Origin of the sequence: Undibacterium sp. Ren11W, assembly GCF_049340485.1 — a bacterium.
Classification (GTDB): domain Bacteria; phylum Pseudomonadota; class Gammaproteobacteria; order Burkholderiales; family Burkholderiaceae_D; genus Undibacterium.
The window spans coordinates 1-105,185 of record NZ_JBMPPB010000012.1; the positions used below are offsets into that span (position 1 = coordinate 1).

The window sequence follows — 105,185 nt, forward strand, 5'->3', positions numbered from 1 at the left end:
TGCACCGACTGCGTTGCTTTTCTGCCAGATTGCTACAAAGCGTTTTGTTTGTAAGCAGCAGAGAGATGAGATTATGCGGCATTTCCTTCTGCTCGTCAACCCCTTGTTTTACTAGCGTTTGAATTTACTGTGTTTCTTAATTCAAACCGGGGACTGCTTTGCCTGCCTTACTTTCTTCATTTCGCCCCGCTCTTCTGCGGGAGGCGAACTATAGCAAAGCTTGCCCTTGCTTGGCAAGCTTATTTATTCATGGAATTAATTTAGATTCAATCGATAGTGCCGAACAACTCATTCATTCGGAACTGGCTGATCTTTGACTTTAGCTTGCTTAGAAATGCGGATGATTGTATTGCGGATGGAACTAAGCACGGCGACCGCATTGAACGGCTTAACAATGAAGCCACTAACCCCATGTTGTTGCGCCATCTGTATTAACTCGGCATCCATTTTTGAGGACACCAAAAAAATCAAGGCTCTGGATAATTCTTTGCGTAAATTATCTAACAATGCCATACCGTCCGCGTTATCTTCACCTATATCGACGCAGACGATTTGTGGCTGCAATTTCACCATGCGCGCTAAATTCGACAAGCTCGTATTACTATCACCAACAACCTCATGGCCACCAGTGGTCAATACCGAGCCCAAAAGATTACGTGCAACTGCCTGATTATCGAGAATGACGACCTTCAACATATTTGGGGCCAGATAGTAAGATGAAAATTCATCATAAATGAAAAGCAAAGATTTGTGCCAAAAGATTATAACGAGCCAGATACTAGATAGGAGTATCGATATTCATCCACGAATTGCGCATTAAACACGTGCGCAATGTGATCTGATTATCAGATACTCCCTATATTTAAGTATTTCACTAGATATCAATCAGTCGCCCGGAACAAACTCACTGTGTTTTCCCGCCACGTTATTACTATTTAGATGGGTGTTGAGCCAATTATCCTGTTCCCACAACATCTGTAAGATAGATTCACGGGCGCGATAGGCGTGACTCTCATTGGGCAACATGACTAGACGCGTAGTCGCGCCCAAACCCTGCAGCGCCTGATACATGCGCTCGCTCTGGACTGGAAAGGTGCCACTATTATTGTCCTGCTCTCCATGGATAAATAGAATAGGGTCTTTAATTTGCTCGGCAAAGTTAAACGGTGCCATCGCTTGGTACACTTCTTTGGCATCCCAAAAATTTCTATCTTCAGCCTGAAATCCAAACGGTGTCAGACTGCGATTATAGGCGCCGGAGCGAGCTATGCCGGCGCGAAACAGGCGTGTATGCGCCAGCAGATTAGCCGTCATGAAGGCACCATAGCTATGGCCGCCTATGGCAATTTTATCGGCTTGCGCCACACCTAGTCGCAACACTTCATTCACGGCAGCTTCGGCGTTCATCTTCATTTGCGCCAGATAGGTGTCATTTGGTTCTTGCTTACCCTCACCAACGATGGGCATGGCGGGATGGTCGAGCACGGTATAACCGCGCGCCAACATGACCTGAGGCCCCCAATAACTGATGCGATTAAATCTATACGGCGACTCTTTGACCTGAGCAGCCGCAGCGGCAGTTTTAAATTCTTCAGGATAAGCCCACATCAACATAGGACGCGGTCCATCACGCTGTGCATCATAGCCAGGGGGCAAATAAAGGGTCGCGCTCAGGTCAATTCCGTCGGCACGCTTATAGTGTATTTGCTGTTTTTGCACGCCTTTAAACTGCGGCGTCGGATGGGGAAAGCTCGTCAAGGTTCGCAATTGATCCTGCTCCTTCAAATCGCGCAGATAGAAATTCGGACGTTCATCACTGGCTTCGCGGCTACTGATGAATTGGCTGCCTTCATCATCTAGCAGCGCCAACACACTTTCATAAAAAGGCGCTTGGGAACGCCATAGCCTTTTTGCTTGTTTGCTCGGCAGCTCATAGCGATCCAGAAACGGACGGTCTCCTTCAGCGCTAGCGCCAGCACCTATCAAGAATAAAGCATTACCATCGGTGCTGGTTCGCAATACCGAGCGCCCCCAGACATTCTGGCGCATCGCAGGGCTGCCGGGATCAGCATATCTATCTTCAGACTTATGCGCAAATAGCAGTTCTGCCGGCGCATCGGGCGACGCTGGTTGTATGCGCCAGGTACGCAAGTCGCGGGTTTTCCACCAAAATTCGCTGACTAAGGCTAGGTCATCTCTGCCCCAGTCGATGCCGGCAAAGCGACTGGCCAGATCCATCAACTTACTTGGCGCATCGCTGAAGGGTGCAGCTTGCTGAAACAAACTATCTCTTACTGCCGCCTCTTGATTGGGATCGCCACCATCCTGCGCTTCTACCCAATACAGGGTCGCCGCTAGATCGGCCCGCCAGGCATAGTTGCGCGGCCCGGTTTGTACCGCATCATTGCCAGCTGGCAAGCGCTCACGCAATGGCCGCTCATGGATAGTTTTTATTTTATTTCCGTGTGCATCCCACATCTCGACCAATTGTGGAAAACGAGAAATAGGAAGCATATAAGAATACGGTCTGCGCAATTGCGTAGTAAGTAGGTAACGCCCGTCGGGCGAGGCTTGCGCGCCAATCAACGGCAGGCTAGGACCGATGCGTTTTAATGCGCCACTGACACTCACCAGCGCCAACTGAGTCTGTAACTGCCAGTCCAGCATATCGGCATCAAACGGATTTTTCAGCATATCCGGATAGGTACGGTTCTGCGCCACTTTGCCGCCCTGAGTCTCTTGTACGTTCGGGCCTACCGGTGCGACTGGTGCTTGCGGAATTTTTGCCTGCTTAGCGGGATTCAAGCGTAGCAACAATTGTTGCGTTTGCCCGCCGCCGATTTGTAAACTAGTGATCCAGGAGAAGCCGTTGCTGGTAGTGGCATTGAGATGTTCTTTAATCAAGCGGCGGGCACTGGCTTTTTCTACATCCAACAACCACAGTTCCACGCCTTGCTCACTCCAGCGGCTAAATGCTAACCAGCGCTCATCGCTAGACCATAAAGTGTCGGCGATTCTCGGATTCGGTGGTAAGCCACTGACTTTACGCGTCTTGGCGCTGGCGATATCAAGCAGACTCATATCGTTGGCGAACTCAAAACGACTGGCTGCTCGTGTTTTCCCATTCAATCGCAAGCCTGCCAGTTTCAGTTCAGGCTGAGCAACATCGGCAATCCCTGGCAAACCTGGCATGCTTAGGAGCAAGGCACTTTTACGCAACGGCCCTAATTGCAGCATAGGCCCGCGCGGCGCATCGACCACCGCCTGTAATTCTGGCGCAGGATTTTGATAGCCACTAGCAGAGACAGCAAGCGCAGCAGCCGCATCTGCTGCGACCACGGAAAAAGTACTACCCATGAGGAAAGGGGCGATGAATGTAAGCTTGTTATGCATGAGACGTATTCGCTAAGCCTTGTTGTTACATTGCGTCAAAATTGTGGTGCCAGACTAAAGAATTGAATGACGAGAATAGTGTATTTACAAGGAATCAGTATATTTTTCTGGGTCAGGGCTGTCCATTATTATCTTTACACCCAGTCAAACCACAGAAATTGCTGCCTATCACCATATAAATTTGCTGAGTTTTCCATATTTAACGAAGATTTTTCGGTTGTAATCACTTTGTAAGAACTGAGCACAATGCCATGTTAAGCTTGCCGCCGATTTACCCAGTCTATCTATACACAAGAACCACGCTAAAACGTCCAGACCAGAGACGTGTTCTATCCTAAGGAGAAATATGTGACTACCAGTACCACTGTTAATGCAGCGATCCCCATCAATGCTAATGCAATAAAAGAACGTCAACCTGCCGCATTGCCCATGTTGTTTTTGACGGAAATGTGGGAGCGTTTTAGTTACTACGGGATGCGTGCGCTATTAGTTATTTATCTAGTCAACGCACAAGGCTACGATCGCGCTAACGCTCTCGCTTTATACGCGACCTATACTGGACTGGTGTATTTATCGCCTTTGATGGGTGGGTATTTAGCTGATCGCTATTTAGGAAAACGCAAGGCTATTCTGGTCGGCGGCTTCACCATGGCTCTCGGTCATTTTGCCATGGCTTTCCCAGCTTTTCTGCATCTCGCGCTGGGCTTGTTAATTATTGGTAATGGCTTTTTTAAACCAAATATTGGCTCTTTGCTCGGTTCACTGTATCGCGAAAACGATCCACGTCGCGATGGCGGTTTTACCTTCTTCTATATGGGCGTGAATACCGGGGCATTTTTAGCACCCTTGATCGCTGGTACTTTAGGTGAAAAAGTCGGCTGGCACTATGGGTTTGCTGCGGCTGGCGTAGGTATGTGCTGTGGTTTATTGCAATTTGTATTGGGTCAGAAAAAACTTGGCGACGCAGGCTTTATCGGCGACAAGACCAGACTGGATAAATCTGACTGGCTGCACATTATGCTCATTAGCGGCGGCATGATACCTTTGGTGTTAGCAGTACTGAGCACTTGGTCAATGATAGGTCCAATCTGGAATGGTTTCATGTTCCCTGTAAAAATGGCAATTGTCCTCGCTATCTTTGCTGCCTTGTGGTTCAGCAACAAACCTAAAGAAAATGTTGAAAAATTAACTACCGAAGAATGGCACCGTATCATCGCCATTTTCATCATGGGCTTTTTTGTGATCTTCTTTTGGATGGGCTTTGAACAGGCTGGCGGCACCTTGAGCTTGTTTGCCGATAAACAAACTGATCGTCATGTTGCAGGCTGGGAAATCCCAACTTCGTATTTCCAGGCAATCAATCCGCTTGGGATAGTCTTGCTCGGCCCTATCATGGCCTTCATCTGGACTCGCAACGCACAATCCCGCTTTTCCTTACCAACGCCAGTCAAGATGGCAATCGGGATGATCATTCTTGGTCTGGGTTTCGTTGTCATGGCGATGGCGCAGGGCAAAGCAGATGTCTCGGGCACAGTTGGACCGCAATGGCTGTTCTTTGTCTACTTACTTCATACTATTGGTGAGCTATGCCTGTCACCGGTTGGTTTATCGATGGTGACAAAACTAGCCCCGGCTCGTGTCGGTGCCTTGATGTTAGGCGTTTGGTATTTAGCCAATGCTGCGGCGAATACTTTGGCAGGTTTCCTCGAAGAGATACTGAAAGGTTCTTCTTTCCCATTATTTGGATTCCTGGTTGTCAGTTCTATCGGTGCCGGTATCGTATTATTAATGATTACCCCACTGCTGAAAAAACTGATGCATGGCAAGGCCTAATGAATTGAATAAGCTAGGCTATTCTAAAAAAAACCCGCGATTCGCGGGTTTTTTTTATTCTGTACGCAATGCTTATGCGCTTATGCCTCAGTCGCCAACGACTGCCAACAATAGCACCGCCTACACAGACTAGCCAGAGCACGCTCGGCGTCACATCGCATCACTTCATCGATTAAACTCGGCGAGGCGATGACGACATCTTGCATATAACACTGCTAAAAAAACGTCCATGCTAAACGAGCCTGATGGGGGCGCTGCTAAAAACAGTTGACTTGAATATGCGTCTGCTTTTCACATTAAAAGCTTTAAAAGCTAGCTTAAAATTTCGGCTTAAAGAATTTTAGACAAAAAAAGGCTCCCGCAAAACGGGAGCCTTTTTCAAAAGCATTAAAACCGTAAAAATGGTTTCAGCTTATTTTTTCTTTGATGTCACTTTGTCTGCTGCCTGAGTGAATTGCTGAGTAGCATTCGCCAGGTTTTCTTCTAAAGTTTGTACTGCTTGCTTAGTTGTCTTAGACAATTGCTCGTAACCTGCATTGATGTTACCTACCACTGTTTTCAAGGCAGTAACAGCTTGCTCGGAACCAGCAGGCGCATTTTTTGTTACTTCGTCGATCAGGGAAGACACTTTAGCGTTAGTTTCAGCGATATGCGCTTCAACTGCTTTAGTGAATTCTTGCTGAGTTGCGTTTGTGATGCTAGCCAGATGACGGCCATATGCCAATGCTTTTTCAGCAGTTGGTTTAGCTTGAGCGGTAGTCAAGGAAATAAATTCTTGTGCGTCTTTTACGCTAGCCAATTGCTTAGCAGCGGCTGAGCTTTCTTCGAAAGAAGCTTTAGCAGCATTGACGTTCAAAGAAACGAATTGCTCCAAACCTTCAAAGGCTTTCTTGTTCAATGAAGTCAAGGCAGCAAATTGTGTTTCCAAGCTAGCTTTAGTAGCGGCGATAAATTGTTCTGGTGTTGTGTACATGGTCTTCTCCGGTGTAGTAAAAAATAAACATAAATGGCAGTGATGTTCAAAAATTTACTTGAATAACGCACTGCAACAAATTCCATTCTACGCCTTAATTTGTTCGAGTCAAGCACTTTTTGTGCACTGCACCAAATATATTTATAACATCTTAGCAGTGGACAACAATGTAAATTATTTAAGTAATTTTACTTTTTTCCAGACCTAACAATGCCACTTTATTCGGCAATCCGCCTGCATATCCAGTCAATGCGCCCGAGCTGGCGATTACCCGGTGGCAGGGCACAATAATAGAAATTGGATTACGGCCATTCGCGGCACCCACAGCGCGTACTGCACCAGGCTTGCCTATCTGGCGTGCGATATCGGCATAACTAGCAGTGCTGCCATAAGCTAGCCTACGTAAAGCCTGCCATACCGCTTGTTGAAATACAGTGCCATGCGACAAGTCCAGAGGCAAATCAAATTCTTTCCTTTGTCCATCAAAGTAAGTGCCTAACTGTTCGGCAGTTTGTTGCAACACAGCATGCTTATCATTACGCTGCCAGCCCGCCATGCCTTTGAAATGACGGTGCTCTGCAAAATACACGCCTGCCAAACCACGCTCGCTCGCTGCCAGTAACAATGGACCGCGAGGACTCTGATAATAAAGATACTCAAACATGCTTATTCCTCAGACAAAGATTGCCATAACAAGAGAGCTGCATACGAGCGCCAGGGCGACCAAGTCTGCGCACGCGCCAACAACTGTTTTTCAGTCAGCCTGGTTTCCGGTGCGGTCGCGGCCGCTTTTTGCAAACCAAGATCGCCGCCAGGGAAAGCATCTGGATAGCGCAAGGCTCGCAAGGCGATGTATTGGGCAGTCCATTCACCGATACCGACAACAGTCTTAAGATGCGCGACCATCTCTGCCTGACTCGCTTGCAACGGTGCTTGCAATCCCCCTTCCAGCGTAAACCGCGCAAGATTTTGTATCGTCGCCGCACGTGTTTTTGGCATGCCTATGCTGGCGATCTCTTCGACTGACAATTGCGTGAGTAAGGCAGGGCTAGGAAAATGATGGCTGACGCTGGAAAATGGCGTCTCGATTTTTTCACCAAATCTTTGCACCAGTCGTCCTGACACGGTAGTGGCACCGGCCACGCTGACCTGCTGCCCCAGCACCGCGCGTATCGCCAGCTCAAAACTATCGAAAGCGCCGGGTACGCGCAAGCCGGGATTTCGTGCCATCTGCGCCGCCATCAACGCATCGCTCTCTAGGTGCGACTGAATCACGCTGGGATTGGCCTCCAGATCAAATTGCGTGCGCACTTTCGCTAACAAGGGCATCAATACTGATGACAAACCAGGCGCAACCTGCAGAGCCAATTGTCCGCTTTCGGGCAAATGGCTCACCTTGATCCAGCCGCTCTTGCCGTTCATTTGTACGCTACGCACGTACGCCCCGCTATCCAAAACCGCCTCCAGACCTGGCATGGCGCGCCCTTTTAAATAGACTAGCAAAGCGTTCCAGGCATACGGAGGTCGATATGCCAGACGCAATACCAGACCGTCACTCTCGTCTCTGCGGGCGCGCCGGATTGAACTCGGTGTCATTTGATAACGTTGCTCAAACAAGGCATTAAAACGCCTCAGGCTACCAAAACCAGCGGCATACGCCAATTCGGCCATCGGTAAGCTGGTCTCTTGCAACAGTTTCTTGGCAAACAACAGGCGCTGAGTTTGCGCCAACTCGACTGGAGTTACCCCAAATTCCTGCAGTAAAACACGACGTAACTGGCGTGAAGATAGACCGACCTGTTCCGACAGCTGTTCTATGCTGCCCTCGTTTAGAGCACCAGCAACAATTTTTTGCCAGACACCAAAAGCCAGATTTTGTTGCAAAGCGTAAGGTGCCAGTTCGGGACGGCAACGCAGACATGGTCGAAAACCAGCCGCCTCGGCGGCCGCCGCAGAACTATAAAAAACGCAAGACGAAGCGCGTGGTTTTTTGGCGCTACAAACCGGCCTACAATAAATTCCAGTGGTAGTCACTCCGGTAAAAAAGACACCATCAAAACGGCTATCCTTAGACAATACCGCACGATAATAAGCCTGATCGCGCTGGCTAGAGTAGGGCGATGCCTTGCTCATTGAAGTGATTAATGAGTCCGGTAAGACGTTTTGCTGGGTCAGTTTGCTATCCATATCGAGTACTGGCATTACCTGTTTTGCTGTAAGATATTTATCGTTATACGGCAAACCACAATTGATATCTAGCCATTTTCGGACAGTAAAGCAGCAGCCCAATTACACCAGATCATTGCGACTCAATCAGGAATGCAAGCACCGTGAGAATTAATCTGGACCGCATACAACGCAGCGCACGCCGTCATCCCAGATGGGCGCTGCGTCTGTACGCCGATCTCGAACGCCGCGCGCTGGCAGTCGGCGATTCCAATCTGTATCTGGCCGTTGTATATCAACGTTATTTCACTAAAGAACGCTTGGGTGAAGCCTTAGAGATACGCGACGACTTGTATCGAGGCTTACAAATAGCCGAAAACAAAAATTTGCCACTCGCGGCCGGTCAGATGCTGGTGGCCTTAGGTCGCATCCACTACACGCAAGGCGCTTATCGCGATGCCACGCGCTATTGGACGCGTTGTATTGATTTATGCAAACTTACGGCAGACACCCGCTCTTTAGTAGAAGCACGTATCGGCTTGGGGGCGATTTACGATGCCATCGGAGACTGGGAAACCGGGGCGCGCTTTCACCGGGATGCCGGTGACTTACTGAGTCTATCTGACGATCCCTATTTGCTCAGCAAACAAAGGATTAATCTGGCCATCAACCAGAGAAATATAGGACACATCGAAAATGCCAAAGAACTTTTCGAGCAAGCCCGCGACCATGCTGTACGCGGAGAAATAGCCGAATACGTAGCCGAAGCGCAATGGCATCTGGGTGCTTTGGCTATACTCCGCGGCAAGCTAGACGAAGCAGAGCATGACACCAGGCTTGCGCTGACACTGGCCAATGGCTGCGGCTATCAATGGTTGCAAGGTGCTGCCAGACATACTTTGGCCAACATCTACCAATTACAAGAGCTGCCAGAACTAGCCCTGAACACCTATCTGGAAGCGCTACAGCATGCCACTGAGATCAATTCTCGTACCCAAAAACTCGCTTGTTGCGAGGCCTTGTCGCGGCTCTACGAAAAAACCGGGCGCATCGCCGAGGCTCTCAATTATGCCCGGCAAGCGCAAAGCATTAACGCTCAATTAGCCGAGCTCAGCGCTAGCGATAGCTTTCGCGAACTCAGAGAATATGATTTATCGCACAAACCACCGGTGGAGCTACTACTAGAACTGTCTTCCAATAATCACCTGGAAAACCTCAGTGTAGAGGCTGCCTTACAGCACATCGTCACTGCCGCACTAGAGATACTGCGCATAGAATTTGTCGCGATCTGGCTACAAGATGAGGATTTGCCGCAACTGCGTTGCCGCGCCCTCACAGGTGCCGTCGGGACGACAATCACGAAAGAGAGCGTACTCAGTGCACAGCAAAAAGCCGGATATTGGAAAGTGCTACAACTGAGCCAGAGCCCGATATTAGCCCCGGATATACGCTTACATCCGGCCGCCGCGCAACTCAACAAGCTATTTGGAACCAGTACCGTGCGCTCCTTGCTCGAGATCCCCCTGCGCATGAACGGCACGCAACTAGGCGCGGTCAGTTTTGGGCAAACCGACGGGCAACGTAACTGGTCACGCGAAGATGTTTTGTTTGGCAGCCAGATAGCTAACGTGATCCAGCAAGTACTGGGCTATGCCGAACATGCCAAGGCACAACACGAACTTGAACTGCATGTGACGCGTCGCACTCAAGAATTACAGCGACAGACGGAAAATCTAGAGCTGGCGCACAGAAATATTTATTTACTCAGCGAACTGGGACGTGAAATCACCACCAACCTCGACCGTGAAAGTATCATGGACTGCGTGTATCGACACGTACAGGGCTTGATGCCCGCCGAAGTTTTTGCGATCGGTATCTACCGCGCAGAAAACGGAAGTATAGAATTTCCTTGCAACTACTTACACGGCAAGCGCATGCTGCCGTATCAGCGCGATATGCAAGATTCAGATTTATTGGCGGTCTGGTGCATACGCCATCAGAGAGAAATTTTCATCAATGATATACGCACCGAATATGCCGCCTTTATTAGTGAGAAAGGCTTAAACACGCTAGTGCCAGATGCTGCCTATGTAGACCTGTCGCAAAAAATTATGCCGCTCTCGCACATCTATGCGCCGCTCCGGGTAAAAAACAAAATCATCGGTTTAATTGCGATACAAAGTAGTAAAACAAATGCCTTCCAACGCATGCATGTAGACATGCTGATGTCACTTGCGACCTCAACGGCGGTTGCGCTGGAAAATGCCGATACCTATCTGCAATTATCAAATGCGCAGCAAATGCTGATGTCGAAAGAAAAATTGGCGGCACTCGGCTCGCTGGTGGCTGGCATCGCCCACGAGCTCAATACCCCGTTAGGGAACTGCCTGCTGACCGCCACCACCCTGCAGGAGCAAACCACGCGCTTTATGCGTGAACTAGAAAACGGCACGATCAAACGTTCGGGCTTAAACCAGTTCACCAGCAGCGTGGCCAGTGCCAATGAGATTGTCGTACGTAACCTGGAAAACGCCAGCGAATTGGTGAGTAGTTTCAAGCAAGTCTCGGTCGACCAAACTAGCCAGCAACGCCGACTCTTCAATTTGCTCGACACCAGCATGGATATTATCCGTACCGTGCAGAGCAGCATACAAAAACAAGGTCACCATATCGCCGTCGATATCCCAGCCGAGCTCAATCTCAACAGCTACCCCGGACCGTATGGCCAGGTGATCACGAACCTGATCAATAATGCCCTGCTGCATGCGTTTGAGGGCCGCAGCGATGGGCTGATGCAATTATCGGCCAGGCGACTGAACAATGATCAAGTACAGATTATTTTTTCAGACAATGGGGTGGGGATACTGGCCGAGCACATACGGCGTATTTTTGATCCTTTCTTCACGACCAAACTAGGAAGTGGCGGCAGTGGTCTGGGCATGAACATCGTGCACACCATCGTCACCGATCTGTTAGGCGGCGAGATCAGTGTTGCCAGCGACTACGGACTAGGCACACAAATTAGCTTAAGACTGCCACTACAGTCTTAAGTTTTTTGAACATGGCATAACCCAAGGCGCATATTCCATGCGGGTTTCCAGCCGGTCTGGCCTGCAAGGCGCATGGAATATGCGCCTTGGGCTAGCCTCGTTATTTTTCCATTTCAGCGTGTCTTTAGTCTGCAGCCGTCTACCAGACTTGCTCCAGCGCTGGCTGCTAGCGTTGATCAGACCACATGCAGTTTTAAATTGCGCTAAACTGATTCGCCCAAGCAGTAATGCCTGATTTCCGCTTCACTTACTTCAACTAAAACAACGATCCCATGCGCACCGTTACTACTCCCGATTTAAAAACCGTACTGATCGCCACTGGCTTTATTCTGACGATGGCGATGGGGGTGCGACATGGTTTTGGTTTCTGGATGCAACCGATCGCGCAGGCACATGGCTGGACCCGCGAAACCTACTCACTGGCGCTGGCGGTTCAAAATCTGATGTGGGGCGTGTTTGGTCCGTTTGCCGGTATGGCGGTGGATAAATTTGGCACGACCCGTGTGATTATCATCGGTGCGGTTTTGTATGCGGCCGGTTTGCTTTGGATGTCCATCATCGACCAACCCAGCCTGTTCATTATCGGCTCCGGTATCTTAATCGGTGCGGCGCTGGCCTGTACTGCGTTTGGTGCGGTTAGCAGCATCATTGGGCGCACCGCACCGGAGGCCAAGCGCTCCTGGGCCTTTGGCATGTCGTCGGCGGCCAGCTCTTTCGGCCAATTTGTGATGATGCCGGTAGAACAGCAATTGATCAACCATAGCGGCTGGCAAAATGCTTTCTACTTACTGGCGGCATTGTTACTAGTCGTCATGATACCGATGGCATTGCGCCTGCGTGAACCAGCCATTGTCCATCACAGCGGGCCACAACAAAGCATCATGGAAGCGATCCGCGAAGCCTTTGCGCATGGCCCTTTCCGTCTGCTGTTAGCAGGGTATTTTGTATGCGGATTTCAAGTGGTATTTATCGCGGTGCACATGCCCGCCTATCTGAAGGACAAGGGGATTATGGATCCCAACGTGGCGGTCTACGCACTGGCGTTGATCGGTCTGTTCAATATCTTTGGCTCGTATTATGCGGGTAAGTTAGGCGGCATCTTCCCTAAACATTACTTACTCTCGTCCATCTACATCAGTCGCACCGTGGTCATAGGCTTGTTCCTGCTGGCCCCTCTGTCAGCGTACTCTGTTTATATTTTTGCCGCCGCAATGGGCATACTGTGGCTGTCCACCGTTCCGCTCACTAATGGCGTGATTGCCGGTATCTTTGGGATGAAGTATCTGTCGATGTTGTCGGGCTTTGTGTTCTTCTCACACCAGCTCGGCAGCTTCCTCGGCGTTTGGCTGGGCGGCTATATTTATGCCAAGACGGGCAATTACAATATGGTATGGATGATCACCCTGGCACTGGGCGTATTTGCCACTCTGATCAATTTACCTATCAATGAAAAACCGATAGAACGCCCCCAAGCGCTAGCCACATGAATATCCCTCCTTTACTTGCCAAGCTGTTGTTGTGCGCTCTGCTGGCAGCAGTACTGACGCTGGCGTTTCTGGCCTATCTGCAGCCGGCATTTGTACTTGATCTGGCGAACCGCTTTATTTTGTGCTGAAAATCGACGTGCCCTAGACGCATGCGCCCTTCCTGCCTGCCTGCCCGATAAGCCGCATGGATAGTGCGCACTGGCAGGGGTGCTTGGCGGTTTATTCTTTGATTTGATCGCTACAAACCTAGTCCAATGCTATGATTTTGTCTATGCGTTTTTCAGTTCGGTTCGCAAATAGCTAGCACCGTTAAAACGCAATATTCCCCTAAAAATATCTGGTGCAGCCCGCTGCCCTAACCCAACGTAGAAAGCTACCATGACAAAAACCTTGCTCATGTTGCTGTGTTCTAGTCTGGCTATCCAAACCAGTCTGGCCGCAGATCCGGCCCCAAGTAAGTCGACAGAAAAAATTTCTGCCGAGACTAGTCTTGCGGCGAATATCACTGGCGTCTCTGACCTCAACCCCTTGCTTAGTGCGAGCGCTTTGCAGTACGAGTACCCGCCTTTTGATAAGATAAAAAACGCCCATTTTGCTCCGGCGTTTGCCGAGGCGATGCGTCAGCATACGGCCGAAATCAGAGCGATCGCCGAGAACTCCGCCAAACCGACGTTCGACAATACCGTGGTCGCGATGGAACGCGCAGGCCAGACACTAGGACGGGTTTCTAGCGATTTTTTTAATCTGAGTTCTGCCAATACCAATCCGGTCATGGAAGCCCTGTCGCGTGACCTGGCACCTAAGTTGGCGGCGCATACTGACGCTATTTATCTGAATGAAAAACTGTTTGAGCGCATCGATGCGGTCTATACCTTCCGCGCTAATCTGGCGATGGATGCCGAATCGCGACGTCTGCTGGAGCGCTATTACACCGACTTCGTACGGGCCGGCGCCAAGCTCTCAGCGGCCGACAAAATCAGCCTGAAAAGCATGAATGCGCAGCTGGCAACGCTGGCCACCCGTTTTGGTCAAAACATCTTGAACGAGACCAATCTGTCGGCCTTGATCGTGGAAAACAAGACCGAGTTAAAAGGCTTATCCAAAGATGAGATCAAAGCCGCTGCCGATGCCGCCAAGGCGCGCGGTTTAGACGGTAAATATCTGATCGCCTTGATGAATACCACCGGTCAGCCTTACCTCAGCAGTCTGAGCGATCGCGCGTTGCGCAAACGTCTGTATGAAGCCTCGACCGAGCGCGCCAGCCACGGCGGCGAATTCGACAATCAAGCCACCATATTGAGCATCGTCAAGCTGCGCGCTGAACGTGCCGCCTTATTAGGTTACGCCAACCATGCGGCATACACGCTGGAAGACGAAACCGCAAAAACCACCACAGCAGTAAACCAGATGCTCAGTGATCTAGCTCCGGCAGCGGTGGCCAATGCGCGCCAGGAAGCGGCCGACATGCAAAAGCTAATCGATGCAAAAAAAGGCGGCTTCAAACTGGCGGCGTGGGATAGCGCCTACTATAGCGAGCAAGTTCGCAAACAGAAATATAGCTTTGACGAAGCCCAATTGCGCCCTTACTTTGAACTCAATCACGTGCTGATCGACGGTGTGTTTTTCGCCGCCACTAAACTGTACGGCATCACGTTTAAAGAGCGCAAGGATTTACCGGTCTATCATCCTAGCGTACGGGTGTTCGAAGTATTTGACGTCGATGGTAAATCGATGGCCTTATTCATCGCTGACATGTATGCACGCCAGAGCAAGCGTGGCGGTGCCTGGATGAATGCCTATACGCCCCAATCCGGCCTGTTTGCAGCACAGACCGTCATTGCCAATCATCTCAATATTCCACAACCACCGGCTGGCCAGCCGACCTTACTGAGTTACGATGAAGTACGCACCGCCTTCCATGAATTTGGTCATGCGCTGCACGGTATGTTCTCGAATGTCCGTTATCCGCGCTTCTCCGGCACCAATGTCCCGAGAGACTTCGTCGAGTATCCATCGCAGGTCAATGAGATGTGGGCGACTTGGCCAGAAGTTTTGCAAAATTATGCCAAACACTACCAGACTGGTGTCGCCATGCCGACTGAATTATTCGCCAAGATCGCCGCTACCGGCAAATTCAATCAGGGCTTTGCTACCACCGAATATCTGGCAGCCTCTTTGCTGGACCAACGCTGGCATCAACTCAATGCCAATCAGATACCGTCGGATGTATTGGAATTTGAAGCTCAAGCACTCAAACAAGCCGGCGTCGCCTTTGCTCCGGCACCACCGCGCTACCGTAGCAGCTATTTCTCGCACATCTTTGGCGGCGGCTATTCAGCCGGCTATTACGCCTATCTGTGGAGTGAAGTGCTAGACGCAGATACGGTCGACTGGTTTAAGGAAAACGGCGGCTTGAGCCGTAAAAATGGGGACTGGTTCCGTCAGCAATTACTCTCACGCGGTGGCAGTGTGGATGCGATCGAGGCATTCCGCCAGTTCCGCGGGCGCGACGCCAAAATCACACCACTCTTATTGCGACGTGGACTCAAGACGGAGAGCAAATAGTCCTAGTTGAAGGATGGAACTAATGCAAAAAGGGAGCCTAGGCTCCCTTTTTTATTCTGCACTGATAAAACTTATTCCAGCTTCCAGACGAAATCAACTTTTGACCACAATTGTTCAGCTTTACCGTCTTTGCTTCCCGGTTTAAATTTACACTGGCTTAAAGCACTCAGGGCAGCTTTGTCCAAGCTCTTGGAACCACTCGATTTTTCGACTTTAGATTCGACCACTTTGCCATCGGTGCCAACCAGAAAACCCATTCCCACTGTGCCAGTCTCTTCGTTCATGAGCGCAGCTTTTGGATATTTTGGAGGATCGCAAGACTTACTATCCATCACGGGTGCTACCTCCGCCGCAAATGAAGTCGCAGCGGCAGCCAATAAACACATGCTAGCAATCAGGGATAAACGAGTTTTCATAAATACACTCTTCTTTATTAAATAATTAAAAATTCAGCATCAACATACGGTAACAGCACACTAAGAAACGCGCTATCGATATTCTTATTGAAAGCTCACACAAAATGGTCACTGCTCGGCGCACCACCGAATAGTCGACTTGAATACAGCTAGGTAGAAGCGATCATTCAGGAGCGACTTTGCGTCAGGTTTTATTAAAACTCTTCCCACTCATCAGCACTCGCTACGGCTGCTTTTTTGGGCGTCGCCTTTGCTGCCGGAAGAGACTTGTAGGCGGCTACTTTCGGTTTCGCCTTTGCTGGCAAGCGCGTCACTTCGGCCCGTCGTACCGGTGCCGCTACCGCTGCTTTCTTCATCTGACCACGCTGCTCACCCGCATTGAGCTTAAATATACTGACTACTTTGGCCAACTCGGCCGCCTGATCCTGCAAACTCTGAGCCGCTGCGGCAGCCTCTTCTACCAGAGCCGCATTTTGCTGGGTCATGCCATCCATTTCTATCACCGAGCGGTTAATCTCTTCGATGTCAGCGCTTTGCTCTTGGCTGGCGGCGCTAATTTCCGCAATGATGTCGGTCACATGCTTGACGCTAGTGACGACTTCATCAATCGTAACCCCGGCCTGCCCAACTAACTTGGTACCAATCTCAACCTTCTCTACCGAGATCCCGATCAAGGTCTTAATCTCTTTGGCGGCAGCTGCGCTGCGCTGAGCAAGATTCCTTACTTCTGAGGCAACCACGGCAAAGCCACGGCCCTGTTCACCGGCACGCGCAGCTTCCACGGCGGCATTCAATGCCAAAATATTGGTCTGAAAAGCGATACCATCAATCACACTAATAATGTCGACAATTTTCTTAGACGACTCATTAATCGAGCTCATGGTTTCGACCACTTGCGTCACCACCACACCACCTTGACGCGCCACTTCTGAAGCCGAGGCTGCCAGCTGATTCGCCTCACGGGCATTATCAGCATTTTGCTTGACCGTAGTGGTCAGCTCACGCATGGAAGAGGTGGTTTTTTCTAACGAGCTTGCCTGTTGCTCAGTACGATTCGAGAGATCCAGATTACCGCTAGCAATTTCACTAGAAGCGGTAGCAATGGTGTCGGTACCGACTCTAACCTGACCGACAATATTCACCAGACTGTCGCGCATGGTTTTCATTTCTGCCAATAAGCTAGTCTCATCACCAGCCTTAGTTTCAATCACCGCGGCCAAGTCGCCTGCCGCAATCTGACTAGCAATCTGGGCGGCATAATCAGGCTCGCCACCGAGTTGCTTCAAAATACTACGCGTAATCACCACGGCAGCAGCAATTCCCGCCAGTAAAGCCAATGTACCAAGTACCAACATCAAGGTACTGGCGCTAGCAAATGCTGACTTGGCATCCAGAGCGATTTCGGCATTGAGCTTGTCTTGAACTACCACCAGCTCGTCGAGAGTATCTAACCACTTTTTCTGTATCGGACGTATCTTCTTGATCAAGGCGACAGTTGCCACTTCGGGATTATTCGCCAGACCTAGTTCTTGTGCTTTAGCAGGCAAGGACGCTGCGGCATTTTCTTGCTCCTTGAGTTTACCCAAAAGTGTTTTTTCTTCTGCAGTGGTAGCACTCTCAGTGCTAAACATTTTCGCTAGTTTTTCTTCTGCTTCGGAATATTTTTTAGACTGCTCTTTGATCTTCGCCAGATCCGGTGCCATATCATCGGCATCATTAAGCAAAGTCAAATTACGCAAAGACACCATGCGATCATAGACGATGGCACGCATGTCCATCACCAAGCGTGTCTCCACGTTACTGACACCAACGATTTTTTCCAGTCTATCCTGGATCTGCGCCATGCGCGTAACCCCTAGCAGGGTGACGACGGTCAATAAGAGCAATACCAACGCAAAGCCTAAGCCCAGACGTTTTCCCACCTTCATTTTTGTGAAATTCATTATATTTTGAGTGATATCTAAAATTGATGGAAATTGTGAGTCAGAAACGCTATGAACTTCGAATTTACTTAACGCAATTAAGCCTTTCAATTACCCAGCTTATCGAACAAAGCTTATCGATATTTTTTTGCAGATTCTCTATATTTTTTTATTTTTTTTGTATTTCTAGCGAACCAGAAAATATTCGTCTAATGAATATACTCTATTATTTTTTGAAGGCAAGAAATTTTTTGGCGTCAAAAAAGCAGTTCGATTCATTGCCGACAAGAAATTTTACAATTCTTTCAGTCTTTACGAATTTATCAATTTTTACTTAAAAATAAGAAGAGAGAACTATCGGCAAAAAATAATTCGTATGTCCGAATTTTCTTTGTTGAAAACTCATTCAAACAACGTTTGATATTCCAGATTGAACTATTAAAGTTGGGTTACTACGAAAGACGATAATGTCATCTACAAAAATATGGCAGTAGTAAAATTTGTGTTGTCTGACAACGAAAGTCTAAAATTAACTAAACAAATGTTGCGATCTTAGGGGGGGGGAGAAACGATGTTTTTTTCAGTAAATAAAAACGCCACCCTAAAAGTTCATTAGCGTGGCGTTTTTTAAGTGATAATTAAGTACTCCTACCTTCTGCGTGATTTACCAAAATTTATATTTTGCACGGACATAGTAAACACGGCCCAAAGGATTAGCTAAAGTTGAATCATAGCCAACCTGAAAGCCCGATCCCGATGCTGCACGTGTAGATGGTGGATCTTGATTCAACAGATTTTTTACCCCAACACCGACATCAAGGTTTTTAATGCCAGTCCAACCCAAAGTTGCATCGAAAGTCGAATATGCCTCGACGTCGCGTACCGCTGGATAATTGGGGCTACCAGAGAGTGCTGGATCGGTGTAATCCTGATACGAGCTAGTGTAGTTATGTGTAATCGACGCATTCCAACTATCACGATTAAAGGTCGCCGTGATCGCATGACGCCAGCGAGGTGAAACCCCAAAATCCTTATATTCGCCCAGATCACTTACCGATGCGCCTGTAGGGTATTGATAACCATGTTTGGTATTCAAAGTACCGTCCAGATTTATTCCAAACATACCTAACTCAGAAACTCTTTGTTTGTAATTCAAGTTCAAATCCAATCCTGCCGCAAAATTTTTGGCAAAATTGGTTTTTTGTTCGAGAATATAAGCTAAAGGAAAATCTGGATTGGTACTTCCTTTAATTGGATGCAACTGCGTAGGATCCGCAACCGGATCAAAGCGATAATAAGCATCCGCATATTGGGTAGGATGATTGATAATCTGCGATTCAGCAGGATATTGAATCACATCATTAATTCTGACATCCCAATAATCCAATGATCCGCTGAAACTGGCGGTCGGCTGAAAAACTATCCCGATTGAAAATTGTTTCGACTTTTCTGGTTTCAGATCTTTACTACCCACCTGTGCCACAGTGAGCTGAACATTACATTCGTCCACAACAGCACCCACCGTATTCGGACTTGAGATGGGATGTCCTCCAGGGCAGCGAACCGGATCACTCCAGTTGTTTACGGTAGCACCACCGGCGGTAAATGGATACAGATTGTCATACAAGGTTGGCGCACGAAAGCCCTGGCCAACTGAGCCGCGGATGACTACCGCCTTGGTTGGCTGGTAGCGCAAAGCCAATTTAGGACTGACATTAGAGAAAGAGGTGCCAAAATCATTTTTGTAATTGTCGTAGCGGACTGCTGCATTCAACTCCACATCCCTATACACGGGAATAGTCGCTTCCGCGAACATACCGAAAACTTTACGACCGCTGCTCACGCCTGGAACTGGCCCATTTCCTCCGACTTGGTCACCGCTCGCCAAAATTTCGGAGGAAACCTGATCCAGGCTTTCTTTACGTGCCGATACGCCCAGTGCCAACCCCAAAGCACCGTAGCTCATCTGTGCGATTTCTTTTGAAATACGCAAGTCTGCGGTAGTCGCTTTAGACACTGCGCTGTTTTCCAGACCATTAATTTGTGCACTTTGCAATGCAGCCATACTCGCAGCATCTTGTTGGCCGAAAATATTTATTTGACCTGAATTTAACAAGGGACTTAATTTAGCAAAACTATATTGTCCTGAGCCAAAAGAAACGATCCCTTCGTTCTTCGAAGAAGTTAGTGCTGCGTCATAATCCCATCCCGCCAACGTACCTTTTGCACCGATCAAAAATCGTTCGTTGGTAATATCTGTCAAATCATGACGGCCACCACCCGCTACCGTTCTCCAGCGACCACTCAATGCGCTATTCGGTGTCACTGCCATATCTGCAGCTAACACCGTATCCGCAGCGAGCACTGATCCATTTGGCATGATATATCCAGCAGGCAGGGTCATGCCTTTTGGTAAGGTGATCGTCGCTGGATAGAAACGCCCCGTTGTCGGATAGGACAAGCCGGGAATACCAGGCGGCTGGCCAGCATACGGCGCGGGCGAGTATGCGGCATCAATATGATCTTTGGTTTGGGCGATTTCAGCATATAGTTGATGATCGTCATTTATCTGCAGTACACCACGGGCAATCACATTGTCATGGGTAGATTTTGGAATCAAATCTATGTATCTAACATAATCCGTCTGGCAAGTAGTCTGGTCGGCATTAGCCATCGCGTAACCAGATGCATTGCAATTCAAATAGCGGTTCGGATTAACCAAAGGCCCTACGACAGAGTTTCCTGCATTAATCGAGTCACCATAATTATTACCCATAGTGTCAGAAAACGTCAGATTAGGAATCGCACCTCGTGGTGATGTATGCGCAATACCCAAATCCGGACGAATACCTGTCGCGGCAAAACTACGATCAACCGATCTTAAGGCGCTATCATTTTCATGATTGGCACTAATCATTACGTTGAAGCCTTGGGTCGCTAAATTACCATAACCAGCTAACACATTGTAGCTAGTAGAATCGCCGCCAGTCTGAGTCGGCTTGGAGCCATTTACGGAGGCTTCTATCCCTTGGTAGTCGGTGCGCAAAATAAAATTGATAACACCGGCGATAGCATCCGCGCCATACAGTGCGGATGCGCCATCACGCAAAACTTCGACGCGTTCAATCGCCGACAAGGGAATTGAATTCAAATCTACAGGATTATTGCCCAAAGCATAATTGGAAACACGACGGCCATTCAAAAGTACCAGTGTGTAATTTTGACCGATTCCGCGTAAGTTCGCAGTCGAGGGGGCTCCGACTTGACCGACATTATTAGCGAGCACTTGGCCGCCAAAATTGGAAGGGATCAGATTAACCAAGTCCTGAGCTGTCGTGGCGCCAGTCCGTTCAATGTCGGCCTTTTTCATAATCGTCACGGGCAAGGCAGTTTCTGCTGCAACCCGCTTAATACTTGAACCGGTAATTTCTACTCGTTGCGGTGCGTCCTGCGCAAATGCAGTGGGTTCGAGTGCTGCGGCACCAATAACAACACCACCAACAAACATCAAGCGCACTGAACGGGATAAGATTTTTTCAACCATGAAGTCTACCTCTTTGATTAAGATTTTTATGTGGTATGTTTTTTGTCTCGTGAACGACTCATCAGATCTATGTTTAAAGCTACAGATTGTTGATGTATCTATCAGATCACCTGCAGTCTTTAGGTGTCAATTTTTAAATCCTCTTTTGCAATTGAAAACAACAATTACGATATGAAATTCGCTCTCCGTTTATCTCTACCATTTTTTATTTACTAATATTTCGCTTCATTCAAAACGTATGCTTTTTACTAATATGGCGACACCGGAAAAGTCGATAAAGCTATGCACAATTCCGTAAAAAAATTTAAAAAAAAGCCTCACGATATAAAATCGCGAGGTTTTTTTTTGCGAAAATTCAAGCTATTTCGCTCAAATAGTCAAACTTGATTACTAGAATTTGTAACCAGCGCGTACGAAAATGCGCGGCTGACTGCATCTGTATAACGTGGATCGTAAAGACCCAAATACAAGTGGACGGCGGCTAACGTTCACCAGCCAAGCGAGCAACGGCTGGCACTCCAGCTGCTGCACCTGGACAAAAGCGGTTATTTGAATAAATTATCAATCTGACACCAACCATTGGAGGTAGTTCTACCGCATTGTCACTGGTGCTTTCTACATGTAAATATTCTATATGTTGCAGTGCTCTTTTCACCTAATTTAAAGGACGCCTTAGCTAATAAAGATTTATGCTCAGTCTAAGGGCTATCGTCAATAAATTGAACGTCAAAAAAAAGCCCGGAAAATAAAATTCCCGGGCCAGATATTACATTTCAGCGGTTTAGATCTTAGAAGCTATAAGTGCCACGCAAGTAGTAAGTGCGACCAGTTGGATCCGTGTAACGTGGATCGTAACCAGCTTGGAACGTTTGAGTCTGGTAGCTCAATGGTGGAGTACGGTCAAACATATTACGCACACCGGCTGTCACTGAAAAACCTTTGCCGATTGTCCAAGATCCATAACCATCAAACGTCGTGTAAGAAGCGACATGATGTAACGGATTATCTTCAGTAGGAGAGTCCGTATAGCCCGTTTTATAATGACCAGAGAACCCAACGCCAAACTGTCCAGACGTCCAATTCACAGCACCATTATGCTGCCATTGAAAAATAGGACCAGTTCCAGAATAAATCCCTACGTTCTGAAGCCATTCGCCGCCTTCAGAATTTTGGTATTCATACTTATTAATATAAGTACTATTTAATGAGAAACCAAAACTACCCAAGCCGCTAGTACGCAACTTATACGCCGCGCTCATATCAAAGCCATTAGTATTAACGCCACCCAAATTCTGATTACGCAAGTCAACATAACCACAAGTCGTTGGATCAGGGCACTGAGAGCCATCGGTCGCGAGATTTCCCAACGGGTTCCTATGATAAAGAGCGGCATACTTGGCTGCATCTCCAAAAACGTCATCTTGATTCAGCGTTCCAATAGTGTGCTTAAGGCTGATAGACCAGAAATCTAGACCCAAGGTCAAATTCGCTACTGGCTCAATTACGAGACCCAAAGTCATGTTCTTGGATGTTTCTGGATCCAAGTTCTTGTTACCACCCGCCAAAGACTGGAACTGCTGTTGACAGTTAGCTGCTGTAGGTTTACCAGCAATTGCTTTTCCATCAGGGCAATTAATAGGATCATTTTGTTTTGTCGTATTGCCGTAGGTCTGTGCTGAATTGATTTCATACAAAGATGGGGCGCGGAAACCAGTAGAGTAAGAGCCTCGAACCAATATGCTCTTAGTCGGTTGATAACGGAAACCTACTTTAGGATTTGTAGTATGACCAAAATCACTAAAATTATCGTAACGCAGGGCAGCCGTCACATCAAGATCTTTCAATACAGGAATATTCAACTCTGCATACAAGGCATAAACATTACGTGAGCCTTCATTGCGAGTATCAGGGTCAATACCCGTGCTTGAAACGACTTTTGCAGCATATTCAGGATTTGCCGCACTAACGAACTCTTGCTTAGCCGCTTCGCCACCAATCGCTAGACCTACTGCACGTCCAGCATGGAACCAATCACCCACTTCACGACTAGCGTGTGCATCAATACCTGTGGTAGTTCCCTTAGCATTTTGAATATTGCCGTTCAATGCAGCACTATCGATCAAAGCTGTACCTGCTGCGCTCTGAGGACCAAACGGATTGATTACGCCATTCAACACACCAGCTTTAATGATATTACCATTACTATAACCTGACAGATTTTCAGTAACTTTGTTTTCATTGTAGCTAACGGCCGTTTCATAATCCCAAGCACCAAGAGTGCCGGTCAAAGAAACAATCGCGCGTTGCTGATTATTGATATTTTCATCAGCACGTGGTCCGTTAGGCAGATCGCGCCATTTTACGTGGATGAACCCAGGAAGAATATTTGCTGCGGTTCCAGGTTCCGTGTAAGTAGAGCTAAGCGGGATGTTCGATGCAACTGCACCAGGGTTACCAGGATAAAATGGGTTAAGTGCGCCAGTAGGTGTGACACGATTTTGGTATAACCCACCATATGGTACCGGAGCAATCTGGCTGTTGACCTTACTTTGGCTAGCCAAATATTCGAAGCCCAGCTCGTGGTTTTCAGTTAATTTAAACGTTCCCTTGATCAAGCCAGTGGTACGCTCACTCTTAGGAACGTAGTCGACAAAACTAGAGGTTGTCATCAAACATCCTGTACCGCTACCATCAGGAACCAAGTTAGTACCAGCAGCGCAAGACGGCGCAGTCGGGTTACCTGTTTTATCATCTTGATAGAAATTTGCAGCACTAGTTGTCGGTGAGATACCACCGGCATAACGAGTGTTAAATGGACGATCAGTACCGCCTATGCGATCCTGTTTCTGGAAATCCACGACCGCAAATATGTTGTAGCCGTCTTTACTCATATCTCCAAAACCAAAGCCAAAGTTGGCACTTTGTGTTTTCCCACCTGGATGTTGCGGCTTATCCGCACCGATCGTGACGGTACCACCTTTGAAGTCTTTACGAGTAATGAAGTTAATTACGCCACCAACTGCATCACTACCATACAAAGCTGACGCACCATCACGCAATACTTCTACCCTTTCCAAAGCGGCGAACGGGATCATGTTCAAATCTGGAGCAGAACTATCAAAGGCATTGTTAGCCAAACGACGGCCATTCAAAAGAACCAATGTTTTATTTGCGCCAATACCACGCAAATTTGCAAATGATGCGCCACCAGTACCCAAACCAACAACTTGACTAGTACCCTGTTGCGATTGCACTGAAGCCAAACTCGACATGATTTGCTCAATTGACGTCAGACCTTGTTTTTTAAGGTCATCTGCTTTGAGTACTGTTACGGGAACTGCTGTTTCAGCATCAATACGCTTGATCGCAGAACCTGTAATTTCTACTCGCTGCACAGCCTCTTGAGCTATCGCCTGTTGTGCCAACAAGCTTGCGCTCATTACGACACCGCCGACGAACATCAGACGTACTGATCGGGATAACATTTTTTCAACCATGATTAACAATCTCCGCTTGGAATTTTGAACTAATTAATTTTGCTTTGCGGGCAATATTGCACGCCGACTTTTATAAAGTTTCTCTTCACAAAAATCTACATCCCTCTTACGAATACTTTTTTTCAAATACTTATGCCGCTAGTGCAACAAATGTGTTTTTTGTAATTTTTGTAAACAAGTTCGTTTTTTTGAACTAATTTATGTAAATTATTCTGTCAAAATGTATCCACAGCACATGGAACCATTTTGAATGCGCTAGTGTCAATAAGGCTCTTTTGCGAATTCGCAAAAAAACAACAGCTTTTACTTAGTTGTCTTTGGCTAAGTTTTATGAATGTTCATTTCTTGTGCTTTGCAACAAATATTTTTAAAGAAATGCACTAGTTACTCTCGTATTTCGTTTTTATTTGCCTCAGCTTAGCTCAGGCAAAATATTATTCTTACTATCCCTGCATGTCTTTGTAGAAATTTGCAAGGCTGTGCTGTTTTTTCACATATGAGTTAGTTTTTCCACATTTATGCGTATGGCATAACACAGAAAACACTGTAATTTTCTTACTTAACAAGTGAAAATGCCCAAATTTGGTGCGGAATTTTGTCGTCAGATTTGCGCTAATGTAAAAAAATATTTTTCTACCTTGACATAGCTTTGTCTCAAATTTGCGACTAAAGCGCGCGCTAAGCGCACTTGGCGAATGTGCTTCTCTATTTAGAGTCTGTCTCCTAGCTGGAAATCGACAGCCGTATCCCTGGTTTGTGTATTCTGGCGGCATCTATATCTAGAGGCATACTTCATGACACCGACTTACCCCCATCTTCTGGCTCCGCTTGACCTGGGCTTTACGCAACTGCGTAACCGTACCATCATGGGTTCCATGCATACCGGTCTAGAAGACCGCTTCTATAATTACCCTAAATTGGCCGCATATTTTAGGGAAAGGGCGCGTGGTGGTGCCGGTCTGATTGTCACTGGCGGGATTTCACCGAATCGACGTGGTTGGCTATTGCCGTTTGGCGGCACCATGAATAGTCTGGCCGATATCTGGAATCACAAGAAGGTAACCTCGGCCGTGCATGAGGAAGGCGGCAAGATAGTGATGCAGATATTGCATTCGGGACGTTACGGCTACCAACCCTTTGTGGTATCGGCCTCGGCCAAAAAATCCCCCATATCGATGTTCAAACCCAAGGCTTTGAGCGAAACCGGCATAGAAAGCACCATCAAAGACTACATACGCTGCGCCAGACTGGCCCAGAAATCAGGCTATGACGGTGTAGAGATTATGGGTAGCGAAGGCTATCTACTGAATCAATTTCTGTGTGCGCGTACCAATATGCGTCAGGATAGATGGGGCGGCACGATAGAAAATCGAATGCGGCTCGCCGTCGAAATCGTACGCCGCGTGCGTGCTGCCGTTGGTAGAAATTTCATCATCATGTACCGCCATTCGATACTCGATCTGGTCGAAGGCGGGAATAGCTGGGACGAAGTAGTGCAGGTTGCGCAGGCCTTGGAGCACGCTGGCGTAACGATACTGAATACCGGGATAGGCTGGCATGAGGCGCGTGTTCCAACTATTGTCACCTCGGTGCCGCGGGCTGCCTTTGCCAGCGTTGCCGGGCGACTTAAGCGAGTGCTCACTATTCCTGTGGTGGCCTCGAATCGTATCAATATGCCGGATCAAGCCGAGGCCATCATTGCGAACGGCGATGCTGATATGGTATCGATGGCACGCCCGTTTCTGGCCGATCCTGAATTCGTCAACAAAGCCGCCAGCGGGCGTAGCGACGAAATCAATACCTGTATTGCCTGCAATCAAGCTTGTCTGGATCACACTTTTGCGAATAAGCGCGCATCATGCCTGGTGAATCCACGTGCTGCGTTTGAAACCGAGCTGCGTTTTTTAAAAACGGCCAAAGCCAAGCGGGTAGCAGTCATCGGTGCCGGGCCTGCCGGTTTATCGGCCGCCACGGTTGCCGCGGAATGCGGCCATGATGTGACGCTGTTTGATAGCAGTGACAAAATAGGCGGGCAATTCAATATCGCAATGCAAGTTCCCGGCAAGGAAGAGTTTGCCGAAACCATGCGTTACTTTAAACGTAGACTGGAAGTGACCGGTGTGCGTGTGCAATTGGGGCAAAGAGTCAGCCGCGCTGAATTGCTGGCGCAAAATTTCGACGAGATCATCGTAGCTACCGGCATTGTTCCGCGTACCCCGCGCATCACCGGTGCGGACCATCCCAAAGTTTTATCCTATCTTGATGTGCTGCAACATAAAAAACCGGTAGGAAAACGCGTGGCGATCATAGGCGCCGGCGGCATAGGCTTTGATGTCGCCGAATATCTATTGCATGATCCAAGTAAGCCCTTGCCGATACCGCTGGCAGACTGGCTAGCCGAATGGGGCGTCGACACTCAGGCCAAGGAAAACGGAGGCTTAGTGACGCCAGCGCCGGCCCATGCTTTCCGCCAGATTTACCTATTACAGAGGAAGGAAACCAAAGTTGGCGCAGGTCTGGGTAAAACTTCAGGCTGGGTGCACCGGGCTACTTTGCAGAGGAATGGAGTGGAAATGCTAGCCGGAGTCGCGTATCAGCAAATCGATGATCAGGGCTTACATATCACACTGAATGGCCAAAGCCGCCTGCTGGAGGTGGACAATGTGATTTTATGCGCGGGTCAGGAATCGCTAACCGAGCTAATGCCAGCGCCAGCAGATATCCAGAGCGCTCATGGTGGCCCACGTTTCCACAAAATCGGTGGGGCCGCATTGGCGTCTGAACTAGATGCTAAACGTGCGATACGTGAAGGGGCCGAACTGGCGGCGTCACTCTAATGAATATACGCGCCTAATTTTCGGTAATAAAAAAGCCTGTCAGCGACAGGCTTTTTTATAGGTAGAGAGAACTTATTTTGCGGCTTCGACTTCGGCAGCGGCTACTTTAACTTCTGGCTCTTTAAACTTGGCACCGCCGGCATTTGCCAGGTGCACTACGGCTCTAGCGACTTCAACATCATCCAGATCAGGATTACCACCTTTAGCTGGCATCGCGTTCAGACCTGTCATCGCATGTGTCAACACTTTGTCGTAGCCTTGAGCAATACGTGGGCTCCAAGCAGCGGCATCGGCAAACTTAGGCGCACCAGCGGCACCGCTATCATGACAAGCCGCGCAGACCATTTTGTAGACCGCTTCACCGGACTGCAATACTTTAGGGCCGCTGGCATCCTTGAAGGTATAGCCTTCATTCGCTACCGGGCTAATTCTAGCCACGATCGATTCTGGTGTCTGTGCATTCGATCCGGCACCGACCGTGTCACCACTTGAGACAAACTTTATCAACAGAACGATAATGATAATCGGCACCAGTAAAGCAGCAACAACGGCAGCGATTAATTGGCCAGGGGTCTTGATCGGTGATTCGTGTTGGTCGTGTGCGTCGCTCATGGTTTCCTCGGTGCAGTAATAGTATAGGGCGGGTTGCTGGTCACTCCAATTTCCTGGAGCTAGGCATACAGCCCTCGATTATAGTGGTAAAAGCCCAGGTTTGGAATGAAAAAGCAGAGAGTGCGCTTCTGGTTTGCCTCACAATTGAGCAAAATTCGCCGGATTCACGACACTTTATGGGTATTTTCTGGGAAAACCTGGTAGTTTTAAGTCGCCTATGAAGCGGCAATGAGCAGAATAAGTCGTTTTGCTGCATGCAAACTCGCCTCTAAACAGCTACAATAGCGCTCTGCAAAACTTGCACACCTAAGCGACCGTCTTCCAACGGATAGGATACGGGCCTCCGAAGCCCGCAATACAGGTTCGATTCCTGTCGGTCGCACCAGCCTCACTCCTCAATTTCCGCCCTAAAAGTTGCTGGCGAACTGATTCGAGTCATATCCCTGAAGCAATCTAAGAGTAACATTGCGCTATGGACAGTCGATCTCGTTTAGCCAACATTTGCTTGGTATTGCTTATTTTTCCATTTCTGAGCAGCGCCGCGGCCGAGCTCAATGCGTTCACCGAAAGTCTGCCGCCACTCAATTACGAAGAAAATGGCGTGATCACCGGCTATGCGACCGAGCTTTTACTTGCCACTACTCAGGCTGCCAAGATCGACACCAACATCAGCCTATTACCTTGGGCACGCGCGTATCAAACTGTGTTGGCACAGCCCAATACCCTGATTTTTTCAATTACCCGTACGCCGGAGCGCGAGCCTGTGTTTGAATGGATAGGTCCGATCAGCTCACGCCAGATATTTGTGTATAAGCTACGTGAGCGTAAAGAGATACAAGTTAAGAGTATGTCGGATCTCGCTAAGTACAAAGTCGGGTTAGTACGCGAAATGGCTTCGACCAAGGACTTTATTAAACAAAGCGAGATCGCCGACGACAAAATAGATTTTGCCCCCACCGTAGAATCAAACATGAAGAAGCTGTTCATGAAACGCATAGACGTGATCGTTTCGCAAGACTGGAGCGCGGCGTTTTTGGCCAAATCCCTCAACCGAAAGCCCGATGAGCTAGAAGCGGTACTCTTATTAGACAAGCAGCACAGTTATTATTTTGCCTTAAATAACCAAACCGACCCGGCACTGGTGGCGAAACTGCGTCTGGGCTACGAGGCAGTGCAAAAATCCGGGCAGATGGATAAATTAAAAAACAAATACCTGCACTGAGTCGCCGATCAAGGCGCGCCGTAAAAACTATGGGAAAGATCATATACTCCCCCAAAAATATATAAAATCACTCACTTTGCGCATATGTTTATTGCGCATTTAAAAAATACCCCACCCCAGTATACAAATATACCAACTAAAACGCTGTCGCGCCTTGTGCTCCTATACCAAAGCAGGAAACAAACTCAATTGCATCTCTTCGCGCAAATCCGCCAAGCGGGTGCCCAAACCCAGCAGGCGTACCGGCTGGCTGGCACGCAGATAGCCGGTCTCCAGCAAATCAGCGAATACTTTTTCGTCTAGCGCGCTGCCGCGGCACTCGACCGTGGTTTGGTGAAAATCAGCGAAACGGATTTTGACGTACAGCTTTTGTATGCACTCTTCCGCTTGCGCGCGCCGCATGCGCCCCTGTAAGGAGGTAAACAGGGCGGGTAATTCGGCCTGGCAAGCGGCCAGATCGGCCAGATCTACTGCATAGGTTTCTTCGACACTGACCGACTTGCGCTCAGAACTAGCAATCACCTCGCGCTGATCTATCCCGCGACACAACAGATACAGACTCTTGCCGAGCTTGCCAAACTGGCGTAATAGATCGGGCAAGGACCACGTCAGCAAATCCTGGCAAGTCTGGATACCCAGGCCGTGTAATTTGGCGGCAGTCACTTTACCGACCCCAAACAAACGCGCCACCGGCAGACTGGCTACGAACTCTTCTACCTGACTGGGCAAGATCACAAATTGTCCGTCTGGCTTATTCCAGTCACTGGCAATTTTGGCTAAAAATTTATTCGGCGCTACTCCCGCCGAGGCAGTAATGCCGACTGTTGCGGCAATCCGTGCGCGTATCTCTTGCGCGATCAGGGTGGCACTGCCCTTAAGCTGACTCGCGTCACTGACATCGAGATAAGCCTCATCTAAAGACAAGGGTTCGACCAGGACAGTGTAATCGGCGTAGATAGACAAAATCTGGCGCGACGCAATTCTGTATTTTTCCATGCTAGGCGGCAACACCACCAGATCCGGACAACGCCGTAGTGCCTGCGAGGTGGGCATCGCAGAATGCACGCCAAAGCGGCGCGCCTCATAATTACAAGTGGCCACCACGCCGCGCTGATCGGCGCGACCGCCGACCGCCAGCGGCCGACCGCGCAGGCTGGGATCATCGCGCATCTCGACCGCGGCATAGAAACAGTCGCAATCACAATGGATAATTTTACGAACAGCAGGCTTCACGGCAGCACCAAAAATTGAGTCTGTCTATTTTAAGGCAATCGGATAAAAAACTGTATGCATAATCAGTATTATCCCACGTAAATGGATACGCTTACTAAGCCAAGATAAGCCAAGAATGACAAATTCGTAATTTTGGTTCAGTATCTGGAGATACGCAGTTCATCCGATTTAGCCATCCACTTAGAGCACTCATGAAAAAATTATTCGCTTCCTTACTTATTCTGCTCTGCAGTTACAGTTATGCGACCGTGGCACCGGCGTATCTGGAAACGGCCGATGCCCAGGCCGATCTGAATCATGCCTTGAGTCAGGCGCAAGCCAGCAAGAAAAAAGTCTTGATCGTCTTTGGTGCCAACTGGTGTAAAGACTGCCTGGAGCTAGACAAGTCGTTTAAAGCCGAGAACGCGGCACTGATTGCCTCCCAGTTTGTGCTGGTAAAAATCGATGTGGGGCAATTCGATAAAAATCTGACTATCGCCAATGCTTACGGTAATCCGATTAAAAAGGGCATACCGGCAGCGGTGATACTACGCGCCGACAATACCCTGCTGTATGCCAGCAAGGGCGGAGAATTATCCAATGCTCGTAGAATGGGTGACGCTGGCATCGCCCAATTTTTCCAACAGATACTGAGCCAGCACCCTTAATCGGAGTCGCATCATGTCCGCAGCAGTTGAGCAATCGGCCGTCAGCAACACCGATGCGGCGCTAAGTACCCTCCTGACCGCCATTGGTGAAGCGCTGTGGGACTGGAATCTGTTGACTGGCGAAGTGATATTTTCTAGCCAATACCAACAGGTATTGGGCTATAGCGACAATGAGTTGGGCCATCATCTGGATGAATGGATACACCGTCTGCATCCCGACGATGCCAAACCAGCCATGGCGCATTTGCGCGCGCATATCGACGGCCACGTCAGCGTGTATCAGCACGAGCAGCGCCTACTCTGCAAGAACGGAAATTGGAAATGGGTGCGCGCACGTGGCAGCATCGTTGCGCGCGACAGCCAAGGTCGCCCTAGCCGCATGCTGGGTCTGATTGCCGAAATAAATAGTGAGCATCAGCAACAAGCCAACCTGAATCTAAGTGACACGATGCTGAAGAATTTTTCTCAGCATTTGCCAAACAGTTTCTTTTATCAATTTCAGCGTTTTTCCGATGACCATTTTTGCTTTCCGTATGCCAGCGATGGTGTTATTACGCTGTTTGGGCTCAAGCCTGAGCAAATCAAGGACGATGCCTCGGCGCTGTTCCATCTGATCCATGCGGATGATCTTGAGGCACTGCGTCTGGCTATCAGGATGTCAGCCAGCAGTTTGCAAAACTGGCATCAAGAATGCCGCATCCGAGTCGGCGCAGACGAGCGCTGGATCAGCGGCGACGCCCATCCAGAATCGATGCCTGATGGCAGCGTTTTGTGGCATGGGTTTTTAACCGATATCACCGAGCAAAAACGCATACAGAAAAAACTACAGGATAGCGATCAGCAAATGCATTTAATCATGCGCGCCTCCAATCAGGGCTTGTTTGATTTTAATGTACAGACCGGCCGCGGCACCTATAGCGCCGAATACGCGCGCATGCTGGGTTTCTCGCCCGATGATTTTCCTGATGCCAAAAAATTCTGGCAATTTTTTTGGCAAGAAAGCGTGCATCCCGACGATATCAATACCCTCAGAAACGCCTACAAAGAACATTTTCTATCGCAAGGAAAGATCGAGTTCAAAACCGAATTTCGACAAAAATCCAGATCTGGACAATGGCGCTGGATCATGTCCCTAGGTAGCGTCGTCGAGTGGGATGCGCAGGGTCGCGCGGTACGCATGATAGGCAGCAATATCGACATCACGGAACGTAAAAATGCCGAACAGGCAGCCCACCATCAGCAAGAATTACTCAGTACCAGCCAGGCCAGCTATAAACAGTTGGCCAATGAGCTAGACATACTTATTTCCAATGCGCCGGTGGGCATCATGTTTGTCAGTGACGGCAACATCATTCGCGCCAACAAGACACTGGCGGAGTTGTGTCATTTTTCTGATGCCAAGGCCATGATAGGGATTAAATCGACGTTTTTGTATCAGGATGATGCCGATTACCGCGCCTTTGCAGCACTGGTGGTACCGAAGCTCATCGCCGACGAGGCGGTAGAGCTGGAATGGTTAGTCAAAGGTATCGATGGCAAGTCATTCATGGCGCGCATTGCGGGGCGCTCCCTGCCCTCGCAGCAGTATGTGCGTGGCGCAGTCTGGATGATAGAAGACATCACGCTGCAAAAACAGATGCTGGACGCCTTGCGGCATAGCGAACAAAGACTGCAAAGGCTGATGAATTCAAATTTAGTGGGGATAGCGCAAGGGGTAGAGCAAGCGCGCTTGATCGATGTGAATACTGTTTTCGAGCAGTTGTGTGGCTACCCGCGTGCCGCCCTACTCGGCGATGCAAACGTCTGGAACTCCTTATTGTCGCAGCAAGATCTGGAGACCTTCAAACAGGCGTACACCGAATTGCTCGACCACGGGACAACGCCCGCGTTTGAGGTCATGCTCAAGCATCCGGATGGCGCAGTGGTACCGGTACTAGTGGGGCTGAGTTATCTAGAAAATTCGCATAGCGAATGGGTGATTTTCATCATGGATATCAGCGAGCGACATCGCGTCAATCAACTTAAATCCGAGTTCATCTCGGTCGTCAGCCACGAGTTGCGCACCCCTTTGACTTCGATACGCGGTTCTCTGGGTTTGCTGGAAGCAGGAGTCGGCGGCACGCTGCCGGACCAGGCGCAGCATCTGATCAAAATTGCTCACAATAATAGTCGCAGGCTAGTCGGCCTGGTCAACGACATTCTGGATATGGAAAAACTTGCCAGCGGTAAGGCCACGTTTAAAGCCGAACGGCTTGATCTGGTGCCACTGCTAGAGCAAGCAATAGACGCCAATCACAGCTATGCCACGGCGCTGGACGTACGTTTGCATTTATTCCATCATCCGGATCAGGCCTGGATCAAGGCCGATCCCGATCGCTTGATGCAGGTAATGGCAAATTTACTCTCGAACGCGGCTAAATTCTCGCCCAAGGGTGAGGCCGTCAGATTGCAGATACACCCGCGTCTGGAGCACGAAAAACTGTACTATCGGGTCGAGGTGACAGATATCGGTGCCGGTATACCGGCCTCATTTCAGGCACGTATTTTTGAGCCTTTTACCCAAGCCGATGGCACCGATACGCGGCAACAAGGCGGCACCGGTCTGGGCTTATCTATCACCAAAACGCTGATAGAAAAAATGCATGGTCATATGGGTTTTGTGACTGCAGACGACGAGGGAACCACGTTCTGGTTTCAATTCCTGGCAGAGCCATAAGCCTGGCTTATTTTTGCCTGGAGGCGCGGTATTCCGACGGCGTAGATAAAGTCCAGCGCTGAAAAGCCCGGCGGAAGCTGCGCTCGTCCGAATAGCCCAATTGTTCAGCGACTTGCTCGGTGCCATGCCCCTCTAGCAACAGGCGCTTGGCCCGCCCCATCCGCACGCTCTCGGCAATATGCGAATACGCAGCACCTTCACGCGCCAACAAGCGGTGCAACGAGCGCGGGCTGATCCCCAGTGTGCTGGCCATCTCGGGCACGCTGCGACACTCGCATTGCATCGCGACCAGAGTACGCACCAGACTCTGTTTACCCAGCACACCGATGCTGGCCAATTCCTGGTCACAGGCATGGCGCGACAGCGTGGCCTGCTCGCTCTGTGCCGACAACGGTAGTTCTAACATGGCGCTGGCAAACACCACTTGGCTGACATCGGCACCGACGATCACAGGGCAGGCAAAAAATGCTTCGGCAGCCGAGCGGCTAAGCTGCAGATTGCCGCGCAACTCTAGCCGCTGTGGCTTGAGTTGCGCACCCGGCAAGCTACGCGCCGCATTCATGGCCGTGGCCAGATGATCGAGATCGAGAAAATCTTGTAATTCTCTATCGTCAAACAGCGCATGTGAGACCAGTTGCGATTGGTGTGCCCCCACTTCCAACTCCAGTTGCAACATAGAGCCAGCAATCAATTGGTACTCCAGACCGAAGGCCAGAGCCTGGCCTAAGTTCGCCTGCGCCAACATGCCCTGACCCATTTCGCCCAGGGCGCTCACGCTTTTGCGGCTACCCGACAATATCCCCAGATCGGCACCGCCTATGTGTCTGGCCAACAACAAACTCTCACGCGCCTGGGCATAACTGATGCGCGCGGTGCTGCTAGGCGCGCCATGCTGATCGACAGAAAAAGCCGGAAACATCTCACGCAAACGCCAGTTTTGCTCACGCCCAAGCGCGAACAAACCGCTGAAAGGATGAGCGGGGAAAATGGCGTCTTGCACTGAGAGCAGCGCCGGCATGGTTGGTGCAGTAAGGGAGTTCATGTGAGCGCTGGCAGTAAATGTCCTTATATTTAGAAACTGTGCAGATTAAGATGCCTCTAAGAGCTTAAGCATAAGCCTAGCGAATAATAATATACCGAGAGTGAGACCTAACATGAATCAAATAATTCCTGACTACCTGGTCATAGGTGGCGGTTCCGGCGGCTGCGCGGCGGCCAGCCGCCTCAGCGAAGATATAGCGATCCGCGTGACCGTACTGGAGGCCGGCAATGCCGGTGAGGGCTGGTTGATCAAGACCCCATTTGCGGTAGCGGCCATGCTACCGACCAAGATCAATAACTGGGCCTTTGAAACCACGCCCCAAGTTGGTCTGAATGGTCGTAAGGGCTATCAGCCGCGCGGCAAGACTCTGGGCGGCTCCTCGGCCATCAATGCGATGGCGTATATCCGTGGCCACAAACAAGATTACGATCACTGGGCAAGTTTGGGTAATACCGGCTGGTCATTTGATGAGGTGCTGCCCTACTTCAAGCGCTCTGAAAACAATGCGCGCCTAGGCGGCCCGCTGCATGGGCAAGCCGGCCCTTTGCGTGTCAGTGATCTGCAATCGGATAATCCGTTTCAACAAATCTATCTGAAAGCCGCGCAACAAGCAGGCTTTCAGCTCAATGCCGATTTTAACGGTGAAGAGCAAGAAGGTGTGGGCATGTACCAGGTCACCCAACACAATGGCGAACGTTGGAGCGCGGCACGTGCCTATCTGCATCCGCATATAGGAAAACGCCCGAATTTGACGGTAGAAACTGGCTGTCAGGTTACCCGCATCGTGTTTGAAGGCAAGCGTGCGGTAGGCGTTGAATATCTGCAAAATGGCGAAAAACGTAGCCTGCGCGCCAAGCGCGAAATCCTACTGGCGTCCGGTGCTTTCCAAAGCCCGCACTTATTGATGCTCTCTGGGGTGGGTGACGCCAAGGCCTTGCAGGCACTCGGCATCCCGGTGGTACACGATTTACCCGGAGTCGGCCAGAATCTGCAAGACCATCCTGATTTCGTCTTTAAATACCGCGCCAAGAATCTCGATCTGCTGGGCGTCTCGATCGCTGGCAGTCTGCGGCTGGCGCGCGAGTTGTGGCGTTATTACAAAAAGCGGCGCGGCATGATCACCTCGAACGGAGCCGAAGGCGGGGCTTTTCTGAAAACCGACCCTAGCTTGAGCGCACCCGATATCCAGCTGCATTTTGTGATCGCCATGATCGATGATCATGCTCGCAAATTGCACCTGGGGCATGGCTACTCTTGCCACGTTTGTCTGCTACGCCCAAAAAGCGTGGGAGAAGTCACGCTTGCCAGTGCCGATCCCTTGGCACCACCCCTCATCAATCCGCGCTTCCTGGAGCACACTGACGATCTGGAGAATATGGTAAAGGCCTTCAAGCTCACCCGCAAACTGATGAATGCGCCGGCCCTGATGGAGGTACGCGACAGCGAATACCGAACCGCCGACGTGCATAGCGATGATCAGATCCGTGCCGCCTTGCGCCAGTATACGGACACTGTGTATCACCCGGTCGGCACCTGCAAGATGGGCATTGATGCGATGGCGGTAGTCGACCCTGCTTTACGGGTGCATGGCTTGCAGGGAATACGGGTGGTGGATGCCTCTATCATGCCTACCCTGATAGGCGGCAATACCAACGCACCGAGCGTGATGATAGGTGAAAAAGCGGCAGATCTGATCAAGGCAGAAAATAACTCTCAGAAGATACAAGCCGCCTAGCCCAGCGCGCATATCCCACGCGGCTTGCAGGCCGGCATGGCTGCAAACCCGCGTGGAATATGCGCAGTGGGCCTGTGCGTTTTCAAAATATTATTGGCACATTTAAGCGTCTAACGGTCGAGGCGGGCTTCGTCCATAGAGATCGGCAAGAACGACTAAAATCCCACACATTTTTAATGTGTAGTAAGACTACTGAAAATTACTCACTTTTATCTGATGGCGCTTTGCGTGACCTACGCTTCAGATTTAAAAGGCGCCTAGCAAAAAAGAAGACCGCAAATAGTACATAGAGTGGCCACACTTTCAATAGTGTAATTAGCAAATCCAAGCCTTGATACCAACCGAATGACAAAGAGCTCGCGACGCGCTGGAAGAAGCCAGGACGGTTTTTCAAGATCAAATTGTGCACGTCTACATACTCAAACTTTCTGACTTTATTGGTTTGATAAATATTCAGGGTCAGCGTGCTAAAGGCAACTTCATCTTCGAATTTCTTTTGCATGATGCGTGATTCATCACGCATCGATAGAGTTTCGCCGCGCATCGCGATGACGCCTGCGCGTTGCTCCACATCGGCATTTTTTTGTGGCATTTGAGCCAGGGCGTTTTGCTGTTCTTGTAGACGCGTGATATTAAGTTTTTGCTGTAGCAGTTCAAACTGAGCATCGCGCGCCTCAAAGTTGCGATTATCTAAAAATTCAATTTGAGAGGCGATGGCGCGTAAAAATTCTTGTGTTCTTTGGCTAGGTACCCGCACGATCAGAGTCGCGCTAACCGCATACTCTCTGATGTCGACGATATTGCCGTCGGCGTTTGGATATTTTTCGCTCATTTGTGAAGTGCTGGTGATATTATTTTTAATCACAAAACCAGAATGGGCGGCGACCATATCTTCTAGCGCTAAAGCAGATTGATACACATCCTTGACAGCAAATTGCAAGCTGGCGCTACGAATAAATTTGCGCTCGCTATCGGTATACGTCATCGCATTTGAACTTAGCTGTTGTACCTTGCTAGCAGCGTTGAGCTCGTCATCACCAACGGTGTTTTTTTCCTTCGCTCCTGCGAGTTTTTTACTGGCCGAGACATCGGCAGTGGCGACAGTGGCCATCTCGCCGACTTCATTCGGTGCCTCTTTTCTACTGCAAGCGAGCAAAGTCATGCATAGGAAAACGGTGATCCAGGCTTTAGTAAATTGTGTCATAGGGGCTATAAATAGTTGGTACGAATAATTGCTACGATGAGGAGGAAATAATAAAGCACGTTGGGACTGGCGCTGACGAAAAGCGGCCGTGGATACTAACTCACTTGCCAATTTAATACAATTTTTTACTGATATTTACAAAACAATCGTATGAAAAAATTTGCTCCATGAACGACACTAACAAAGCGATCAAGCCCACCGTCACTGAAGAATGCAAATCGAAAGAACCTGGGAATTTGTCACATCAAAGCTTCAAATTGGAAATACGGCCGGTGCCGCGTGCTGGACGTGCCGCTCATACCTCCGAAACGAGGATAGCGCTGAGCAGTGGCTTTTAAACCGCAACTGCTGCAGTCACTATTTGCACGTTCATTTTCAAACGCACATGGTTTGACTTTTTAGGTAGCCAAACCAGCTCTAGCCCACGCGGAGGCAACAATCATCTGGACGTTTTAAATAGAATTAAAAACCTTCCAATACCAGCTTCCCCTGCGCTGTACCGCTTTCTATCAAGGCATGTGCACGGCGTAGGTTGGCTGCATTAATACTGCCAAAATTGGCATTAGCCGTGGTGCGTATCCGCCCCGCGTCGACCATTGCGGCAACTTCGGCCAGCAGTTTGCCTTGCTCATCCATATCGGGCGTTTCGAACATGGAGCGGGTAAACATCATTTCCCAATGCAAGGCGATCGATTTGGCTTTGAGTGGCATCACATCTAAGCCATCCATGCTATCGATGACGGCGAGATGACCTTGCGGTTTCAGGCTTTCGATAATTTGCGCGTAGTGCTGCGGGGTTTGCGTCAGACTCGCCACCATATCAACTTCATCTATGCCGATTGCTTTGAGCCCGACCGTCAGCGCTTGCGCATGATCGATCACCGCATGCGCCCCTAAATCCAGACACCACTGGCGTGTTTCCGGACGCGAGGCGGTGGCGATGATACGCAATTGTGTCAGCTGACGCGCCAGTTGTATCAGGATAGAGCCAACGCCTCCGGCACCACCGATCACCAATAAAGTCTGGCCCGCGCCGCCGTTCTTGGCAACGCTAAGGCGTTCAAACAATAATTCGTAAGCGGTGATCGATGTCAGCGGCAAGGCTGCTGCCTGTGCATCATTAAGTGAGTTTGGTGCCAGCGCAACAATGCGCTCGTCCACTGCATGCAACTCGCTATTGGCACCTGGACGTGTAATCGAACCGGCGTAATACACGCGCTGGCCCAGCTTAAACTTAGTCACTCCCGTACCGACCGCTTCGACGATGCCAACCGCATCCCAACCCAAAACCTTCAACTGCCCATCGGCAGGCGCTGTACTGGATCTGACCTTGGTATCGACAGGATTTACCGAGATAGCTTTGACGCGCACCAGCAAATCGCGCGCTTGTAGCACCGGGGCTGGTAACACGACATCCTCCAGAGATAAGGGATTGTTAATGGCTAATGGGTAGCGATAGGCGATGGCTTTCATGAATGCTCCTTAAGAATTGCGTGAATATTGAGGTGATGTTTCGTGCTTGAGGTAGACACTGTAAAATATAAATCGCAGATTGATAATAGCAATAAAAAACTATCACTTTCAAATGAAAATTGAAAATATCGCAGACCTTCAAGTACTGGTGCAAACCGCCAGTTACGGCAGCCTGACGGCCGCAGCGGCGACCTTGGGTATCACCCCGGCGGCGGCCAGCGCCACGCTGAAGCGGCTGGAAAATCAATTGGGAGTGCGCCTGTTTGAACGATCGACCAGAGCGATGCGCATCACTTCCCAAGGTCAGATCTTGCTCGACTACGCAAAACGCGCCTTTGACTTATTGGAAGAGGGGGAAGCCTCAGTATCCAGCGACCGCGCTGCCCTGGTAGGTATCTTGCGGGTAGCTGCGCCGTCGGATCTGGCGCGCAACAGCTTATTGCCTTGGTTCAGTGAGTTTCTTGAGCTGCATCCCGGCGTGCAACTGGCGCTCAGTGTCGGCGACAAGGTGATGGATGTGATGCGTGACGAAGTCGATCTGGCATTACGCTATGGCACACTGGCCGATTCACGTTTAGTGGCACGCACCATTGCCGTCTCGCGACCGATACTCTGTGCATCGCCCGCTTATCTGCAGCGCCATGGCGCACCGCAAACTCCGCAAGACTTATTGCAGCACAATTGCATCACCTTCGAGCGCGCCGGCAAGCGTCATCGACTGTGGCGATTTGCACAAAATGGCGTCTGGACAGAAGTGCGCGTCAACGGCGACCGCTATGTCGATGATGCGTCGCTGGCGCGGGAATGGGCTGTAGCAGGCGCTGGCATCTTGCTCAAATCGATGATCGATATCCGGCAAGAACTGGCTGCTGGCACTTTGCTTCCCTTGCTCACCGAGTGGGACACAGAACCATATCCCTTGCACGCACTACTGCCTAGCGGCCGCTTTGTTCCCGGTCGGGTGCGTGCGCTGATCGATTTTCTTGCTGAAAAATTTGAAACGGCTGCGCTAACGCAAACATTTTAAAACGGCATGACCTGGCGGCTGATTGCGACCGCCAGAATATATCCAAACGTCAGCATTGCCCCAACTAATGCATAAGCGCGTATGCGGGCGCTCTTGCCGCGCTTCAGGGCGATCGTGCCGAGTACGATATACGCCAGCAGCGCCAGCACTTTGGCAGTCAACCAGTTTTGTTGAAAAGGATACTGGCCGCTCCAGTAAACCAGGGTCAGGGCACTGGCCAGCAGCAGGGTATCAATCAGGTGCGGCAGTATGCGTACCCAGCGCCTTTGCAGTATGGCAGCGTCACGCATTTTCCAATACGCGCGCAGTATAAAAAAACTGCCGCTGATGGCTGCGCAAGTGATGTGTATATGTTTTACGGCTAGATAACTTTGCATCTTAATCCCGGGTACTTTTTCTAAACGCCAGCCAACCGGCAATTACGGTAAATGTGGCGACGATGGCGGCAACGATCCAAAAGCCATGTTCATGTTGCGCTAGTGGGATGCCACCGACGTTCATGCCCAATAAACCGGCGATGATATTGATAGGCAGCGCCAGCACGGTGACGATGGTCAGCACGAACAGCGAACGGTTGTTTTGCTCATTCACGCTGGCGGCGATTTCTTCCTGCAACAACTTAATTCTTTCTTGCAGCGAGGCCATATCACTGAGCACCACCGCAAACTCTTCGGTGGACTGACGCAGCTCTTGTACATCGCTCTCGGCAACCCAGCGCGGCGGACTATGCAGCAAGCGAAATAAAGCCGCCGGCTCTGGTGCCAACAGTCTTTGCAGACGCACTAAGACGCGTCGCAACTCGCCCAGATTGGCGCGTTTATGGTTGAGTCGATCGGCCAATAAATGGTCTTCAATATCGTCGACTTTTTTGATCGCCTTGCGCACGATGCCGATCAAGACATCGGCCTGATCGCGCAGCAAATGGGTCAGCAATTCTGTAGCGGAGTGAAATACCTCGCCATGATTGACGGCATTGCGTAACCTGTCCACCGATAGCAAGGGGGTACGGCGCGCACTGATCATGAGTTTGCTAGAAACGCTTAGCCATAAGGTGGCGATATCGGAGGCTTCAAAGCTAAAATCATGCAACACATCGTTGACCACCGCGATCAGACATTGATCGGCGTGTTCAATACGGGTAGAGCGCGAGCCTTCGTGCAGAGTTTCGTAAAACTCTTCCGGCAAATCCACATGTTCATGCAGCCATTTTTCGGCAGAGACATTCGATAGATTAAAGTGCAACCAGAGAAAGCTAGCGCTGTCGGTGGTGTCGCTTTGCTGTAGATATTCCAGAGCTTCTTTGGTATGCACGGCGCGCCCGGCCTGATCGTGCGCAAATACATAGCCGCAAATCAAGCCTGACTGATCCGACCCATACGATAAATTATCAATTTGCATCACGTTATCCGGCTAAAAAACTTGCCCGTATTGTAAGTCAGTTGTCGTATAAAAGCTGTTGACTTTCGCTTAGCGCAGGGATTAAATTCGAATATCGAGTTCACCTTTATCTGTCAAGGCAAAGCTATGCGAATCTCCACGATCGTGGTATTGGTCTTAAGCCACATAGCCCAACTGCAGCCGCTACCAGCCTCCGCACAGAATCTGCAACTGACGACAGAAGACTACCCTCCTTTTAATATTATCGATGCCAAGAGTGGCAAAATCAGCGGTATTTCTACCGAAAAAGTCGCAGAACTGATGCTGCGTGCCAAAGAAAAAACCGCACTCAATGCCTATCCCTGGGCGCGCGCTTTTCAAATGGCACGCAACGAGGCCAATACCTGCGTCTTTTCTACCACCCGTTCGCCGGAACGCGAGGGCATGTTCAAATGGGTGGGGCCGCTGGTGAAAAACAATTGGTTTATTTTTGGGCGTGCCGACGATAGCCGCCATCCACGCACTTTAGAAGAAATGCGTCCCTATGTGATGGGCACTTACCGCAACGATGCCATTGGAGAATTTTTGGTATTAAAGGGCTTTAAGACCGATATGACCACCACCGACGCCGATAATCCACGCAAATTATTATTGGGTCGTTTTGATTTTTGGGCTACCGGCGAATTACTCGGTGCCGCGATCTTAAAAAGCCAGGGTTTGGAGGGCAAGATAGTCCCGCTATTTCATTTTAATCAAACTGAGATGTACCTAGCTTGCCATACCAGCATGGCGCAAGAACGCATCGATCTCTGGAATCATCTACTCAAAGAGATGGAGCGCGACGGCACTAATGCGGCGATAGAGAAAAAATATAAGTAAATAGCCTAGCATCAGATAACAAAAAACCTGTTTGCCGCATTCAAAAGCAAACAGGTTTTTCTATTTCTAGCCATCCAAATTTACTTGGCGACAGCCTGCATTTTTGCCACATCGCCAGCCATAAACACACTCAGTTTTTCCGGCGTAATATGGCGACGAAAGGCTTGATTGACTTGCTCCAAACTGAGCGCGGCGATCTTGTCATCGAGAGCCTGACTCCAGGCCCAGGTTCTTTGTAAATACAGATTACTATTCCAACCGCCCGCCAGACTGGCATCACTGCTACGGCCCTGCTGCCTTTGCTGCAATAGACCCGATTTGGCGCGGGCTAATTCTTCGGCACTAAAGCCCTCTTTGAGCGCACGCGCCAATTCTTCCTGGATCGCGTTTTCCAGCTTGCTCAAATTCTGCGGTGCGGCGATTGCGCTGATGCTAAAACTGCCGACGGCATCGATAGAACCGGCACTAAGACCCGAACCACCGCCATACGAGAGGCCGTCTTTCTGACGCAAACGTTCCATCAAACGCGAATTAAGCCCGGAGCCGCCGCCAAAAATATAGTTGGCCACTTGCAGCGCCGGGTAATCGGGATGCTGGTCGTTCAACGCCAGATTCATCATGCTGCTGTAATAGGCGTTCTCTTTGTCCGGGGTATTCAAGATTTGTCTGACCGGTGCGATCTCATCGTAATGGCTCTGCAAGCGCGTATAGGCGCTGTGGCTAGCCCAGTCGCCAAAAGCGCTGGCCACCGCTTGCTGCGTGCTGGCGATGTCGAGATCACCGACGATGGATAGCTCGGCCTTGGAGGCGCCGTAAAACTGCTGATGAAACGCCTTGATGTCGGCCAATTTTACGGCCCGGATGCTGGCGATGCTGTCATCGAGACTTTCTGCAGCACGGCTATCGCCCTTAGGATAACGATCAAAATGCAGCGCCATCGCAGTCCCGGCCACACTGCCAGGTTCATTGCGGCTAGCCTCCAGGCCGACCAGCGATTTTTCACGCAACTGGACAAATTCGCTTTCAGGATAACTGGCATCGCGCAAAATATGCGCCATCAAGGCCAGCGCAGCGCTTAAATTGGCACGGGTGGTCTGGAAGTTATACACCCCACCGCTGATCTTCAGTTTCGAGAATTCATCGGCCAGTTGTGCACGGCTAAATTTGCTGGTGCCCGTGGCTAACAGGCTATCGGCAAACGAGGCGATATGTTTTTTACCGACCAGACTCGCCTGATCGCCCCAATGCAAACGCAGCGCGACATTTACGGTTTCACCACGGTTTTTTTTCGGCAATAAAGTCAGTTGCACGCCACCGACCACGCTGTGCTGGCTGCGCGCATCGATGTTGGCCGGGCTAGGATCAAATACTTCTGCGCTCAGAGTATTGGCCTTGGCGCTGAAACCCTGCATCACCGTAGCGATACTCGGTGCCATCGGAATTTCAGCCCGTTGTGGCGTATCTTCCGGCACGAACATACCTACCGTGCGATTGTCGCGCACCAGATAATGTTGCGCTGCCGCCTGCACTTGGGCTGACGTCACCAAATCGGTACCGTCTCTGTCTTTGAACAAATAACGCCAGTCACCCATGGCAATGTATTCCGACATGCCCACGCCGATTGCTTCATGATTATTCAAGATTTTTTCATAGGTGTTGGCGCTATCGCGTTTGACCCTGTCCATCTCTTCTTTAGTGGGTGGATTTTTTTTAAAATCTTCTATGCCGGCCAATAACAATTCTTTCGCCGCGGCCAGCGATTCACCCTTCTTCACCACTGCGCCGATAATCTTCAAACCGCTATCTACGCTACCCATGCCAGTCGAAAATACCTGCACCACTTTACCCGTTTCTACCAGTTGCTTATGCAGGCGGCCATGCGGCGCGCCGGTCAAGATGCTGCCGGCAAAATCCATCGCTTCGCGGTCTGCATGTAAGGCCGCCGGCACCTTATACGCCATCATGAGTAATTGCAGATCGCCCTTGCGACGCACTTCAAAACTACGCTCGCCATCTTGAGTAGGTTCGCTAGTCCAAAACTCTGGCAGGCTGCGGCTAGGCTTGGCGATTGCACCAAAAGAGCTGGCGATCCAGTTCAGGGTTTTGCCCTGTTCAAACTTACCCGCGACCAGCAACACTGCATTGTCTGGCTGATAGTAGGTGCGGTAAAAATTTTGTAAATTCGCGATCTTGACGTTCTCGATATCGCTGCGATTACCTATCGTCGAGTGGCCGTAGTTATGCCAGTCGTAAGCCACGCTTTGCAGGCGCTTCATCAGTACGCCGCCGGGAGAGTTCTCGCCGCTCTCGTACTCATTGCGCACCACGGTCATCTCGCTATCCAGATCTTTTTTGGCGATTTTGGAATTGACCATGCGATCGGCTTCCATAGCCAAAGCCCATTGCAGATTATCGTCGCCGGCCGCAAACAACTCGTAATAATTGGTGCGGTCTAGCGAGGTGGTGCCGTTCATGCGCATGCCGCGCCGGTTGAACTCTTCGGTAATCTTGGCGTTCTTAGGCGTGCCCTTAAACATCAAATGCTCGAGCAAATGCGCCATTCCGGTCTCGCCATAATTCTCATGGCGCGAGCCGACCAGATAAGTGACATTCACGGTAACGGTAGGTTTCGAGGCATCCGGCATCAACAACACCTTCAAGCCATTTTGCAAACGATATTCGGTAATCCCTTCAACACTGGTAACTTGCGTCACGCCCTTAGGCAAGGCCTGCGCCAAAACCGATGACGCGCCAATCAGAAAAATCGCCGCAGAGACGCCGACACGCGCCAGAGGTTTGAGTGTGAGGTGGAACAAAGTACGTGCAGCAACTGACATAAATTTTCCTGAGAGAAGACTAAAACGAACAACAAACTAGACCTGAATAACAATATACTCCCTACCTGTATATTTAGACTACGCAATCAGGACGTGCGCAAATAGCCTGATTATCCTAAGTTTTAAGGGAGTATATGTATTCCTGTATTTTTTCCAGCAAAAACCTAGGCGCGCTTAGCGGCTAGCACCCGCATGCTTTGCGAGCCTGACCAGGCAGTGCCTGCCGCCAGATGCACCGGCTGCATGATGGCCGCCGCTTCTACACATAGCATGCGCTGATAACCGTCGGGCTCTAAGTCACTAAGGCTAGACCCTTTTTCTGCGCCGGGGTTCCATATCACCGCATCAGAAAATCCGGTTTGAGTAATAACGGTGGTTTGTTGCGGCTGGCGCAACTCGATTGCGGCGGGAATATTCGCATAAATTCTGTCAACTTCGCCCTCTACCCTAAGCCATGCGGCGTTATCGAGGCAATCGCTGATACCACTCACCGAATCGCGATAACGCAGACCCTGTAAGCCGTGCAATTGCACGTCGGCGATCTGCTGTACGGCAAAATAGGTGTGCAGGGCGCAGGTAAAGCTAAAGGCCGTGTCGCCAGTATTTACCACCGTCAAAGCGATCTGCAGGCTATCGGCAAAGACGCTCACGGTCAGCTCGGCTTTGAATATCTGCGGCCATAGTTGCAAACTGGCGCTACTCTCTTGTAGCTCGAACACGGCTTGGGCAACGCCATCAGCATTTTGCCCGGCACGTAGCACTCGCCAGACGGCGGTGCGGGCAAAGCCGTGTTTAGGCAAATTACCGAGCGCAGCGAACTGCGGGAAAATCACTGGCACACCACCGCGTATCGCCACACCTTCGCGCAACTCTGAGGTTTTGCTTAAGAACAATTGTTCAGCACCACCAGCCGGTGTCCACGAACACAGGTGCGCACCATGCGTGTACAGAGCGGCACTAGCACCGTCGCTAGCCTTGAGTAAAACACTTTCCATGAATTTCATCCTTGTTTGCTATGAGGCCAGGACTCCGTTTGCGGGGTCGAAGTCTGGCGTTTCAGTACCGTCGCAGGCATGAGTAAAGTCTCGGTATTGTAATTGAGCCGGTCTGTCCATTCCGGCTATTTACGCCTGCTTACTCGCTTTTTGCAGTCTGTCGCTATTCTCTGCTATTTTTTGCTAACTGGCTTAAGCTGCCGTACATCAGGCAATTCTTCACCAATTTAAGCAATCACCACGACCTTGAGGCCGCAATGAACATACCACTAGCAAAGACCTGCAGCATCATCGCCACCCTGAGCGCACTGAGCCTACTGAGCGCTTGCGAATTCCGCTTTAACGGCGGCGAGCAAGCCACGCCCAACGAGAAAATCGTCAGCGAAAAACGCCAGCTAAGCGGTTTTGATGCGATCAGTAATTCCACCCCCTTCGATCTGATCGTCACGGCCGAGGGCGAGCCCGGTGTAGAAATCGCCGGCATCGAGCATCTGATCAGCCAGGTCGAGACCGTGGTTGAGGGTAACAGCTTAATCGTGCGTTATAAGCAGAGCGGTAAGCTGCACCTGTCGTGGCGACAAAGCCCGCTGACTGTAAAGGTTACTCTGCCCAGCTTACACGCTGTCAGTAATAGTGGCAGCGGCGACATCAAGCTGCTCAGATTGCACGATGACGCGCTACGCATAGACTCCTTGGGTGCTGGCGAGATCGAGGCTAGCGGCAAGGTCAAGAATCTGGAGCTACAAGTGAGTGGCAGTGGCGACCTCGATCTGGTACAACTGAGCAGCGCCACTACCAAGCTCAAGCTGATAGGTAGCGGCAATATCAAAATGCACGCAATTAGCCAAAGTCTAGAGGCAACACTGAGCGGTAGCGGTGATCTGCAAGTCGATAACTTGCAGTCGGTACAGGTAGATATCAGTATCACAGGGCCGGGCAATGCCAGCTTAAATGGCGTAATCAGCTCTTTGCAAGCGCAGCTGTCCGGCTCTGGCGACCTGCGGGTAGAGCGGCTGCAGGCGCAGCTGGTTAAACTCAGTCAAAACAGCTCCAGCGAAGTGCACTTGCAGGGCGAGACCAAGACACTGCAACTGAACTTAAGCGGCTCGGGCGAGGTCGATGCCAGCGATCTGGCGGTAGTTGACGCCGACGTGGAGAGCAAGGGATCGGGCGGGCTGAAACTTCACTCCCTCAGTGGCAATCTGAAAGCCAATTTTTCCGGTTCTGGCGATCTGGATGCGGGCTTCAAACAGGCCGGTCAAATCGAATTGACCGGGCATGGTTCGGGCGAGTTCGTGCTGTCGGGCGTGGCAAAAAAACTCAAACTACAAATGTTAGGGTCCGGTAATCTGCAGGCCGATGGACTATTGCTAGAAGAAGCCAGCGTCAAGGTGAGCGGCTCGGGTGAAGCGATCGTCAAGGTCAAATCGAACACCAACGCCGAGGCACGCCTGGTGAAGATGGACCGCACTGGGGTACTGGAATAAGAACTCAGAGCGCAATGCGCAGCAGAACGTCGTCAAAAAACACCAGATCACTACGCGAATAGCTCTCAAATGGGGCGACAAGCATTCAAAGCGCAAGACTCGAGGGTATGATAACGCCTGATTAAATTTAGACTGGCTACGCCATCCCTTTCCTTTATGCTGCCTCTTTTGCCACCATTTGCACACCGCCTGCTGAATCATCTACCGCGCCTGCTGCTCGGCCTGGTGTTGAGCGCCAGCGCGCTGGCAGGCCCGCTCGACGCCTTAATCCCCAAGCCGGCCGCCGCCCCCACCGCGCCTAGCAGCGTCGCCACCGAAACTGGTCAAGATGCCGAGGCGCTGCGTATTAGCGATCGATTAGACAAGATACAAACGCTGCTGGCAAATTTAAACCAGGGTGATGCCGCAACTCAGAAGGGTTCTGCGCACTGGGCCCAAGCCGAACGACGTCGGTTTTGGCTGGAAATGGAGCGCCAGGCCTATCTGCAACATCTGGCTGCGCTTGACGGTATCAGGGCGCATAGAGCACGCCAAGCCGAAAAATTATCCGTCAGCGCCAGCACGGTAGAAGATCAAAACACCCAACAATTAACTTTGCGCGGATTGACCGAGCAGGAAATCAGCAACTTACAAAGAAATCTGGCGATACAGGAGCGCTATCTCGAGACCATAGGCGGCGAATTACAACGTAGCGAAACCGAATTACGTCAAGCTCAGGAAACGCTGGAAAAAACCCTAGCCTTGAGCAAGGAACGCAGTCTGGCAGCGTCAGCCCTGGAACTTAGCCGTCATAAAAAAAATGCCTGGTCGGCGTCGCTGGCAGCAATCGATGCACGCATGCGTTTTAGCCGTATGCGCTTACAGGAAAGACGTGAGCTAGTGCTTGCCATGAACACCGCCACCCCGGCAGAAGACGGACAACCTCGCACCAATGCCTTGCTGGAAGAAGAATTTGCGCGCATCGCCAGCAATCAAAAGCGCTATCAGGAACAGCAACAACAACTCGATAACAATGCCAAATTATTGCAAAATTCCTTGTCGGATCTGGAGCGACAACAGGAAAAAATCAGCACAGCATTGAGTGATGCGAATACAAAAAACAGAGCCGATTTAGAAACCAAAAAACAAGTTTTTCCTCAGCAAATGCAATGGTTGCAACTACGCCTGGAAACCAACGCAATCCACTTCGGCATACTCTCCGATTTACTCATGAGCGACCTGTTGCAAGGTGCTTATTGGAGAGAGTACCTGGCCTTTACCGAGAACGGCCAGAGCAACTCTCTGGAAATTTTAAATACGCGTAGCGCGCTGTGGCAACAAAATTTAAACGAAGTCGAAAAATCCATGCAAATCGCAGCCGGTATCGCGCAGGATCAGATCGCCTATTTTAGCAAGGCGGCGCAAGCTGACAGCGACGATTTAAAACGCCATTGGCAAGAGCGTCAAGATGCCTATGCCGAAGCGCTCACCGATTTAAGACGCTCACGCATGCGCTTTACTGAGCTCAAAGAAACCATCGGCCAGGGCAGTGATAAGACCATCGCCATGCGGGTCGATTATTGGGGCGACAAATTACGTAGTGGTGCCCGCAATACCTGGAATCTGGAGTTATTTAGCGTCAACGATGTGATCAACGTTGACGGCCAAAATGTCACGATTGATAGGCCAGTAACCATAGGCAAAATGCTGATGGCGATCATGCTGTTGACCATAGGATTTGCGATTGTCGTGTTTATCGTCAATCGCATCGAAAACCTGCTGGTGCAGCGCGGCAAATTCGCCGAAGTGTCGATCAAGATCACTAAGCGTTGGTTGTTGTCGGCGATTTTCATTATTCTGCTGATCAATTCTCTGTTATTGGTGCGTATCCCGCTGACGGTATTTGCGTTTCTCGGCGGTGCGGTGGCAATTGGTCTAGGTTTCGGCATGCAGACCTTGCTGAAAAATCTCATCAGCGGCCTGATGATGTTGTTGGAACGCCCTTTCAAACCGGGCGACACCATCGAGGTCGGTGGTCTGCGTGGGACCGTGGTCGATATGAGTGTGCGGGCAGCGGTGGTGCGCGATGTCAATGGCATCGACACTTTGATACCGAATAGCAGTTTTCTGGAGCAAAACGTCACCAACTGGACCTACTCCAACAGCATGGTGCGACAGGGCATCAAAGTCGGCATCGCCTACGGTAGCGATGTGCGCCTGGCTGCCAAATTACTAGAAGACGATGTGCTACGCCATGGCCAAATTAGTAGCGCACATAAGCCAGAAATTTTGCTGGAGGATTTTGCCGCCGACGCGCTCGCCTTCGGTGTCTACTATTGGCTGGATATGTCCACCGGCGTGGTCGGTCGCCAGGTGGCGAGTGACTTGCGTTTCATGATCGAGGCCAGTTTTCGCAAGCACGATATCGCGATCGCCTTCCCGCAACGCGATGTTCATCTCGATAGCGCCAAGCCGCTACGTATACAGATAGAAACCAGTAGTGCCGTAGCGCTGAAGGAGAGACCGCAGAGTGAGGCTCAGGCATAAACCTTGCTGTTTTTGCAAATGCAGACATCTACTTTTTTGTGACAATATTTTGGCAATTCGGGTTAAGATCAAAATACACCAGTTGCTGCAAAAAACGCTAGATTTTTTACCGCAGGAGCAATGCTATGACGACAAGTAAAACCTGGGCTATCAGCAATGCGATTGGTCAGTTTGCGATTTGCGCGCTAGCATTTAGTGCCTCTGCCCTGCTGGCCTGCGCTAACGCGGCTGGGCCAGCGTCAACAGCTTCTGCAGATAAAAAATTTCTGCCTATTCCGGTTTATTCTATTTATCCGCCTGTCAAAGCACATCAGACTGCCGATGTCGCTCTGGCCTATGGCCGCGTTGTCAACGGTCATTACGCTACGGCAGCAGCGGCCAGTAAAGTCTGGCGTATCGCCTTCTTATTTCCACACATGAAAGATCCGTACTGGATAGGCTGTAACTACGGAGTCATCAGCGAAGCGCGGCGTTTAGGGATTGCCGTCGATATTTTTGTCGCTGACGGCTATAACGATCTGGTCGGCCAATTGCGCAAAATGGATGAGGCGATCGCCGCCAAATACGATGCCATCGTTATTTCTCCTTTGAGTTTAACGGCGAATAATTCATCGATCGCCAAAGCGCGCGCACTAGGGATACCGGTGTTTGAGCTGGCCAACGACAGTACCAGCGATGATTTGACGATTAAAGTGACGACCTCACTCAAGAGTATGGGCATTGATGCCACGCAATGGGTGATACGTGATGCGCAAAAGCGCGGTTTAAAATCCATTAATATCGCTTTGCTACCCGGACCTTCTGATGCCGGTTGGGTCAAGGGAGAAGTAGAAGGCACGCGCGAGGCAGCACAGAATGCCGCGATTAAAGTGAATATTCTCGACATTAAATATGGCGATAGTGAACGTATAGAGCAAACGCAATTGGCGGCATTGCTACTGGCCGAACACGGTAAAAATCTTGACTACATCCTGGGCTGCACCGGCTGTGCACCAGCGGCAGTTTTACCACTCAAAGAGGCCGGATTAAGTCGAAAAATACGTCTGGTCGCCTTTGATTTGACCAGCGAAATCGCCAACCTGATAGAAAAATCTGCCATCGTGGCGGCATCCGATACCAAGGGCGTCAGCCAGGCCAGGGTGGCGATCAATGCCGCAGTCAATTTTTTAGAGAGAAGAAGCACGGAAGCACCGCATACCATCTTGATAAAATTGGGCATGCTCGATCACAGTAACATCGCCAATTACGCGTTTGATACCTCGATCGCGCCTGCTGCTTATATTCCGCAGCTTAGCTATGCCCCAGAATCGAAAAAATAAATCGCAGCGATCACCAACCCATGTCTATCCGTCGCCTAAAACATAAGCTTTTGTTGAGCGTGGTGTCCATCAGTCTTTTGGTGGCACTGGCGTTTATGCTAGCGGCCTCGTTACTGATACGACAGCAGCATCTCGATCAGTCCAATGCGCTCTTGCATAAGGCTTCAAAAATTATTCAAAACACGCTAGATGAGCGCAAAAATCTGCAGTTGATCGCAACGCGACGGCTCGCGAACCAGAGCAATCTTGGCTCAACGGTTTGGTATCTGACGCAATATGCCCAATCTGAAGCCGACCGCGATACCCTATTTTCTACCTATCAGCAATTGGTTAAGGACACCTACAAACTAGCCAGAACCGCGCAACTCTCAAAAACTAGTATTTATGATGCCAGTGGAAGCCTAGTCTCATTTGCCACCCTCGATGGACTTGAAGAACTAGCCGGTTTTGTCGAGCGCACGCCTAAGCCGGGCTTACAAATATTTAACTTAACCGAGGGGGAAGAGATTAGCCGAAAAACCTTGAGCTCGCGTACATCGGTCGACAGTATTAGCCTCAATTTTGGCACCAACATGCCAAAACAAGAGAAGGTACAGTACGCCGTGGTAGATGGTTTTTTGGCGGTAGTGTGCCAAGTTCCGATTTTTGGATTGGCCTTTGACGCAAACACAGGCAAGCAAGAAAACAAACAGCAAGGTCTGGTGGTCAGCGTACAGACGATAGATCAAAATCTGGTCGATAGACTGTCGCGCTTAAGTGACACCAAGATTAATGTTTTTACGCGGCTAGGCTATAGCGTCGGTAATCTGCCTGCTTATCTTTTGCCGGAATGGAGCGGAGTGCCTACCGGGGCATCAGCCAATAACAGCGATATGGCATTAAATGAAATTACAGTCGATGGCGAGGGCTTTTATCAAAATTTGATTCCAATTTTGGGCCCGCAACAAATAGCTGGCACTATCGTTGCGCTACATTCAAAAAAAATAGTTCAAAATAATACTTGGCAGATGATAGGAATACTGGCTCTGATCGCGTTTGGCAGCCTGATACTTATTTTTCCATTTACCTGGTACTTTGCCAATTCGATTTCTCAACCGCTGACGACTCTGAGCCGGGTTTTTCGCGGTGTCGCCAACGGCCAACAAGTCGACGCCATGAGTGCGGAGTGGAACCAACTCGCCATGGAAAAAACCCGCGATGATGAGTTGGGTGATTTGACCCAAAGTTTTATAATGATGGTGGCGGCGGTCAAACAAAAAATTCAGCAAATTAATGAAATTAACGCCTCGCTGGAACAGCGGATAGAGCAAAGCACTGCGCAATTACGGACTGCCAATTTAGAGCTACGGCGTTTGGCAAATATCGACGCCCTGACCGGCCTCTATAATCGTCGCGCATTTTTTGAAATTGCCAGTCTGGCGACCGCCCAAAGCAAACGTTCGCAACGTGATCTGTGCCTGATCATGATCGATGTCGATAATTTTAAATCCATCAATGACCGCTACGGCCATCCAGTTGGAGATCAAGTGTTGCGTCAAATCGGACTATGCTTAGCCACTACCGCGCGCGAAAGCGACACCCCGGCACGCTATGGAGGGGAAGAATTTGTGGTGCTTGCTGCCGACACCGGTATAGCAGAAGGTATCGTGCTGGCAGAGAGAATCCGCCAAGCTTTAAAAACCATAGAGTTTGATGTCAACGTCACGAACATTGCACCTACCGCCAGCATGGGGGTCGGTTGTTTGCGCCAGGATGAGACTTTCGAGCAATTATGCGTGCGTGCCGACGCCGCTATGTATCAGGCAAAAAATGCCGGACGTGATCGCGTCAGCGAAGCGATTTAACAAAATCTAAATTTGTCTAATTTTTTCGCGTCCGGTACTCGTGTTTAAGCACCAGATGGCTGCTGGCGATCAGGCTATTCAAACCCAGTATTAATTGCAGCAAAACGTGTTGCGGCAAGACCCAGATCTGGCCACGCGGTGCTGCTAACTGGGTCGTGGCGCTGATCACCGGCGTTACCCATTCGGCTTCTGCGGTCAAGTCTAACAAGACATCGCCTTCAGAATTGGTATGCAGATACAGCTCGCCGCCATGCGCCAGACGAAAACATATGCCCTGCCCCTGCGTTCCATATTGAACTAGCTTAGGGTCTAGCATCTCTTGCAATTCGCGATTATTGAGATCCATCCAGGCTTCGACATCTTGTATCGTTTCCAGCGAGATCCATGGGTGTTCAGGCGTCGCTAAGTCCTTGCCTGCTGATTCCGATTGCATGAGCTTCCTTAAAATAAAATGTATAGAACTTAGGCAAAACTGTTTCAGCAAGGCGGATACAAGCATGCTGGAGCGATTTTGCGTAAGTGCTAAGGTAGTGCCGCTGGCGATTATTGATGTATCTGTTTGACCTGCAAACCTTGTTTTTGCAAGATATCGGTAATGCTATTGATGCCGGCAATATGCCCGGCGCCGACTACGATAAACAGTTTATTGCCGCTCGCCAGCATGCTACTTATTTGTTGCGCCATGCCTATATTTCTGTCATCGAGCAAGAGCTTCATAATTTTTTTTGAGCCTACATCTTTGCTGGCAGCTTCGCGCATAAGTTTGACCAGTGCTTCGGTATCGCCCGATTTCCAGGTCTCTATCATGGCATCGGTATCGCGTTGCATGTCACCACTGAGAAAACCATCCAGGGTTTGCTTGAGTAAGGCATCGCCGTCTTTATCGCTCAAACCACCCAAGACACGTGCCTGGAATTCTATACTCTCTAGCTCGATCACCCGTTTTTTATCGGTCTTGGCGCGTTTCAAAAAGTGCAGGTCAATCCCGTAGGCGGGATCATAGCCCTGCTTTTCAAACGCACCAATGGCCAAACCAGTTGCCACCATCGCTGGTTTATACACAAGAAATTGTTCGGCGGCATCGCCAACCACGCTTTGCAAAGCCGTCCAGGTAGCCTTGCTCAGATGTTTTTTGAGATTATCAGGTCTGCGATAGCTCAGCATGGGCATGGCTTTAGCGCTGGCTGCGCTATCGGTCGCGTCGATTTCTACCGCCAAAGTGTCGGCTTGCAGATACGCCGCTTCCACGCTAGCGGGCAGCGGATAAAAATCGGCCTTGGCCAGATGTATTGAACCAAACAAATACGCCGTGTTGCTGGCAGATTTAATTTCCCATAGTAAGCCTTTGGCCGCTGTATTGGCTTGCGCCTGACTAGGCAGCGCCGCTAGCAGCAAACCGCTAACGAGAAAAAAATTAAAAATGGGTACCAGCCTGGCTATTCTAAATCGCATCATGATTTCTATTGAGGCCTATCGATTGATTTCTGTTCGCGCTAATGTTCGCGCGCTCTGGCAAGTCTGAGAGTATGCCAGCAAAGCGACCGCCAACACTAGGCTAAGGAAATTTCTGGGGTATTTGTAAGTTAATTGCCGGGTATTTGCCTATCTGGCAAATATATTGCTACTATCGCGCTTCCGATTGTTCTGCCACCTGCTCACTGAGTCTATTTCACCCGTTATGCTTCCGTTTTCCACCGCCATCCAGAAGCTACTGCATTCTGTGATTTTTGGCCTGTTTACCCTCGTCTGTAATCTCAATCATGCCGCACCAGTCACCCCGATTCTGCCTTTGATGTATCTGGAAGCACGCGATCAACACGATCAACTACGCCCGGTCTCGCGTCTGTATCAAACCATGTTTACCTATTTTGAACAGGATATGGGCGTGAAATTTGAGATTAAACGCTATCCGTGGTCGCGTTTAATGCAGCATGCGAAAAACGGCGAAGGTCTGGTCTGGGCCATGACCAAGAACCAAGAAAGATTGCGCATCTTTCATTACTCACAGCCGATTTTTCGACGTTACGTTTGGATAGCTACCCGCAGCGACGCCAGTTTTAAGTTTTCTAGTCTCACCGACCTGAAAGGAAAAACCCTAGGTTTAGTCAGAGGCGCCAGCTACGGCGATGAATTCGATGAACAAAAAGGTAAATTATTTCAGGTCGAAGAAGACGTGGCGTCGCCCGCTGCACGCATGAAAAAACTCATCAACAAACGCATGGACGTGATGCTATTTAGCCACCGCTTTGCCACAGCCAGCGCGGTACAGGCGTATTTAAACGCCGAGGCAAAAAAATTAGGTCTAGACATGCCGCCAGGCGTCAGCTTTAGCATACTCAACAAACCCTTGTTAGCCGACGATATGTATTTCGCAATACGCGCCGACCGGGACGATGGCATCATCAACACCATCAATGCGTCCATCGCACGCGGCAAACGCTCTGGAGAAATTACGCGTCTGGCCAAATAGCGACATCGATCTGATCAAAATCAGCTAAAAATACACGCTGTGTCTATACTCAATTGCCGGGAAAAGATGAACTGGCGCATAATGAACTCTGCATCGCCAGACGGACCGGCAACCACAAAGCCAGTACGCTCTGCAGCGGCGCTAAAAATGTATCGGCATCTATTGCCTAAAATCACAGCGCTGACTTTAAGCTTGCGGATAAGGTTAGAACTATGCCAAAACCAAGTAGTAGATTACTCGTTCGCATACACCAGGGCTTGCTGCTAGGCGCGCTTAGCCTGCCCCTGACTACAGTGGCGGCGGTCGTCCCCCTGTTCATGAGTGAAGAACTGGACGAAAAATCGAATCTGGTGCCACTCTCGATACAAACTAACGCGTTATTGAGCTATCTGGAGCAAGCTCTGCATTTCCAATTTGAAATACGCCGCGTCCCCTGGAAGCGTGCGCTGGAAAGCGCACAAAACGGCGAAGGCCTGATTTTTGGAATCTCCAAGACCCAGGAACGCCAGCGCAAGTTGACCTTCTCGCTGCCTATTTATACCGAACAAAGTCTGCTGGTAACACGCTGTGACGCCCGCTTCCGTTTTAATTCCATGCAAGATCTTAAGGGTAAAACTTTAGGCATAGTGCGCGGCACCAGCTATGGCGAAGAGTTCGACCAGCAGAAAAATATACTGTTCAAAGTAGAGGACGATACCAGCAATAATCCGGCGCGCTTTAATAAGCTCAGCCAGGGACGCATGGATGGCTTGCTGCTGTATAGCTTCGCGCCTAACTTGGCAAAGTTAGAAACATCGCTGAATCAATTGTATGCTTCGCCGCAGAATAAGCCGCTGGCCAGCCCGGCCCAGCTATTTTGCGTGCAGCGCAAACCGATATCATCGGTAGAAATACATTTTGCAATCCGCCCCGATCGCGATCAAGGCTTACTGCAACAGATCAATCAGGTGCTGGAACGCGCCAAGCGCAACGGTGATCTGGCGCGCATCTATAGCTCTGATAGCAAACAACGCAAGTAACCAACTAAGAGAGACAGGTCAAGACCTAGTACAAACTAGCCTGTTGTCTGGCGCGCAGACCCTGGTCGTAGACCTCGGCCTCAATTTGCGCTTCACTCAAAGCCTCCAGTATCGTACCCGGGCTGGGTAAAGATGCCGGTGGCGGCGTGTTTTGCCATAAACCAGAACGGTAAATCGCTCTGGCACACTGGAAATACACCGTCTCTACGCTGATCACCAGCAAGCATTTGGGGGCCTTACCATCAACCGCACAGCGCTCCAGCAAAGCTGGGTCTACTGAGATTGCGGCACGCCCATTGACACGCAAAGTCTCGCCCACACCGGGGATCAGAAACAGCAGCGCCATACGCGGATCTGCCAGCAGATTGCGAAGGCTATCGACGCGGTTATTACCCTTGCGCTCCGGCAGCAACAAAGTATGTTGATCCTGTACCAGCACAAAGCCAGCGGCATCACCACGCGGCGAAACATCCAGACCATCCGGTCCGGCCGTCGCCAGCACCGCAAACGGCGAGGCGGCGATCATGGCCTGATAATGCGGATGCAGATAAGCCACCTCTTTACTCAAAGAAGGCGCGGCAACCTCACCAAACAAGCTGGCAAGTTGTGCGGGTGTTGTGATCAGATGCTGGCGGGAGTTCGGCATTTAATTTTCTCATTCAAATCAACAAAATTTGCTAAGTACGGACGCGAGCTATTCCTTAGGTCGGCTCAGCAAAGCCTTCAGATTGGCTAGCCTATTTTGCGGCGTGATGGTCTCCGCTTCGGTCGGTATCGCGATGCCTTCATCGAGCTTCATCTCTTTGATAAAACGCGAGACATCGCAATGCACGGGTGCGCCGGCGCGTTTGCGCTTTTTGCACCAGGTGATATGCAGGCTGCGCTGGGCCCGCGTGATGCCTACGTACATCAGACGCCGCTCTTCTTCTATGCGGGCGGCGATGGTTTCTACCGGCGCATCCGGATCGCCTTTATGTGGCAAGATGCCTTCTTCTACGCCGACCAAAAACACATGCGGAAACTCCAGCCCTTTGGAGGCATGCAGGGTCGACATGCGGACCGCATCGGGCTCTTCATCCTTGCCTTCCATCATCGTCATCAAAGCCACCATCTGGGTCAGATCGAGCAGGCTGCGATGCTCATCGGTGCCCTCTTTGCCGCCACTGCCCTTGGTCTTCAGCCATTGGGTAAAGTCGAGTACGTTTTGCCACTTGCCTTGCGCCGCTTTATCGTCAAAGCTGTCGTACAGATAGCCCTCGTAATTGATTTCCTTCATCAAATCATCGAGTAATTCTGAGGCATGGCCTTCGCGATGGGCATGCGCCTCGACCAGATTGATGAAGGTGCAAAATTCACGCAGCGGGCGCAATTGGCGCTCTGTCAGTTTGGCTTCTATACCGCCTTTAAACACGGCGGCAAACAGCGAACACTGCCATTGCCCGGAAAATGCGCCCAGCACCTCTAGCGTGGCCTGGCCGACCCCGCGTTTGGGCGTGGTGATGGCGCGGATGAAAGCCGGATCATCGTCTTCATTGGCGATCAGGCGCAGATAAGAAATGATGTCCTTGATCTCGGCTTTATCAAAAAAACTCTGGCCGCCTGAGATGGTGTAAGAGATACGTTCTTTGCGTAGCGCCTTCTCGATCACGCGCGCCTGATGATTGCCGCGATACAAAATCGCATAGTCCGACCACTTGGCCTGGCGCTCGAATCTGTGCGCAGAAATCATGATGGCGATCTGATCGGCTTCCTGCTCATCGTCTTGCATGCCGAGCACCTTGACCGGATCGCCCAGGCCATGTTCGGACCAGAGTTTTTTATCGAATAACTTGGGGTTGTTGCCTATCACCGAATTGGCCGCTTGCAGGATACGGGTACTAGAACGATAATTTTGCTCCAGCTTAATCAGTTTCAGATCCGGGAAATCCACCCCCAGGGTTTTCAGATTTTCGATAGTCGCACCGCGCCAGGCATAGATCGCCTGATCGTCGTCACCCACCGCGGTAAACATCGGCTTCTTGCCGATGCCGGTGACCAGCAGTTTGACTAGCTCGTATTGGCAAGTATTGGTATCCTGGTATTCATCCACCAGCAGATAGCGCAGACGGCGCTGCCACTTATCGCGCACTTGCTCGTTGATGCGAAACAGCTCTACCGGCAAGCGTATCAGATCATCAAAATCGACCGCCTGATAGGCCGAAAGCGTTGCCACATAGCTGCGGTAAATGCGCGCGGCAATCGCCTCGTCTTCATCCTTGGCTTGCGCCAGTGCCACATCGGGTTCGACCAGGCCATTCTTCCAGAGCGACATCGCGCCCTGAATGCGGCGTATCAATTGCTTGTCGGTGGTGATGGCCAGATCCTGCACCAGCGAAAAACAATCGTCGCTATCCATGATAGAGAAGCGGTCCTTCAAGCCCAGCGCACGCGCCTCTTGCCGCAAGATTTTCACACCCAGCGAATGGAAGGTAGAGACCGTCAGTTGCTTGGCCTGACGCGGCTCTTTGAGCAATTTGGCAATCCGCTCCTGCATCTCTAGCGCCGCCTTATTGGTAAAGGTCAGCGCCGCGATATGCTTGGGCTCGTAGCCATGGATTTCGATCAGATTGGCGATTTTTTGCGTGATCACGCGCGTCTTGCCCGAGCCGGCACCGGCCAGCACCAGACAAGGGCCGTCCATGTAATTGACTGCATCGCGTTGCGGCTGATTGAGACCGTGGGTCATGAAGAGAGCGGAGTAGATCCGGAAAAAAGGCAGGACGTATTGTAACGTGCGCAGCCAGCGCCGGTCTGGCTAATCCAAATCAGATATAAAATTGGAAGGGATCAGTTCAGTTTTCAATTGGCTTGCTTCCTATTTCTCCTCAATGGGGCTGAGGAATAAAGTTCTAATTGGCAACCCTTTCGCACGCAGACGCCTGCACGCTAACAATATTCTTATCGCCATCCAGATCATAGCGAAAATAAGTATGTACATATCAATTGGAATTAACCCAATAAATACTGTCAATGTCCAAAGAAGTAATCGCGTTCCCTCAGACACGCTTTTCAAAAAATTACGCCAAAAAGGAAAGCTTAGCAATGTCAGAACTGGAGCAGCAAAAAATATCGCTACGTACCCACAGCCGCCCTCGAAACAAGATCCAAACGTACCGAGTTCAGCAAACAAAGTAGTTACTAAAAGAGAGCTAACCAGTGACAGAAAAAAAGCAAGCATACTAAGCTCCGTTAATCATAAAAGCTGAACCTTGTGCACCACGGTTTTTAAGGCGTCTGATAAAAATAGATTGCGGCGGTATCGGTAATTTGTAATCCGGGTCTCGATCGGCTCCTGCGACTACGCCACCCCTGACGCTGATTACTGTCGTTGGATCAGTGCTGCGCAGGCGTGTGAGACCGGCGGCTGCATTTTTATCAGCATCGTCGAGGCGGGTCAGAAAGAGCTTATTGACAGCGTTTTGTTTATGTTTAAGGGATTGCTACATCCAATACAAATTCCATTCAATCCCACCCCATATGATCAATGTTTGAAATTGACCACCCGCCAGCGCGCATAGTCCATGCGGGCTGGCAGGGGCTGTTTTTAATTTCTGCGCTAATTTCTGCGCTAAGTGGCGGCGCGATGCCAGAGACTTAGCGCCAGCCGCGCTTAGCCTACAAAGAAACGTGGCCTATGGTCGCCCATCAGTGCGCGCAGATCCTTGATGCTGATCTCGCTCACTTCGTGCATGCGTATCAAGAGCGTAGAACCGACCGGCAACAGCCGATTGCGGATCTTGCTGATCACCGGTGGTGCGATATCGAGGCGCTTAGACAAGGCCGCATCGTTTTTTAAATTTAACAGTTTAAGTAAGGCATCGAGCAACTGCTCTGGTTGATAGTTGATGTCTGCGGAAGTGATTTGTAATAGATTTGCCATGCTAGTTTCGTGTAGTGATTAAAAGTTTATTGCTGTGCTGCTGTGTCGCTGTTGCATATTTGCTTTACTGCCTTGCTACTTAAGACTGAATCAACGATGTCATGAGTCGATAGAAAATATTTCTAGCACATTAAAAATGTAAAGACCGCTTGCGCATATTCCATGCGGGTTTCCAGCCTACCTGGCCTGCAAGGCGCATGGGATATGTGCGCTGGCAGGGGGGGTAAATTTTTGTTCGGTCAGGGAGCCGAAGCCGGAATACTTGCCTCGCTGTCGCTCGCTGCTTACTCGGTCACCATCTCTTTGGCCGGCTCGGCTTGCGGCGTAACCTCTGCTGGCTTCGCAAGCGGCGTTGTGGCCATGCATGCGGCGGGTTTTTCTTTGCTGTTGTCGCTCTTTGACACTTGGCCCGGCTTCAGAACTTTTTCTGTCGATTCTTCTATGCCGCGATTGGCAAAATAAGACGAAGGCTCTTTACCGGATAAAAAATCAGTGCGGGAATCATGCACGTAACGCTCAAAAAAATCGCACATCTCTTGCGAGGCATCGGTTTTCCAAGCGCTGACCATCCACGCCTGCGCCGGATAGCTGTAGCGCAATGCGCCGTACCACATCTGCATATCGTGGCCATTCTTAACCGCCAGCTCCATCGCCTTTGCTTCTTTGGCGATATCTTCTTCAGCGACGTCGAGGCGATGTTGCTCTTTTTTAACTTGATCGTGTTGCTCTTTAGCTTGCTGATAATTGGCGATGGCGGCTTTATTTTCTGCGCTTCTTGGGCCGAATTCTGGATCGTAATCTGGCCAGGCATCAGCCTGTTTCTTGGCCGCTTTTAGTTCTGCATCGGCTTTGGCGACCCGCATGGCGTTATTTGCACGCGATTCTGAGCTACATTTTTTGCGCTCCAGACTACCGCGATAACTATAATAGGCCGCCATATGTTTTTGCACCTGAGACTCTATGCTACCGCCAGCCGCGCCTACTGTGCCGCAGTAGAGGTCGTAGGCTTTTCTTGTGCTTTCTTCGACTTCAAATCGCTTAAAAATTGGGAAGTAGTCGCTCTTCAATTGCGCCAAATTAAATAGGCGAACACCGCAATCAAAAGCGTCATTACTCATATCGCCTAAGGGTATGCGCGCCAGATTATCGGTGCGGGCCTGTTTGTCGACCTCGTAGCCACCACCTATATCAGAATGCACGCCAGGGTAGACTTTTTCCAACATGCGCTCGCTATATTTCCCTTGCCTGCGTATCAGATCGACAGGGAAAGAATGACGCAACTCATGCGCGGCCACATAATGCACGCAACGCCATACAGCATCGTCCACAATGAGATCGCGCACACCCCAGGGTAGGGTCAGATTTTTTCTGGGCAAACCAAACGAAGCCACCGTATCAAACACCCCCAGAAACACCAGTCGTACCGGAATGCCGTCTAAAGTCAGGCCATCGCAGCCATCTGGCTTACATTGTTTCAACAAGCGATTAGTGAAGGCACGCGCCAGCGCCGCACCGCGCGAAAATCCAAAAATGGAAATATTGATACATTTTATTAAGCGATATTCACCCAATACTTCATTGAGTTTTTTAAAGCCCTTATCTTGATTCTCTTCGGCTATTTTTTTGACTTCATTATTAGCCTTACTGGCATTCACCAATAAGGCATTTCTTAAAGCGAAATTCATTTGATCTTCGCCTTCGTCCAAACGGATATCGCCACCGGCACCGAAGCCGTTCCCTAAAGCGCCATCTTGCATCCAGGTCCAAGCCGATTTGACCCAGCCCATCTCGCCATTGAAGCGGGTGCCGACTCCTGAAATATAGATACGATAAATGGCATTTTTTTCTTCATCGCGCGCACTATCATACAGACGGGCGACATTACTCCATTTTTTTAGTTCTTTATCTGCGTCGCGATTGTTTCCGGTGCCATCAAAAAAATAGGCGAGATGGACTACCGCCGAACAATCTTGTCGTTTATCAGGAGCCTCATTATCCACATCCCGGTTCGCGGCACATAATGCTTGCGTACTCATTTGGCAACATCCTTGAGGCGCTCACCCGGCAACCATCGTGCTGTTTCAACAAAAATTGTCTCATCAGGATAAATATGTATCGCTAATACCTTAGAGTCCGAGGGAATGTCTTTCAACATCGCACTTGCAGTGATTTTTTCTCCGAGACGAGGCGAATGTTCACCTCCGCTTAAAGCCCATTCAATTTTTTGCTCGCCAACATGGATAGGCACCCCTGCAACCATAGAGCCCCCAGTTCCACCTGGGCCATAAGCACCGAAGGAGCCTCCGGCGTATTGACCATTGATCGATACATCCATGATTCCTCTAGGCCAATAGTTATACACAACAACGGTCAAATTCATTTTTTTCTCCGCACAGGCATTCATTAAAGGGATAAAGCACAGTAGCAAGATCGCCATTGCGCGGTTTTTGATCAATTTTTTCATCCTAGGCTTTCCCAGATTAAGGCGTTATTCGAATTTTGCTGGTCTGAAAACTCCAGCTTCGTCGTTAAGACCATTTTGATTAGCGCACGTATTGCTTGTGCACTCATTTCTTTACATCCTGTAGGCGTTCGCCAGGCAAACGCCTGGCTGTTTCAACAAAGACTGTTTCATCAGGATAAATATGTATTGCTAATACCTTAGAGTCGGAGGGAATGTCCTTTAAAATCGCTGTTGCAGTAAGGGTCTCATTTAATCGGGGTAAATTTCCGTCCAACACCCATTCAATTTTTTGCTCTCCGACATGGATAGGAACGCCTGCTACCATAGATCCACCAGTTCCACCTGGACCATAGGCACCAAAAGAACCTCCAGCATATTTTCCATTAATAGAAACATCGGCAATCGCCCTGGGCCAATAGTTATACACAACAACGGTTAAATTTTTTTGTGTCGTGCCACAGGCGGTCAAGACAGGTAGCAGGCAAAGTAAGGACACCGCCGCTGCGAATATTTTGATTTTTTTATCGTTGAGGAAATTGCCACAGAAATTATATGATGCGCCGTTTATACAAGTTAAGGTTCTCGGATTCATTTTTGAATCCCTTCCGGTCTTGCTTCAGGAATGTAAGAAGTTACCTCAATAAATACCGTATTGTCTGGATAAATATGAATTGCTAAAACACGCGCATCTGATGGAAGTGCTTGTAAATTCGCAGTGGTCGAAATTTTTTCTCCGAGCCTAGGTGCGTTTTTACCACCATCAAGCACCCACTCAATTTTTTGCAAACCTAAGCTCACTGGCACACCAGAAACCATACCACCACCGCCACCGACACGTCCATTTTCGGCTGCTGGCGCCAGCCCAGCCCAATGTCCATTAATGCTGACATCTAAAATTGGGCGTGGCCAATAATTGAATACAACAGCGCTTAATTTTTTTTGTGTCGTGCCACAGGCTGTCAATAAAGGGAGTAGGCAAAGCAAGGAAACCGCCGCTGCGCGTAGCTTGCGTATGCCACGAAACGTCGGTCTGATAGTTTGCGCCATGCTGACACCAACTATGCTGAGCTGGCCCGTTAATGTCGATAGCTTCATCGTGGGTATCCTCGTGGTTTTTCGTCCGGCAGCCATTCTGCAGTTTCTACGAATACGGTTTCGTCTGGATAAATGTGTATCGCAAGTATTTTGGCATCCCTGGGAATTTCCTTTAGCACTGCGGTCGCGCTGATTTTTTCACCCAAGCGCGACTGCTTTTTACCACCATCCAGTAGCCACTCAATTTTTTGCTCACCGACAGTAATGGGTACACCCGTTACCATTTTTGAGCCAGTTCCACCAGGGCCATAAGCACCGAAGGAGCCTCCTGCATATTTCCCATTGATAGAAACATCCGCAATCGCTCTGGGCCAATAGTTATATACCACCACAGTCAGATTGGCCGAGGTAGTCGCACATCCGGCTAAGACGCTCAGGCTAAGGATCAGGCAGAGTTTTAAGAGTTGAAGCATATTATTTGCCTGCCTTATCCAGCTCGTCTGGCATGACGGCCATGGCGGCGTCAAAGCGCAGGGTTTTATTTTTGACTTGCTGCAGTAAGGGCGCGATCTGTGCGTGTTGATCAAAATCGCTGCCCCACATAAAGGCCAGACCGGCGTAATTAAGCAGATCGCCGGTGCCGACTAAGCCGTAAGTTCTGGCGCGTGCCAGTTGTGGCTTGATGTAGGCGTAGCGCGTCGCTGGCGGATGTTCTAGCAATACACTGGGGGCATTGATCTGCAGGTGCGACAAGAGCTGATCTGGCACGCTGGCCTCGACGATTAAATCGGTCTGGGCTTGATCAAATTTCAGTGGCAATACCGACGCGTGATCTTGGGTTGCGGCCGCTGGTTGTTGCGCTTTAATCTCATGCAAAAATCCATCGCGGTCGTAGTACCACCAGGCTGAGATCGGCGCGAGCAAGGCGGCGCTTTGGGCGGGGCTAAAAATCGGCCCGCGCACATACAGGCTGAGGTCGTCAGCCTGGCCGATTAAGGCTGCCAGAATCGCCGGATCCCAAAACGCCAGAAACATCAGGTCGCCGTCTTCAAACTCTACATCTAAAAATTGCGATAAGTGCTTAAATAGCTCTTCAAAACTGAGCGCACTGGCGATCAGCGTGGCACAAGGCGCGCTAGTCGCGTTTCTGGCAAACCACTTGAGCGCCGCGCTATCGATATCAGCCAACTGCAGCAGATGCGGCGAAACCTTGGCCACCGGCGCGTCATCGGCATAACTTAACAGGCAGCGCGACACCCCATACTGATTCATGGCCTGCGGCAGAGCGCTGTGTTGCGCCGGGTCGACCAGGGCAAACCAATTGAGATGGCTAGCGGCGCGATCCTGATGTGCTTGCAAGGCGCTGAGTAAATCAGCTGATGCGGATAAATTAAGCGCCACGATTGATCAACCCTGAACGTTGTGCCGCACGTTTTTTAAGGCATTCTATGCAAATAGATTGCGGCAATATCGGCAATTTATAATTGGTTTTTTCGGGTGCCAGGAAGCTCTTCTTCCCCGCCTGTATCAAAATCTTACCCGGGCATTGCACCGTGATATTGCCGCCCTCTATCGTGATGTTGGCGCCGCCTGCGGTGGAGAGGCTAATGCTTTTGGCGGCGGCCCAGTCGATGTGGGCGTGGGCGCTTAAAATGTCGATTTCTTCTCTGGCCTGGATCTGGATGGTGTCGCTTTGGGCTTGGATATCAATAGCATCTTTGGCGGCGATCAGTTGCAGGCCTATGCCGTTTTCTCCTGGCTTGACGGCACCGGCCAGCATACCGATTGCCTGGCCGGTCTGCACCCGCCATTGGTTGGCGGTGATGAATTGGCTGTCGAGTCCGCTCATCAGAGTGACGGTTTCGCCGTTGGCCATTTGCAGGTCTTGCCCGGCCGTCATGCCCAAGCCACCCTTGGCACTAATCGCGATGATGGGGTCGGTGCTGTGCGGTAACTTGTCTGCGCTGGCGGCGGTACTTTTGGCGGCGGCATCACTCTTGGCGGCCGCGCTGCTGTCTTGGCTGAGCATGCCGCTGACAGCAGTGTGCAGGGCTTTGAGCGGGGCAGCTTTGGGGTCGATCTGGCTGGTATCGGCTTTGCTGCTGCCGAGGTGGCTAGCGTAGGCCACGGTTTGGTGGGTTTTGGCGGCGTCGCTAAAACTCTTGGCGAGCACCGTGGCTTGTTTCATCAGGGCCATGCCGGCCACATTGTCACCGGCGTAATCGCGCGTGGCTGCACCGTGTTCGCCTTTATAACTGGTGATGAGTATCCCGGCGGCGGCGCGAATCGCTCCGTAGGCATCGGTGCGCAGTTCTGCACCCAGACCGCGGAAGCTGCCGCGATAATTGTCGGCACTGTGGATTAGATGGCCGAGATTGAGTTCGGTGGCCGCTTGCGTGGTTTTGAGCTGGATCCGGCCTTGCTGGTCGGTATCGTCAAACACCAGTTGATTGTAGCCGCTGCCACCGAATTCTTTGCTGCGTATGCCCCACTGGGCGCTGGCGTTGCGGTGTCCCGGCTGATCGTTCGACGCGCCGTGCCAGACTGGGCTATTACCGCCCGCCAGATTACCTTGGGCGCTGACGCTGTGATCGTTGGCGGCTTCATACACCGTGAGATTGGCTTGCGCATCAGCTTTGCCACCCGGGGTAGGCAGGGTGCCGCCTTCGCCCTGGCCGTTGTACAACGCAGCGATGATGAGAGGACGGTCGATGTCGCCTTCAATAAATTGCACCAGCACTTCTTGCCCTATGCGCGGTAAAAACTGTACGCCCATGCCACCACCGGCGGCGCGTTGCGCGACCCTGACCCAGCAAGTGGCGTTGGCGTCATCGTGTTGCCCTTGCCAGTGAAAGCGTAATCTCACCCGGCCTAAGCGGTCGCTATAGATTTCATCAGCGCCGTTGGGGCAAGCTTGGCCATTGGCACCGACCACGATTGCGGTCTGACTGCCCAATGCGGTCGGTCTGGCGTTGTGGCGTGCGCCATGTTCTTCGTTTTGCGGCCGCCAAGGGATATCGGCACGGATCGCGGTAAAACTATTCGCGTAACCGAGCTTGATCGCTTGCTCTAGCATGGGCTGATTTTGCGACTGCTGGCTTCGCTGCGTGGTTTCTGGTGCGGTTTCTGGTGGCAGACAGGAGGCTAGCAGTTCTGGTATCGGCCCAAACAATTCGGCCAGCGCTTGTTGCGCCGGTTTTGGTAAATTATTGATGCCGGCACTGCTGACATTGAGGACCACGTAGCTAGGGGCGGTGTCACCCAGTTGCTGTAAGGGGCCTTGACTGAGGCTAAAGCGGGTGCCGGGGCGCAGGCTGCGTACGGTGCTGTGCGCCAGCCATAGCTTGTTGCGGGCTTCTGTTGCTTCCATTTGGAGTTGGGCGTAACGCTGGGCTTGTGCCGCATTGGCGTAGGCGTAGCTGCCGGGGACATCGTAGCTTTCTAGCACCGGGGCGTTTTTACCGCCGTAGTCGTGATGGGTGGGTGCGCTGGCGGCGATGGCCTGTTTAGATTTGTAGTCACTGGTAAGTAGCGTGGTCAGCGCCGAGTGCAGGGTACGCTTGGCACCCCAGGTCTGAATAGAATCTTGCTCTTCACGCGCGCGGCCGCCATGAAAGCGTATCCCGCTGCCGCCCAGCACATGGGCGCTGCTTTGGTCTTCTGGTGTGGCTTGTTCTTGAGTGCTGTCGGCGAATAAGACGATGCGGTGGCCACAGGGGGCGGCGTCATCTTCTTCTACGCGCCAGTTCAGGCCTTCTTCACGCAACAGACGGGTCACAAAATCGTAATCGCTCTCGCGGTATTGCACGCAATAGCTACGCTCTTTGGCTGCGTCCATGAAGGCGGCGACGTCTTCGCTCCAGCCCCAGGCAGCATGCGCGCTGTAGCTGGCGAAGACGTTTTCTAAAATGGCGACGACGCTTTTGTCTTGCCAGACGCGGCTAGTGCGGCATTGTGTGAGTAGCCAGGGCCAAGGCGCTAGACGCACCCGGTAGCGGGCAAAGCCGCCTTCGCTGCCTAGCATGGCCGCTTCATGGATCAGGCCGGTAAAGCTGGCGCGGCTGCCATCGGATAAGCTGCTTTGCAAACTGGCGCTCTGCCCCAGCAAGCTCTTTAATTCTATGTGGGCGCTGGTCGACAACACGATGATGTCGCGGCTGCCTATGCCATTGATTTCTTCCTGGGCGGCGAAGCCTTCTACCAGTAGGCCACTGACACCCAGTGCCAGATCCTGGTTTTGCAATTTCAGCTCGTACAGACGGCTGACGCTAGAATAGCGCGCCAGACTGGCGGCGAGATTGCCTAAAACATCTTGGAGGTCTTGAAGAGTAGCGATGGCCATCTGTAATCCGGTAGCTGTGCGTGGCTAGCTTGGCTCCGCTGGGGGAGTCTTGGCAAAGCCTTGCAAAATTGCAATAAAATCATGTAAAAAGTTAATCATTTCATCATGATTTTATGGCAATTGCAAGCATTGATACATCTGCTTACACCGTTGCTGACGTATGGCAATAGTTACCTGCTCCGGATTTTTTGCTGAGCTGCCCTGAGTATTTTCCAAGCAGCCTGCCCGCTCACGCATATTCCATGCGCCTTGCAGGCCAGGCAGGCTGGAAACCCGCATGGAATATGCGCGCTGGCGGCAGGCATGATTTGAATATTTCTCAGACTGGCGGTAAGCAAGCTGCAAGCAGCTAGAGCCGGCGCGGTGCGGGTACAATAGTGTTTTACGGAAAATCCCACTATCCCGAGTTTTCTCATCGATTAGCCGCTCTATTTTGTCTGCCCTACTGTACCCATTGCGCTTGCCTTATATCTGCCGACTCTTGTTGCTGTGTGTTATGGCGCTTGCGCCTAGCGTTCAGGCTGATGAGCTGTCCGCACAACCTGCGCCAATACGATTTTTGCTCACTTTTGATGATGGCCCTAGTGGCTCCGGCTTTGCCAATCCGACAGCGCAGGTGCTCGACGTTTTGGCACGCAACAATCAGCAAGTCGGTATCAAGGCGATTTTTTTTGTGCAGACCCGCGCCAATCGCAGCGGAGCCACCGAGTTAGGCAAAGCCTTACTACAGCGCGAACATGATGAAGGGCATATTCTGGCTTTTCATACCGCGACAACTAGCCATGCAAACCACAGGTTTCTCGATGCTGCCGAGTTAGAACTTGCCTTGAGCAATGGCTGCGCCGATCTGCAGATGTATACCGGGAGTGCGCCAAAACTGATAAGACCACCGTTTTGGAATTACGATGCCCGCACCTTTGCCGCCTATCAGGCGCATGGTTTACATCTATTGCTAACTGACCTGAGTGCCAATGATGGCAAAATCTGGGGCATAAATTTTAGTCTCAACAAACGCCGCAATATGCTGCAGCATTTGCGTTTACTGCGCGAACGATGGCGCAAGGATGAATTGCCAGTGGTCGATGGCAACACGCCGGTGGTGGTTACCTTTCACGACCTGAATCGCTACAGCGCCAGCGTGTTAGAAGATTATTTAGAAATTTTGCTCGATGTCGCACGTGAGCTAGAAATGCCGACTGCCAGCAAAGCGTTTTACGACGATAGGGATGAACTAGAACGGGCGGCCTTGGCGCGCAGTATACGCGACCCAGACAGCAAACCAACACTGCCTGGTTTTTGGAGTTGGCTATGGCAATCCAGCAATTAGCCCGCCCACTGCGGCACGATGATCAGCGGCGGCATGGCTAAAGGCAAGGCGCTGCACAAGACTATGGACAAGGCCGGATGGCTTAACTGAAATTGCTGGGCCGCTTGCGCCGATCCAGAATTAGCGCCGAGCTTGTAGCGCGCCTCTTTACTACTCCAGGCCTGATAAAAACTGAGCATTTTTTCCGCCTCAGGTAAGGCGCGGAAAGATGCCAGTTCGGTGCTGTCAAAAATCTGTTCGGCCAAAGCCGCAAAATCACGCTCGCCATCGAGTCGCTCTATATCCAGACCAAGCGCGCTGTGCATGCTCAGCGCGCAAGCGACCCAGGGACCGCTGTGCGACAGATTAAAATTCGGCGGTGGCGCGTTGGTATCAAGTACCAATAGTGGCGCATTGTGCAGGCGCTCGCGAAGCACGATCTGCTGCGGCGCTAGCTCTAGCGACTCGGCCAGCAATTGACGCAAGAGCCAACGTCCGAGCAAAAATTGGCGCTGACGCTCAGGCCGTATAAAACGCGCATAGCGTCGCTGTTCATCCGTATTCAGCCAAGACAAACTGGCGGCCAGCGCCGCCTCGTTGACTTTGCGCCCATCGAGCAGCCAGACGGTGGCGCTGTTAGAACTATTGGTCAGCGATGGTGACAAAATCGGCTTTGAATGCGACACCTGCCATGATGGCACCGACATGACATTCAAACTCAGTCTCACTGGAATTTTCTACGTGATCGTAATTACTCACGATATTTACCACGGCATTGGCACCGAGCTCTTTTGCCCGCCTTTGCAGACTCAACATGTCGGATAAAAATACCCAATTACAAGCTTTTTCATTTGACTTGGCGAAGGCATTAGTTTTCTGGCTGGTGGTATCGCTACCTAATTTTTTGATGACCTTGGGAGTAGGCTGATTTCCGAAGTAAAACTTCACTGTATCCCCCAAGCGGGTAGGCGCGTCGTTAGCCGCCATTGCTGCCGCGATAGGCATCATAAATTTGTTATCTGAGGCTTGTGCATTACTTACCGCAATCAGGCTCAGCACCAGCAAAATCAAAACAGTTTTTTTCATTTTCATTCCCTTCGGTTAAAAAAATCAAACTACTACACTACGCTATAACGCTAATTTATAACACTAAGCATATCGCTTAAAAATCAAAGAGGTATTGATACCGCCAAAAGCGAAATTATTCGACATCACGTAGTCGGTTTGTAACTGCCGGCCTTCATGCATGATGTAGTCTAGCGGCGCGCATTGCGTGTCGACCTGCTGCAGATTGATGGTAGGGGCAAACCAGCCCTCGCGCATCATTTCTATACTGAGCCAGGCTTCCAGCGCGCCACAGGCACCTAAGGTGTGCCCCATATAACTCTTCAAGGAACTGATAGGGGTGCGCGTGCCGAATAACTGCGCAGTGGCTTGCGATTCGGCGATATCGCCTTGCTGAGTGCCGGTACCATGTGCATTGATATAACCAATATCCGAAGCCTGCAAACCGGCATCGGCGAGCGCCAGTTGCATCGCGGTTTGCATGGTACGCGCGTTCGGTTGCGTAACGTGGCAGCCATCGCTATTCGTGCCGAAACCGACCAGCTCGGCATAGATAGTGGCGCCACGTGCCTGTGCATGGTCAAGCTCTTCGAGTATCAGACAACCGGCACCTTCGCCAATGACAAGACCATCACGCCCAGCATCAAACGGGCTAGGAGTAGTGCCAGGTGCATCGTTTTTAACACTAGTGGCGAACAGTGTATCGAATACCGCTGCTTCGGTAGCGCATAACTCTTCGGCACCACCGGCAATCATAGCCAGCTGCTTGCCTGCGCGTATCGCTTCATAGGCATAACCTATGCCCTGACTGCCCGAAGTGCAAGCGCTGGAAGTGGTGATGACGCGTCCAGTCAGGCCAAAAAATACGCCTATATTCACCGGTGCGGTATGTGCCATCATCTTGATGTAGGTGGTGGCATTGATGCCTTTAGTGCTGCGATCTTCCATCATGCGGCCAAAATCGCCGATCGCGCTCGGGGTCCCGGCGGAAGAGCCAAAAGACACGCCCATCTGCCCGCTTTTCAGCAACGTATGTTCAAGTAAACCGGCATCGAGCAAGGCTAATTCACTGGCACGGGTTGCCATCAGTGCGACCCGGCCCATGCTGCGCATAGTTTTACGTGTGTACTTTTCGGACAAGGCAAACGGGGCGGCAGGCGCTCCTAGCTTGGTGTTCAAGCCATCGTAATCGGCCCACTCCGTCATAGGCACGATGGCATTGCGGTACTCGCCCAGACGCGCGCGTATGCTGCGCCAGTCATTTCCTATAGGACTAATACCAGCCATGCCAGTCACGACGACGCGATGATTCTTTTCCATCTGTATTTCCATTCTTATTTCGATACGAAACTGCGCTCGTTCAAGCCATGCCACCATTGACCGAAATTACTTGTCGCGTCACATAGGCAGCGTCGCTACTCATTAAAAAGCTCACCACGGCCGCCACTTCTTCCGGTTTGCCAACGCGCCTTGCAGGTATCATTTTAAGCGCTTCTTCCATAGGCACATCACTGATCATATCGGTCTCTATCAGGCCCGGGGCCACGCAATTGACGGTGATCTCGCGCTTTGCCAGTTCCAGAGCCAAAGCTTTTGTGGCGCCTATGATACCGGCCTTAGCGGCGCTGTAATTGACCTGCCCGCGGTTTCCAATCAGCCCAGAGACCGACGCCAAGGTGACGATACGGCCAGGCTTGCGACGCCGCACCAGCGGCATAGTGAGAGGATTAAGCACATTGAAAAAACCATCCAGATTGGTCTGCATGACAATATCCCAATCCTCGCCCGACATCGCCGGAAACGCATTGTCGCGCGCCACACCGGCGTTACAAACCACGCCGTAATAGCAGCCGTGTTGCTCAACGTCGGCCCGTAAAATTGTCGCGACCTCTTCACGTTGGCTGATATCAAACTGCAATACGCGCACACTGCGCCCCAAAGCTTGTATGGTCTGCGCGACGGCATCGGCTTCGGCGCGCCCACTGCGGCAGTGCAAGATGATGTCAAAGCCATCGCGTGCCAGCCGTAAAGCAATCGCCTTACCTATGCCGCGTGAAGAACCGGTGACTAAGACGCTCTTGTCGCTGTTTAGCTGATTTTCATTACTCATAAAAAGTCCCTACATTTCCTGTATAAATTCTGCGACATTGTCCGGTTGAAATACCGTAATGGTGGCATGCGCCAGGGATGCTCCGGTGTTTTGTGAATTGTCGTGGATACTACATTCAAAGGCGGCCAAACCGTTCTCACCCTGCAACACGCGCGTAATTCTGACAACCAAAACGCTGCCTAAGGCAAACAACGCGGTGCTGGCGTGGTAGCGTCTGGCACCGAGTAAGAAACCCACTTTCACTGCGTCCCCGCGTTGCAGCGCCAGATAGCCCGCATGAGCTGCAATCGCCTGCGCCATATATTCGACACCAACCCAGGCCGCGACGCCAGTGCCATCGCAGAACATGCTGCTGGCCCGGATTGTGACTTCGGCACTCAAATTCTCTTCGTCCGCCGCCACTACTCTGTCGAGCAAGACCATAGGGCCGGAATGCGGTACCAACTCACGGATATCGGGATAAGTCATGCCATCCTTCCAAATAAGAGGCTGGCGTTGGAGCCGCCAAAAGCAAAAGAATTACTCATCGCCCAGCGCAACGGGCGCCCCAGACTAAACCCAGGCGCGACCAGCTTAAGCAGCGGTAAAGCCGGATCGGCAACTCCGTCCCATACATGGGGCGGCAGGTAGCCCTGAGGATTGTCCTCTTGCATTGCCAGCCAACACAAGCCAGCCTCTAATGCTGCCGCTGCGCCCAGCGCATGCCCGGTCAATGGCTTGGTCGAACTAGTCCACACCGCACTACCGAAAATATCGTCAATCACGCGTGATTCCATCGCGTCGTTCTGTATGGTGGCGGTGCCGTGCAAATTAATGTAATCGATATCCTCTGGCCTTAAGTCCGCACGTTGTAAGGCTTGCGCCATGGCCAGACGCGCACCGCCACCGGCCGGATCGGGTGCCGACATATGATGGCCATCCGAGGATTCGCCCCAGCCGCACAGTGCCACCGCAGCCGGCTCGCGACTCATCAAAAACAGCGCGGCACCTTCACCTATATTGATGCCATTGCGATTCGCGCTGAGCGGATTACAGACTTGGCTACTCACCGATTCTAGCGCTGAAAATCCGGCGATCGTAAACGCGCATAAACTATCAACACCGCCCGTCAGTACCGCGTCACACAGGCCCATCTTGATCAAGCGTGCCGCACTCGCCATCGCCTTGGCGCTAGAAGAACAAGCGCTGGAATGCACATAGGCCGGGCCGCTGATGCCTAAGTCTCGTGCCAGCATGGCCGCTGGCGAGCCCATCTCTTGCTGCGCGTAATGAAAATCTGCAGGCAGAGTTTGCTCCAGTGCATATCGTTTTAAGGCGATTTCGGTGGCCGCTACACCTGAGGTACTGGTGCCGATCACGACCCCAATCCGGTCTGCGCCGTAACGGCTGATCGCGGCATCGAGCGCCGGACGGATCTGTGCCAGAGCCGCCAGAGCCAGTTGATTATTCCGGCTGCGTAGCATGAGCGGCAAGGCATCCATAGACGGTAATGTGGCAGCAACACAACCCAAAGCTAAGACCCGACCTGGCGAGTATTGATCGCTGAATGTCAGGCTAGTGCTGTTAGCTCCGCTGTCAAACAGACGCAGTTTGACTTCCTCAGTCGTATTCCCGAGTGCGCAGACTATCCCACATTGATTTAAATACAGCATAGTGTGTTTCGTGCTTAAGGTTCGCTGGCCACAGACTGTATGCTGAGTCTGTACTGGTAACGCAAATTGTTCAAAATAACCGTACCGCTCCAGCGTGGCATGCCACTGTAGTCTATGGTGGCAATCATCGCATCGGCCAAATACAGAGTACGGCGAAGACCCTGGTCCTGCACCCGCCAACCGGCCGGTAATGCAGCACTGATCGCATCTGCAGGCCAAAGACATAGTTGCAAATCTTCCAGCACGTCTTCGGCACGCACCTGCGCCGGCAGCATCACGTGCCGCCAAGAGATGAGATCCTTGCCATCGTAGTGCAGACTCAAAACGCGCTGACCAAAGGCCAGGCCGACCAGCTCCAGATGGTCGGCATCCACCTCCAGCGCCGCATCGAGTTCATCGATACGGCCGTTACGCTCCACCTTCAGATGCTGTTGCAAGGAGATAGCTTGTCCGAGCTGCGCAGGGGGCAATTGCAAACCCAGCCTGGCACTTGGCTGCAGCGGCGCGTTACTGCAGGCACTCAGCACCAGCAGTAACGCGGTGCACTGCAAGAGTAGTCTTAAGCGGGCGTACATATAGTCTCCAGCGCGGCCAGGCGGCGCGCTGTTTCCTTGACAAAGGGATTGCTCTGATCCCAGGCATAGCCGGCCAAAATGGAGGAAATCATACGACGAATTTCTGGCTGTTGCGCCTCATGAAAAATGATATTTTGAAAGCCGCCGGCATACCAGGACTCCACAAAAGCACGGAAGGTATCCACCCCCTTGCGCAGCGGGACCCCATACTCGTTTTGCCAGTCGACCTGCTCGCCGGCAAACTGGCGCTGCAATACCGCCGCCGCCAGACTGGCCGATTTGAAAGCAATCGTCACTCCCGAAGAAAACACAGGGTCGAGAAATTCACCGGCATTCCCTAGCAGCGCATAACTTTTGCCCCAAAGACTGGCAACATTGGCCGAATAGCCGACGATATGGCGCGCCGGCGTATCCCATTTGGCATTAACTAAGAGTTCTTGCAAAGAAGGCTCTTCGGCCACAATGGCTCGCAATCTTTCGGTATCGCTACCTTGATAACGATCCAGAAAACTAGTCTCGGCCACCACGCCGATAGAGCAGCGTCCGGCCGCAAAGGGGATGGTCCAGAACCAGACATTGCAATGCTTAGGATGCACCGTGACACGGATTTTATTCCGGTCGAAACCCACTGTATTGCCCTGAGTATTGCCCTGCTTCTTACCCTGCGTCTTACTCTGAACAATGCCGTCTTCGATGTGCGTAAAAATAGCGCCGCGCACTGGAAAATTGGAAGGTGTTTCCAGTTTTAGCAGGCGCGGCAAGATGCGTCCAAAACCGCTAGCATCGAGGATAAATTCGGCCTTCACCTGATAAATTTTTCCGCTAGTATCTTTCACCGTCACCAGCGGTTTTTCACTCAGATCCACCGTCATTACTTCATGACGGTAACGGATCTCGGCACCAAAACGTTCGGCTTCTTTGGCCAGAATATGATCAAACTGGGCACGCTGTACCTGATAAGTTGTTCCCCAGCCCGCGCTATGTTTATCGCGAAAATCGAAATCGGTATACCGTCCATTATGCACAAAGGCTGCGCCGTTCTTGAACTGGAAGCCCGCCTCAACCACCGCGCGCAGCATGCCTGCCTGTTCCAGATATTCCATACTTTGAGGCAGCAAACTTTCGCCTATCGAGAAACGTGGAAATTCTTCCCGCTCTATCACTAGTACTGCGCGCCCCTGCTGACGCAATAATGCTGCCGCCACGGCACCGGACGGACCAGCGCCGACGATCAGGACATCGGTAGTTTCAATTTTTTGCATGGGTTTTTTCTTTTCCAAAAATCGGTACGATCAGCCATACCAAGGCGGTCCCTATTAACATCGTCAAACCAAAGGCTTGCAATGCAGGGGTTTTACTCAGGCCCAACAAACCGAAAGAAAGTATGGTACTCGCTGCCGACAAGCCAACAGTGGTCCAACCGGTGGCATCACGCCGGTCCGGCTGCTCTTGCATAAAGATGCCATAGTCCACTCCTACGCCCAGCAATAGCATCAAGGCCAGCACATGAAATAACTGGAGATTTTGCCCTGCATAACCGAAGATCGCCAGCGTCGCTAAGCTAGCCAAAGCGGTAGGCAAGAGCACGCGCCAGGTATGGCGGCGATAGCGCGGAAACATCAATGCGTACACTAGCAGATACGATGCCAGCACGACCCAGCCCATATACGCACGATAACGCCCTAAGACCGAAGAAATTTCAGCGACCTTATCGACCCATTGCACACCGTCCAGCCCGCTACCGGCGTGTTGCAGCAGCGGCAGATCAGCATAGGACAGGCCACGTAAGGCAACAATGCTGGCGTATTCGCCCTTACCCTGGCTTTGACCCAGCCATAAATGACGCCAAGGCTCGCTGGCGGGGGTTTGCAGAAAGGCTTCCAGCGTCAGCACATCGCCAGCGGCCAGCAAATGAGTACGGGTGTCCGCCACCCAGGCGGCATCTTCACCGATTTGTGTCGCTAATTGGCTCAGCACCTTGCCATCGTTCAGCAGTTTTTCTTGTATTAATTGAGCCCGTAGCGCCTGCGTCTGTGCCGAAGGCACCCAATTCGATAAGGCCTGATAGCCGCTGATCGTATGTTGCGAAATCAAAGGATCGAGCTTACGGCGTAGCGCCTCTTCACGCTGTAATACGCCCTCGACAGAATTGGCACGCACCAGAAAAAATTGTACCGGTGTCGGAGCATCAAGTAGCTTGCTGAGTTTCAGCTGATCGCTGATCAACTGTGGCGGTGAGTTTTGCAGCAGACGGATGTCGTCATTGACACCAAGACGGGTGCAACCGAATGCCACCACCAGCGCAAACAGCGCCAAACCCAAGCCGCTCGCGGTATTCAAACGTAGCAAAGGCCAATAACGCAAGACAGCACCGTTGACGCGTAACAGTGCCCCGCTTTTCAGCGACTCAGCAGTAATCAGTAAGGGAAACCAGCAAACGACAGTCAGCCAGGCAAACACCAAACCCAAACCCGAGAACAGTGCCATCTGACGTAAGCCGGGAAATGGTGTCAGCGCCAGTCCCATATAGCCGATTACCGTCGTGAGCAGGGTCAGCAATAAGCCCGGCATCAGACTTTTTAGTAGCTGTGTTGAATTTAACTTAGGATCGGCAGTGAGGCGGTTACACAAAAAATACAGGCCATAATCCTGGGCCACACCGATCAGACTGGCACCAAAAACCAGCGTCAGCAAATGGATACGCTCAAAAAATAACCAGCATAGCGAGATAGCACCGAGACAACCGATGGCGATAGACAACATCACCAGTGCGATAGGTTTAAACGAGCGAAAACTAAACCACATCAACACGATGATGCCTAGCAGCGAACCCACGCCTATGGTGGAGACCTCGCCGCTGGCCTGCTGTCCAGCCGCAGCTGCATGCAAAATTACACCGGCAGTGATCACTTCTGCCGCTGGCGCGGTTTGTAACGCCGCAGCCTTGGCTTGCGCCAACAGCGGTAGCATTGCCTGTTGCGCGGCGATAGAAAACGCTGGCACTTTGAGTGTCAATGGTAGTAAGACAAATTGTTTTTCGGTATTGGCGACGAACAGATGTCCGTCACGCGGTCTTACCGGAGTTTCCTGCGCACGCTCTTGCATCCAGCCGCTAAACAGGCCAAAGGGATCATCCCGCCAAGCCCCTAGTTTAGGCCCGCCAAAAGGGCTGTACAATTTACTCAGGGCGCTATCGAGCCAGAATTGTGCTGGCTTGCTGTTTAATTGCGCTTCTTGCCCGGCGCTCATCAAGATCAGACTATGCTGCTGAAATTGACTCAGCCAGTCGGCTTGAGTCTTATCGTTCACCTGTATCGATTCGATCAAGTCAGGATGGCTGGCCAGCACCGCGGTGTAGGCGTCGGCTGCACGTTTGGCATCCGCCCAATCCTTTGCGCCGACCAGCACCACGGCGCGCTGTTGTGCTGCATCGACCATCTGGGTGAACGATTTTTGCAAGATAGGATCGCGTTCCTGCACTGGTAACAAGGCTAAAATATCGGTGTCGGGAGCGATGCGCTGGCCCAGCCACAGATAGGCGTTATGCGCCAATAACAGAGCGACTACCAGGGCCCAGATGATGGCAAAGATCGTGGCAAAGTTGCTGCCAAGCGCGCGCGGTTTCATCAAAATAGCGCCGCTTCTTCTGCCAACATGGCAGTCTCGCCGGTTTGTATCGCAGAAAACACGATACTGCTACGGTCGCCGCTGGCCTCATTGATCGTAATATTTTTAACGTAAGCAGCGCCGTCCAGACTGATGGCACCGATCGCCTTAGCCAGTGCAGGCTCGCGCGCCTTGAGCGCAACCCGCCAGCTATGTTGATCGGCAGTACCTTCTACTTCAAACAAGTTTTCCAATTGCGCCAGATCACCCGACAACAGCGAGAACAGCACGCTATTGATCATACGCACGGTCGGCTCTTGTTTGGCATCGAGACGCATGGCGACCCGATCGCCCTGAAAATGCACGATCTCTTCACGCGTCAGACGCAGAGTATTCGGGAAGGGTTGCAGGGTGCGCCACAAGACGCCCTTACCGGCCACCACACAAAAACGGCCATTCGATGCCAGCGGTTTTTTGATACCGGCGAGTTGCTTGCTCTGATCAAAACGTCCGCATAAAATTGCCGGTTTCGCCAACATAGACTGTATCTTGGCAACTGGTGCCGCTGCAGAAACAGTCAGCGCGCAGCCCATCATAGCAAGACTAAAAAACAGGTGCTTGATCATCATGCTAGCTTGACTCCTAATTTTTCAAACAACACCGGCGGCGAGACGAAACACATTTCGCCACTAGCGATCTCGACTGCAACCTGAGTGGTACTAGCGCGAGTAAGGCGCTTGCCAGTCGCGGTATCACTGATCAGATAGTCTATCTTCAGGCGGTTTTCCCATTCGACGATGTCAGCTCGCAAAGTCAACATCTGTCCAAATTTGGCAGGTCCTACATAGCGTAACTGTAGATCAATGACCGGCCAGGCAAAGCCCGAATTTTTCATTTCCATGTAGTTATAGCCTAGCTTGTCTAGCAGGGCGCAGCGCACCACTTCCAGATACTTAACGTAATTGCCGTGCCAGACTATCTGCATAGGGTCGAGATCAAAAAACTGTACCTGCATCTCGATCTCAGCCCACCAGCGACTCGCTTTTTTCTGCTTACGCATACAAGCTCCAGGCTTGCTGACGTATGCGCTCCAGCAACAGACGCAAATCCGGCTCCAGTCTACGGTCTTCCTCAACCACCGCAATATCCGCTGCCAGCGCCGCCATCATTTGCTGCAAAGGCGCTTCAGGACTGACCGCGGGATTGAGGCGGCAACGCAGCCAGACGCCCTGACGCACCGTGATCAATAATGCTGCCACCACTTGTTCGGTTAACTCCAGCACACGCAAACAATCGCGCGCGGCGATGGTACCCATACTGACTTTATCTTGATTATGGCATTCGGTAGAGCGCGAAAAAACCGAGGCCGGCATAGTCAGCTTGAGGGCTTCTGCTGTCCAGGCCGAGGCGCTGATTTGTAGCGCCTTGAGGCCGTGATTGATAGCAGCGCGCGGCCCTTCGGCACCCGACAGATTGGCCGGCAAACCGTGGTTATAGCGGCTATCGACCAGCAAGGCCATTTGTCTATCCAGCAGATCGGCCAGATTGGCCACTGCGTTTTTCATACCGTCCATGGCAAAAGCAATATGGCCACCATAAAAATGGCCGCCATGCAGCACCCGCTCGCCCTCGGCGTCAATAATCGGATTGTCATTAGCGCTATTGAGTTCATTCTCGATAGACTGGCGGAAAAACGGCAAAGCGTCGGCCAGTACGCCTATCACATGCGGCGCGCAGCGTATTGAATACCGGTCTTGCAGACGCTTGCCGTTGCGCTCCACTTGTTCACATGGCAAATCCTGACGCAACCAGCTCGCCACAGTCTGCATACCGGGATGCGGCTTGACCGAAAATAGAGTTTCATCGAAATGATGGGCATTGCCATCGAGAGCAAACGAGGCCATTGCGGTAATGCGGGTCGTCAATTGCGTCAGATAGGCGGCTCTGTCATACGCCAGACAAGCCAGAGCCGTCATCACGGCCGTGCCATTCATGATGGCCAGACCTTCTTTCGGGCGCAAACGTAACGGTGTAATGCCCGCTTCACGTAGCGCCTGTGCGGCCCGCACCGTCACGCCAGCGCGCAAGACTTCACGTTCGCCGCACAAGGCCGCTGCCAGATAGGATAAGGGTGTCAGATCGCCGCTGGCCCCTACCGATCCTTCCGAGGGGATCAAAGGCAGTAGGTCGGCATCCAGCAGGCGCACGATCTGCTCCAGCAAGGCTACCGACACGCCAGAAAAACCTTTGCTCAGTGAGGCCAATCTGACCGCCATCACGGCCCGCGTTTGCGCAGGCGTGAAATACTCACCCAGACCGCAGCCGTGATACGTGTATAAATGATGCGGCAATTCGGCAATCAACTCAGGCGGCACCGTCACCGTACAGGAATCGCCATACCCGGTAGTCACCCCATAGATGTTGCCATCTTCACGCAATAAGCGATCCAGAAAATCAGCGCCACGGGTAATCGCCGCGCGAAATTCCGGTGCCTCCGACAGACTGGCGCGCGCGCCAGCCTTAGCGATATCCACAATATCTTCTATACACAGGCGGCTTTGGTCAAAGCGCACCGCACGAAGTGGCAGGTTATGTTCAGCGGGCTGCATCAGTAGTATCCAATTCGGGTAAATGCCAAAAATCGTAAAAATTAAACCATTGTAGTGGCACGCGTAGACAATGATATTCTAGGCGGCTGGCATACGAGCCAGCCAGATCGGCCAAGGCCTGCTCACGGCCTTTACGCGGCAAACGCGGCGCGGCATGCAAGAGCTCGAAATGTATCTCTGCATGTTGACCTGCTTGGTGCGAGAACAGCATATAAATCGGACACTGCAAAATACTCGCCAAAATATAGGGCCCGACTGGAAACGCCGCCTTTGCGCCAAAAAAATTTACCAGAGCAACACGCGGCGGCTTCGCTAGCGGCACTCTATCGCCGGCGATCACAATAAATTCGCCTTGCTCGACTTTCTCTGCAAGTATCATCGCAGTAGCCGGTGTGATCTCACTCACTTGCATCAAATTGAGCTGACTGGCCGGATTGAGCGCTGCCAGTAATTGATTAAAGGCCTGTGCATGTTTGGTATGCACCAGTATCGTCAGGCGCAATCCCGGCCGTTGTAGTGACAAGACCCGACAAAGTTCCAGATTGCCCAGATGGGAGCAAATCAGCACGGCACCGCGCCGTTCGCTAATTAATTGCTCCATCTTCGCCACCCCATGAAACTGCACATTCTCAGTCTTATACAGTCCACCCCATAACAACATTTTATCCAAAATATTTTCGGCAAAAGCGGCAAAGTGGAGTATCACGCCTGGCATACCGGTAGGCACAGCGACATAGCCACTAACCCGACGTAAATAATCTCTCGAAGCGGCCCGCGGTCTGGGTTTCGTCAATACATACCAGAGCAGCACTGGGTAAAGCACGACTCGAAATGGCCAGCGTCCGAACAGCCGGAATATCCAGAACAGCAAACGCATACCAGCGACGAAACTGAGCTCATTGAAAGACGCCCAATGCTGGTTTTCTTTTTTCGTATTTTGACTCATCGCGTCCGCCATTTGCGATCGAGTAAGCGCGGCAATCGCCATAACATGCCAAAAAACAGACGGGTATGCATGCGCGTAATCAGAACATTATCCAAACACACACGGAAATGCGAGACCCCATCTAGCGGGTAACAGACACGGGTAGGTAAATTAATAATTTGTACGCCTTCCCAGTGCAAGCGTACCAAAACATCGGTGTCGAAATTCATACGCGACCCTAGTTTATGATGTGCCGCCAGTGCCGTGACGCAAGCGAGCGGATACACCCGAAAGCCACACATGGAATCTTTAATCTGAAACGACAGAGTATTAATCCAGACCCAGACATGCGTCAGATAGCGCGCATACAAACGCAAAGCTGGCACAGTCTCATCGTAAATTGGGCAACCAGCAATCACTGCCTCTGGATATCTGGCAGCCAACGCCAGAAAAGCCGGAAAATCACTGACATTGTGCTGGCCATCGGCGTCAATCTGCAGGGCGTGACTATAGCCGGCAGCGTAGGCATAGCGCAGGCCGGTCAACACCGCCGCACCTTTGCCGCAATTACTAGCGTGCCGCAGTAAAATCAGCCGCTGTGGTGCGCTGGCAGCCAAAGTATCGAGCACCAGTGCACACTCCGGGTTACTGCCGTCATCTACTAAAATACACAGCAGATCATGCGCGAATACCTGCGCTACCACCAAGGCGATTGCTTGCTCGTGGTTGTACACAGGGATCACTACGCAAGCTTTAAACATCATCGACTCCGCTAGCGATCGCGGTAAAACGCAATAAACTATGGCAGTAACCGATCTCGTCGCGCACCGTCAGCAATTGCAAACCAGCCTGTTCGGCCAGACGTATGTAATCGCTACTTTCATACACTTTACTATTCCCGCTCGCCATCGCGGTGAAATAAGGCGAAGTATTGATCAGGCAATACGCAGCGATATCGTAGTGCTGCCTATCCCAGAAGGTATCCATGATCAATAATTGTCCGCGGGGCGCCAGTGCAGCGGCGGCGCGTTGCAAAATACTGGCGATTGCCGCCTCACTAAAGCAACTTAGAAACTGACTCATCCAGATCACATCCATGCCAACAGGCAAAGCCGCAGCGGTCTCTAATAAATCACACGCATGCAAATGCGCACGCTGGCGCACACCAGCGTTCTGTAGGGATGCCTCGGCCACCGCGAGTTGCCGTGGCAGATCCACCAAATGCAGTTCTACGGTGTGATTGTAGGCCAGTGCGGCGCAACTGAATTTGCCGGTATTGGCACCGATATCCATTAGCTTGCGCGGTGCAGTGGCAAACACATCCGGCAAAATCTCCGGAAACGAGGTGTCGGAATAGAAGTGATCAAAGGCAAACCAGCTAGTCTTGGCAGGCTCAGGCAGCGTCGATAAACCCTGATATAGCGTGTCCCAATCGCCCAAACTAGGCAAGCCCAGGGGTTGCTGCTGATCCAACGAAGCATCCAGTTTAAACAGTCCCTGATAACAGACATCGTGATTGAAATCGAGATTGATCTGGGTCATTTTGTCAGTCAGTATGCAGTAACCGGTTTTATCCAGCACATAGCAGCCATCGCGCAGATACACCACGCCAGCGGCCAGACAAGTCTCCAGCGCTACTTTGAGGGCATACTCGCTCCAACGTCCGCTGGCCGCCAGCGCACTGAGCGCGACACCGCTTGCGCCGGCATCGGCCAGAGCTTGCAACATGCCGCGCTTCCAGGCGTAACGCACAGCTTGAAACACCACTGGCGCGTAGGCGATTTTTTGCGCTTCATATCGAGCCGCAAATGCGCTTTGGGACTCGGGAGAAAACTTCTTGTCTAACATGTTGTCATCAAAAATGAGTTACTTACTTAGTTACTGACTTAGTTACTTATATTGGCTCTGCGGCGCGAAACAGGATGCGTCCGCTGGAATGCGCATGTGCCGCAGAAAAATATCGAAAATTCAGACTGTTTTTTTGCGCATCAAAAATCAATTCCAAGGTGACCGGCATTTCGGCACGTATCACCTGTTGAAACTTCAGGGCATGCACCGCCTCAAAACCTGCTGCCAGCGCGAAATATTCGCATCCATAGTGAATCGCCCAGTCTAGTTGCACCACACCGGGCAAAATCGCCATCTGCGAGAAATGTCCATCAAAATACAATAAATCCGCTGGTGCAATCACTTCCAACGCCAGCCGATTTGCTTCGCGTTCTAGCAATTTCAAGCGCGGCAGGCGTGGCCTGGTATCCGCAGCGATAGCCAGCGCAGGATCAGACGATAGCGACTCCAACAATACCGCCTGCGTGGTTTTGCCCTGTGCATTGAGTGGCATTTGCTGCAGATAACGCCAACGGCGCGGTAAGGCAACCGCCTCAACTGCGCCGCTCAAACTTGCCAACAAACAGCGGTTGACGGCCAACTTTCCATGCTGCGCCAAGCTGGCCTTACCGGCCTCCGACAAGACCACAAAAGCGATCAATCCCTGACGCTGCGATCCATTGAGCGAGTCCGCCATCAAACGCACTTCTAGCACCAGCGGGCTGCTCAGCAACAGAGCTTCGATAGCATCCAGAGAAACTCTTTTCTCTTCTATCTTGACAATACGGTCACTGCGCCCCAACAGCAAAAAATGTTGCCCGTCGCAAGTTTGAGCATGGTCAGTCAAACGCAACCAGGCATCATCGGCCAAGTGGGGGGAACGCACTTCCAATAGATTTTCTGCCGTATCCAAGCGCCAGCTTACACCTGGCAAAGTCTGCCAGGCGACCTCCTCACTAGTCAATTGCAGATCACGCTGGCGCCAGGCTATGCCGCCGGTTTCCGAGCTGCCATATACCTCGCACGGAGTCTGGCCCAGTAATGCCGCGCTATGCTGCGCTGCTTGCAAGGACAGTGGTCCGCCGGATGAAAATACCGCGCGCAGATTCTGCTGCGCCGCCGACCAATTCAGATGCGAGGGCAGGCGTTTCAGATGTGCCGGACTGGAGATCAGGGCGCACGGTGCCTGCCCCAGCAGCGCTAGCAGCGCTTCCGGGAAATTTTGACTCTGTGCGTGTATCGCACGGCCGGTGGAAAGTGGCCATAACAACTTGAACAATAAACCGTAAATATGTTGATGCGAGACGGTAGCGACAATCTCACATGCTCCCAAAGCTGTACCGAACAAGGTTTCAAGTGTCGCCACTTCACTGGCTAACTGCGACATGCGTTTGGGGCATGCTTGCGCCACGCCGGTGCTACCTGAGGTATGTACCACTAAGGCCTTAAAATCGGGCGCTAAGGCAGGATACGCAGAGGCATCAAAACGCACATCTGCAGTGGGTTTGCTTGGCGCATATTCAGACGGGAACTCGCCCAAAAAAGCATCGACCTGCAAGGCCAGAGCGGCGCAACTACTACTCAGGGTATCGGCACTAAGCCACAGGGTTTTACCGGCATGCCAGCCGCCCAGTAAAGCTGCGCCAAATTCCAGACTATCTTCCAGATACAGGGCAAAATTTTGCCCGCTATGTTCGCTTAACAAGCTGCGCCAACGCGCTACGCTGGCCAGAAAATCCGCAGTCTGGACCGCTTGCTGATGGCGCCAGCCCAACACCAAGCTGGACGGCCGCGCCGCAATTACTTGCACCAGATTGAGCAGCTTATCAGACATGATGTAGTCGCTTAAAACGCAGGCGCACCAAAAATTCTATCCCGAACAGAGCACCCATCAACAGATAGGAAATCACACCTGTGTACAACGACCAGACCGCTTCGGATGCCCATAAGGCAGTGCCGAATGCAAGCGCGCCGTTGACGATAAAAAATCCGCACCAGACCTGGGTCACACGACGCGTATATCCTACCGCCACCAAAGGTAAATCGGGCTCGCGCAAGCGCGCCAGACGCTCCACCATAGAAGGCGGTGCCATCAAACTATAGCCAAATGCGGCTAACAAGGCGGCATTGACGAGGACCGGATAAAGTTTCAGCGGCAAAATGGCATTACTCCAAACCGCCGCCACCACCAGTAGCATGGCTCCCATCACCGACCAACGTGCCACCCGGCTGATCGCCAAAGTCGGCAAGCGCGTCGCCACCGCCAACAATAACACCAGTGCCAGCCAACGTGGCTGCACTTGTCCATGTCCAAACCAGATCGCCAGCGGATAGACGAGCGTGATGACTACCGTCAACACGCTCATCATCACGCTCAGTAAGGTGCGTTTGATGGCGTTTACTCCGGTGCCAAGCTGCTTAAGGCATCCACCACATCGCCGATCGTGCGTATGGTCTTAAACACTTCCGGTTGCAGACGTTTGCCGGTGGTTTGTTTTAGTTTTACTGCCAGATCGACCGCATCGATGCTGTCGATATCGAGATCGGCATATAGGTTAGATTCTGGCGTCATACCGGTCTTGTCCAGCTCAAACATTTCAGCCAGCAAATCCACCACCCAAACAAACAGCTCTTCTCTACTCATTGCGCTTACCACTACCATGACACGGTCCTCTTATTTCTTTCTGCTAGTTTCTATCAATGCCGTCAGCGCACGCACTGAGGAGAAATGGCGGCGCGTATCTTCCGAATCGGCAGACAGCGAAATACCATAACGTTTTTGCAGCGCCACACCCAGCTCCAGCGCATCGATAGAATCCAAACCCAAGCCTTCGACGAACAAGGCTGCATCGCTGTCAATATCGGCGACGCTCATATCTTCCAATTGCAGCGCATCGATAATCAATTGTTTCACTTCTTGTTCAAGCATGACGTTGGTATTCCTGAGTAAAAAATTTTTGTAAATAATCGCTTAAGTGACGCGCTGCCATGACTTCGCTGGCAGCGCCGGCGATAAACCCAGCGATTTCTATATCTTCCAGCACTTCTATCCGAAACTGCGCTCTATGCGGTGGTATCTGCCACCATTTCTCGCCCTTGCCCAGCGTTACCGGCGCACAAGTGATCAAGACCGGTGTGATATTGCGCGCCCCACGTACTGCAATATTGGCAGCACCGCGCTTCATACAGATCACAGCATCTTTTGCAGTGCGCGTGCCTTCCGGAAAAACGATAAGATTATTTCCGTCCTGCAAGGAACCAATACAATCAGCCACCAGCTGCTGGCCCTGATCGTTATTGATATAGCCAGCCGCCCGCACCGGGCCGCGCATGAAGGGATTGTTCCACAAGCCAGCTTTGACGATACAATCGGCACGCTTCACAAACGCCATTAAGAACACGGTGTCTATCAGAGTAGGATGATTTGCGAGTATCAGCAAGCCTTGCCGTTCCAGCTTTTCGAGGCCGATGATTTCATAGCGTAATACGCCAAGGGCATGCATCATACCAATGAAGGCACGAAAAGTAACGCGTAATACGGTGCGAGCGCAACGCATGCGCGATTGCCGTTGCCTTATCATCATATGAATCAAGGGAAATACCAGCACCCCTAACAATAAGCCACCTATCCCAAAGCTGACAAAACATAGACCGGTGGCTACCACCCGCCAATAAAATTGCAGGCGATTAAGCATCCCGGCTCCAGCACCAGTGTCGTCCATCGACCTCGCGCTCTAGCCGGGATGCACCACTTAACTGAAATTGCAGTAGCGCCAAACTAGCAGGCAGCGACTGCTTTGCCAACTCAAGGCCGGTGCTGCCAGCACGCCACTCCAGATGCAAGGGCTGCTCTGCGGCGGGTACCATCAACCAAGCCCAGGCATGCGACTGCTCCTGACAATCCTCGAATTCTGAGAATACTGATGGCAAATGATCATCATAGACCACCAGCAAGACTTCCGGATTGCCGTCTGCCAGCAGACTGCAGGCCTCAATCACCGCATGTTCGACACTACTGGCACCTGCCGCCAGCGCCAGATGATTGGCCTGATCGGCTCGCGCAATCGAAAATAGACCGGCACTGGCGTTATGCACTGCCAGACCAAAACCAGTCGGCGACAGTGGTTCGCCGCGCACTAAATCGCTGATTAATGCCACCGCACGCGCCACCTCGCCATGGCGCGAACAAAATACTGTAGGCAGATCGCGCCGCCCATCGCTGCACTGATACGCCACTTCCAGCGCCATCTTGCCTAAAAAACCGGCACGCCTACGCAACATAGGCGGCATCGCTGCCAGCTTAGGCTCGCCTTGCGCGGCAAACGGATGCGGTGTTTGCGCCCATGCTAGCCAGGCTGATGCACTCTCTACCCCTGGCGCCCAAGCGGCATGGCGAGCGATAGAAAAACTCAAGCGCGCAGTGCTCATGTAAAAACGCCTTTACTCAGAAAAAATACTTAGTTTGACCGTCTCCAAAGCAAATTTCCGGAGGTCGTGCAGTATGACGACTAAATTGAAAATGATCAATAAAATCAAGGACTTTACCAATAACAAGAGCCGCTTGCGGGCTCAGACTGGCACGCAATATTCGGGTCAATGATTTCCAAAATCGACCTGCCCGCTTGCGCATATTCCATGCGCCTTGCAGCCTGGGCAGGCTGGAAACCCGCATGGAATATGCGCGCTGGCGGTATGCCTGGGTGGATTTTGTATTTCCGCGCTAGGCTAAGCAGAGTAAACTAACCAGATTGAACAAGGAAACCGGCTATGAAATTTGAACACTTAGTAGAAATCAATGAACTACACAACCCGCTGACCGAGGTGATTACTCGTGAGCAACTATGGCGTGGCCTGGTGCTAAGGGCCGAATCGCCGCAACTGTTTGTGACTTATATCGATGAAGCCAACGTGACTGAGCGCACCGAAGTGAGCATGGCGCGCAGTCTGCGTTATGGCGAATTGATCATCGTCGATACCGTCAATCTGGTGCATCTGGAACATGTGCATTACGCGGTCGCTGAACAAAAAGATATACCGCAATCCTCGCTGCGGATGAGCATAGAAGAGCCGACACCAGAGGCGCTGTTCGTGCGCTTTGCCTACGATGACGGCCACAGCGCGGCCGAAGATCTGGCCAACGAGGTCTACAACGAGTATCGCCGCTCGGCCTATCAGGAAGCCGATATCGACACCGTGCGCCTGATACGCGAAATGGCTGAATACGGTAGATTGAACGGGCCTTTGTCCTAAAGCGCGCGCAGCAAAGTTTAATGCTGCGCGAGCAAACGCCCCTGTAACAACAAGCTCAGGGTGCGTAGCGCTAAAAATAGCACTAAGGCGCTGGCTAGCAAGACCGCTCCCGCCGCCACTTCAGACGGCCAGCCACCGCGCCGCACGGCTTCGGTGATACTGGAAGCAAGCGCCGCCACCGGAAACGAAAACGACCAGAAGCTGAATGAAAACGGGGTCTGAGTCCACCAGCGCCAGCGCGTCAAGACCGCAAACAGCGGGCCACTGGCAATGCCCAGTCCAATCAAAATAAAATCTGCCGACAGCGCTGGCCAGAGCGTCGCGACGGCCAGAGTACCGACCGCGGCGGGCGCGATTTCTATCCCCAGAGTCGGGCGTAAACCTATAGGCAAAGGGCCGGCAAACAGGCGATTTAAGATGCGCATTTCGAGCAGAGCCCAGCCGCCTAGCCCCATCCCCATGAGTAACATGGCAAAACCGGGTAAGTCTATGGCATACAAGGCCATGGCACCGACGAAACCACCCGGCACGATAGGCAGATACAGGACAGGACTGAGTAATTCGCCAGGCATCTGGCCAGTCGCCAGTTGCGCCACGATTTGCCAGGCAATCAGCGCCTGGAATAACAAACATAGCAACACCACCAGATTCACCGCGAATTGCCAATCCGGATGGCTAGGACGCAGCAGTACTACCGCTAACAGACAAGTGACCGGCATGAGCGCCAGCAAGGCGCCCTGTACCGGATGTTTGAACTCTTGCCGGAACACCTCCAAATGCAGACACAATTTAGCCAGCGACAATAGCAACAGCAGCACCAAAATACTCAGACCCAGGCATAACAGGCAGTAAGCGATGAGGGCGGCACTGCCCCAGCCTAAGCTGGTCAGTCGTTGCCAACTGCCAGATAAAGCGAGTAAGCCTAAGGGAATACTGAAAAGACCAGGATGCAAGCGTGCCAGCCAAGGTCGTACCAGTGTGGCGGTGGATATACTGGCGCTAGCAGCAGAATCAGACAAAGCTCGCACGTGTGGCTCAAAGGTCGGGGAGGATACGCCATGATGCGGTGCTGCGGCCGGCACTGGCAAGCTTAGTACTTAAAAATTGTGTCTAGTCTTGCGCCCCATCAAGATATGCAAAGTGAGCAGCAGTGGCAAGGCCAGACCAAGCACACTATGCGCGCCCGACCACCAGAGCCGGCTCTGTTCCGAGGCCAGATAATACAGGGCATAGCCGCTCACACTTAAGCTGGCAAAGAGCGCAATCATGCTCCAACCGGTGTTGCGATTGCGATGCGCTCTATGGGCACGCCGCATATGTAATTGCAGCAAGGCACCGAGCAAAAACAGGCATAGCATGGCCAGCGCACCATGCACTTGTATGGCGGGATGTTCCCAGGGATGCAGACTCTCGCCAAACTCGCTCACTTGGCGTAAAAAATAGCGCGCGATCAGCCACACGCCGCCGGAGACGGTCAAACCGCTCAGCACTGCATACAGCGCCCAGCGATGCCAGCGCTCCAGTCGAAAATGCTGACGATGCGCCGCGATCTGATGCGAGGGATGATGCAGGCTAGGTTTAGCGTGACGCATGGGCGAACTCTTCCGGCAAAATCAAGATGAAGCCGCAATTATAAAAGCATCGGCGCCAAAATAGGCCAAACTTGGATGTTGCGGGTCACCACTGGCCGCCACCACCTTGGTCAAGGCATCAGCCCAGACGCAATGCGGAGCACGCACACTGACGCTGCCGACAGTGATCAAAGGCGCGCCGGTCCAGCCATGCACTAAGGCACTGACCTGTTGCTCAGCGTGCATACGGGCCGAAAAATAACTGCCAGAAGTCGCCATCGCTTGATTTTTCAGCGCGATGTTCTTGATCATTTTTGTCGGTGCATGCGGATCGCGTATCCCTATCTGTATCGCTTCGTCACCGATCACGCGCAGATCGCCGCCGGCATTGACGCAGGCGTTTTGCACACCGGCTTGCTGCAAGGCGAGTATCGCCTGATCGACCGCATAGCCTTTCGCGATCCCGCCTAAGTCCAGCAAATCTTGCCGCAGTTTTTCTAACTGATTATTCGCCAGTAAGCGCCAGGCTTGCTGATTCGCCTGATACGCCAGCGCGGTCTGACTATCGAGCCGGCGCGGCAGATAATCCCAGGCGACTAAATTTCCCGCGACCCGGATATCAAACAAACCCTGGCTGACTTCGGCTACTCGCAGCGCTGCCTTAATCACCTGATAGGTATGCGGATGGATAGTCAGACGCGCGCCGACTGGCGCATCATTGATATGGGTAACATCGCTGTCTTGATACTGAAAACTCATCAACATATGGATCTGAGCTAGTACCGAAAACGCCGCCTGAAAAGCGCGGTTTAAGGCAGCCTCAGTTAAGTCATCGTCTATGCTGATTTCTACCAGCGTACCCAGCCAGGGTTGCGCTCGCCGTTTCATTTTTTTAGCGCCACCTGGGCAATCGCTGCAATACGCCGCACCCCATCCGTCACATGGCTACACGACAAGGTGGCACCGCTGATATTGGCGATGCCATCGCCCACGCTCAGACCAGCACCGGCGCTCTTGCCGACAAACTGCTTGCGCCAGTTAGCATTTTTTATTTCTATACCGTGGCTTTCTCTGTAAGTCAAAATCTCTACCTGACGCACGCTGGCGTCCGGCTGCAAGCCGACCGCATAAGAGATTAACTCGAATTTTCCGATCACATCATCGAGCACGATGTAACCCAAAAGTTTTTCGTCTTTGTAGGCCGCAATCACACGCCAGGCCACCGAACGCGCAGGCAAGCCCGCCAACTTTTCAACCTGATGCATTTGCTCTAGCGTCAGTTGCAAAGTACTGGCCTTAAATGCATTGGCCTCAGCAAAAATTACTTGCTGGGCCTGCTCTACGCTTAAATACTGGGTCGCGAAAGCGCTGCTGCTGGCCAGCGCCAGCATCGCAACAGTGGTCGTCGAATAGTGTTTCATAGCCAGGATTAGAACGAGTAACCGACGCCAAGATTAAATCTGTCCATGCCGCTATCGCGTTTAAATTTCTGGAAATCGGCTTTCAAGACTACGCCTTCACCGACTCTGAAACTGGCACCCAAGGTAGTGACTTTCTCGGCATCGCTAGCGGCTACGCCCAGACCTTGCGGTACCGCGCTATAACTGGCGGCGGTGTTAAATTCTTCGTAGCGCATAAATGGCGTGAGGCTGTAATCGGTATTGCTCCAAAGCTTGTAGGCGCCCTGCAGATACCAGCCGTAAAAAGCAGAAGGCACTGGGCTCGCCTGACCGACAAAAGTCAGATTCAGTGCTTCGGTATTGCTAATCGTGCCACGCGCATACAGCGCCGACAGGTCCCAGTTGCCCGGCGTGTAACGCGCATGCGCATCCCACAGCGTAACGCGGGCATCGTTGCCAGCAAAATCTGTCGTGCCGTGTCCAGCCTTGCCGCTAAACACGGAAGCGCCCAGCAATAAGCCAGGAATGCCGCGCCAGTTTAAGGCCCCATGTACGCTCAGATCACGCGATTTTGCCAATTGTCCTTCCTGGTGAATACTGCCTAGCGGTGACTCTTTGCCTTCCGCTTCGGCGGCATTCCATTTGCTCAGATCAAAACCTGTGGTCAGACCTGCATCCCAGCTGAGCCCGTTGTCGTAATTACCGGATACCCCAAAACCGGCTTCGCGCCAGGTCGTCGGGATGATAGAGGTTTCGACAAAATTGCGCTGTACGCCAAAATACGCGGTTGGTTCGTGGCTGGTGTTGAGCAAACCTACCGGCATCAGGAACAGACCGGCCTTGGCGCGCAAACCATTCTCAAATTCACGTTCTACATACAATTGTTCGACTTCGACTTCGCCATTGTCGTCTTTAGACGCGATCGCATGTTCCCACTCAAACTCAGCGACCATCTTGGTTTTGCTATCGAAACGATGGCTGATACCAATCACGGCGCGCGCTACATCGGTCTGAGCCTGATTACTCGCCTCGCGTGGACGCGTGTAAGCGATCTCGCCGTAACTACTGATGATGGTAGCCGCTGCAGCCTGCGCGGGTATTGCGTTTGCCGATGCTGCATTGTTGCTGGCAACGGTGCTCGCCAACACCTCTTGTTTTTGCTCGACTTTGGCGGTTTGCTGACGATTTGCTGCCAGTTCGGCCTTGATGGATTCTAATTCAGCGGCCAGTTTTTCGATTTTTTGCAATAACTCAGCCTCACCCGCAAACGCAGGTAAGACCAAAGAAGTACTTAAAAAAGAGGCGCACAGCGCTTGTGCTAAGAGAGTTTTTTTCATGATGATGGTTCGCCTAAGCTAAAAGATATATGTGTAGAGATTTAATTTTTGTAGCCGTCGTTCAGGGTGCCGAGAAACTTCACCACGTCCTCGACTTCTGCCGGGCTTAATGCGGCCGCCATGCCTGGCTGGCGGTTGTACGGCACTTCAGTGGTATTCACATTCTTAGCGTAGGCCAAAGGCAAGTCATTGAACTTGCTGACGCTGCCGTCGCTGGCAGTCGGATACCATTCTTCAGGATTAGTGTCGCGCCGCACATAAAAACTCACCGCATCCTTCAAACTAGTGAAACGGCCGTTGTGAAAAAACACTTTGCGGGTTGCGACATTGCGCAAGGTCGGCACTTTAAAGGCACCGCAGAGCTCAGTGCGGGTCGTCAAATCAGTCCGATCCGGGCCGCACAGACCTAGGTCAAAATAGGCCGGATCGGCAGTCGCAGGAATCGCAAAATTCCGCGGCACGCCCAGATTATCGTAAGTAAAATCGGTGAATAAAGGCGAGGAACCGTCACTCCCTTTAGCACTGGCGTGGCAGCCTATGCAATTACCCTTAGTGGGGTTATTGAACAAGGCCAGACCGCGTAATTCGGCCGCATCGAGCATGGCTTTGCCGGCTAAAAATTGGTCGTATTTAGAATCGTAAGGATGAAATTCCGGGTCCTCTTTCTGGTATTGCTGCAAAGAGAACTGCACCCTATCGAAGGCGCTATCGGCATTATCAAAAATCGCAGCACCAAAAACTTTTTGAAACTCCAGGGCATACCCGGTGCGGCGCAATTTAGCGACCACGTCAGCCCTGTCAAGATTGGCCATCTCATGCGGAGCTAAAAATGGGCGTTCGGCCTGAATCGCCAGAGTTTGGGCGCGGCCATCATGGGTAAAGCCGCCGGTAGGCGTGCCATCCGCGGCGAATGCAAAACCGGGCGTCAGATTTAAGTAACGTAAAGAAGGCACCGCGCGAAAGCCCGGCACATCAAGATTCGCGCCGCCCAATTGCACACTCAGATTATTTGTTGGGGCATGCGCATTGGCCGGATTATGACAAGTCGCGCAAGACATTTTGCCTGAAGCGGAAAGGCTGACATCCTTAAAGATTTTTTCACCCAGGGCGGCCGGCGCGCTGAGCTGCTCCTCGGCTGGCGGCGTCACAATCGCACCGGGCGTGGCGGGAGCGCTGGAGCCGCCACCGCAGGCGCTGAGCATTACGCTCAAGACGGCGCTCAATAGCAGCGAGGATTTTTGCGACAAGGGGGGCCGGGCAGTCGTTAACTCCGCCAATACTTTGATGAAACGCATAATAATTTCCGTTGTGATGCGCCAAGTTTTGGTCAACATCATTGAATGTCATTCAAATACAAATGAGAATGATTGTTATTATATTGTAGAAGGAAGCTTGCGATCAAGAACTAAGCGCAGTGTCCTATTGAGCAAGGACAAGAAACAAGCTTCGAATTTATAGCTTTTGCGGCGAGTAGTAAATCGCCTGGGGTGGACTGAGGTCGGGCTAGCGTTAAAATAAAAAAGCCCGTTACTCTAGCAACGGGCTTTTTGGTAAGCAAATTAGTAGCAGCCTACTTAGTGTAATTTTCGCTGTAATTTTCGATACAATTCTCGGTGCAATATCAGAAACCCAAATCTGCCAACAGATCATCAACATTCTCTTGATCCATCAAGACACCACCCACCGCACCTGGCCCAGCCAGCATTTCTTCTTGCTTGATCGAGCTGATCATGCCGGCCGGTGCACCGCTGACCAAAAGTTGTAGCAGATCGGTTTCGGTGCGCGCCAGTAGCGACACCACTTTTTTGATCAACTGCCCGGTCAGATCCTGAAAATCCTGCGCCATCATGATGTCAGACAAAACTTGCTGCATCAGATCGCCACTGTTATGCGTGAAGCTGATGAATTCTTTGGTTTTCCTGCCAAGCGCGAGTAATTCTTCCTTACTCAGACTTTCTAACTCTTGTGCATTCCACAGGCGCTCCATCTCGGCCGCACCGTCTGAAATTTTCTTTTGTATCGGCAAGGTTTCTTCGACTTTTCCCAAGACCGTGTTGGCCGCGTTTTCTGTCAAAGTAGCCACATGGTGCAGTCGCTCACGAGCAGAAGGGAACTCATTGCTGGCCTCAGCGACAATACCGTCGGCTCCCACCGTGGTCAGGGCATCGTACAAGGCGCGTACCACATGGCCTAAACCTTTGAACATCAAGTCGGGATTATCGACTGCCGCGGTATTGACTGCTGTAGCTGCATCGCTCATAGCTGCGCTCTCTATTTGATGGCGGGATGACAAACTGTCTAGAACTGCAAGATAACGTATTCTGCACCGAAAACGAAGAAAAATATCAGTATTCTTTGTATGCAATTCTAGAAATTATTTTCGCGCTTTGCCGAAATACTAGCAAAAGTACGTAACTCCTTCGACAGCGAGCCGATTATCTTGGATAATGCCGCGATACGCGCACTCAATTTTAGTCCTAAGAGTATCAGAAATTCCAGCGCAAACAACAAGTCACTTGTCGCAACCACCCACCCAGAAAGCCATCATGCCTACTCTAGCCAGCCCCCCAGAACCGGTACAAGCCAAACAACTCAAGCGCAAACAATTTGCCAGCAACGGTGATGTGCATATCCTTGGCGATGTGCAGATTACCACTCAGATGCTAGTCGGTGGCGATTTGCTGGTAGACGGCGATCTGCAGGCAGAAGAAGTATTTTGTCTGGGTAAGCTGACAGTCACCGGGAATATCCAGGTGCAATCTCTGTATGTAGGCCAGGCCTTGGATTGCGGTGGCGATATCGAGGTCGAGTTTTTACTCAAGACCGGCTGCAGCGCCGACTGGATGGCACGCATGCTGGAACTCGATCAAGCCAAGCCGGCCAAAGACGGCAGCCCCTACATGGATAAACTGGTCCATCCGGCGATTTTGCAACGCAATAGCCATCAAGAAGTGTTCGGCGGCTATGGTGATATTCAGGCGCTCGGCTATCTGGCCTGCGATGTCCTCGATTGCCACGGCGATGTGCAACTCGATGGCGTATTTGATGTAGTAGAAGTGCAATACCTGGGCGGCCATCTGACAGCGAGCGAGATAGAAGTGGCAGGCGACTGCAATTGCAAGGGCGAAATGTTCAGCGAAACCGATATCACGGTAGCCGGCAGCCTGTTTGCCGCGACCGTGACTAGCGAAGGCAATCTCGACTGCGGCGCGCTACATAGCCTTGGCGACATCAGTTGCTGGGGTTATTTACGCGCCAGCGAAGAAATCAGCAGCTTAAACGGCGAAATCCACTGTGGTCGCTGGATCGCCACCAAGGGCAGCATTTTTGCCGCCAAATACATCAAGGCTGGCGAGTCTGTGGTGGCTGAAAAAGGCATTAGTTGCGGTGACGACTACGGCATTCTGGCCGCCACCAGCTTGCGCCGCTCACGCTGGGAAAAGCTAGGTATGGTGTCGGCCCCCAAGCAACCAGATCATCTGTTGTCGGGCAAGTTTGTCGCCGGAAAAAAACGCAGCCACGTCGATGCATTGGAGAAAAAACGTGACTGGGAACTCGATTGGGAAATCCCACGCCGTCTAAAACGCGAAGCCGAACTCGGCTAAGCAGGCCAATCACATGGCTAAGGGGCGAGTCTGAGAATCGCCTTTTTTTTTTGCAAAACGATGTGAGGCAGTTAGCCGGAACGGCTTCTGGTGAAAGATACTTTGTTTTTTTGACATTTACTGTCACTATTGGGACTTACGCAGGCCAAACCCAAGCAAAGGCTGACCATGCCCAGCTATCTTGATACTGCCAAACACTGGCGACGCAGAACACGAAGACAAAATAAAGTGGTACAGGCCGAAGCGACGCTGGAGACCTTGCGCCGCTTTCGCAATATCTCCCCTTTATTACTACTCATCAATGTCGTCTATATTTTGGCCTTCTGGCTGTTTGGTTGGGACGTAGAGGCAGGCTTTCTTGCACCGCATACGATAGCCATCATCCAGATCCACAGTGTGATGGTCTTGTGCAATCTCGCACTAGGCGCGCTCAGTCATCTTATTTATCGTCGGGCCGCCCTAGCCGCGGTCTACAAAATCTACGCGAGCCTATTGCAAATACTGATTTGCGTCAGCTATCTGCTGTTTGCGATCCGCTTAGCGGTCGTGGATCAAATGCTTGCCACTGACATTACCTCGTTTGTATTGATATGCCTGCTGGTAAGCATGTTGTCACTGATGACCCCAAGCAAAAATATCGTGCTGTTCGCGCTGGCCTATCTGCTCTATTTTTTCAGCATCGCCAGCTATCAAGAGGTGCCCGAAATTTTGTTTAGATTGCGCGGCAACGGCCGCAATGTCTTGCTCATGTGTACGGTAGTGTCCATCATCGTCTGGCGTCAGTATCGTGAGTCCATCATATTGAAACGCGAAATCCTGCACGCACACCGGGCACTGGCACGCAAACAAATTGAGTTGGAGTTTCTGGCCACACATGATCCGCTCACCGAGCTGTACAACCGGCGCGAATTCATGCGCCTGGCCGAGATGGAATTAGCCCGGGCACGCCGTTTCCCTAGCCCGACCCATATCATCATCGTTGATCTCGACCATTTCAAATCCATCAACGATAACTACGGCCACCCGCAAGGCGACGTGGTGTTGAAAAAAATCGCTCACCTGCTTAACATCAGCGTGCGAGAAACCGATGTGGTGGCACGCCTGGGTGGCGAAGAATTTATTATATTTTTACCAGAAACCGCGCAAACAGATGCCTGCGCGGTGGCAGAAAAATTGCGCAAATTGATAGTGCTAGAAAATTTTCAAGTGGGAGAAAAATTAGTCCCGCTACGCGCCAGTTTTGGCGTCAGTGGCTTGCAAGCCGGGCAATCCACGACACTAGATAACTTATACCTGGCGGCCGACCAAGCCCTGTATCAAGCCAAACAAACTGGTCGCAACCGTGTCAACTACGCAGCCCCTGGATTAGTCGCAAGCCCTGCGCCGCTCAGCTTACGCAGCAAGGCTGGCGACACGGACGACACTACGGATTAAACTCTGGCCTGCCATTCACTCGCCAGCAAACCATACATGGCAGAATCAGATTTTATGCCACCGACTATCCAGCGTTCACGCAATAAACCTTCTAGCGCAAAACCCATGCGTGTCAACACTTTGGCCGAAGCCAGATTGCCGGGATCGATATCGGCCTCGATACGATTCAAGGCTAAATCTTTAAAGCCATACGCCAGCAAGACCTGCATGGTTTCCTGCATATAGCCCTGGCCCCAGGCCTCAAACGCCAGACCATAACCGACTTCGCCGCGCCGGCATTGCTGATCCAGATGAAACAGATCGCAAGTGCCGAGCAGCTGATTATCTTCACTGCGAAAGATACCAAAACCGATACTGGTTCCAGCCGCCATACCGGCACGGTTGCGATTGATTTTTTCCTCGGCGCTGACGATACTGGTCCAGGCCGGCGAACTCCAGAACTGCATGATGCGCGGATCGGAGTAAATCGCAAAAAGGGCGCTGGCGTCCTCATCCAGCAAAGGGCGCAAAGTGAGGCGGCTAGTGGTAAGACGGATATCATCAAAAGCAGACATAGAAAAGACCGGATGAAAGATAGAAGTTTGCCAGTCTAACAGCCCGGTGTGCAGCACGTATAGTTTAGGCATGTTTAGGTACGATTAAGCAGCAAGCAGCCAGCGCGCATATTCCATACGGCTTTCCAGCCACCCTGCCCGCTCACGCAGTGCGCATGCGGCTTACCTGCCTGCCTGCCCGCAAACCCGCATGGGATATGCGCGAGCGACAAGGTGAAACGCGCCATCAATGTATCAATGTGAAGACATGTTCATGTAAAATTATTAATCATCCAACGATCAAGCGATTTACTGGCCTTAACTTAACGCGCGCACGCCCTCATCGGTAGCGCAAAGCTCAACCATTAAAGGGGTAAATGAACATGAAACACCGCATACAAAAATTAACTAGCTTAGTGTTGATGCTCAGTTTTTCAGCACTGGCGGCCGCCCAAAACACCGATGCACTGCCCTCATGGAATGAAGGTAAAGCCAAACAATCCATCGTCGATTTCGTGGCAACGGTGACCAAGCCTGGCACTGCTGGCTTTGTCGCCCCTGCCGAAAGGATTGCCACCTTCGATAACGACGGTACCTTATGGGCTGAGCAACCCATGTATTTTCAAGCCTTCTTTGTGTTTGATCGCATCAAGACACTGGCACCGCAACACCCCGAATGGCAAACCCAGGAGCCGTTTGCTTCGGTTTTGAAAGGCGACCTGAAATCGGCGCTGGCTGGCGGCGAGCGTGCTTTGCTACAGATGGTCATGGCGACGCATGCGGGCATGACGAATGAAGAATTCGAGAGCCTGGTCAAGACATGGATAGAGACGGCCCGACATCCTATCAGCCAACGCCCTTACACCGAAATGGTGTATCAACCCATGCTGGAGTTGCTTAGCTACTTGCGGGCCAATGGCTTTAAAACCTACATCGTCTCTGGTGGCGGTATCGAGTTCATGCGGCCCTGGACAGAAAAGGTCTACGGCATCCCGCCAGAACAGGTGATCGGTAGCAGCGGTAAGCTCAAATTTGAAATGCGCACTAACGGGCCGGTATTGGTGAAACTTCCAGAGGTCGATTTCATCGACGACAAAGAGGGCAAACCAGTGGCGATTGCCAAACACATAGGTCGCCGCCCTATCGCGGCCTTTGGCAATTCAGATGGCGATCTGCAAATGCTGCAATGGACAGTCGCCGGATCTGGGCCGCGCTTAGCACTCTACCTCCACCATACCGATGCCGAGCGCGAATTTGCCTATGACAGAAAATCGAGCATAGGTCGCCTGGACCAGGGTTTAGACCAAGCACTGGCCAAAGGCTGGACCGTAGTCGACATGAAGCAAGACTGGAAAACCATCTACCCGGCCACCAAAAAATAGACGCAAGATTGTCCGCGAGATAGCAACATATGGTGGAAAAGCCCTCGCTATTGTTAATCTATCTCAAGCTATTTGGATAAAAAATAAAACAATATGCAAATATTCTAGATTACATTTTTTCCGTTAATGAAGAGGAATGCCATGCCAAACTCGGCCTGATGTACAGCCTCACTGGGTCTGGCCTACACCAGTGCCACCAAATACCATTTTCAGATCGATAGCAGCGCCCAATTGACGGTCAATCTGCCCAACCCGATTCCGGGTTTGCCAGATATCACTGTCAGCAAGACCGTCACTTTACCGATCGCGGCGATGGTGAACGCACCGAATCAAGTTAACAAAGCTAGCATCGGTGTCGCGTTCGAATACATCACAATGGAGAGTTCAAAAGTACCGAGCGAGCTATTTAGCGGTGGCTATGAGAAACCTAAAATGTACTTTTTGACGGTGAATTACAGTCATCGTTTTTGAACTAGCTGGATATTTGCCGAAATAATCAGCGAATACTGGGCAGGATAAAAAAGAGGGGAGATAAGCCAAGCCTCATCTCCCCTTTTTTTACTGCAATTGCATTGAATATTTGAGCGGCTACAGCAAATTCAATTTACGTAAAATCTTCACCATGTCAGGGTCGATATGTTTGTAAAACGCATACAGGCCAGAGCACAGATAATTTAAGCCAGGCTCGCCGTCTTTGCTGCGTATCAGACGGTTCTTCGGGCACTCGCCCCAGCACAGTTTCAGATAGTCGCAGTCGCCACATTGCTTAGGCAGAGTGTTGCGCTTATCCATGCCGAATTTTTCCTGCACGGCAGAAAACGCCAGATCGCCCAGATGGGACTCATTGACGTTACCGATCTTATATTCAGGATAGACAAAATGGTCGCAAGAGAACACATCGCCATCGTGCTCTACCACCACACCCTTGCCGCAGAATTCGCTCTGGGTGCAGGTTTGCGCTGGCATACCGGCCGCTTGCGCCACTGCGGTCTCGAACAAATTGACGTGGATGCGGCCAAAATCGGTAGCCAGCCATTCGTCCCATACCGCCGACAAAAAACTACCATAATCATCAGGATCAACCGACCAGTCAGTCACCACCGACAAAGGGTGACCAGGGCGGGCGCGTGAGCTGTCTTGCTTGGGGGCGTCGCTGCGATCAAGTTTGCCCGGTGCTGCCTGTTTAAACACACGTGGCTCCACCGCCGGGGTGAACTGTATGCGCCAGGTGCCGATCTCATCTGCCAGAAAACGGTACACCTCTTTCGGGTGGCGGGCATTGGTCCGGTTCACCACGCACAGCGCCGCAAAAGGGACTTCGGCAGCCACCAATTTTTTTGCGGCAGCCAATACAAAATCAAAGGTGTCTTTACCGTTGCGTGTCTTGCGGTAAGTGTTATGCAGTGCGGCCGGGCCATCCACCGAGAGGCCGACCATAAAGTTATGCTGCTTTAAAAACGCCACCCATTCATCATCGAGCGCGATGCCATTGGTTTGCAAATCGTTTTCAATTTTTTGGCCCGGTTTGGCGTATTTGGCCTGCAGCTCCACCACTCTTTCAAAAAACGCCAAGCCCATCAAAGTAGGCTCGCCGCCCTGCCAAGAAAAAACCACATGGTCGCCAGTCTGGCCCTCTATGTATTGGCGGATATGCTGCTCTAGCGTTTCGTCGCTCATACGCGCATGCGGCTGGTGATCGAGCAACTCGGTCTTGTGCAGGTAGAAGCAATAATCGCAATCGATATTACATTCCGCCCCGCTAGGTTTGATCATGGCATGGAAACGATACGCCTGACCTTGTGGCAGTGCGGGCAATTGCAGAACAGGTGCTGTGTTCATGTAAACATTTCCAATGTTAGTGAGGTAAAAACAAATGGTTTTTTAGCGCGTGTCATACAGAAGACACGCAGACGACATACAGTATCGATAAAACTGTTCTTATTTGTCCACAATATAACAAAATTAGCTTCAAAAACACCAGCTTTATTGATGTAGCTCAGCAATCTTCATGCTTAATAAATTGTACATGCCTTTATAATTATTCTGGCATCACTCTAGCTTTTTTAACAGGCTAAAAAGAAATGCCTCACTCACCTCACCGGAGAAATCAGATGAAGTTATTTTCAAAGAAAAAAAATATCTTAGGCGGCCTCGTACTGTCTACGATGATGTCAGCCACGGTCGCCACGGCCGCAACGCAACCGAATATCGTCGTCATTTGGGGTGACGATATTGGTATTTCCAACATTTCGGCATATTCGGATGGTTTGATGGGCTATAGAACGCCGAATATCGACCGCGTAGCCAAAGAAGGCATGCGCTTTACCGATTATTACGCCGAACAAAGCTCTACCGCTGGTCGTTCTACCTTCATTACCGGTCAAGCCGTGGTGCGTACCGGTCTGTCTAAGGTCGGCTTGCCTGGTGCTGAGCTGGGACTGAAAGCCAAAGATATCACGCTGGCCGAAGTTTTAAAATCCAAGGGCTATAGCACTGGCCAATTTGGTAAAAACCATCTCGGCGACCGCGATGAACATCTGCCTTGCGCACATGGCTTTGATGAATTCTTCGGTAATCTGTATCACCTGAATGCGGAAGAAGAACCTGAAAACCGTGATTACCCAAAAGATCCTGAGTTTAGAAAAAAATACGGCCCGCGTGGCGTACTTAAATGTACCGCTGGCGGCAAGATAGAAAACACCGGCCCGCTGACCAAGAAGCGCATGGAAACCATGGATGACGAAATCGTCGCTGGCGCCAATGATTTTATCGCCCGCCAAGCCAAGAGCGGCAAGCCCTTCTTCACTTGGGTTAACACTACCGGCATGCATTTCCGTACCCATAACCGTGCAGAAATCGAGGGGCAGGCAGGCAAATGGTTAGGTGAATATGCCGATGGCATGGTAGAGCACGACAAACGTGTAGGCCGCGTGCTAAAACAGATCGATGATCTGGGTCTAGCGGACAACACCATCGTGATCTATGCCACCGATAACGGTGTGCATATGAACTCATGGCCAGATGCCGGTATGACGCCTTTCCGCTCCGAGAAAAACACCAACTGGGAAGGTGCGTATCGCGTCCCTGCCATGATACGCTGGCCTGGTCACATCAAAGCTGGCACCGTATCCAACGGTATCTTCTCAGGCCTGGACTGGATGCCAACGCTGGCAGCAGCGGCGGGCGATGACAAGATCAAAGAAAATCTGGCCAAAGGTACGACAGTCGGCGGCAAGAGCTATAAAGTACATCTGGATGGCTACAATCAAATCGATTACCTGACCGGTAAATCCGACAAGAGCGCGCGTAACGAGTTCTTCTATTTCAATGATGATGGTGCCATGGTGGGCATGCGTTATGACAACTGGAAATTCGTTTTTGAAGAACAAGAATCTAAAGGGACCTTACGTGTGTGGGCACAACCGTTCACTAAATTGCGGGTACCGAAAATCTTCAATCTTCGCCTAGATCCTTTTGAAAGAGCCGATATCACATCCAACACTTATTATGACTGGCTGCTGGATCGCGCTTTCATGCTAGTACCAGCGCAAGCAGAAGTGATGAAGTTCTACATGACTTTCAAAGACTTCCCGCCTAGCCAAAAGGCAGCGAGCTTCTCGATAGATCAGATCATGGATCAAATGAACAAGCCTGCCGCGCAGTAAAACCTGAAAACGGTTTAACCAAAAAGCCCCAGTTTTTGCTGGGGCTTTTTTCATTAACGGCTAACTAAAAATTTTAATACCGGCCCGCTCGCGCAGTGCCCATGCGGGTTTTATATGAACACCTTCCATTTGCCAAGATATTTTTTATGTTTTATTAAATAGGTAAAGCTGCAGTTTTATATCCGGCCTTAGAGCAGAGAAATACCCTGCGGGCCCTGATGGAATC

86 protein-coding genes and 1 tRNA gene are annotated in these 105,185 nt (G+C 51.3%); 27 read left to right on the top strand and 60 right to left on the bottom strand.

The window, feature by feature from the left end:
- Positions 1 to 288: 288 nt before the first annotated feature.
- Together ACO0K8_RS20505 and ACO0K8_RS20510 are read right to left on the bottom strand one after the other, a co-directional pair.
- Entirely contained in the window at positions 289 to 696 is a 408-nt protein-coding gene (locus tag ACO0K8_RS20505) for an ANTAR domain-containing response regulator (protein ID WP_422948513.1), read from the bottom strand.
- 189 nt (positions 697 to 885) lie between these two features.
- Positions 886 to 3,393 (bottom strand): prolyl oligopeptidase family serine peptidase, encoded by a 2,508-nt coding sequence (locus ACO0K8_RS20510; protein WP_422948514.1) that lies wholly within the window; start codon positions 3,391 to 3,393, stop codon positions 886 to 888.
- Positions 3,394 to 3,741: 348 nt separating this feature from the next.
- On the opposite strand from ACO0K8_RS20510, the gene ACO0K8_RS20515 reads away from it, so the two are divergent.
- The gene (locus ACO0K8_RS20515; RefSeq protein WP_422948515.1) at positions 3,742 to 5,226 is read left to right on the top strand and encodes a peptide MFS transporter; all 1,485 of its coding nucleotides are present in this window, start codon (positions 3,742 to 3,744) and stop codon (positions 5,224 to 5,226) included.
- A 412-nt stretch (positions 5,227 to 5,638) separates the two neighbouring features.
- Here the strand turns inward: ACO0K8_RS20515 and ACO0K8_RS20520 are convergent, their stop codons facing one another.
- The 3 genes from ACO0K8_RS20520 to ACO0K8_RS20530 all read right to left on the bottom strand — a co-directional run bounded on the left by ACO0K8_RS20520 (position 5,639) and on the right by ACO0K8_RS20530 (position 8,401).
- The gene (locus ACO0K8_RS20520; protein WP_422948516.1) at positions 5,639 to 6,199 is read right to left on the bottom strand and encodes a phasin family protein; all 561 of its coding nucleotides are present in this window, start codon (positions 6,197 to 6,199) and stop codon (positions 5,639 to 5,641) included.
- Positions 6,200 to 6,377: 178 nt separating this feature from the next.
- Positions 6,378 to 6,863 carry a methylated-DNA--[protein]-cysteine S-methyltransferase gene (locus ACO0K8_RS20525; RefSeq protein WP_422948517.1) on the bottom strand — a complete coding sequence of 162 codons (486 nt, stop codon included), beginning with the start codon at positions 6,861 to 6,863 and terminating at the stop codon, positions 6,378 to 6,380.
- A gap of 2 nt (positions 6,864 to 6,865) precedes the next feature.
- A complete protein-coding gene (locus ACO0K8_RS20530; protein ID WP_422948518.1) occupies positions 6,866 to 8,401 on the bottom strand; it encodes an AlkA N-terminal domain-containing protein in 1,536 nt (511 codons plus the stop codon).
- 128 nt (positions 8,402 to 8,529) lie between these two features.
- Here ACO0K8_RS20530 and ACO0K8_RS20535 point away from each other — a divergent pair, with 128 nt between their 5' ends.
- The 4 genes from ACO0K8_RS20535 to ACO0K8_RS20550 all read left to right on the top strand — a co-directional run bounded on the left by ACO0K8_RS20535 (position 8,530) and on the right by ACO0K8_RS20550 (position 15,467).
- Entirely contained in the window at positions 8,530 to 11,415 is a 2,886-nt protein-coding gene (locus ACO0K8_RS20535; RefSeq protein ID WP_422948519.1) for an ATP-binding protein, read from the top strand.
- A gap of 272 nt (positions 11,416 to 11,687) precedes the next feature.
- Positions 11,688 to 12,902, top strand: a complete 1,215-nt coding sequence (locus ACO0K8_RS20540; protein WP_422948520.1) for an MFS transporter — start codon at positions 11,688 to 11,690, stop codon at positions 12,900 to 12,902.
- Positions 12,899 to 13,030 carry a hypothetical protein gene (locus ACO0K8_RS20545; RefSeq protein ID WP_422948521.1) on the top strand — a complete coding sequence of 44 codons (132 nt, stop codon included), beginning with the start codon at positions 12,899 to 12,901 and terminating at the stop codon, positions 13,028 to 13,030. The genes ACO0K8_RS20540 and ACO0K8_RS20545 overlap by 4 nt, the downstream gene beginning before the upstream one ends.
- A gap of 250 nt (positions 13,031 to 13,280) precedes the next feature.
- Positions 13,281 to 15,467: a M3 family metallopeptidase gene (locus ACO0K8_RS20550; RefSeq protein WP_422948522.1), complete on the top strand. Its 2,187-nt coding sequence runs from the start codon at positions 13,281 to 13,283 to the stop codon at positions 15,465 to 15,467.
- Positions 15,468 to 15,538: 71 nt separating this feature from the next.
- Here ACO0K8_RS20550 and ACO0K8_RS20555 read toward each other — a convergent pair whose 3' ends face one another.
- From ACO0K8_RS20555 to ACO0K8_RS20570, 4 genes are all read right to left on the bottom strand, one after another.
- A complete protein-coding gene (locus ACO0K8_RS20555) occupies positions 15,539 to 15,883 on the bottom strand; it encodes an energy transducer TonB (protein WP_295747881.1) in 345 nt (114 codons plus the stop codon).
- 194 nt (positions 15,884 to 16,077) lie between these two features.
- Positions 16,078 to 17,826, bottom strand: coding sequence for a methyl-accepting chemotaxis protein (locus ACO0K8_RS20560; protein WP_422948523.1), 1,749 nt, complete (start codon positions 17,824 to 17,826; stop codon positions 16,078 to 16,080).
- A 643-nt stretch (positions 17,827 to 18,469) separates the two neighbouring features.
- Positions 18,470 to 21,349 (bottom strand): TonB-dependent receptor plug domain-containing protein, encoded by a 2,880-nt coding sequence (locus ACO0K8_RS20565; protein ID WP_422948524.1) that lies wholly within the window; start codon positions 21,347 to 21,349, stop codon positions 18,470 to 18,472.
- Positions 21,350 to 22,137: 788 nt separating this feature from the next.
- Positions 22,138 to 24,846, bottom strand: coding sequence for a TonB-dependent receptor (locus ACO0K8_RS20570; RefSeq protein WP_422948525.1), 2,709 nt, complete (start codon positions 24,844 to 24,846; stop codon positions 22,138 to 22,140).
- A gap of 794 nt (positions 24,847 to 25,640) precedes the next feature.
- On the opposite strand from ACO0K8_RS20570, the gene ACO0K8_RS20575 reads away from it, so the two are divergent.
- Complete coding sequence (locus tag ACO0K8_RS20575; RefSeq protein ID WP_422948526.1) at positions 25,641 to 27,683, top strand: FAD-dependent oxidoreductase; 2,043 nt, start codon at positions 25,641 to 25,643, stop codon at positions 27,681 to 27,683.
- A gap of 72 nt (positions 27,684 to 27,755) precedes the next feature.
- Here the strand turns inward: ACO0K8_RS20575 and ACO0K8_RS20580 are convergent, their stop codons facing one another.
- Entirely contained in the window at positions 27,756 to 28,295 is a 540-nt protein-coding gene (locus tag ACO0K8_RS20580; RefSeq protein ID WP_422948527.1) for a c-type cytochrome, read from the bottom strand.
- Positions 28,296 to 28,605: 310 nt separating this feature from the next.
- Between ACO0K8_RS20580 and ACO0K8_RS20585 the strand changes: the two genes are divergently transcribed.
- Together ACO0K8_RS20585 and ACO0K8_RS20590 are read left to right on the top strand one after the other, a co-directional pair.
- Positions 28,606 to 28,680, top strand: a tRNA-Arg gene (locus ACO0K8_RS20585).
- A gap of 87 nt (positions 28,681 to 28,767) precedes the next feature.
- Positions 28,768 to 29,517 (top strand): substrate-binding periplasmic protein, encoded by a 750-nt coding sequence (locus tag ACO0K8_RS20590; protein ID WP_422948528.1) that lies wholly within the window; start codon positions 28,768 to 28,770, stop codon positions 29,515 to 29,517.
- A gap of 162 nt (positions 29,518 to 29,679) precedes the next feature.
- Here ACO0K8_RS20590 and dinB read toward each other — a convergent pair whose 3' ends face one another.
- Positions 29,680 to 30,750, bottom strand: coding sequence for a DNA polymerase IV (gene dinB / locus ACO0K8_RS20595; protein ID WP_422948529.1), 1,071 nt, complete (start codon positions 30,748 to 30,750; stop codon positions 29,680 to 29,682).
- A gap of 191 nt (positions 30,751 to 30,941) precedes the next feature.
- On the opposite strand from dinB, the gene ACO0K8_RS20600 reads away from it, so the two are divergent.
- On the top strand, positions 30,942 to 31,397 hold the full coding sequence (locus ACO0K8_RS20600) for a thioredoxin family protein (RefSeq protein WP_422948530.1): 456 nt from the start codon (positions 30,942 to 30,944) through the stop codon (positions 31,395 to 31,397).
- Between the two features lie 13 nt (positions 31,398 to 31,410).
- Positions 31,411 to 34,113, top strand: a complete 2,703-nt coding sequence (locus ACO0K8_RS20605; RefSeq protein WP_422948531.1) for a PAS domain-containing sensor histidine kinase — start codon at positions 31,411 to 31,413, stop codon at positions 34,111 to 34,113.
- 7 nt (positions 34,114 to 34,120) lie between these two features.
- Here the strand turns inward: ACO0K8_RS20605 and ACO0K8_RS20610 are convergent, their stop codons facing one another.
- On the bottom strand, positions 34,121 to 35,155 hold the full coding sequence (locus ACO0K8_RS20610; RefSeq protein ID WP_422948532.1) for an AraC family transcriptional regulator ligand-binding domain-containing protein: 1,035 nt from the start codon (positions 35,153 to 35,155) through the stop codon (positions 34,121 to 34,123).
- Between the two features lie 112 nt (positions 35,156 to 35,267).
- Between ACO0K8_RS20610 and ACO0K8_RS20615 the strand changes: the two genes are divergently transcribed.
- Entirely contained in the window at positions 35,268 to 36,890 is a 1,623-nt protein-coding gene (locus ACO0K8_RS20615; protein WP_422948533.1) for a GMC family oxidoreductase, read from the top strand.
- Between the two features lie 199 nt (positions 36,891 to 37,089).
- On the opposite strand, the gene ACO0K8_RS20620 is transcribed toward ACO0K8_RS20615, so the two are convergent.
- Positions 37,090 to 38,094, bottom strand: coding sequence for a DUF4349 domain-containing protein (locus ACO0K8_RS20620; protein WP_422948534.1), 1,005 nt, complete (start codon positions 38,092 to 38,094; stop codon positions 37,090 to 37,092).
- Between the two features lie 167 nt (positions 38,095 to 38,261).
- Here ACO0K8_RS20620 and ACO0K8_RS20625 point away from each other — a divergent pair, with 167 nt between their 5' ends.
- A complete protein-coding gene (locus ACO0K8_RS20625) occupies positions 38,262 to 38,432 on the top strand; it encodes a hypothetical protein (protein ID WP_422948535.1) in 171 nt (56 codons plus the stop codon).
- 124 nt (positions 38,433 to 38,556) lie between these two features.
- On the opposite strand, the gene ACO0K8_RS20630 is transcribed toward ACO0K8_RS20625, so the two are convergent.
- On the bottom strand, positions 38,557 to 39,567 hold the full coding sequence (locus ACO0K8_RS20630) for a zinc-binding alcohol dehydrogenase family protein (RefSeq protein ID WP_422948536.1): 1,011 nt from the start codon (positions 39,565 to 39,567) through the stop codon (positions 38,557 to 38,559).
- A 112-nt stretch (positions 39,568 to 39,679) separates the two neighbouring features.
- On the opposite strand from ACO0K8_RS20630, the gene ACO0K8_RS20635 reads away from it, so the two are divergent.
- Positions 39,680 to 40,594: a LysR substrate-binding domain-containing protein gene (locus ACO0K8_RS20635; RefSeq protein ID WP_422948537.1), complete on the top strand. Its 915-nt coding sequence runs from the start codon at positions 39,680 to 39,682 to the stop codon at positions 40,592 to 40,594.
- On the opposite strand, the gene ACO0K8_RS20640 is transcribed toward ACO0K8_RS20635, so the two are convergent.
- Together ACO0K8_RS20640 and ACO0K8_RS20645 are read right to left on the bottom strand one after the other, a co-directional pair.
- Positions 40,591 to 40,971: a SirB2 family protein gene (locus ACO0K8_RS20640; RefSeq protein ID WP_422948538.1), complete on the bottom strand. Its 381-nt coding sequence runs from the start codon at positions 40,969 to 40,971 to the stop codon at positions 40,591 to 40,593. The two genes, ACO0K8_RS20635 and ACO0K8_RS20640, sit on opposite strands and share 4 nt — an antisense overlap.
- A 1-nt stretch (position 40,972) precedes the next feature.
- Positions 40,973 to 41,992 carry a transporter gene (locus ACO0K8_RS20645; RefSeq protein WP_422948539.1) on the bottom strand — a complete coding sequence of 340 codons (1,020 nt, stop codon included), beginning with the start codon at positions 41,990 to 41,992 and terminating at the stop codon, positions 40,973 to 40,975.
- A gap of 126 nt (positions 41,993 to 42,118) precedes the next feature.
- On the opposite strand from ACO0K8_RS20645, the gene ACO0K8_RS20650 reads away from it, so the two are divergent.
- Positions 42,119 to 42,850, top strand: a complete 732-nt coding sequence (locus tag ACO0K8_RS20650; protein WP_422948540.1) for a substrate-binding periplasmic protein — start codon at positions 42,119 to 42,121, stop codon at positions 42,848 to 42,850.
- A gap of 80 nt (positions 42,851 to 42,930) precedes the next feature.
- Here ACO0K8_RS20650 and ACO0K8_RS20655 read toward each other — a convergent pair whose 3' ends face one another.
- Both ACO0K8_RS20655 and ACO0K8_RS20660 read right to left on the bottom strand, forming a co-directional pair.
- Positions 42,931 to 45,687 carry a M16 family metallopeptidase gene (locus ACO0K8_RS20655; RefSeq protein WP_422948541.1) on the bottom strand — a complete coding sequence of 919 codons (2,757 nt, stop codon included), beginning with the start codon at positions 45,685 to 45,687 and terminating at the stop codon, positions 42,931 to 42,933.
- 164 nt (positions 45,688 to 45,851) lie between these two features.
- Entirely contained in the window at positions 45,852 to 46,682 is an 831-nt protein-coding gene (locus ACO0K8_RS20660; protein ID WP_422948543.1) for a D-hexose-6-phosphate mutarotase, read from the bottom strand.
- A gap of 257 nt (positions 46,683 to 46,939) precedes the next feature.
- On the opposite strand from ACO0K8_RS20660, the gene ACO0K8_RS20665 reads away from it, so the two are divergent.
- The 4 genes from ACO0K8_RS20665 (at position 46,940) to ACO0K8_RS20680 (ending at position 53,858) form a co-directional block, all read left to right on the top strand.
- Positions 46,940 to 48,169: a GIN domain-containing protein gene (locus ACO0K8_RS20665; RefSeq protein WP_422948544.1), complete on the top strand. Its 1,230-nt coding sequence runs from the start codon at positions 46,940 to 46,942 to the stop codon at positions 48,167 to 48,169.
- 156 nt (positions 48,170 to 48,325) lie between these two features.
- Positions 48,326 to 50,695 (top strand): mechanosensitive ion channel domain-containing protein, encoded by a 2,370-nt coding sequence (locus ACO0K8_RS20670; RefSeq protein ID WP_422948545.1) that lies wholly within the window; start codon positions 48,326 to 48,328, stop codon positions 50,693 to 50,695.
- Positions 50,696 to 50,820: 125 nt separating this feature from the next.
- Positions 50,821 to 52,014 (top strand): TMAO reductase system periplasmic protein TorT, encoded by a 1,194-nt coding sequence (gene torT, locus ACO0K8_RS20675; RefSeq protein WP_422948546.1) that lies wholly within the window; start codon positions 50,821 to 50,823, stop codon positions 52,012 to 52,014.
- Positions 52,015 to 52,034: 20 nt separating this feature from the next.
- Positions 52,035 to 53,858: a GGDEF domain-containing protein gene (locus tag ACO0K8_RS20680; RefSeq protein ID WP_422948547.1), complete on the top strand. Its 1,824-nt coding sequence runs from the start codon at positions 52,035 to 52,037 to the stop codon at positions 53,856 to 53,858.
- Between the two features lie 16 nt (positions 53,859 to 53,874).
- Here the strand turns inward: ACO0K8_RS20680 and ACO0K8_RS20685 are convergent, their stop codons facing one another.
- The gene (locus ACO0K8_RS20685) at positions 53,875 to 54,291 is read right to left on the bottom strand and encodes a hypothetical protein (RefSeq protein WP_422948548.1); all 417 of its coding nucleotides are present in this window, start codon (positions 54,289 to 54,291) and stop codon (positions 53,875 to 53,877) included.
- Between the two features lie 110 nt (positions 54,292 to 54,401).
- A complete protein-coding gene (locus ACO0K8_RS20690; RefSeq protein ID WP_422948549.1) occupies positions 54,402 to 55,310 on the bottom strand; it encodes a TraB/GumN family protein in 909 nt (302 codons plus the stop codon).
- A gap of 226 nt (positions 55,311 to 55,536) precedes the next feature.
- On the opposite strand from ACO0K8_RS20690, the gene ACO0K8_RS20695 reads away from it, so the two are divergent.
- The gene (locus tag ACO0K8_RS20695) at positions 55,537 to 56,328 is read left to right on the top strand and encodes a substrate-binding periplasmic protein (protein ID WP_422948550.1); all 792 of its coding nucleotides are present in this window, start codon (positions 55,537 to 55,539) and stop codon (positions 56,326 to 56,328) included.
- 212 nt (positions 56,329 to 56,540) lie between these two features.
- Positions 56,541 to 57,347, top strand: coding sequence for a substrate-binding periplasmic protein (locus ACO0K8_RS20700; protein WP_422948551.1), 807 nt, complete (start codon positions 56,541 to 56,543; stop codon positions 57,345 to 57,347).
- A gap of 25 nt (positions 57,348 to 57,372) precedes the next feature.
- Here ACO0K8_RS20700 and ACO0K8_RS20705 read toward each other — a convergent pair whose 3' ends face one another.
- The 10 genes from ACO0K8_RS20705 to ACO0K8_RS20750 form a co-directional block, all read right to left on the bottom strand.
- Complete coding sequence (locus ACO0K8_RS20705; protein ID WP_422948552.1) at positions 57,373 to 57,993, bottom strand: pyridoxamine 5'-phosphate oxidase family protein; 621 nt, start codon at positions 57,991 to 57,993, stop codon at positions 57,373 to 57,375.
- Between the two features lie 48 nt (positions 57,994 to 58,041).
- The gene (locus tag ACO0K8_RS20710) at positions 58,042 to 60,072 is read right to left on the bottom strand and encodes a UvrD-helicase domain-containing protein (protein ID WP_422948553.1); all 2,031 of its coding nucleotides are present in this window, start codon (positions 60,070 to 60,072) and stop codon (positions 58,042 to 58,044) included.
- Between the two features lie 924 nt (positions 60,073 to 60,996).
- On the bottom strand, positions 60,997 to 61,266 hold the full coding sequence (locus ACO0K8_RS20715) for a hypothetical protein (protein ID WP_126127440.1): 270 nt from the start codon (positions 61,264 to 61,266) through the stop codon (positions 60,997 to 60,999).
- Positions 61,267 to 61,550: 284 nt separating this feature from the next.
- The gene (locus ACO0K8_RS20720) at positions 61,551 to 63,302 is read right to left on the bottom strand and encodes a phospholipase effector Tle1 domain-containing protein (RefSeq protein ID WP_422948554.1); all 1,752 of its coding nucleotides are present in this window, start codon (positions 63,300 to 63,302) and stop codon (positions 61,551 to 61,553) included.
- Positions 63,299 to 63,730, bottom strand: coding sequence for a hypothetical protein (locus tag ACO0K8_RS20725; RefSeq protein ID WP_422948555.1), 432 nt, complete (start codon positions 63,728 to 63,730; stop codon positions 63,299 to 63,301). The genes ACO0K8_RS20720 and ACO0K8_RS20725 overlap by 4 nt, the downstream gene beginning before the upstream one ends.
- Positions 63,731 to 63,833: 103 nt before the next feature.
- Complete coding sequence (locus ACO0K8_RS20730) at positions 63,834 to 64,322, bottom strand: hypothetical protein (RefSeq protein WP_422948556.1); 489 nt, start codon at positions 64,320 to 64,322, stop codon at positions 63,834 to 63,836.
- The gene (locus ACO0K8_RS20735) at positions 64,319 to 64,825 is read right to left on the bottom strand and encodes a hypothetical protein (RefSeq protein ID WP_422948557.1); all 507 of its coding nucleotides are present in this window, start codon (positions 64,823 to 64,825) and stop codon (positions 64,319 to 64,321) included. The genes ACO0K8_RS20730 and ACO0K8_RS20735 overlap by 4 nt, the downstream gene beginning before the upstream one ends.
- On the bottom strand, positions 64,822 to 65,238 hold the full coding sequence (locus ACO0K8_RS20740) for a hypothetical protein (protein ID WP_422948558.1): 417 nt from the start codon (positions 65,236 to 65,238) through the stop codon (positions 64,822 to 64,824). Before ACO0K8_RS20740 ends, ACO0K8_RS20735 begins: the two co-directional genes overlap by 4 nt.
- A gap of 1 nt (position 65,239) precedes the next feature.
- Entirely contained in the window at positions 65,240 to 66,166 is a 927-nt protein-coding gene (locus ACO0K8_RS20745; protein ID WP_422948559.1) for a DUF4123 domain-containing protein, read from the bottom strand.
- Positions 66,156 to 69,107: a type VI secretion system Vgr family protein gene (locus ACO0K8_RS20750; RefSeq protein ID WP_422948560.1), complete on the bottom strand. Its 2,952-nt coding sequence runs from the start codon at positions 69,105 to 69,107 to the stop codon at positions 66,156 to 66,158. Before ACO0K8_RS20750 ends, ACO0K8_RS20745 begins: the two co-directional genes overlap by 11 nt.
- A 433-nt stretch (positions 69,108 to 69,540) precedes the next feature.
- On the opposite strand from ACO0K8_RS20750, the gene ACO0K8_RS20755 reads away from it, so the two are divergent.
- Positions 69,541 to 70,434: a polysaccharide deacetylase family protein gene (locus tag ACO0K8_RS20755; protein ID WP_422948561.1), complete on the top strand. Its 894-nt coding sequence runs from the start codon at positions 69,541 to 69,543 to the stop codon at positions 70,432 to 70,434.
- On the opposite strand, the gene ACO0K8_RS20760 is transcribed toward ACO0K8_RS20755, so the two are convergent.
- From ACO0K8_RS20760 to ACO0K8_RS20860, 21 genes are all read right to left on the bottom strand, one after another.
- Positions 70,431 to 71,120, bottom strand: a complete 690-nt coding sequence (locus tag ACO0K8_RS20760; protein WP_422948562.1) for a 4'-phosphopantetheinyl transferase family protein — start codon at positions 71,118 to 71,120, stop codon at positions 70,431 to 70,433. The two genes, ACO0K8_RS20755 and ACO0K8_RS20760, sit on opposite strands and share 4 nt — an antisense overlap.
- Positions 71,056 to 71,499, bottom strand: a complete 444-nt coding sequence (locus ACO0K8_RS20765; RefSeq protein WP_422948563.1) for an excinuclease ATPase subunit — start codon at positions 71,497 to 71,499, stop codon at positions 71,056 to 71,058. Before ACO0K8_RS20765 ends, ACO0K8_RS20760 begins: the two co-directional genes overlap by 65 nt.
- Before the next feature lie 63 nt (positions 71,500 to 71,562).
- Positions 71,563 to 72,798 (bottom strand): beta-ketoacyl-ACP synthase, encoded by a 1,236-nt coding sequence (locus tag ACO0K8_RS20770; RefSeq protein WP_422948564.1) that lies wholly within the window; start codon positions 72,796 to 72,798, stop codon positions 71,563 to 71,565.
- A 40-nt stretch (positions 72,799 to 72,838) separates the two neighbouring features.
- On the bottom strand, positions 72,839 to 73,588 hold the full coding sequence (locus tag ACO0K8_RS20775; protein ID WP_422948565.1) for a 3-ketoacyl-ACP reductase FabG2: 750 nt from the start codon (positions 73,586 to 73,588) through the stop codon (positions 72,839 to 72,841).
- A 9-nt stretch (positions 73,589 to 73,597) separates the two neighbouring features.
- On the bottom strand, positions 73,598 to 74,056 hold the full coding sequence (locus tag ACO0K8_RS20780; protein WP_422948566.1) for a 3-hydroxylacyl-ACP dehydratase: 459 nt from the start codon (positions 74,054 to 74,056) through the stop codon (positions 73,598 to 73,600).
- Positions 74,053 to 75,240 (bottom strand): beta-ketoacyl-ACP synthase, encoded by a 1,188-nt coding sequence (locus ACO0K8_RS20785; RefSeq protein ID WP_422948567.1) that lies wholly within the window; start codon positions 75,238 to 75,240, stop codon positions 74,053 to 74,055. Before ACO0K8_RS20785 ends, ACO0K8_RS20780 begins: the two co-directional genes overlap by 4 nt.
- Before the next feature lie 14 nt (positions 75,241 to 75,254).
- Positions 75,255 to 75,815, bottom strand: coding sequence for a DUF3261 domain-containing protein (locus tag ACO0K8_RS20790; RefSeq protein ID WP_422948568.1), 561 nt, complete (start codon positions 75,813 to 75,815; stop codon positions 75,255 to 75,257).
- Positions 75,800 to 77,077 (bottom strand): NAD(P)/FAD-dependent oxidoreductase, encoded by a 1,278-nt coding sequence (locus tag ACO0K8_RS20795; protein WP_422948569.1) that lies wholly within the window; start codon positions 77,075 to 77,077, stop codon positions 75,800 to 75,802. The genes ACO0K8_RS20790 and ACO0K8_RS20795 overlap by 16 nt, the downstream gene beginning before the upstream one ends.
- On the bottom strand, positions 77,064 to 79,442 hold the full coding sequence (locus ACO0K8_RS20800) for an MMPL family transporter (RefSeq protein WP_422948570.1): 2,379 nt from the start codon (positions 79,440 to 79,442) through the stop codon (positions 77,064 to 77,066). The genes ACO0K8_RS20795 and ACO0K8_RS20800 overlap by 14 nt, the downstream gene beginning before the upstream one ends.
- Positions 79,442 to 80,050, bottom strand: coding sequence for an outer membrane lipoprotein carrier protein LolA (locus tag ACO0K8_RS20805; RefSeq protein ID WP_422948571.1), 609 nt, complete (start codon positions 80,048 to 80,050; stop codon positions 79,442 to 79,444). The genes ACO0K8_RS20800 and ACO0K8_RS20805 overlap by 1 nt, the downstream gene beginning before the upstream one ends.
- The gene (locus tag ACO0K8_RS20810) at positions 80,047 to 80,481 is read right to left on the bottom strand and encodes an acyl-CoA thioesterase (protein ID WP_422948572.1); all 435 of its coding nucleotides are present in this window, start codon (positions 80,479 to 80,481) and stop codon (positions 80,047 to 80,049) included. Before ACO0K8_RS20810 ends, ACO0K8_RS20805 begins: the two co-directional genes overlap by 4 nt.
- Positions 80,474 to 82,030: an HAL/PAL/TAL family ammonia-lyase gene (locus tag ACO0K8_RS20815; protein WP_422948573.1), complete on the bottom strand. Its 1,557-nt coding sequence runs from the start codon at positions 82,028 to 82,030 to the stop codon at positions 80,474 to 80,476. Before ACO0K8_RS20815 ends, ACO0K8_RS20810 begins: the two co-directional genes overlap by 8 nt.
- Complete coding sequence (locus tag ACO0K8_RS20820) at positions 82,017 to 82,976, bottom strand: acyltransferase (protein ID WP_422948574.1); 960 nt, start codon at positions 82,974 to 82,976, stop codon at positions 82,017 to 82,019. Before ACO0K8_RS20820 ends, ACO0K8_RS20815 begins: the two co-directional genes overlap by 14 nt.
- Positions 82,973 to 83,716: a glycosyltransferase family 2 protein gene (locus ACO0K8_RS20825; protein ID WP_422948575.1), complete on the bottom strand. Its 744-nt coding sequence runs from the start codon at positions 83,714 to 83,716 to the stop codon at positions 82,973 to 82,975. The genes ACO0K8_RS20820 and ACO0K8_RS20825 overlap by 4 nt, the downstream gene beginning before the upstream one ends.
- Positions 83,709 to 84,803: a class I SAM-dependent methyltransferase gene (locus tag ACO0K8_RS20830; RefSeq protein ID WP_422948576.1), complete on the bottom strand. Its 1,095-nt coding sequence runs from the start codon at positions 84,801 to 84,803 to the stop codon at positions 83,709 to 83,711. Before ACO0K8_RS20830 ends, ACO0K8_RS20825 begins: the two co-directional genes overlap by 8 nt.
- Before the next feature lie 46 nt (positions 84,804 to 84,849).
- On the bottom strand, positions 84,850 to 86,616 hold the full coding sequence (locus ACO0K8_RS20835) for an AMP-binding protein (protein ID WP_422948577.1): 1,767 nt from the start codon (positions 86,614 to 86,616) through the stop codon (positions 84,850 to 84,852).
- Positions 86,609 to 87,148, bottom strand: a complete 540-nt coding sequence (locus tag ACO0K8_RS20840; RefSeq protein ID WP_422948578.1) for a hypothetical protein — start codon at positions 87,146 to 87,148, stop codon at positions 86,609 to 86,611. The genes ACO0K8_RS20835 and ACO0K8_RS20840 overlap by 8 nt, the downstream gene beginning before the upstream one ends.
- A 32-nt stretch (positions 87,149 to 87,180) precedes the next feature.
- Entirely contained in the window at positions 87,181 to 87,426 is a 246-nt protein-coding gene (locus ACO0K8_RS20845; protein ID WP_422948595.1) for an acyl carrier protein, read from the bottom strand.
- Positions 87,427 to 87,456: 30 nt separating this feature from the next.
- On the bottom strand, positions 87,457 to 87,711 hold the full coding sequence (locus ACO0K8_RS20850; RefSeq protein WP_422948579.1) for a phosphopantetheine-binding protein: 255 nt from the start codon (positions 87,709 to 87,711) through the stop codon (positions 87,457 to 87,459).
- Positions 87,704 to 88,477 carry a lysophospholipid acyltransferase family protein gene (locus ACO0K8_RS20855; protein ID WP_422948580.1) on the bottom strand — a complete coding sequence of 258 codons (774 nt, stop codon included), beginning with the start codon at positions 88,475 to 88,477 and terminating at the stop codon, positions 87,704 to 87,706. Before ACO0K8_RS20855 ends, ACO0K8_RS20850 begins: the two co-directional genes overlap by 8 nt.
- Positions 88,470 to 89,210, bottom strand: a complete 741-nt coding sequence (locus ACO0K8_RS20860) for a beta-ketoacyl synthase chain length factor (protein ID WP_422948581.1) — start codon at positions 89,208 to 89,210, stop codon at positions 88,470 to 88,472. The genes ACO0K8_RS20855 and ACO0K8_RS20860 overlap by 8 nt, the downstream gene beginning before the upstream one ends.
- Positions 89,211 to 89,549: 339 nt before the next feature.
- Between ACO0K8_RS20860 and ACO0K8_RS20865 the strand changes: the two genes are divergently transcribed.
- A complete protein-coding gene (locus ACO0K8_RS20865; protein ID WP_422948582.1) occupies positions 89,550 to 90,032 on the top strand; it encodes an SRPBCC family protein in 483 nt (160 codons plus the stop codon).
- A 17-nt stretch (positions 90,033 to 90,049) separates the two neighbouring features.
- Here ACO0K8_RS20865 and ACO0K8_RS20870 read toward each other — a convergent pair whose 3' ends face one another.
- The 7 genes from ACO0K8_RS20870 to ACO0K8_RS20900 form a co-directional block, all read right to left on the bottom strand.
- Complete coding sequence (locus ACO0K8_RS20870) at positions 90,050 to 91,114, bottom strand: hypothetical protein (protein WP_422948596.1); 1,065 nt, start codon at positions 91,112 to 91,114, stop codon at positions 90,050 to 90,052.
- A gap of 15 nt (positions 91,115 to 91,129) precedes the next feature.
- Positions 91,130 to 91,624: a DUF4405 domain-containing protein gene (locus ACO0K8_RS20875; protein ID WP_422948583.1), complete on the bottom strand. Its 495-nt coding sequence runs from the start codon at positions 91,622 to 91,624 to the stop codon at positions 91,130 to 91,132.
- 21 nt (positions 91,625 to 91,645) lie between these two features.
- The gene (locus tag ACO0K8_RS20880; protein WP_422948584.1) at positions 91,646 to 92,491 is read right to left on the bottom strand and encodes an FAD:protein FMN transferase; all 846 of its coding nucleotides are present in this window, start codon (positions 92,489 to 92,491) and stop codon (positions 91,646 to 91,648) included.
- Positions 92,488 to 93,024 carry an FMN-binding protein gene (locus ACO0K8_RS20885; RefSeq protein WP_422948585.1) on the bottom strand — a complete coding sequence of 179 codons (537 nt, stop codon included), beginning with the start codon at positions 93,022 to 93,024 and terminating at the stop codon, positions 92,488 to 92,490. Before ACO0K8_RS20885 ends, ACO0K8_RS20880 begins: the two co-directional genes overlap by 4 nt.
- Positions 93,025 to 93,032: 8 nt before the next feature.
- Positions 93,033 to 94,340 carry a hypothetical protein gene (locus tag ACO0K8_RS20890; RefSeq protein WP_422948586.1) on the bottom strand — a complete coding sequence of 436 codons (1,308 nt, stop codon included), beginning with the start codon at positions 94,338 to 94,340 and terminating at the stop codon, positions 93,033 to 93,035.
- 41 nt (positions 94,341 to 94,381) lie between these two features.
- Entirely contained in the window at positions 94,382 to 95,635 is a 1,254-nt protein-coding gene (locus tag ACO0K8_RS20895; RefSeq protein WP_422948587.1) for a cytochrome-c peroxidase, read from the bottom strand.
- A gap of 326 nt (positions 95,636 to 95,961) precedes the next feature.
- Positions 95,962 to 96,600 (bottom strand): protein phosphatase CheZ, encoded by a 639-nt coding sequence (locus ACO0K8_RS20900; protein WP_422948588.1) that lies wholly within the window; start codon positions 96,598 to 96,600, stop codon positions 95,962 to 95,964.
- A 286-nt stretch (positions 96,601 to 96,886) separates the two neighbouring features.
- Between ACO0K8_RS20900 and ACO0K8_RS20905 the strand changes: the two genes are divergently transcribed.
- The gene (locus tag ACO0K8_RS20905) at positions 96,887 to 97,945 is read left to right on the top strand and encodes a hypothetical protein (RefSeq protein ID WP_422948589.1); all 1,059 of its coding nucleotides are present in this window, start codon (positions 96,887 to 96,889) and stop codon (positions 97,943 to 97,945) included.
- Positions 97,946 to 98,113: 168 nt separating this feature from the next.
- Positions 98,114 to 99,379, top strand: coding sequence for a GGDEF domain-containing protein (locus tag ACO0K8_RS20910; RefSeq protein ID WP_422948590.1), 1,266 nt, complete (start codon positions 98,114 to 98,116; stop codon positions 99,377 to 99,379).
- On the opposite strand, the gene ACO0K8_RS20915 is transcribed toward ACO0K8_RS20910, so the two are convergent.
- A complete protein-coding gene (locus ACO0K8_RS20915) occupies positions 99,376 to 100,005 on the bottom strand; it encodes a GNAT family N-acetyltransferase (protein ID WP_422948591.1) in 630 nt (209 codons plus the stop codon). The genes ACO0K8_RS20910 and ACO0K8_RS20915 overlap by 4 nt on opposite strands.
- 284 nt (positions 100,006 to 100,289) lie before the next feature.
- Here ACO0K8_RS20915 and ACO0K8_RS20920 point away from each other — a divergent pair, with 284 nt between their 5' ends.
- Both ACO0K8_RS20920 and ACO0K8_RS20925 read left to right on the top strand, forming a co-directional pair.
- On the top strand, positions 100,290 to 101,294 hold the full coding sequence (locus ACO0K8_RS20920) for an HAD family hydrolase (RefSeq protein ID WP_422948592.1): 1,005 nt from the start codon (positions 100,290 to 100,292) through the stop codon (positions 101,292 to 101,294).
- A gap of 231 nt (positions 101,295 to 101,525) precedes the next feature.
- Positions 101,526 to 101,765 (top strand): hypothetical protein, encoded by a 240-nt coding sequence (locus tag ACO0K8_RS20925; RefSeq protein WP_422948593.1) that lies wholly within the window; start codon positions 101,526 to 101,528, stop codon positions 101,763 to 101,765.
- Between the two features lie 117 nt (positions 101,766 to 101,882).
- Here the strand turns inward: ACO0K8_RS20925 and ACO0K8_RS20930 are convergent, their stop codons facing one another.
- Entirely contained in the window at positions 101,883 to 103,133 is a 1,251-nt protein-coding gene (locus ACO0K8_RS20930) for an anaerobic sulfatase maturase (protein ID WP_422948594.1), read from the bottom strand.
- Between the two features lie 326 nt (positions 103,134 to 103,459).
- On the opposite strand from ACO0K8_RS20930, the gene ACO0K8_RS20935 reads away from it, so the two are divergent.
- Complete coding sequence (locus tag ACO0K8_RS20935) at positions 103,460 to 104,959, top strand: arylsulfatase (protein ID WP_422948597.1); 1,500 nt, start codon at positions 103,460 to 103,462, stop codon at positions 104,957 to 104,959.
- The last annotated feature ends 226 nt before the right edge of the window (positions 104,960 to 105,185 follow it).

What these genes read in the sequence shown, in the direction of transcription:
- ACO0K8_RS20505 (WP_422948513.1), bottom strand. Translation starts at nt 696, where the DNA reads ATGTTGAAGGTCGTCATTCTCGATAATCAGGCAGTTGCACGTAATCTT.
- ACO0K8_RS20510 (WP_422948514.1), bottom strand. Translation starts at nt 3,393, where the DNA reads ATGCATAACAAGCTTACATTCATCGCCCCTTTCCTCATGGGTAGTACT.
- ACO0K8_RS20520 (WP_422948516.1), bottom strand. Translation starts at nt 6,199, where the DNA reads ATGTACACAACACCAGAACAATTTATCGCCGCTACTAAAGCTAGCTTG.
- ACO0K8_RS20525 (WP_422948517.1), bottom strand. Translation starts at nt 6,863, where the DNA reads ATGTTTGAGTATCTTTATTATCAGAGTCCTCGCGGTCCATTGTTACTG.
- ACO0K8_RS20530 (WP_422948518.1), bottom strand. Translation starts at nt 8,401, where the DNA reads ATGCCAGTACTCGATATGGATAGCAAACTGACCCAGCAAAACGTCTTA.
- ACO0K8_RS20540 (WP_422948520.1), top strand. Translation starts at nt 11,688, where the DNA reads ATGCGCACCGTTACTACTCCCGATTTAAAAACCGTACTGATCGCCACT.
- ACO0K8_RS20545 (WP_422948521.1), top strand. Translation starts at nt 12,899, where the DNA reads ATGAATATCCCTCCTTTACTTGCCAAGCTGTTGTTGTGCGCTCTGCTG.
- ACO0K8_RS20550 (WP_422948522.1), top strand. Translation starts at nt 13,281, where the DNA reads ATGACAAAAACCTTGCTCATGTTGCTGTGTTCTAGTCTGGCTATCCAA.
- ACO0K8_RS20555 (WP_295747881.1), bottom strand. Translation starts at nt 15,883, where the DNA reads ATGAAAACTCGTTTATCCCTGATTGCTAGCATGTGTTTATTGGCTGCC.
- ACO0K8_RS20560 (WP_422948523.1), bottom strand. Translation starts at nt 17,826, where the DNA reads ATGAATTTCACAAAAATGAAGGTGGGAAAACGTCTGGGCTTAGGCTTT.
- ACO0K8_RS20565 (WP_422948524.1), bottom strand. Translation starts at nt 21,349, where the DNA reads ATGGTTGAAAAAATCTTATCCCGTTCAGTGCGCTTGATGTTTGTTGGT.
- ACO0K8_RS20570 (WP_422948525.1), bottom strand. Translation starts at nt 24,846, where the DNA reads ATGGTTGAAAAAATGTTATCCCGATCAGTACGTCTGATGTTCGTCGGC.
- ACO0K8_RS20575 (WP_422948526.1), top strand. Translation starts at nt 25,641, where the DNA reads ATGACACCGACTTACCCCCATCTTCTGGCTCCGCTTGACCTGGGCTTT.
- ACO0K8_RS20580 (WP_422948527.1), bottom strand. Translation starts at nt 28,295, where the DNA reads ATGAGCGACGCACACGACCAACACGAATCACCGATCAAGACCCCTGGC.
- ACO0K8_RS20590 (WP_422948528.1), top strand. Translation starts at nt 28,768, where the DNA reads ATGGACAGTCGATCTCGTTTAGCCAACATTTGCTTGGTATTGCTTATT.
- ACO0K8_RS20600 (WP_422948530.1), top strand. Translation starts at nt 30,942, where the DNA reads ATGAAAAAATTATTCGCTTCCTTACTTATTCTGCTCTGCAGTTACAGT.
- ACO0K8_RS20605 (WP_422948531.1), top strand. Translation starts at nt 31,411, where the DNA reads ATGTCCGCAGCAGTTGAGCAATCGGCCGTCAGCAACACCGATGCGGCG.
- ACO0K8_RS20610 (WP_422948532.1), bottom strand. Translation starts at nt 35,155, where the DNA reads ATGAACTCCCTTACTGCACCAACCATGCCGGCGCTGCTCTCAGTGCAA.
- ACO0K8_RS20615 (WP_422948533.1), top strand. Translation starts at nt 35,268, where the DNA reads ATGAATCAAATAATTCCTGACTACCTGGTCATAGGTGGCGGTTCCGGC.
- ACO0K8_RS20620 (WP_422948534.1), bottom strand. Translation starts at nt 38,094, where the DNA reads ATGACACAATTTACTAAAGCCTGGATCACCGTTTTCCTATGCATGACT.
- ACO0K8_RS20625 (WP_422948535.1), top strand. Translation starts at nt 38,262, where the DNA reads ATGAACGACACTAACAAAGCGATCAAGCCCACCGTCACTGAAGAATGC.
- ACO0K8_RS20630 (WP_422948536.1), bottom strand. Translation starts at nt 39,567, where the DNA reads ATGAAAGCCATCGCCTATCGCTACCCATTAGCCATTAACAATCCCTTA.
- ACO0K8_RS20635 (WP_422948537.1), top strand. Translation starts at nt 39,680, where the DNA reads ATGAAAATTGAAAATATCGCAGACCTTCAAGTACTGGTGCAAACCGCC.
- ACO0K8_RS20640 (WP_422948538.1), bottom strand. Translation starts at nt 40,971, where the DNA reads ATGCAAAGTTATCTAGCCGTAAAACATATACACATCACTTGCGCAGCC.
- ACO0K8_RS20645 (WP_422948539.1), bottom strand. Translation starts at nt 41,992, where the DNA reads ATGCAAATTGATAATTTATCGTATGGGTCGGATCAGTCAGGCTTGATT.
- ACO0K8_RS20650 (WP_422948540.1), top strand. Translation starts at nt 42,119, where the DNA reads ATGCGAATCTCCACGATCGTGGTATTGGTCTTAAGCCACATAGCCCAA.
- ACO0K8_RS20655 (WP_422948541.1), bottom strand. Translation starts at nt 45,687, where the DNA reads ATGTCAGTTGCTGCACGTACTTTGTTCCACCTCACACTCAAACCTCTG.
- ACO0K8_RS20660 (WP_422948543.1), bottom strand. Translation starts at nt 46,682, where the DNA reads ATGGAAAGTGTTTTACTCAAGGCTAGCGACGGTGCTAGTGCCGCTCTG.
- ACO0K8_RS20665 (WP_422948544.1), top strand. Translation starts at nt 46,940, where the DNA reads ATGAACATACCACTAGCAAAGACCTGCAGCATCATCGCCACCCTGAGC.
- ACO0K8_RS20670 (WP_422948545.1), top strand. Translation starts at nt 48,326, where the DNA reads ATGCTGCCTCTTTTGCCACCATTTGCACACCGCCTGCTGAATCATCTA.
- torT (WP_422948546.1), top strand. Translation starts at nt 50,821, where the DNA reads ATGACGACAAGTAAAACCTGGGCTATCAGCAATGCGATTGGTCAGTTT.
- ACO0K8_RS20680 (WP_422948547.1), top strand. Translation starts at nt 52,035, where the DNA reads ATGTCTATCCGTCGCCTAAAACATAAGCTTTTGTTGAGCGTGGTGTCC.
- ACO0K8_RS20685 (WP_422948548.1), bottom strand. Translation starts at nt 54,291, where the DNA reads ATGCAATCGGAATCAGCAGGCAAGGACTTAGCGACGCCTGAACACCCA.
- ACO0K8_RS20690 (WP_422948549.1), bottom strand. Translation starts at nt 55,310, where the DNA reads ATGCGATTTAGAATAGCCAGGCTGGTACCCATTTTTAATTTTTTTCTC.
- ACO0K8_RS20695 (WP_422948550.1), top strand. Translation starts at nt 55,537, where the DNA reads ATGCTTCCGTTTTCCACCGCCATCCAGAAGCTACTGCATTCTGTGATT.
- ACO0K8_RS20700 (WP_422948551.1), top strand. Translation starts at nt 56,541, where the DNA reads ATGCCAAAACCAAGTAGTAGATTACTCGTTCGCATACACCAGGGCTTG.
- ACO0K8_RS20705 (WP_422948552.1), bottom strand. Translation starts at nt 57,993, where the DNA reads ATGCCGAACTCCCGCCAGCATCTGATCACAACACCCGCACAACTTGCC.
- ACO0K8_RS20710 (WP_422948553.1), bottom strand. Translation starts at nt 60,072, where the DNA reads ATGACCCACGGTCTCAATCAGCCGCAACGCGATGCAGTCAATTACATG.
- ACO0K8_RS20715 (WP_126127440.1), bottom strand. Translation starts at nt 61,266, where the DNA reads ATGGCAAATCTATTACAAATCACTTCCGCAGACATCAACTATCAACCA.
- ACO0K8_RS20720 (WP_422948554.1), bottom strand. Translation starts at nt 63,302, where the DNA reads ATGAGTACGCAAGCATTATGTGCCGCGAACCGGGATGTGGATAATGAG.
- ACO0K8_RS20725 (WP_422948555.1), bottom strand. Translation starts at nt 63,730, where the DNA reads ATGAAAAAATTGATCAAAAACCGCGCAATGGCGATCTTGCTACTGTGC.
- ACO0K8_RS20730 (WP_422948556.1), bottom strand. Translation starts at nt 64,322, where the DNA reads ATGAATCCGAGAACCTTAACTTGTATAAACGGCGCATCATATAATTTC.
- ACO0K8_RS20735 (WP_422948557.1), bottom strand. Translation starts at nt 64,825, where the DNA reads ATGAAGCTATCGACATTAACGGGCCAGCTCAGCATAGTTGGTGTCAGC.
- ACO0K8_RS20740 (WP_422948558.1), bottom strand. Translation starts at nt 65,238, where the DNA reads ATGCTTCAACTCTTAAAACTCTGCCTGATCCTTAGCCTGAGCGTCTTA.
- ACO0K8_RS20750 (WP_422948560.1), bottom strand. Translation starts at nt 69,107, where the DNA reads ATGGCCATCGCTACTCTTCAAGACCTCCAAGATGTTTTAGGCAATCTC.
- ACO0K8_RS20760 (WP_422948562.1), bottom strand. Translation starts at nt 71,120, where the DNA reads ATGTCGGTGCCATCATGGCAGGTGTCGCATTCAAAGCCGATTTTGTCA.
- ACO0K8_RS20765 (WP_422948563.1), bottom strand. Translation starts at nt 71,499, where the DNA reads ATGAAAAAAACTGTTTTGATTTTGCTGGTGCTGAGCCTGATTGCGGTA.
- ACO0K8_RS20770 (WP_422948564.1), bottom strand. Translation starts at nt 72,798, where the DNA reads ATGGAAAAGAATCATCGCGTCGTCGTGACTGGCATGGCTGGTATTAGT.
- ACO0K8_RS20775 (WP_422948565.1), bottom strand. Translation starts at nt 73,588, where the DNA reads ATGAGTAATGAAAATCAGCTAAACAGCGACAAGAGCGTCTTAGTCACC.
- ACO0K8_RS20780 (WP_422948566.1), bottom strand. Translation starts at nt 74,056, where the DNA reads ATGACTTATCCCGATATCCGTGAGTTGGTACCGCATTCCGGCCCTATG.
- ACO0K8_RS20785 (WP_422948567.1), bottom strand. Translation starts at nt 75,240, where the DNA reads ATGCTGTATTTAAATCAATGTGGGATAGTCTGCGCACTCGGGAATACG.
- ACO0K8_RS20790 (WP_422948568.1), bottom strand. Translation starts at nt 75,815, where the DNA reads ATGTACGCCCGCTTAAGACTACTCTTGCAGTGCACCGCGTTACTGCTG.
- ACO0K8_RS20795 (WP_422948569.1), bottom strand. Translation starts at nt 77,077, where the DNA reads ATGCAAAAAATTGAAACTACCGATGTCCTGATCGTCGGCGCTGGTCCG.
- ACO0K8_RS20800 (WP_422948570.1), bottom strand. Translation starts at nt 79,442, where the DNA reads ATGAAACCGCGCGCGCTTGGCAGCAACTTTGCCACGATCTTTGCCATC.
- ACO0K8_RS20805 (WP_422948571.1), bottom strand. Translation starts at nt 80,050, where the DNA reads ATGATGATCAAGCACCTGTTTTTTAGTCTTGCTATGATGGGCTGCGCG.
- ACO0K8_RS20810 (WP_422948572.1), bottom strand. Translation starts at nt 80,481, where the DNA reads ATGCGTAAGCAGAAAAAAGCGAGTCGCTGGTGGGCTGAGATCGAGATG.
- ACO0K8_RS20815 (WP_422948573.1), bottom strand. Translation starts at nt 82,030, where the DNA reads ATGCAGCCCGCTGAACATAACCTGCCACTTCGTGCGGTGCGCTTTGAC.
- ACO0K8_RS20820 (WP_422948574.1), bottom strand. Translation starts at nt 82,976, where the DNA reads ATGAGTCAAAATACGAAAAAAGAAAACCAGCATTGGGCGTCTTTCAAT.
- ACO0K8_RS20825 (WP_422948575.1), bottom strand. Translation starts at nt 83,716, where the DNA reads ATGTTTAAAGCTTGCGTAGTGATCCCTGTGTACAACCACGAGCAAGCA.
- ACO0K8_RS20830 (WP_422948576.1), bottom strand. Translation starts at nt 84,803, where the DNA reads ATGTTAGACAAGAAGTTTTCTCCCGAGTCCCAAAGCGCATTTGCGGCT.
- ACO0K8_RS20835 (WP_422948577.1), bottom strand. Translation starts at nt 86,616, where the DNA reads ATGTCTGATAAGCTGCTCAATCTGGTGCAAGTAATTGCGGCGCGGCCG.
- ACO0K8_RS20840 (WP_422948578.1), bottom strand. Translation starts at nt 87,148, where the DNA reads ATGAGCGTGTTGACGGTAGTCATCACGCTCGTCTATCCGCTGGCGATC.
- ACO0K8_RS20845 (WP_422948595.1), bottom strand. Translation starts at nt 87,426, where the DNA reads ATGAGTAGAGAAGAGCTGTTTGTTTGGGTGGTGGATTTGCTGGCTGAA.
- ACO0K8_RS20850 (WP_422948579.1), bottom strand. Translation starts at nt 87,711, where the DNA reads ATGCTTGAACAAGAAGTGAAACAATTGATTATCGATGCGCTGCAATTG.
- ACO0K8_RS20855 (WP_422948580.1), bottom strand. Translation starts at nt 88,477, where the DNA reads ATGCTTAATCGCCTGCAATTTTATTGGCGGGTGGTAGCCACCGGTCTA.
- ACO0K8_RS20860 (WP_422948581.1), bottom strand. Translation starts at nt 89,210, where the DNA reads ATGAGCACTGCGCGCTTGAGTTTTTCTATCGCTCGCCATGCCGCTTGG.
- ACO0K8_RS20865 (WP_422948582.1), top strand. Translation starts at nt 89,550, where the DNA reads ATGAAATTTGAACACTTAGTAGAAATCAATGAACTACACAACCCGCTG.
- ACO0K8_RS20875 (WP_422948583.1), bottom strand. Translation starts at nt 91,624, where the DNA reads ATGCGTCACGCTAAACCTAGCCTGCATCATCCCTCGCATCAGATCGCG.
- ACO0K8_RS20880 (WP_422948584.1), bottom strand. Translation starts at nt 92,491, where the DNA reads ATGAAACGGCGAGCGCAACCCTGGCTGGGTACGCTGGTAGAAATCAGC.
- ACO0K8_RS20885 (WP_422948585.1), bottom strand. Translation starts at nt 93,024, where the DNA reads ATGAAACACTATTCGACGACCACTGTTGCGATGCTGGCGCTGGCCAGC.
- ACO0K8_RS20890 (WP_422948586.1), bottom strand. Translation starts at nt 94,340, where the DNA reads ATGAAAAAAACTCTCTTAGCACAAGCGCTGTGCGCCTCTTTTTTAAGT.
- ACO0K8_RS20895 (WP_422948587.1), bottom strand. Translation starts at nt 95,635, where the DNA reads ATGCGTTTCATCAAAGTATTGGCGGAGTTAACGACTGCCCGGCCCCCC.
- ACO0K8_RS20900 (WP_422948588.1), bottom strand. Translation starts at nt 96,600, where the DNA reads ATGAGCGATGCAGCTACAGCAGTCAATACCGCGGCAGTCGATAATCCC.
- ACO0K8_RS20905 (WP_422948589.1), top strand. Translation starts at nt 96,887, where the DNA reads ATGCCTACTCTAGCCAGCCCCCCAGAACCGGTACAAGCCAAACAACTC.
- ACO0K8_RS20910 (WP_422948590.1), top strand. Translation starts at nt 98,114, where the DNA reads ATGCCCAGCTATCTTGATACTGCCAAACACTGGCGACGCAGAACACGA.
- ACO0K8_RS20915 (WP_422948591.1), bottom strand. Translation starts at nt 100,005, where the DNA reads ATGCCTAAACTATACGTGCTGCACACCGGGCTGTTAGACTGGCAAACT.
- ACO0K8_RS20920 (WP_422948592.1), top strand. Translation starts at nt 100,290, where the DNA reads ATGAACATGAAACACCGCATACAAAAATTAACTAGCTTAGTGTTGATG.
- ACO0K8_RS20930 (WP_422948594.1), bottom strand. Translation starts at nt 103,133, where the DNA reads ATGAACACAGCACCTGTTCTGCAATTGCCCGCACTGCCACAAGGTCAG.
- ACO0K8_RS20935 (WP_422948597.1), top strand. Translation starts at nt 103,460, where the DNA reads ATGATGTCAGCCACGGTCGCCACGGCCGCAACGCAACCGAATATCGTC.